Source organism: Microbulbifer mixtoriginis (SeqCode), assembly GCF_052466695.1.
The window spans coordinates 1,098,257-1,213,599 of sequence record NZ_CP174285.1; the positions used below are offsets into that span (position 1 = coordinate 1,098,257).

Below are 115,343 nucleotides of genomic sequence, written 5' to 3' on the forward strand. Positions count from 1 at the left end.
GGCCACATTCTGGACAGCCATTGGGTTCGGCGTGAAAACGGCGGTCTTCGGGATTGGTGTATTCAGCTTGGCATTTGGCGCATTGAGGAAACTGATCCATTGCAGTGTTGGCGCGATCATAGGGCATCTTATCAATGATGCTAAAGCGCGGGCCGCAGTGCGTGCAGTTGATGAATGGGTATTTGTGCCGGCGGTTACGGGAATCCTGCAATTCGGCCTGGCAGGAGTTACAGGGAGCTATATCTGGCAGCACCAGGGTAGATTGTGCGGCGGTAACGGTGCTTTCTCGAATCTCAAAATCGCTGTCACCCTCGGCAGGAATTACCTCACTATCAATACTGAGTATCAGGCTGTGCGGTGGCTTTTCCAGAGGCAAACGCTGCAGGAGTTTCTCGATGCCTGTGCTGTTTCCCTCAACCTCCAACTGTAATCCACCACTATGGTTGGCAACCCAGCCGGTCAGTTGGCAATCCCGTGCTAAGCGATAAATATAGGGTCGAAACCCTACGCCCTGAACCAGGCCTTTAATCGCTAGCCGGCGACGCTCATTGTCCATCACTGGCCTCAAATTGCAGATTTTCCAGGATAATGTCCTGGGCTTCGGCATGGTGAATATCGGTGAGCTCTTCAATTTCCAGTTGCAATCCTTCTAGGCTGGTCCCGAAAGTTGCCTGCTCGAAGTGTTCCCTTAGGTGTGGGGCGGAGATATGTGCAAGGGCACCTAGGCGCAGCTTGGCACCCACTACCCTGGCGCCTTCGTTCTCGGCAAGCTGCTGTATTTTTTCGATCAGATTGCTGATCAAGGACTGTTCATGCATCACTGGTCTCCGTTGTCAGCTTTGTCCGTTATCGCCTTGTAGAAACGCAAGTAGCTCCTGCTCGGCACGCTCCGCGCCTAACCTCACTGCGGCAGTGAGATGATCACAGGAGCTGATGTTCTCGGCACAGATGGAAAAAATTTCCAGCCTGCGGGGCAATGCCCCCAGCACTCTGCCCAAGTCGATCGCTTCTCTGAGGTTAAAACCGTGGCTGGAGGTCATGCAGTTACTGGGCGCGATAATATCGGCCAGGCCATCAGCTCGGATTAGTTCGCCCGATTTTTGCTCATCGGACAAAATCGCATCTACCAGGCAAACCTGACGATCTTTCCAATGCCCCACAAGGGTTACCATGTCATTGCCGCTCTCCAGAAAATCTGCGCTTCCTTTTAATTGGCTGCGCAGCTTGTCGAGCAGATAGGGCCCCACACCATCGTCTCCCCGGAAGCGATTGCCAAGGCTGACCAGCAGCCAGCGCTCAGGAGATTCTTTTTGGCTCATGTTGCAAATGTAGCTGCAGGAAATGGGTTGAGCAGGAAATACAGGGGTCATAATTGCGAATGGCGCGCTCACATAAACCCTGTAATTGTTGCTCGGGAAGGTGCATGAATTTTGGCAGCATCAGGCGTAGATCATCTTCGATAGTTTTTTGATTTTGAGAGGTGGGAGCGACGATCTTGGCAAAAGTAATTTTGCCTTGCTCATTCATGGCGTAGCGGTGATAGAGCAGTCCGCGAGGGGCCTCGGTAGCGGCACAGCCACTAGCCTCTCTGGGTTCTACAGCCAGGTAGGGCTTATCGGGGGGTTGAAACGCATCGATGAGGCGCACTGCTTCCTCCAGGGCGTAGAGTACTTCCAGGCAGCGCACCACAATACTTTTGAAGGGATTATTGCAGGGGGCTCGGAAACCCAACGCCTCGGCAAGGCTTCTCACTTCTCCTGAGAGTTGGGAGTAGTTGAGGTTGTAGCGCGCCATGGGCCCGACAAGGTAGGCGCCCCGCTCGATCAATAGACTGTGCAATGCCGTACTGTGCGGTACCTGCTGTTCGCGAAAATGTTTTTCGTAGTCCTTTACCGAAATATCCAGCCCGCGATTGGAAACAATACGCCCCTCATTCATGGGGTATTCACTGGGGTTGGACAGGGCGACGCATTCATAGGACTGCTCACAATGGGGAAATGGAAGACCCGCCGCCCAACGCGCCATGAGTTCTGCCAGATTGTGGGCTTCTAACAATTGGGGGCGCAGTGCTTGAAAGGACTCCAGGCTGGGCACTCGATAAAAGCCCCCTACGCGCACGTTGATTGGGTGGACCTCCCTACCCCCAAGCAGACGCACCAGCGCATTTCCAGTTTTCTTGATTTCCAACGCCCGTTGTACAACCTCTGGGTGGTCTTTGGCCATGGCCACGGCATTGGGATAGCCGAGAAAGTCCGGTGCATGCAACATGCTGATATGCAGCATATGGCTTTCGATCCACTCTCCACAGTAGAGCAAGCGGCGCAAATTTCTCAAGGGTTCTGTAGGAAACAGACCCAGCGCGTTCTCCATGGCGTGCAGCGCGCTCATTTGATAGGCCACTGGGCAAATGCCGCAAATACGGGCGGTGATATCTGGTGCTTCGGTGTAATCGCGCCCCCGCAAAAAGGCTTCAAAGAAGCGTGGGGGTTCAAAGATCTTTAATTGTACTTCGTGCACACCATGATCGTCGTAGCGTATATAGAGCGCACCCTCGCCTTCAACGCGTGCCAAATAATCGACTTTGATGGTTTTACTTTTACCGGCCATTAGTTGCTCTACCCGTTAGGATTTTCCCTTTTGGCGATGCTCTCTATCTTGACTAATTTCTTTAAAATGAGGTGATAAACCATTGAAATTACGTAGATTTTCAATGACAGTTGATCTGTCTGCTCCTAAATTTTGTTCCCACCAGTGACACAGGGATTCACCATTAGGGTTCTCCTTCGGGCCATAGCAGGCATAGCAACCGCGGTTGTAACTAGGGCAAAGCGCGCCACAACCAGCATGGGTTACCGGCCCCATGCAGGGGGTGCCATGGGCCACCCACACACAGACATTGTTCTTAAGTTTGCATTCGATACACACTGAATGGCTGGAAACCTGAGGTGTACGAGAGTTCAGGAAAGCACTGATGACCTCTAACAGTTGCAGTTTGTTGATCGGGCAGCCCTGCAGCTCGAAGTCCACCGGCACATGGGCGGCAATGGGGGTGGACTCTTTTAGGGTATGGATATAAGAGGGCTCGGCGTAAACCACAGAAGTAAACTCGACGACATCGGCAAAATTGCGCAGTGCCTGGATACCGCCGGCAGTGGCACAGGCGCCAATACTTACCAGGAACTTTGACTGACGCCGCACCTCCTGAATTCTCAACAGGTCGGCGGGTGTCGTAATGGAGCCCTCCACCAGGGAGATATCGTAGGGCCCCTCTTCTACCTTGCTGGAGGCCTCCATAAAATAGGCGATCTCCACTTCCTGCCCCAACAGCAACAGCTCATCCTCACAGTCCAACAAGCTGAGTTGGCAGCCATCACAGGAGGTGAATTTCCAGACCGCCAGTTTGGGTTTGTGGGGCTGCCGGCTTATAAGCTGCGAATCTGCAGCCATGGGCGAATATCCTCATAGCAAAAAACAGGACCATCCTTACAAATAAAGTTTGGACCCCACTGGCAGTGTCCGCAGAGACCGATGGCGCATTTCATATTGCGCTCCATCGAAAGATAGATAGAGGACTCTGGCACACCTTTGCGTATCAGAACCTGGATACAAAAGCGCATCATAATTTCAGGGCCGCACAGAAACGCCACCGAGTTGGCGCCATCTATTTGTGTGGCCTGCAGAGGATCGGTAATCACACCAATATGCCCAGGCCAGGAGCCATCACCGTGATCTACCGAAGTCTCAAGCTCAAGCTGGGTGCTCCACTGAGCGAGCTCCTCTCTATATAGCAATTCACTTGGGCGCCTGGCACCATAAAAGAGACGCACCTCGCGTGCGGTAAGTCGCTCCCGCCGCGCCGCATAGATTACTGGGCGCAACGGCGCCAGTCCGAGACCGCCGGCAATAATCAAAAGATCTTTGCCAGCGGCAGTATCTAGAGGCCAACCGATGCCGAAAGGCCCCCTTACACCTAAAGTGTCTCCCTCCTGTAGGCGCTCTAGGGCCCGGGTGACATTCCCCTGGGCGCGAATGGTATGGATGAGCTTGCCGTCCCCGCTCCCCAGTCCACTAAAGGAAATGGCGGATTCTCCGGTACCAAAGGCGTACAACATATTGAACTGACCGGGAGCAAAATTCATCGGTGGCTTATGCCGCCTACCGTTCTTAGCTTCCAGCTGTAATGTGAAAGTCCCCGGATATTCCACGCGCCGCTGGCACACCCGGTAAACGGAGGGGATCATGTTGGGTGGCCCTGGTGATCTGGGCCGTAAATATCCAGCAACTGAATACGTGCGGACTGCAGCCGTTCAGTAGCAATTCGCGCAAAGCGCTTCATCAGCTCAAAACCCAGTTTAGGTTCCTGTTCGCATTTATTGCGCAAGCATTCCCCGCCCAGGCGCAGGCTGCGAACATCTTCCATGGCGCGGGCATCAAAAGCAGAGATATAGGGAGGAAACAGCCAGGACCACCCGAAAATATCACCGCCATGGAGTGTGAGCAGGCACAGAGGGCCGCGATTTGGTACAAAAGTCTCTACTGCTACCCGGCCACTGCGAATCAGGAAAAAGTGGTTTGCCTGACTATTTTCCCGCGCCAGGTAGTCGCCCTTGTGATAAATACAGTTCTCACCGCAGGAAGCCAGAAACTGCAGATCACTCTCTGCCAAACCTTGAAAGAAAGGATGCTCGTGAAGAAGATCGGCAATGGTCTTCATGGTGACTCCTGGCTGGGCGTCTGTTTTTGATCCAGGGCTCGGATATTTCGGACCTCTTCGGTGAGGTCGATACCCACAGGGCACCAGGTGATGCAGCGACCACAGCCCACGCAACCAGAGCTGTCAAATTGGTCGTGCCAGCTGGCCAGTTTGTGAGTCATCCATTGCCGGTAGCGTGACCGGGTATCGGCGCGTACGGAGCCGCCGGTAATATGACTGAGATCTGCAGTAAAGCAGGAATCCCAACGCTCCCAGCGCTCAGCATGTTCGCCACTGAGATCGGTGGTGTCCTCAACGGTGGAGCAAAAACAGGTTGGACAGGCCATGGTGCAGTTGGCACAAGATAGACAGCGATCAGCGACTTTATCCCAGTTCGGGCTATCGAGGTTTCTATAGAGTAGCTCTTTCAAATCTGAGCTATCGAAGTGGCGTGGTCCACGCCGCATTTCCTCCTCAAGGCGCTTCACCTTACCTTTAGCCAGTTTACTTTCCCCCTCACTTGCTGGAAGCAAGGGGAGTTGCTCCAGAAGCTCCTTACCGGCATCCGAGCCACTGGTGATCAGAAAAAAGTGCTCCCCGGCTTCAATCACCTCTGTCAAGGTGAGATCGCTGGGCAAAGTGACTTCTGGACCGGTATTCATCGAAGTACAAAAGCAGGTATCCGCTGCCGAGGTGCAATTCACCGCAACGGTAAACAACTGCGTCCGCCTTTGGTGGTAACTCTCATTGGGATATTCCCCCTGGCACAGGATACGATCCTGGATAGTAATGGCGTGCAGCTCACAGCTTCGAACTCCCAGGAATGCCTGCTTTGGGGCTGACTCCTGAGTCTCAACGATTTCTATGGTTTGATGTTGCTTGGAGACCTTCCATATGGGCCGGCGGGGTAATTGCAGGTATTTCTTCCAGGAATGAGGCCCTACGGCATAGCCAAAGTAAGCTTCATCTTCCCGGCGCTTAACTCGGTACTGCCCAGCCTGCTGCTCATCGGTCCAGCCTTGAGGCAGATTTGAGAGTGAGTGAACTTCACCGAATGTGATGGCTCCATCGGTCAATCTGGGCCCATACAGCAGGAATCCTCTATCGCGGATTGCTTGTATAAGGCACTCCAGATCGGGCGCTTGTAGCCGATAATCCATAGTGCTTAATGCTCAATAATAAAACATGCAGCTTGGTAGCCGAGAGCGGCTTTGTTAATCAGTGTAGTGTTAAAGCAGAAGTGTTTTTCAACACTGGGTTACAGGCATAAGGGAAGAAAGTCGTATTGTTATTTTCTTCTGTTTAAGAGCATTGATGACGACAGTTTTTAGGCGGTACTTTTTATCATTCTGGACATTACGGATTATCAATAAAAGTATGAAGACGTGCCCCTGTAGCACATTAGAAAACAACAATGGTTGCCTTTGTAACAATCTTGCCGGCCCCACAACTGTATATTGAGAGCCAATCTCTGCAGTAAGAATGCAAGTTGCAGGTGTCACTCATTAGTGCCTCTTTGATATAGTGAGCAGATAGCTGCTAATAGCCATTGTTTTATCTGTTTAACAGATTTTAAAACTGGAGATTTAGGTTGAGTCAACATAATGAAGAAGTACCTGACATGGAAACCCCTCCGTTAGCCAAAGGGTGGATGCGTTGGCTATGGGGGGTCGTGGCTTGTTTCTTTATGCTTGTCGGAATTATTGGTGCCATCCTGCCTGGGTTACCCTCTGCCGTATTTATTGTTGTTGGTGCCTGGGCGGCCTCTAAAAGCTCTGAGCGGCTGCATCAGTGGATTGAGGAACATCACTTATTTGGTCACCTATTAAGAACCTGGCGTAGTGGTTACATCAGTAGGAGAACCAAACTACTGGCTACGCTGACCATGGCACTTTCTATGGCTCTTGCCGTTCATCACATTTCCAATCTGTATTTACTTTTTTTCGCTGTTGGCGGCATCGGTTGTGGGCTAATCTGGATTTGGAGTCGGCCTGAGCCAACGGGGTAATGGTCAAGGTGGCCTTTAGTATTTAATAAACGGGCGAAAAAAAAGAATGATTCCGTGAAGTGGAAATGTATTAAACCTGTAACTTATGTCACCAAAGGTTAAAACCTGACTTTGCGTTTATCGTCACAGAAATTTACCACCTAATAGGTATTGCGCCGATTTTTCCTCGGTTTTTCTGTATTCAAACAATATGAATTTGACTAAAAACAAGAGTTTTCAGGTTGATTTCGCATTGTTATAAAAATGGGGATTGAATTAGTTGACTTTGCCTGGGATCAGAATATCCTCTGCGCCCTCTCGTTGATTGAGGCGCCCACTAATAGGCTCCTTCTTCGGGAAGCTTCAAGGATCTTGTGTTAGTAACATAAGCTTTATTGAACTGCAAAGTAATAACAATAGGGATGTTTCATGCAGGAACTCTACCGGGCCCCAGAGAGTGCTCTTGGTAATGAATCTTTAATCTACAAGCCAAGTGTTCTCTGGAAGGTATTATTTTTTCTTCTGGTTCCGATAGAAGTGATCTCTCAGTATGAAGCCTTTGCTTACAATGAATACAATCAGTCGATCTGGTGGTTGATAGCAAGCCTGATCATCTATACCACTTATTTTGTGGGTTTCTTTGGGTTGGCTTTTGCCAAAAAAATTGGCAGCGCGAGATTTTGGGCGTTTTTCCTTCCTGTGATCATTGCCACCGATATCTATGAATTGGGGACTGTGATCATCACAATGAATATGGCGGTATTAAAAAACCAAATGGCTGTATTAATGATTACACCATTAGCCCTATTTCTTTGGTTTATTATTTTTAGGTATCGTAAAGTTTTTCGGTATATTAAATAGGAGTTACAAGATTTCTTCTATTTGCCTGCCTGCCTGCCTGCCTGCAAAATCATAGCCCTGGATGCCTTGGTGGAATTTACTTTAGTTTTGCAGCCTTTAAGACGGCCAATTGTTACCGGCGCAATGCCAGGCCATTGATCAAAGAAAGCTTTATATGGCATGCCATACTGCCCCCAGTAAAAATTTTGGCGTTGTTATTCTCGCAACTATTGCCCATCTAATATTTAAGGGTTGATCTCAACTTTTATGGCCCCAATACTCCGCCTGTGCACCAAGGGGTGCACAGTGAGCAGGAATCTTAGGGTAAAGCCCAGAACATACATCTCGTGTTTTTTGATTTGCTATTGTTTTGCTTACCCTATTCTCATGCTTTCGTTTTTAAAAATAGGCGGTACCCACTTGCAGTCATTAATTTTTTAATGATATCTCTGAAGAAAAGGATTAATCATGTCAAATATTGGTCATGTTGAAGGTTGGGATACAGATAAGCCATTTATTTCTGATAGTCTTGAGGCCACCAGTTTTCACTGGGCTGCATGGACTGGTATCGAGGACTCTACAGAAGGAAGTTATATTCAGGGGCTTATAGAACTCAAAAATACTGGAAAATTTCCTATCCTCGACGCCAAAGTATTCTTGGATCTCGATGACAATGGTATGACCTGGGATGCATACCTGTGTAATTCAGTAGGTACTCCCATAGAAGATGGTTTTGTAAGCTACGGTCACCCCATCGCCCCAGGCGAAACCGTTAAAATAAAATACTGGTGGGGCCTGAAGCATGTTGCTGGTCCTACTAAGTGTGATTTTACTGTTACCGTAAATATGTTCCCAGAATATAGAGTACAGGTTCCCAGATCGAGTGCGCATCAAAGTAAAACCTCAATTCAAGCTTCTTGAGTTTTACATAGCTTTTTAGCTGAATAGGAGGGGCAATTTTCCCCTCCTATTAACAAACATATTTACAAGGCTATTTCCATACCAATGGGTAAAATCGTTGAGTGTCTCAACTCACCTATTTAAGTTTATTCCTTATTGGCTCTCACTCCTTCTCAAAAACACTCCTTCTGTTATAGCTTGACTGATAGTCTCTTGAAGTATTGATACTTTAACCAACGAGGAAGCTACTCAGAATCATTCAAAGCTTACTGCTGCTGTGTTTCTTATATGTCCGTAAAGTCAGCCTATGGTTTTGTTTCCAGAAATGATATGCTGTATAACCATACAGCTCTTATATCAATATTACCCACCACGATTTATTGTTGACACATTATTGCCCGTATCATGGCCGCCACTATCGAGCTAGCACCTGACTACTATTTGACCAACTTCCGGGCCTTGGTTGATTTTGTAGTGTCCCGCTACAAGCAGCTACTTTCCCCTGCTGAGATTAACTTTTATCGTGAGCTCTGCGAGCTCGATGCTGACAGTCAGCGCCTTTATGTTCGGCTGCTATCCCGTAAGGGTATTCCATCATCTTTGGGGGCACTGTTCAGAGAGGGAAAACTGTCTTACAGAGAAATTGACGATCTTGGCAAGGCCATTGACTCTCTTTGCTCTGCTGGTTTTTTGAAAAGGAATCCCCCCCTGGCAGATCGCGAACTTATAGCGCTGTTTACCAAGGCGGAACTGTTCTCAGCGGGACCTGCTGGCCTACGCAAGTCCCTAAAACGGGGAGAGTTAGAGGAAGCTTTATTGGCGGCCTCCTTTGAATGGCGAGAACGGTTAATGGCCGATGAGGCATTGCTTGCACTTCAAAGGGCCGAGTGCTTTCAAACCTTTCAGCTTTGTTTTTTTGGCAATCTGAACCAGAGCCTTACGGAATACGTACTGAAGGACCTGGGGTTATACCGATATGAGCCCTACCCATTAGATAGTCACCAGCTGCCCTTCCAGAGTCGAGAGCAGATTGAGCAGTACTTACTCTATTACAGCTGCCTTGAACAAGCTGAGGAGGTACTCTCTGGTGATGCCGGTGGAATCCATAAACTGACTGGTCAATTACCCGCTGGCATTCCTGGAGATTTGACTCTGGCCAGGCGAGTGGATCGTCTACGCCTGAAGCTGGCGCGACAACTGGAAAGGCTGGATCAGTTTGAAGCTGCAGAGAGACTCTATCAGGATTGTGTGCAGCCGCCTGCTCGTGAACGCCGGACGAGAATTGTCGCAAAGCGTGGTAATTTCGATCAGGCGCTTTCCCTATGCCGTGAAATTCTCGAATCTCCCCTCAATGAGGCCGAACGATGTTTTGCCGAGAGTTTTGGGTATCGCACGGCCAAGCGCATAGGCTGTGCTCAAGCTTGGAAGAACCCCCAGCCTTATCAGCCACCGCAAGAAATATTTACCCTACCCCAGGCCCCAGAAAGAGTAGAAATTCTGGCAGCTGCGGAAGTGGCAAGGCAGGAAGAAGGTGTCTGCCACTATGTAGAGAACAGTCTATTCAATGGGGTACTGGGCCTCTATATCTGGGACATTCTCTTTGCTTCAGTGCCAGGTGCCTTTTATAACCCTTTCCAAATAGCCCCAAGTGATTTCCGTAGCCCAAATTTTTACTCATCACGCCAGAGCTTACTTGAATCGCGACTGTCAGAGCTTTGTCAAAGCTCGCTAAAGCTGCGGGTTATGCAAACCTACCGTGGAAAACAGGGTATTGCCAATCCACTGGTAGCCTGGGAAGCACTACCCCAGGAACTGCTGGAGCTGGCCCTGGATCGTATTCCTGCAGAACATTGGCACGCACTGTTTCAACGTTTACTCAGGGATATCAATCATCACCGCAATGGCCTGCCAGATCTGATTCTGTTTCCCAAAAAAGGAAGTTATGAGTTATTAGAAGTCAAGGGCCCCGGTGATCGTCTCCAGCAAAACCAGCAGCGCTGGCTGACGTTCTTTGCCGCTCACAATATTCCCCACCGGGTGATACATGTGGAATGGTTACAGCCTTGAGGGGTAAGCCCACAGTTGCAGCGTTACTGGCGGAGCCTACTGAGGAGCATGATATCTCCGAAAGCGCCTCTTCCCTAAAGTTATCTGTGGGTGAATTAGTGGCTTTCTCTTGCCGCAGAGGGGATTTGATCCATACCGGCGGGCCAGGCCCAACCGCCCAGGAGGGCATTCGCGCTCACCAAAAACTGCAAAAACGTCGCCCCAAAGGCGCAGAAGCGGAATACCGTTTACAGGTTCAGCTGGAGTGCTCAGGCCAGGATATCCTCTTGGAGGGACGGGTCGATATCCTTCATCCGCAAGCTGACTTGCACCAGCCGGCACAACTGGATGAAATCAAAACCACCTATTGCCATCCAGATGAGCTTCCCGAGACCACCCGCCTACTACATTGGGCTCAGCTTAAAATTTACGGTTTCTGCTATTTGCTACAGCAGCGCCAAAAAGGGAGTTCGGTTGAAGAGGTCTCCCTGCAGATGGTCTGGTACAACCTCAAAGAGAAAAAGTCCTACCCGGAGCAAAGCCTGTTCAACTGGGAGGCTTTGGAAAGTTTTGCTGGAGATGCCCTCAGTCTGTATATCCATTGGCATAGGTCCTGGCAAGCGCATCGGCAACAAGTGATTCAAACAGCAAAAAGCCTCTCATTCCCCTTCCCTGATTACAGACCCGGTCAGCGCCAGCTGGCGGTATCCGCTTATCGCTGCCTTAGGGATGCAGGACAACTGGTTGTGGAGGCGCCCACTGGTATTGGCAAAACCATTAGTACGCTGTTCCCCGCTATCAAAGCCCTTGGTGAGGAAAAGCTGGACCAACTGCTATACCTCACGGCAAAAAACTCTGGCAGGCAGGTAGTGCGAGAGACTATCGCTAAGCTACATGGAATTGGGCTAAAGCTTTCACTATTGGAGCTGCGTGCGCGTGATACGACCTGCGCTTGCAAACTGGGATTGTGTAGCCGCGATGATGAAGGCACCTGTCCTCGCACACAGGGCTTTTACGACCGCCTGCCGCAAGCGCGCAAACAACTGCTGGGGCAACCCTGGATCACACCGGAAGCGCTCGCGAAGGTTGCAGATCAGTGGCATCTCTGCCCTTTTGAGTTGTCCTTGCAAATGCTGCCCTGGGCGGATTTGGTGGTCTGTGACTTTAATTACGTCTTTGATCCTTTGGTGCGTATTTCCACACTACAAGATCCGCGTTACAGGCGCGCACTATTGGTAGATGAAGCGCACAACTTAAGCGAGCGCGCACGGGAAATGTACAGCGCTAGCTTGAGCCGCAGGGATAGTCGCCGCGCGGCCCTGGCCTGTAAAAGTAACCACCCACAGTTGTACCGGCGTATCCAATCCCTGGTACGCGCACTTGCTCAATGGAGCAAACGGTTTCAAGAGCAAAACCTCTATAAGGAAATAAGCTCAAGCCAAAATGTACAAGCCTGGTGTAGCCCGCTGAATTCCGAAGAGGATCGCCCTACAACTGTGTCTCGCGCTATCCAGAAGGTACTAGATGCACTGAGTGAATTATCTGAACAGGAAAAATTCCCCCCTGAAGAGATCGGGGAATGGTTGAAAAGTCTTTATCGATACGCCTGCATAGAACAAATTCTTTCTGGTCAACACCAGGCCCTGACCCGTGTGATCGATCAGGACGCCCCCTGGCGGGAACACCAACTAAAGCTGATGTGTATGAATGCCGCGGGTTTCCTACAGGAATCTTGCGCCCAGTTTCATGGAGCTATTTTCTTCTCAGCCACCCTACGCCCCACACAGTTTGTCACTGAACAGCTTGGGATTGAGCCAGAAACGCCTTACTTGATGCTGCCATCACCTTTTGAGCCTTCCCACCAGGGGGTTTTTCTTTGCCCTTTTGTGGATACCCGCTATCAGGCTCGGAAAAGTGCACTCCCAGCACTAGTGGACTTGATTGCCCGAGTTTACTTCAGCCGTCCTGGCAATTACCTGGTGTTTTTCCCCTCTTACCACTTTCTGCAAATGGTCGTAGAACGTTTCCAGCAGGATTATCCGGAAATACAGCCGCTACAACAGACGCCAGGCGCCAGTGATCGCGAAAGAGAAGCCTTCCTGACCTCGTTTAGTGAGGGTGCACAGAGCCTGGGTTTTGCCATTATGGGCGGCGTTTTTGCTGAGGGCGTTGATTTTGTTGGGGAGAAATTGATTGGCACTATTATCGTTGGTACCGGTCTTCCCCAAGTAAATGAAGAGCAAGAGCTGCTGCGACAGTCGGCGGAGCACCCACAGTCCCCCTCAGCGGTCAATGGGTTTGATATTGCCTACCGCTATCCCGGTATGACTCGGGTATTGCAGACAGCGGGAAGAGTGATTCGCACTGAGTCAGATCGGGGCGTTATTATTTTAGCTGACTACCGTTTTGCGGATATGTTTTATCAAAACCTTTATCCCAAACATTGGCAAATCCAAACAAGTAAGAGTGGTGAACAACTTTCACAGCAATTAAGCTGTTTTTGGAATTGGCAAAACTTAAACGAGTGTACTGTAGAATAAATATATCGTTTGAATTTAAGCGAATATCTATCAAACGTTATTTTGAGCTAAATAAACGGTTAGGTGGTTGTATCGCATTGACGCCGCCACTAACAATTTACTCCCATTCCACGTCGCACTTAATATTAGTTTTTATTTGTCCGTAAAGCCTGCTATATTCTTTTAACATAAGTCTTATAGGATAGCTGTTTTCTATTACCGTCAAGTCAAGCTCGTTACTTGGTGGTATTCCCGCCGCTATTTTGAAAACTATCGGTAAAGCAGATTTAGCAAACTAAATATAGTCAGTATAAGCAAAGCAGCTATAAACAGTTATCAATTCCTGCGGCAAGCGTTAAAAGTAAAGTGAATTCAACCATAATAATATGGTGAATATCATTCCCGCCCTTCGAGTTACTCATCGGATAGATTATGATATGCACTGTCTATTAGTTATTTGAACATTAGCGCGAAAGGGATAATAGTGCAGTGCGAGAAAGTTTGTTTACCACTAATCGTTTAATATTTAGGAAATGGAGAGATTCAGACCTCTCTATGATTCAAAAGGTATATGGCGATAGTGAGGCAATGCGATGGGTTGGGGATGGAAATACATTAAGTTATGAGGAATCTAAGGCATGGCTGAAAGTCACCCATAATAACTATATGAGTCGTGGCTATGGTATGTTCGCTGTAGAATTAAAAAATACTTTAGAGGTTATTGGTTTCTGCGGTATTGTCCACCCTAATGACCAAGTTGATCCCGAGATTAAATATGCATTTTCCCGAGATTACTGGGGGCAAGGCATGGCGACCGAAGCAGTGGTTGGGCTGATTGACTACGCTACAATAGCTTTTGGCATTGGCAAATTCATTGCGACTATTGCGCCTGAAAATATTGCTTCAGAACGTGTTTTACTAAAAGCGGGAATGCTGCCGGGGGGTATATGTAATGACGATGAGGGTATTCCGGCAAAGTGTTTTTATTTTAATACTCAGCCCTCTGTGTAAAAAGGCTTACCAAGTGAGTAATATCTATAAAGTTGTCACTGAAAACCCGTTTAAAACCCCTGTGATTTCACAGGGGCAATAGGAGTGGCTAACTGCTCAGTTAAAATGTCGTATCAACTTCTGGTTCACAAACTCTTTGATGCCCAGCTCGCCCAGTTCACGGCCGTAACCGGATTTTTTTACACCACCCATTGGCATGCTCGCATAGCTTGAGGCCACATGATTGACGAAGGCAGTTCCACATTCGAGTTTTTCAGCTACACGCTGCCCCCTCTCGTGATCCTTGGTATAAACCGATCCTCCCAGGCCAAAGCGGCTATCGTTGGCCATCTCAATAGCTGCCTTCTCATCTTTTACCACCCAGACGCAAGCGATGGGTCCAAAGAGTTCCTCCTCGGCCGCAGGTGAGCCTGCCGGTATATCGGTTAGAATGCCTGGCTCAACAAACGCTCCGTTGCGCTTCCCGCCTACCAGCAAGTGAGCCCCGGCTTTAACTGACTCACTGACCTGCTCTTCCAGTTGCTCCGCGGCTTTTTCGGTGCACAAGGGCCCGTAATCTGTGGTGTCTTCAAGGGGGTCACCCGGTTTCAATTGTTCAAATAGTTTGGTGACTCGCCCAAGGAATTCATCGGCAATAGGCTCCGTCAGGATGATTCTCTTTGCCGCTAAGCAGATTTGGCCGCAATTTCCAAGCTTACCTTCCACAAATCGCTCAACAGTCAAATCCATATCTGCATCTTCGAGTACGATAAATGGGTCCACACCACCGAGTTCCATCACGGTTTTCTTCACGTTGCGCCCAGCCTGCTCAGCAACCTTCGCGCCCGCTGCGTTACTGCCTGTAAAAGATATCCCTTTTACCCGGTCATCATCGATAATTGGTGCGGCACCTGCGGAAGTAATTGGCAAGTTGGTGTAGACCCCCTTGGGCACACCGGCATCGAATAACAGTTGCTCAAATGCCTCAGCACACTGGGGAACATTTGAGGCGTGTTTCGTTAGAACTACATTGCCGGCGATTAAGTTGGCTGCGGGAAGGCTGGTAGAAAGGAAAGTTCCACGGTTGGATACCATAGACAACACCGAGGGGTTGAAATACCAGCGTGCCCTCCCCCTCCCGGGTAGAAAGGTGTTGCGGAGCCAAAATCTTCTCACCTTCCTCGGCATAATAAGCAAAAATCTCTGCGCAGAGCGCTAATTCGCCCAGCCCATCGTTAACCTTTTTGCCCATCTCCTGTGCCATTAATTTGGCTAGCTCATCGGCACGCTCCTCGAATAGCTGACCAGCGCGCCTGAGTATTGTTGCTCGCTCACTAAAGCTTCGTTTACTCCACTCCACGAAAGCGTTATCCGCTCGGCCAATAGCTTTATCGAGCTCATCTGGAGTCATCTCATGAAAAGTCTTTAAGGTTTCACCGTTTAATGGATTGATAGAGATCAGAGGGCGCTTGGACTTGACCATAGTTAGACTCCCGGTGAATTACTGATTTTGACAGGCAAGATAAAACTGCTACAGGCAGAAGTAGGTGTAAAAGCTCTAAGGGCTCTTGATTCGATTTTCCACAATAAGCAACTTCAGGGCATTTAGAGTCACCAAAGGCTTAGCAAAAGGAGCTTTTGGTGCCTGGCCAAAGTGTAGCCGTTTATTCGGGAGCCCGATCAGGTAATCCTCTTGTAGAGCAGGTCGAGCTTGTAATAGTATCCCGGGCAAATTCCAGTCATCCGTTCTCACCTAAGCTAGCTATGGTAGCAACCCGAAAATTTTATCGCCGTGGACCGGATGTGCGCGGTAGTGAGCAGGTATCCTTTGTCGATGTTCGCAGGCGTTTTGGCTTTAGATCTATAGCCATTGGCCGCTGGGTGACTGCTGAGGAGCGCGATCGCGCAGCAGGGTTGTTTTATGATGCGCTTTCCGACTTAATGGTCATACTGCAGGGGCCCGAAACATTGATTTCCCTGCGCGGGAACCTCTCTTTTCAATACGGTATTGGTGGCCGCCCTGGAGTCTCCGCATTTTATGACCCTTCAGCCAAGTCGTTTTCCCTGGCTAAAAATGCTGGTCCAGGAGCTATTGCCCATGAGTGGTTTCATGCACTGGATCACTATCTTGCGCAAAAAGCATTTAGCGACACTTCGAGTAGCATGTATGCCTCTGAGGCCTGGCTACGCGATGCAACCCCGGTACCCCACCCTCTGAATGACCTGCTTTTTGCATGCTTTAAAACGGTGATGCTGGATGAAGGTGGCAATAACCCAAGTGAACTGGTGAAAGCTTCTGTTAACGTCGATAAAGTAAACGGCTCTATTTATTACAGCCAGCCAGTAGAACTTTGTGCCAGGGCTTTTGAGGCCTTTATTCAGGATTCCAGTATCAATAATAATTTTTTGGTTGCAGGCTCTAAAGCCAGCCAGGAGGCAAAACTAGGCTTATATCCGCAGGGTCAGCAGCGTCTAAGAATTAATCAGGCTTTTACGGCTTATTTTTCCTGCTTGGGAAATAGCCTCTGGTCATTAATGCGAGCCAATCAGTAATATTGACTTGCTTGTATTAACTAGAAGATTCGTCGTCCTTACTTTAAGAGTTTGATTTTATCTTCCAGATGCGTTTTGAATTGATACAGATGAATGGCGTCAAGAAAGCAATGATTTACCTCAGTATGTAATGAGGTCATAAGACGGTTGGCTTGTTGTTGGTATTTACCCCAGGCAATAAAAGGTATCCCTGGATCACAGTTTTCTTGTTGGACCGGTTTCACTTGCATGCTTGAAAAGTCACCCCAGGGGTAGCAGGTGATATTCAAAATATCGTAGCGATCCATAAATGTATTTACCGGGAGGTATTCTGATTGATCTTTTGAGAGTTGCTTTGCTTTTTTGACGAAGTCAATGAGGTGCGTTTCCATTTCAGCCATGACAAGCTTAAAGAGATCATCATTTTTATTCAAATCGGTGAACAGCGGATGCAATATATCGAACTCGAAGGGTTGGCCATCAACTACCCTATGCCTAAATCCGGCTATCTCATTTGCGGTTTGAGTAACAAGAAAAATAAGGCTGTAATAAAAAGATATTGTATTTTTCTTACAAAAAAAGGCTAACTCCGTAACATCTAGAGGCTGGGTTAAACTTAAACGGGTCGACCCAGCACTACTCATAAAGAATTTAAAGTGGTCCCCTCTATTCCAGCTTTCAATATCTATAGGTGTGGCGGGCATCTTCATTCCTGGTAATCATTGTGTCCCAATATTCAAGAGAATGTTAATACTCTATCTTGACTTCTCATTCGCTCAGGGGGAGTGAAATCAGCGATAGGTTGTTCACAATTAGAGTTCGCGATTGATTAAATCGCAGTCCATTGCTTCATAAAGGCCCGATGGACGGCAGGGATTGAGGAGATTGCTTTAAACGATAACCATAAAAGGGATTTTGCCATGGGATTTGCGGAAGAAATTAAATGCCTTGCCAACTCAGTTTTCTTCACCACAGCTTTACCTGCTGCATGACGTAACCGCGAGTATTCATCAACGCTCCCGTTAGTGATTGCCGCTGCTGCAGCAATCGCATCCGCCATACCAAGATTCATACCCTTCCCACCAACAGGAGAATGACAATGTGCAGCATCCCCTGCCAGTAAAATCCGGCCCTTACGGTAAGATTCGGCCTGCCGTATTGAGATTTTGAAGGCTGCTGTTCGTCGAACGTTGGTGATATCCAAGGGCAGTTTTATTGCTGACAGAGCATCTTCTGTGGATGATGCGATACGCGCGCGATGCTTTTCGATTGGCAATATCAGGGAAAACTGGTTATCAGGCCCATAGAGATCCAAAGTGATCTCTTCTGGATCGAAGTCACCCGCCAAATCCACATCTGCGATGGACCATTTGCTGGGTAAGTCTATTCCCGGATAGGGGATTTTCAACTGTTCGCGGGTTGCTGATTGGATGCCATCGGCAGCAATCACCCAGTCGAATGAGCCGCTGGTATTATTGGAAAAACTAACCAATGCGCTGTCTTGCGTGGTACTTATGCCGGTAACTGAGAGCCCATACTCAACCTCAACACCTTTGCCGGATAGCACATCACGCAGGATTCCCTCGGTGCGGTTTTGCGGCAAACCGAGCGGCACCCTCTTCCTGAATTCATTGCCACTGTTATCCAGATAAACGAGGGTCCTCTCATCTCGTAAAATATGCATTTTCTTGAGGGGCATGGCTTCTGCAAGGAGTGGATCTGCAGCACCCAGCTCGCCCAAAGCATCTATCGTCGCAGGCATAATGCCAACCGCTCGGGAGAGTTCCGAGGGCGCATTTTTACGCTCAACAATACGACAATTCACCCCCTTGTAGGCTAAAGCGTTTGCAGCAGTTAACCCGGTGGGGCCAGCACCAATAACCAGAATGTCCATATTCACCACTTACAATCTATGAAGAGGTGCTCGAGGCAGCAGTACATGCAAGTGCCTCCACTCAACTACAAAGAGCAATTGCTGCAAGCTTAGACAACTTTGACATGGGGCTCAGCAACCTGGGGTAGAACCGGTTGCTGATACCCACAAAGGGGGCGGGGGTACTAGGGTGTTTCTCTCCCAGGTTTTTCCGCTGAATCAGCTACTTCGCCATACCCCAAGGAAGAACTTGACTTATCCATAGCTGCTCCCTGCCTGTCTAAAACACCGATATCCAGAACAGGGGAGGCATCAATATGCTGGGCATCCATCATCTGGGCTACACGCTGGAGCGAGGCAATGATCATACTCTGCTCCCAATCCTTCAGATCACCAAATTGGCGGGCGAATTGATCTTGGAGCGGGATAGGTGCATCTCTCAGTGTTTCTGCAGCTTGATCTGTGAGGTAAGCATGCACTTTACGCTTATCTGATTGAGAGCGCTGGCGATAGACAAGCCCCCTTTTCTCAAGGCGATCCAAGATGTTGGTCACTGTAGCTTGACTGAGGCTCACTTCGTTGGCCAGTTCACCGATGGTGACTTCGCCCTTATTTCTAATGGCCTGTAACAATAACACCTGGGGAGCGGTCAGGCCGGTTGTTTTGGCCAGGTGCTTGGAGTGTAAATCTGTGGCTCTTATTACACGCCGAAGGGCCACTAGCACTTGTTCAATACTGTTCAAAGCTACCTCTCAATCTCAGAATCAGGGCGATTGGGCGGATTATATAACCCTATATCCTAATTGCTAAACGCTTATGGTTCTCCCAGGAAAATATCTACAGCACTAAACAATTGCCAAGAACATACCCATTCGTTTGGAACCCTGAATTACGAAAATCCCCCGTTCATAGGCGATTCTGTCCATTTCCAGGGCTTTTACCCAATAAATTTGCCCATTTTTAGGGCGGATATTGTGATCAGATTCTCTTCACCCACTAGATTTTATATTTAGTTTGTGTACGATGTTTAGCGTTCTAAGTATTTGGTTGTGGTTTTTTGCGAAAAATAACCAAAATAAGCATAAATAATGATCTATCTGCATATTTATCGCTCATCGAAATGCTTAGAGGTGAAACTATGGGTTGTCGTATAGGAAGTTATTTTGTCTAGTCCAGAAAATATTTTTTTGAGGCCACCATCCCTGGAGGATGGCATGGCTGTTCACAAATTAATCGACAGCTGCCCACCCTTGGATGCCAACTCAAGCTATTGCAACCTCCTCCAGTGCAGTCACTTTGCCGATACTTCAGTGATCGCAGAAGAAGGTGATGAGAAGTTGGGGTTTATCTCCGGATACTTGATTCCAGGTCGTACAGACACTCTGTTTATTTGGCAGGTTGCCGTGGCGGAAAAGGCAAGAGGGCTGGGGCTAGCCTCTATCATGCTCAGAAATATCATCGAACGCCCCCAATGCAAGTCGGTGAGATTTATCGAGACAACGATCACTGAACACAACCTTCCCTCCTGGGCCCTCTTCCAGAGCGCTGCAGAGAAGCTCTCCGCAGGCCTCCAATCCTCCCCTTGGATGGACTCCCAGACCCACTTTGATGGTCTGCATGACTCCGAAACCTGTGTGCGTATCGGGCCTATTGCTCAAACAACAATTTAAAAAAAGAGAGAAGTATGAAAATCTTTGATGAGATTGAATCTGAAGTACAAAGTTATGCCCGCTCCTTTCCGCGAGTGTTCAATCGTGCAAAAGGCGAACTCATGTGGGATGAGGAGGGAAATCAATATCTGGATTTTCTGGCAGGCGCTGGCACTCTCAATTATGGACACAACAACCCGCTGTTTAAGCAAGTTCTGCAGGATTACATTCAGAGTGATGGCATTACCCATGGTTTGGATATGCACACCAAAGCCAAGGGCGAGTTCCTGCAAGCGCTTAACGATAAAATTCTCAAGCCACGCAATATGGAATACGTGGTTCAGTTTACTGGTCCAACCGGGACAAATGCGGTTGAAGCTGCAATGAAAATTGCCCGCAATGTCACCGGGCAGCAAAACATTGTGACTTTTACCAATGGTTTTCACGGTGTGAGTTTGGGCTCCCTGGCAGCTACGGGTAACTCTCATCATAGGGATGCTGCAGGGGTTAGCTTGAATGGCACTCATCGCATGCCCTATGACAACTATCTTGGCAAAAATATCGATACTACAGAGTATCTCGACAAGGTGCTTGCAGACTCCAGTAGCGGGATCAATTCTCCCGCGGCGATTATCGTCGAAACCGTTCAGGGTGAAGGAGGTATCAATGCGGCCAGTATCGAGTGGTTGAGAAACCTACAAGCTGTTTGTAAAAAGCACGGGCTGCTCTTTATCGTCGATGATATTCAGGCTGGCTGTGGCCGCACTGGAAATTTTTTCAGTTTCGAAGAAGCAGGTATCGAGCCTGACATTATTACCCTTTCCAAGTCACTCAGTGGCTACGGGCTGCCCTTTGCCCTGGTTTTAATGAAGCCCGAATTAGACCAATGGAAACCTGGTGAGCACAACGGCACATTTCGTGGTAACAACCTGGCTTTTGTTACGGCCAAAGCGGCAATTGATCACTATTGGTCAAATGATAACTTTTCGCGGGAAATCAAACGTAAAGGGAAGTACATCTCCGAGCGGTTGGGAAGTATTGTCAGTCAATATGGTGAGGGTAACTTCACCACTAAAGGCCGTGGCATGTTCCAAGGTATTGATTGTGTGAGTGGCGAGCTTGCAGAAAAGATTACCAAACTCGCCTTTAAGCAGGGGTTAATCATTGAAACTAGTGGCGCAGATGATCAAATCGTTAAGCTACTCTGCCCTCTGGTCATCACTGACCAGAACCTTAAGAAAGGTATCGACATTATTGAATCAGCAATTCGAGAAGTTTGTGCTGGAGAGCAGGATATCCCTGAAGAAAGAGTCTATTTCGAGGCCTGCTAGACCCAATTGTATCCAAAACTCAATGATCCAGCTGGAAAGCTAAGCCTGCTGATAACCAGGCTATATAGTTACACATACAACATAACGGAATATTCATGATTGTTAGAAATCTACAAGAAGCCAAAAAATCAAACCGAAGAATCGTCTCGCCGGATGGCAATTGGGAGAGTACACGCCTACTTTTAAAGGATGATGGCGTTGGTTTTTCCTTCCACATCACCACAATATACACCGGTGCTGACTTCCAAATGCACTATCAAAACCACCTGGAAGCAGTTTACTGCGTTTCCGGCAGAGGAGAGGTGGAGACGATGGATGATGGGAAAAAGCACCCTATCGAGCCTGGAACCATCTATGTCCTCGACAAACATGACCGGCATACTTTGAGGGCATTTGAAGAAATGACCATGGCCTGCGTGTTTAACCCTCCTTTAAATGGAAAGGAGGTACACAATTCTGAAGGTGCTTATGAACTAAAAGCCGATCCCATTGAATAGGTAGTCAATTACAGGGCAGCAGCTGAAATGAAGTACCTGCTAGAACGCATCCATTCGCTCAGAAATGATATGTACCCCTCCAGAAAACGAGGAGTCGCAGGTCGAGTAACACGGCGTAGAGATCCAGTAGTTTACGGTGGGCCAAATCCCCCTCCCCCGCTGGATCTTGAGCAGGTGGATGCCTACAGGCAGCAGGGATATATCGTTCTTGAAAATGTATTTTCTGAGAGGGAGGTTCAGGTCTTTCAAAAAGAGCTGAATACCCTCAAGGAAGACAATGACATCCGCAGTTCTGATGAACTCATTACGGAGTTAGAAAGTGAAGAGGTACGCTCGATATTTCGAATTCATGAACGCAGCAGCCTGTTCAGGAAGCTTTCAAGAGATAACCGGATATCAAATATCGCGAGATATATTTTGGATGATGAGGTTTATATCCATCAATCTCGGGCGAACTATAAACCTGGATTTCGTGGCAAGGATTTCTATTGGCATTCTGACTTTGAAACTTGGCATGTCGAGGATGGAATGCCGCGAATGCGTGCACTCAGTGTATCCGTAATCTTAACCGAGAGCCGGAATTACAACGGCCCATTAATGCTCATTCCGAAGTCCCATCATCACTACATCGGCTGTGATGGTGAAACCCCTGAGGGGCATTACTTAAGCTCTTTGAAAAAACAAGAGCTCGGAATCCCGTCAGATGATCACCTGCGCAGGCTGACATCTGAAGGGGGCATAAAATCTGTTACAGGTAAACCTGGCAGTTTAGTCGTATTTGATTGCAACCTGATGCACGGCTCCAGCAGCAATATTAGCCCATACCCGAGATCCAACTTGTTTTTTGTCTTTAATGCATTGAGCAATAAGGTAGAAGACCCATTTTGTAGCCTCCCACCAAGGCCAGAACATATCTGCACGAGGAAATCGATTTCTGTTATCTGATATGAAAATCAATCCAGTGGCATTCATCCATTGGATACGCCGTTATCAAGAGAAAGAAAGGACCAGTAAGAGACAATGCATACGATAGAAAAGATTGGTGGCACCTCAATGTCGGACTATGAATCTGTCCGGGACAACATTATTAAAGGTGACTCCAAAAGGCTCTACAATCGTGTTTTTGTAGTTTCAGCTTATGGTGGTATTACCGATCTACTTCTAGAGCATAAAAAGAGTGGCCAGCCGGGTATTTATGGCCTCTTCTCAAGCAGTATTGAGGATGATAGCTGGCTGGTGAAGTTTGGTGAGCTTCGCACACAGCTGCGACAGATCAACGATCGTCTATTTGGTGACACTGACTTGCTCAAGGAGGCCAATCTCTTCTTGGATGAGCGCCTGGAAGGGGCTAAGAAGTGCCTTCGAGACTTACAAAGTCTCTGCCAGCATGGCCACTTCTCTCTAGATGCCCACCTGGGAACAGTAAGAGAGATGCTTGCCAGCCTTGGCGAGGCACACAGCGCTTGGAATACATCAAAACTGCTGCAGCGGGATGGAGTCAATGCGTGCTTTGTAGATCTAACGGGCTGGCGTACCAGTAAGCACATACCGCTGGATGAGCGCATTCGTGATGCCTTCGCCAACATCGACTTGAATCAACAGTTACCGATTGTTACCGGTTACGCCCACAGCGATAAGGGTCTGCTTATTTCCTTTGACCGGGGTTACAGTGAAATGACCTTTAGCCGCCTTGCCGTACTCACAGGAGCCAAAGAGGCGGTGATCCACAAAGAGTTCCACTTGAGCAGTGCGGACCCTCGCCTAGTTGGGCCAGATAACGCTGTGCCTATCGGTCGTACAAATTACGATGTGGCCGATCAACTGGCCAATCTGGGTATGGAGGCAATTCATCCCAAGGCGGCAAAGGGTTTACGCCAGAAGAATATCCCCCTCCGGGTAAAGAATACCTTTGAGCCAGAGCACGCCGGAACATTAATCACCCGTGACTATGTGAGTGATTCGCCCTGTGTGGAGATTATTGCTGGCTGTAAAGGTGTCTATGCGCTGGAACTTTTTGATCAGGATATGGCAGGCACGATCCACGATTATGATCGGGAAGTGCTTACGGTAATTAAAAGGTACAAGGCGCATATTGTGTCTAAAAATACCAACGCCAATACCCTAACCCACTTTTTGGCTACGAACCTGAAAACCATCAAGCGTATACAGGCATCTCTGGAAGAACGCTTCCCAGAAGCAGAATTAAACCAAAGGAAAGTGGCTATTGTTTCCGCCATCGGGAGCGATATGCAAATCCCCGGCGTGCTGGCAAAAGCGGTTCAATCACTGGCTTCTAACGATATTACAGTACTCGCCATGCACCACTCTATGCGGCATGTGGACATGCAGTTTGTTGTTAGTGAACCAGATTATGACACTGCCATTAGAACACTTCATGAGGCACTGGTTGAGGTTTATGATCATGGGACCGCAATATGCCTCGCCTCCTAAATACCTGTTTTTTGACTTTTCTTTTACTTTCCCCGGCTTCCGTTTCCCAGGAAACGGAAGCGAATAAAGAAGACAGTGCGCAGAAAGAGGTGGAATCTTTACAGAAGCCGCTATATACACCATTTATAGAGCGGTATGTGCTGGATAAAATCAAACAGTTGCGTATCGACCAAGCCAAAGCTAAACAAGAGTTGATTCAGCAGATTGTCGACCGAGAGCATAATTCCGTGGACCGAGCGGTTGCTTACGCAACCGATACGGTCACCTACTTCTTCTATCTCATAGCCGCCGCCACTTCCATATTGGTCTTAGTGGGTTGGCGATCGCTACAAGATATTAAAGAGCGTGTGCACTCCCTAGCGGATGAGGAGATATCAAACTGGTTCAAGAATATGAAAAACGTCTGGAGGTCATAGAGAGTCAATTACAACAAAAGACCCAGCACATTGAAGAGAATCGCGAGGAAATTGAGCTGACTCAAGAAGTACAATCTCTCTGGCTGCGTGCTCAGCAGGAATCCTCAATCGCCAACAAAATCGCGATCTATGATGAGATTCTGCGTCTTCGTCATGAAGATGTTGAAGCGTTGACATACAAAGCTGATGCAGTGCTGGAGTTGAACGAACCCCAATGGGCTGCAAATCTTTGTCAGCAAGCCCTAGGTATTGATCCAGATAATAGCCATGCCTTCTACCAGCTAGCTTGTGCTTATACGGCTATGGAGCAGTTTGATGAAGCGCTACGGTATCTGGCTGAGGCCATTAAGAGGCGAGAAAGTTATCGGGATGAAATTCTCAGTGACAATGCCTTACAGCCACTGGCGGTAAGTGACGTTTTCAAGGATCTAGACAAGGTTATTGCTCAAACCCCGCCGCCACATAGCCGCGAAAAAGATACTTAGCAAGCTGTCACCTTGGCATTTTAAAGCTATAAGACTATGTGAACTCAAGTATCAATACGCGGATCAATAAAGCCATGAGTGAATCAAGCCTTGATGAAAGCCGCCGTGGATTTCTAAGAGCCATGACAGCAGCTACAGGCGCCTTACTAGCCGCCCCCCCTGCAAGTGTTGCCCTTACTCCCTCATCAACGTCCAAATTGCCAAGTGGAGTTAACCCCAAAAATTTCATTATTCATGGGATTAACCCACTGACAATAGAAACCCGTCGGTCTTTGATGGGCATGAGCGCTATCACCCCTGAGGCCCGGTTTTTTGTGCGCAACAATTTGCCATTGCCCTCCCCCCAGATTGTTGAACGACCGGATACCTGGATGCTTGAAGTCAAAGGCGTAAAGCAGCCCACTGCTATCTCTGTAGCAGAGCTGAAAGGGCTGGGTTTAGATGCCGTCGGTGCAGTTATTCAGTGTACAGGCAACGGCCGCGCTTTTTTCAAGCATGAACCGGCAGGCTCTAAATGGGGAGTTGGCGCAGCCGGCTGCGCTATCTGGACAGGCGTTCGGCTGAAAACTCTGTTCGATCATTTTGGCGGTGTGGATGCGGGTATGAACTTTTTGACCGCTACTGGAGGCGAGATCATTCCTGAGGAGATGGAGCGCAATGATCTGGTCGTAGAGCGATCAATCCCTATCAAGAAGGCATTGGACGATACTATATTGGCTTGGGAAATGAATGGCGCACCAATACCGCTACTGCATGGCGGCCCCTTACGGCTCATCGTTCCTGGTTATTTCGGCTGTAACAATATTAAGTACGTCAAGACTCTCACCTGCGCACCGCAAGAATCCGAGGCCAAAATCCAAAAAACGGGTTACCGCCTTAGACCCATTGGCGCTCCCCCTGGCCCAGACTACCCAAGCATGTGGCGTATGCCTGTAAAGTCTTGGGTAAATGGCCCGGGTGCGGACAATACCCCAGCTCTAGCTGGAGAAGTGACTTTCTACGGTGTTGCGCTTTCTGGTGAACGCGGCGTGAAGAAAGTAGAAGTCTCGCTCGATATGGGCAAAACCTGGCAGAATGCAGAGTTAGAGGATTTGGACCTCGGCCCCAACGCTTGGCGAGTTTTTTCTTATACCGTGAATTTACCAAAGGGTCCGCACACCATCGTCTCGCGCGCCACAGATACCCAAGGGGATATCCAACCTAAAGAACGTGTAGAGAACGAACGCGGCTATGCACACAACGGCTGGCTGGATGCAGCACTTACGGTAAACCTGTTGGGTGAGTTACCCAAGGAGAAAGTTGTAGCAACCGATCAACATATGGTGAAAGAAGAAAGCACCCCCCCAGAGCGTGAATCGGTTTCTTTATCTGCAGAGGGTCAAGCCGGAAAGCAAGTCTACCTCGAGTCTCAACCTTCTTGTGGAGCTTGCCATACCTTGAAAGATGCCGGCTCTGAGGGCCTTATAGGCCCCAACCTTAATGAATTAAAACCTAATGCAGAAAGCGTGAAAAACGCTGTTACCAATGGCGTTGGCGCCATGCCAGCATACAATGACTTGATGTCGAAAGAGCAGATTAGTTCTTTGGCAACTTATATTGAGGAGGCTACAAAATAGTGAGGTGGTCAAATGTATCCCGAGCACATTGTTTATTTGATTTAACTAATTGATGTGTTAAATAAAAAAATAAAAGCTAGAACGTAAAAACGCACGAAATTTGTGCTTCAAAAATAAAAACAAAAATTGCTAAAATAAGGATTATCATTGGTTTATTCATTTGTTGGGTTTTTATTATTATTCGTGCTGGTAGGTGTATTCTCAGCGCTTTTTAGCCGCAACACCAAGGCCGATTATTATCTGGCTAGCAGTGGAGTTCCCCCCTGGTTAGTGGGCCTGTCGGCAGTGGCGACTAACAATAGCGGTTATATGTTCATCGGGGTTATTGGTTATACCTACATGACCGGGTTCGCTTCTGTCTGGTTAATGGTGGGCTGGATCGCTGGTGACTTTATTGCTTCACTTTATGTACACAAAAGAATAAGAACTGCCACTGATTCAAGTGGTGAAGTCAGCTATGCCGGCGTGCTTAGCAATTGGTATGGGCAAAATCACTCTGCCCTACAGCGGATTATAGGTATCATATCTTTACTATTCTTGCTCACCTATGCATCAGCACAGATGGTTGCCGGCAGTAAGGCTCTACATGTACTACTGGACTGGCCTCTCTGGTCTGGCGCTGTGGTTGGAGCGTTGCTAGTATGTCTTTATTGCCTGGCCGGTGGCATACGCGCTTCCATTTGGACTGATGCTGCACAGTCGATTGTTATGATCGTCGCTATGGGCACACTTCTAGCCGTAGCCCTTACCAGCCTGGGAGGTGTCTCAAGTGCAATGGGGCAAATGCAAGCTGTCGAGGGATTTACGAACTGGTTTCCCCAAGACCTGGCCTTTTCTGGTTGGGGCGGGCTCGTTATTTTTGTCATCAGTTGGGGGATTGCGGGGCTATCTGTGATTGGCCAGCCCCACATAATGGTCCGCTTCATGACCCTGAGTGATCCCGGCAAAATGCGCAAGGCGCGAGGCTGGTACTACCTGTGGTTTGTTCTCTTTTACTCCATGGCCACAGGGGTCGGCTTGTTATCCAGGGTTTTCATCGCCGATTCCGGCAGCTTTGATGCTGAGCTAGCATTGCCGACCATGGCCATAGAATTGCTGCCACCAATCGTAGTTGGGCTGATCCTGGCTGGCATCTTTGCTGCAACCATGTCCACTGCGGATTCACTACTTCTTAGCTGCTCCGCAGCCATTACTCACGATATTCTTCCCCGTAAGATTGAGAAGACTTGGTTTCTTAAGCTCATAACTGTTGTTATTACCGGGGGCGCACTACTTCTGGCGCTTGCCAACAACCAAAGCGTCTTCAATATGGTGATCTTTGCCTGGTCTGGCCTCGCCAGCGCATTTGGGCCCCTATTGCTGGTGCTTTGTTTTGGAGGAAGACCCTCACAAGCGACCTCTATTGCCGCTGTAACCGTTGGGTTTACGACAGCAATCGCCTGGAGATTATTGGACCTTCATAGCCTGATTTATGAGGGCTTACCTGGTATAGCCTTGGGTCTGATTGTGTTTTATTTGGCTAATTTTCTCCCCCAGCCATCGCCTTTGCGCGAAGTAAATAGTTAAGTTCCAAGGGGAGGCTATCCCTCCCCTAGTCACTCAGCATTACGGTTTTCAACTTACCGCACCCAGGCATCTAATGCTGAGCTATCGAAGTCACGTTTGAGTTTGCGCCCTAAGGATGGGTTAAAATTTGCACAGTTCTTTTTGTAGAGTTCAAATGAGATTTTTGGCCCAATTCAGCTCGGTTTTTATCCTTGTATCAAGGGTTTTTCTCTCAAATTGCAGAAATATAAACCCCCTGTGAGCCTGTCGGTTTTGTTGCATTGAGTGCTAACAATTAGAGTTCAAATTAAAAATATGTTATATTTTGTGCCATATCGCCCGACATTTGACCGTCGGGCCGGGGCTGGAGCCTGACGATTTGGTACAAAAGTCTACGTCAGACCAGCCCATTTTTTTGCGATGGCCAATGGGTCACTGGACGGCTATTTACCGCCCTGCCCCATCGCTAACAAATAACCGACTGACCCTCTGTTAAAGCAGTATGGAGAGACAGATGTCACTGGACAAACAACGGAATTTTGTAGACGGCCGCTACCTGGCAAACGAAAGCGGTGAATGTTTTGACGTGTTCAATCCTGCGACCAACGAGGTCAGCTACCAGGTTGAGGTTGCCGACGAGAAGGTACTCGCAGAAACCATCGAGAGCGCCAAGCGCGGTTTTGCCCAGTGGTCAGCGATGATGCCGATTGAGCGCAGTCGCATCCTGCTGAAAGCAGTAGCACTGTTGCGCGAGCGCAACGATGAACTAGCGGCTATCGAAGTGGCTGATACCGGTAAGCCCTGGCAGGAAGCTAGTGTTGTGGACGTGGTGACTGGGGCCGACTCCATAGAATTCTTTGCCGGCCTGGCTGCAGGCATTGAGGGCAATCAGCAGCAAGTCGGTGAGGACTTCTACTACACCCGCCGCGAGCCCCTGGGCATCTGCGCCGGAATCGGTGCCTGGAACTACCCCTTACAAATCGCTTGCTGGAAAGCCGCCCCGGCCCTGGCCTGCGGTAACGCCATGATCTTCAAACCTTCCGAAGAGACCCCCCAAGGCGCTCTGAAGTTGGCTGAAATCTTTATTGAAGCGGGCATGCCCCCGGGTGTTTTCAACGTAATCCAGGGCGATGGCGCCGTGGGTGCCTGGCTGACTAACCACCCGGATATCGCCAAGGTTTCCTTTACCGGCGAAGTGGGTACCGGCAAGAAAGTGATGGCCGCAGCGGCTTCCAACCTGAAAGAAGTCACCATGGAGCTGGGAGGCAAGTCCCCGCTGGTGATCTTTGATGATGCCGACCTGGAGCAAGCCGTTTCTGCTGCCATGCTGGGCAACTTCTACACCCAGGGCGAAATCTGCACCAACGGCACCCGGGTATTTGTACACCGCAGCATTCATGATCAGTTCCTCGCTCGCCTGAAACAGCGTGTTGAGCAAAATATTATTGCCGGTGATCCGATGAATCCGGACACCAATTTCGGCGCGCTGATTTCTGCCAAGCACCAGCAACTGGTGATGGACTACATCAGCAAGGGTAAAGAGGAAGGCGCGACCTTGTTCTGCGGCGGCCACACCCTCTCCCCGGAGAATTCACCTAACGGTTACTTCGTTGCTCCCACCGTATTCACCGACTGTCATGACGATATGACCATCTGCCGCGAAGAGATCTTCGGCCCGGTAATGTCGGTACTGGTCTTTGATGATGAAGACGAAGTGATCCGCCGCGCTAACGATACCCGTTTGGGCCTGGCCGCCGGCGTATTTACCCGTGATATCACTCGCGCCCACCGTGTTATCCACCAGATGCAAGCGGGTATCTGCTGGATCAATGCCTACGGCGCTTCCCCGGCAGAAATGCCGGTGGGCGGATACAAGTTATCCGGAATCGGACGCGAAAATGGACTTGCGACCCTGAACCACTATACCCAGCTAAAAGCGGTGTATGTGGGCCTGGCACCACTGGAAAGTCCATTTTAAGCGGTACCCTGTATGAGTGAGTTTGACTACATCATTGTCGGCGCCGGCTCTGCCGGTTGCGTTCTAGCCAACCGCCTGTCTGCCCAGGAAGATAAAAAAGTCCTCCTGGTAGAGACCGGGGGTAGCGATCGCAGCATCTTTATCCAGATGCCCACCGCACTATCTATTCCCATGAATACCGACAAGTACGCCTGGCAGTTTATGACTGAGCCAGAGCCGTACCTGGACAACCGCAGCATGCATTGCCCCAGAGGCAAGGTGCTCGGGGGTTCATCCTCGATTAACGGGATGGTTTACGTGCGCGGACACGCCAAAGACTTTGATGAGTGGGCACAGCACGGCGCCGAAGGCTGGGACTACGCCCACTGTCTGCCCTACTTCAAACGCTCTGAGACCTGGGCTTTCGGCGGTGACGATTACCGTGGCGACGAAGGTCCTCTGGGGGTCAATAACGGCAATGAAATGGCCAACCCCCTTTATGGAGCCTTTATCGAAGCCGGTAAAGAAGCTGGCTACGACTACACCGCAGATTACAACGGCGAGCAGCAAGAGGGCTTTGGCCCTATGCATATGACGGTAAAAGATGGGAAACGCTGGTCAACCGCCAACGCCTACCTGAAACCGGCCATGCAGCGCCCCAATTTGACGGTATTGACCCACGCCACTGTGCATAAGGTGATTCTGGAAGGTAAACGGGCAGTCGGAATCAAACTTGAACGCAAGGGAAAGATCCTGGAATTCAAGGCGCAACAGGAAGTCATCCTCAGCGCAGGTCCCATCGGCTCCCCTCACCTTCTTCAGCTCTCCGGAATCGGAGATCCCGATACGCTGGCAGAAGCCGGTATCGAACTCCAACACGAACTTCCCGGCGTTGGCCAAAACTTGCAGGACCACCTGGAGTTCTATTTCCAGTTCCGTTGCAACCAGCCGATTTCCCTGAATGGCAAGCTCGACCCTTGGAATAAATTCCTGATCGGTGCTCGTTGGATACTGAAGAAGGATGGCCTCGGAGCCACCAACCATTTCGAGTCCTGCGGTTTTATTCGCTCCAAAGAAAACGTGGAGTGGCCGGACCTGCAATACCATTTCCTGCCGGCAGCCATGCGCTATGACGGCCGCGAAGCTTTCGATGGCCACGGCTTCCAGGTGCATATCGGGCACAACAAGCCCAAGAGTCGCGGCAGGGTGAAAGTGGTGAGCAGTGATCCCAAGCAATCCCCTTCCATCCTGTTTAATTATTTACAGGAGAAAGAGGATATTGAGGGCTTCCGCGCTTGTGTGCGGCTGACTCGTGAGATTATCAATCAGCCGGCTTTCGACGAATACCGAGGCGATGAAATCCAGCCCGGTACCGATATCCAGACTGATGAACAAATTGACGCTTTCGTACGGGAATCCGTCGAGAGTGCTTACCACCCATCCTGCTCCTGCAAGATGGGCACTGATCCAATGGCAGTGGTAGACCCGGAAACCCGTGTACACGGTTTGCAGGGTTTGAGAGTTGTAGATTCCTCCATCTTTCCGACCATTCCCAACGGCAACCTGAATGCGCCCACCATTATGGTGGCGGAGCGGGCTGCTGACCTGATTTTAGGGCGCCCCGTATTGGCGCCCTCCGAGGCACCGGTAGCGACCAAGGCTACCAGCACTCAGCGACCTGGCCGCCCTGCGCGCACTCAGTGAGCTGAATTTACGTCGGCGCTCTGCCAGAGATTTGACTGCCCCCTTCAAACGCGACGGGGATATTCAAATCTCGCACAGCAATGCCCTCTGGGGGCGCCGGCATACCAATAACTAGCTGGAGACTCAGCATGACAGCTTGGCTTTCCGCGGGATTATTATTTACCTTCACGGCAATAATTTTCTCGCTGATTAAATGGGGAAATGTGAAGATGGTCGGGGTAACCCCGGTCAAAACCTTCACTTTTATAGCGATCCTTTTCACCTCCGGCCTCGATGTAGGCCTGATCATGTTCCCCCTCACCGAGTTCGGTGGCTACGCAGACTTAGCCAATAGCCCAGAATATGGTTTCACCAACCCACTCGCGATTGAGTTTGGTTTTTGGGCCTTCCTGATCTGGGGCTTCTACTTCCTCACCTGTTTTTACTTCTGCATTATCGAACCTAAAGTTAAATTCTTTGAGTTGGGCCCAGTAAAACTGATTAACAATGTGGTGATTATCGGAACCTGCGCCTTTACCGCTTACTTGCTGCTTAGCAACCTGCCCTGGTATCTGCCGCAAGTTGGTGATGGTGAAACCATTGTGGGCACCTTCTACCTGATCGTATTTGCAGTGATCGCCGCAGCGGTCTACTCATCTACCAGCTTGCGCTATGTGCGTTTCCTCAGCCTGGCAACCACCTGGATGTTTATTGGTCTGATCGCGGTAATGTGGGTAGGCGCCTTTACCGGTGAAAACGGTAACGTTGGCGACTTCGCCTCCACTTTTGCGCTGCTCGGCGGTTACTTTGGCAACATCCACCAGTTCGTGCTGCCGTTAAATGACTATCACGAGTTTTACCTGTTCTGGTGGTTTGCCTGGAGCATTATGATCGGCCAGTTTACCTCCCGCTTTGTGGGTGGCCTGCGCACTTACCAAGTGCTGGCGGCGATGCTGATTTTCCCATCCATCCCCATCGCGCTCTGGTTCACCGTGCTCTACTACTACTCCAGCCAAGGCCTGGATACCAGTGGCTTCTACAACCTGGCTATGGTGATTGTGGGTATTACCTTCGTGATCAACTCGCTGGATTCCCTGATTCGCCTGTACACCGACAATCTGGGCATGACCGTTGCGCGCCTGGGCAAGTGGAAGTACTTCGTGCTGAACCTGGCTGCGATGAGCCTGCTCACCCTGTTGTTCAAGCTGGACTTCCTGCAAATCCAGTGGATCGGCGCTCTGGTGATTGGCATCTTCTTCTGCTGCCTGGGTTACATCCTGGTGAAGCGCTTCAGAGCGGTAGCAGCTATCGACTCCTCGCCTAAAGAAAACAAAATCGACTTTAACAAGATCGAACTGGCGAGCTAACTGTTGAAATCCCCCGCCTAGTTTGGCGGGGGCTACAAAATATAAATAAGTGGTTATTGAACAATGAAATCGACGTTGAAACTTTCTGCACTCACTTGTGCTTCCCTGCTGGTACTTGCTCAGCAATCCCAAGCAGAGCTGTCTTCTACTGTAAACCTGACCACCGACTACACCTTTAACGGTGTTAGCCAGACTCAGAATGACCCAGCTCTGCAGGCTAGCCTGGACTACGGCTTTGATAACGGTTGGTATGTTGGTACCTGGGCTTCCAATGTGGACTTTGGCAAAGGTGATGACACTAACCTGGAGTGGGACTTCTACGCAGGTAAGTTCATGCAACTTACCGACAAAGTGAGCCTGGATACAGGTATTGCTTACTACACCTACCACGGTGATAAGGCTTCTGATGACGGAAATTATCCAGAGGCTTACGCTAAGTTAGGTTACAGCTCCGATCTGGGTGAGTCCGAAGTGAATGGCTGGTACAGCTGGGACTACTTTGGCGGAGGCGGCAGCCACTACATTATGATGCTGGCTCACACTTTTGAGTTTGCAGAGGGGCATAACGTTCGCTTCAGTGTGGACCGCTCTACTTCTACGAACTTGGACAACTGGAGCTGGGATAACAAAAAATCCTACAACCACTACCGTGTAGAATACATGACTTCTCTTAACGGTTTTGATTTCAATATTGCCGCCGAGAATACCAATCTGGATTGGGACACGGCTGACGAGCGTATCGTCTTCTCTGTCGCTCGCACTTTCAGCCTGTAAGGCTAGAAGTTTATACCGGGGCCTGTGCCCCGGTATTCTCACTCTTAAAATCCTAAGACCTCTCCCCCGCACTTCCCTGTTTAGCGTTTCCAGAACCCCCTAAAGTGGCTCCATCTTGCTCGCCCGCCTCTTCTTGGCTCCATGGCCCCTTTGCGGATAGATTTTCAAGAACTATTTCCTTTTCAATTAGAGTTGGGTGGGAGCCCAAGTCATGCCGTGCAACTTTAACGATTGAGAGACAAAGTAATAGAGCAACTAATAATAGGGGGATGCCTGCAATAATGCTCGCTGCCAATAACGCTTCGAATCCACCCAGTATCATTAAGGCAATCGGCAGTAATGCCAAGGCAAATGCCCAAAAAATTCGGTTCCAGCGAAGAGGCTCTGTGTCTACCTCTTTTTGTACAACTGAGGCGAGGATATGGGAAATGGAATCAAAGGTAATAGCAGTAAAAACCAGTGCAATCAATGTATACACCAGTACAACCCACTGACCTGCAGGCAAAGTCTTCAGTATGGCGAAAATAGTTGCATTGGCTCCCTGATTGTTTAGGAGCTGCACCAGATCAAGCTTTCCAGAAAACTGCAGGTATACCCCATAGTTGCCAAGCACCATATAGAAAAGAAAACAACCGAGGGTCCCAAAAAATATAGAACCAATGATCATCTCTTTTATTGTCCGCCCCCGAGAGATATGGGCGATAAAAAGGCCAACGCTTGGTGCGAAGACTAACCACCAAGCCCAATAGAAAACGGTCCACTGTTGAGGAAAACGAAAGTAGGAAAGTTGCTCAAAATAAGAGAAGGATTCAGTCCAGGTAGCCATTCGCAGGAAGCTGTGTAACATCCGCCCTAATGTCTCCAGCCCATTATTGAGTATAAATAGAGTTGGCCCTGCAATAAGAACAAAGAGCAATAATAATAGGGCAAGCCACATAGTAAAGTTGGAAAAGGTTTTGATCCCACGCTTTAAACCAACAAAAGCGCTGTAACCAAACAATAGAGCGCAGAGTATAAGTACAGCTATTTGCGTCTCAAGTCTAATAGGTAACCCTAACAATTCATGAAACCCCTGGGTGATTAAGGGTGCAGCTATACCCAACCGGGTAGCGACGCCACCCAACATACCGAATACCAAAGAGATATCAATAAGCTTTCCAGTGGCACCCTTGGCCCTGCGCTCACCCAGCACCGGGACAAGAGCCTGGCTAAATTTTAATACCCTACTTCTGCGCACATAGTAAAAGTAAGCGATTGGCAGCGCCGGGATTAGGTAGATGGACCAAGCCAGGGGACCCCAGTGGAATATGCCATAGGCGACTGCCCAGCGGGCCGCTTCCGGTGTATTTGCTTCAACCTGAAATGGCGGTTGCTGATAATAGTAAACCCATTCAACCATTGACCAATACAGAATGGAGGCGCCGATGCCACAGCTTAGCAACATGGCAACCCAGGAAACTGTCGAGAACTCAGGAGATTCCTTCTTGCTTCCAAGCTTGATGCGGCCTATATCACTAAAAGCGATATAAGCCATAAAAAGAATCGACCCTATTCCCAGTAAAAGGTAGAGAATACCAAAACGTTCTGTTACAAACTCCTTTGCCGCCAAAATCCACAGTGAGCCCAAATCTGGAAACAAGATCAACGGCACTGTCGTTATCAGTAACAATAAGATTGCCCCAAAAAAAGTGGGCTTATCAATCAGCTCTCTTGACCCCTTACTCAACGACTATCTCCATTCCGAAGAGCAACAACTTAGGTTTTGGGTGTGGTTAAATTACGCCAATAATGAGAACGACACTTCTAATAACTAATTGGGCGTCAATCATCCACTAGAACGGCACATATCTCCCTGTACGGATATATTTTTAAAAATCAGCCACAATCCAGTATATCTGAACTTATACATGTAATGATCGTGAAGAACGGGCGTCGGAAACGACATGCTATTGGTGCTGAGGTTAGTTAAACATGTCCCACTACATAATTTTTGTTTTGATTGTCTTTGGCCTAATTGCCTGTGGCAAAGACACTTTGAAAGATATCACGGAGCAAGATTTTCAACCAGGGGCTGAAACAGGCATATTTAATGTATCTCAGAGTGAGTGCGAATTAATGATGTATCGAAAAATAATAACAAAGGAATCCCCGGTTGGTTGCGAAAGATTAAAAAAAGTAGTTTTTGATTTTTATTCTCTACCGGAGGATTCAGATATTGCTGGCGCACTGAACAGTGAGCATGATTTAAAAAATAAAAATGATACAAATAGACAAAAAGGAGCGATTATAGTTCTTGATGTTGTTGCCGATAATGTTCTCGCTCTATTTGGAGAACTCTATCAACGGCAGTTCCCTATTAGGTCTGCTATCCCAATAGAATACTTCAGTAAAATGGAGCGAAAAACGGAGAATATGAACAATTCTCTGGCATTTGATTCTCGACCCATTACCGATGGCAGCAAATGGTCTGAACATGCTTATGGGGTTGCGATTGATATTAATCCAATGCAGAACCCTTATCTTGATATTGATAAATCCTCTAAACCAATCTTGATACCAAAAAACACGAAGGAAGGTTACTTAAATCGAGCAAAGTATCGAGCAGGAAAACCGGTTCGTGCCGGGATGTCTGAAGATGTAACCTCTCTATTTGCCATGTATGGTTTTGCCGTTTGGGGCGGAGATTGGGATGTGCCTATTGATTACATGCACTTCCAGGTGGGATCTCGCCTGTTTATCGAACATCTAGTAGCTCTACCTATTGAGCAGGCAAGGCTACTGTTTGAAAATTACACGAGCCAATTGAGGCAGTGCTTTGAGCATGGGAAAAGTATTAGCGACGCTAACTTCCTTAGAAAGTACTGTGTAGACAAGGTGAGTGCAGCTTTTGAGCCGCGCCAAGATAAAGTAAAGGGCACCAGTAATATATAGTACCCTTCTGCTCCCGCTGTCTATACTCCTAGCCTAAACCTCCCATAGGTTTCAGCCGTTTGTTATCGTTTATAAACGAGACGGATGACTACCTGGATCCCCTTCAATATGTGGTTTGTCGTCATGAGATACCCCATGGGGGGAAGAAGCCGGCAACTCCCAATCCCCATCTTTACTCCAGGGGTCATCCTTAGGGAAGTCTTCAATGTAAATTTCTTTTTCCTCGTAACTGGGTTGGTAGCGTAAATCATAGTGAGCCGCTTTAACGATTGAGATGCATAACAGAAGCGCAACAATCAGAAGTGGGACACCTCCAATAACACTGGCTGTTTGCAAGGTATCCAGCCCACCAAGAAACATCAGTGTTACGGGCATAATGGATAGGGCAAATGCCCAAAAGACCCGATTCCAGCGCACTGGTTCCTCATCTACTTCTTTCTGCACTACTGCAGCAAGAATATAGGAAATAGAATCAAAGGTAGTGGCCGTGAAGATCAGTGCAAGAATGGTATAAACCAATATTACGAACTTACTCGCTGGCAGAGTCTGTAAAACGGCAAATATTGCTGCAGTTGCTCCCTGCTGATTCAATACCTGCACCACATCCAATTCACCTGAAAACTGTAAGTAGACTCCATAGTTCCCCAGAACCATAAAGAACAAGAAACAGCCGAGAGTTCCAAAGAAAATCGAGCCGACTACCATTGCCTTTATGGTGCGGCCTCGGGATATTCTGGCAATGAACAAGCCTACGCTTGGTGCGAAAACCAGCCACCATGCCCAGTAGAATATGGTCCAATCTTGAGGAAAATGAGTATCAGGAAACTGTTCAAATTGTGCGAAAGGTTCAGTCCAGGAAGCCATATGGAAGATGTTGTCAAGTACCCTGCCCAAAGCATCCAGGCCGGTATTCAACATAAACAGGGTGGGACCAACAAGAAACACGAATACCAGCAATAATACTGAAAGCCACATATTAATGTTGGAGAGGGCTCGGATACCGTTCTTTAGACCCACAAAAGCACTGTAACCAAAAATAAGTGTACAGATCATAAGCACAATAACCTGTGTACCCAAGTCTCTTGGTACTCCCAATAGCTCATGTGCGCCTTCAGTAATCAGTGGAGCGGCAATCCCCAATGTAGTAGCCCCTCCTCCCAGCATGCCAAAGATAAATAGCACATCAATTAACTTGCCAATACCACCTTTCGCGCGTTCTTCACCTAGCACGGGCATTAGCGCTTCACTAATCTTCAGCACACTGTGGTTTCTGACATAGTAAAAATAAGCAATCGGCAGAGCGGGAATCAGGTAAATCGCCCAAGCTAATGGCCCCCAGTGAAAAATGCCATAGGCAACGGCCCAGCGCGCAGCCTCAGGTGTTCCCCCCTCTATTTGGAAGGGTGGAGTTTGATAGTAGTAAATCCATTCCACCATCGACCAGTAGAGGATTGAAGCTCCAATACCAGAGCAAAACAACATGGATGCCCAGGACACTGTAGAAAACTCCGGATCTTCTTCCGAATTGCCGAGCTTTATCTGGCCTATATCGCTAAATACGATATAAACCATAAAGAGGATGGCCCCTACCCCCAGTAATAGATAAAAGACTCCGAGCTGGTCGGTAACAAAATCCTTTGCGACTTTAACCCATACTGATCCGACTTCAGGGAAAACAATCAGTGGAACTGTAACTAGCAAAAGTAGTGCAAGTGATCCGAAGAATGTTGGCTTGTCGATAATTTCTCTAAAACTCTTAGTCAATGCACTTCTCCGAGCAGTGTACAAAGCCGACAACATAAAAGTGGGTTCGATCTCCGAAAGGAAATGAAGACAGATGGTAGAGTGGAATAACTTTTATAGAGACGGAATACGATTGGTTAGATATGATTATTATTTCGTCTGCAATTTTAACAGGAAGGCTATTAATTTCAATAACAGGCTGCTTTTAGTGTTCAAAAGCAAAACAATCTAACCATCAAACAAGGGCTTAGAAGATAAGATATAAGACACTAAGCTCTGTAGCCTACAGCTTTTATAACCTCTTTATGAGTACATCCTGACTACGTATCATTCCCAAATAGATCAGAATACATGCAGACTCTGAAATTTAAGCGTAAAGCCTATATGCGCACTCATAGGTATTTTATAGTGGGCTCATATACTCTTCTCACTGAATTGCCTCCTAAGACTGAGGGTATATGAGCCTTTAAAGATCCTTTTTTCTGGAAGCTTCTTTACTACCATCTTTCTTTACAGAGCTACAAGCCGCCCCCCAATCGCCCTCTTCACTCCAGGGGGTATCTTCTGGCGGGTGTTTGATATAGATTTCCTTTTCCTCGTAGCTCGGCTGGTGACGTAAATCGTAATGAGCTGCCTTTACAATCGATACGCAAAGCATTATTGCAACAAGTAGCAACGGAACACCACCAACAATACTTGCTGTTTGTAGGGCTTCCAGCCCACCCAAAAAGAGAAGCGTAATAGGCATTACCGATAATGCAAACGCCCAAAACAAACGATTCCAACGAGCTGGCTCATCATTCACTTCCTTTTGAACAACGGCAGCGAGTATATAGGATATAGAATCAAATGTAGTGGCTGTGAAAATTATCGCGAGTAAAGTGAAAACAATAATGACCAAATTACTCATAGGAAGTGTTTGCAAGATGGCGAATATAGTTGCAGTACCCCCCTGTTGGTTGAGGAGCTGTACCACATTCAGCTCACCTGAGAACTGCAGGTAAACCCCATAGTTTCCCAGGGTTAGGAAAAATAAGAAGCAGCCCAGGGTGCCATAAAATATTGCACCAACAACCATAGCTTTTATGGTTCTCCCGCGTGATATGCGAGCAATAAACAATCCAACACTTGGGGCGAACACCAACCACCAAGCCCAATAGAAGATGGTCCAGTCTTGAGAGACGTAGGTTTGAGGGAATTCTCTGAATCGACCAAAGGGCTCTGTCCATGTGGCCATATGAAGAATACTGTTAAGCATTTTCCCCAAAGAATCCAATCCCGCATTAAGCATAAATAAAGTAGGGCCAGCAATAAGGACGAAAGCCAATAAAAACATCGCAAGCCACATATTCAAGTTTGATAAAGTCTTAATTCCCCTTTTAAGCCCGGCATACACACTGCAGCCAAATATTGCAGTGCAGAGCATCAGAATAAAAATTTGTGTAGTCAGTCCTGTAGGCGCACCCAATAGTTCATGTGCACCCTCAGAAATCAAGGGCGCAGCAATTCCTAATGTCGTTGCCCCACCACCTAACATACCAAAAACAAAACAAACATCTATCAACTTGCCAATAGACCCTTTTGCCCGCTGCTCACCTAAAACAGGCATAAGCGCCTCACTTACTTTTAAGACATTGCGGTGCCTTACATAGTAAAAGTAAGCAATTGGTAGAGCCGGAATCAGGTAAATCGACCAGGCAATAGGACCCCAATGGAATATACCAAAAGCGATTGCCCAGCGGGCAGCCTCCGGAGTAAGCCCTTTTAACTCAAATGGCGGCGTTTGGTAATAATAGATCCACTCCACCATTGACCAGTACAAAATAGATGCCCCAATGCCTGTACAAAAAAGCATGGAGGCCCAGGACAAGGTGCTAAATTCTGGCTCTTCTTCAGGTTTTCCAAGTTTGATTTGACCGATATCACTAAAAATGATGTAGGTCATAAACAGTAATGCACCAACTCCCAGCAAGAGATAAAAAACACCCAAGTCATCCGTTACAAAGTTCTTCGCATTCAGAATCCACTTCGCACCCAGTTTTGGATAAATAATGAGCGGAAGGGTAACCATGAGAAGCAAGCCAAGCGCCCCAAAGAAAGTTGGCTTATCGATGATCCGCTGAAAGTTTCCTGCCAATACTTCTCTCCAGGATACTCAAAGAACTGATCAGGCCAATTAAAAGAAACGTGCTTGTCAGCCTGGAGTTAAAATGTGGGGCTGAATCCGTTTGTTTGGGGTAGAGGCAAACTGGGTGGCTTGCTAGCAAGTTTAGCTGCCTACGAATTAGTCAGCCAAGGCGATAAGTTCATTTTTAGAGGCGCCTGGGGCGAGACTGCCTGGACATACTGCCGCAAACAGCTATTTGCGGTCTAACCAATTCAAAGTAAGGGCTGGAAATTTAGTAAAAGGGAGGCCATTTGCCCTGAATCGCTCAATTGGAGCTTCATCTAGAAGTATAGCCAGCCCAAGACTTGTCTAGGGTTTTAGGGAGTTCTCCAGCTGAGAAAACTGCCCCTGAATCACCGCTTTCTCCTGAATCAGGGTGCGGTTCTCATTGGCGAGTTGTTCGAGGCGATCTTTTGTAGTGGTAAGCTCCAACTCTAATCTGTTTAGGGCACTCTGTTGTAGTTGCACTTCCTTCTGAGCTGAAGAGCCTTCACGTTGCAGCTTAGAGATTTGCTCGCGCAAGCTAGCCACCTCTGCCTGCCTGTCTTTCAGCTCACTCGCCTGCTCTTCAGCCTGCTCCCTTAGGTTTGCAGCCTCTGTACTAGCCACCCCAACCTGTTCGCTAAGCTGCTGCTTCTCCCGATTGATTTCAGCAATCAGCGCCTGTCCCTGCTTGTATAGCAACTCCTGCTCGTTGAATCTACGTTCTGAGAGGGTCAGCTGTTCAGTAAGTACTGCGATCTGCCCCTTCAGTTGCTCCGCAGCTGATCGATACTGGTCTCTCTCATATTGCCGGTCATTGGCAGTACGCTGTTGAAAGTGCTCAAAGTGTTCGCGGACATCCCTATTTTCCTGCTTTACTTCCTCAATCATCACTTTTTGCTCCGCAATACGCTGCAAAGCTTCCTGCTTCTGGTACTCACTTTTTTCCAGGGCAGTCTGGGTCTCTTGTGAGGACTGCTTGAATCTACGCTTTTCCGCCTCGGTCGACGAAAGCCTGTGCTCAAGATCGCGAATACTGGCGGCCTGCTGGTTACTAGTGGCTCTCAACTCCTCTAACTGTGAAGTGATCTCTTTTTCCTGCACGAGGAACTCCTGCTGAAGCTCCTCTACCTGCTTGCTTGCCGCTTCCTGGATCCTTTGGTGCAGGCCTTTCAGTGCATCCACCAGGTCTCGCGGGAGCCCACTACTATCCGTATTGCTCGCAGATTCACTGCGCCACCTTTTAAGCAGAGGGGCAATAGTGCTTTTGCTGCCGGTTCCCAGCTGGGCCCTCACTCGATCAACGGTGGGCTCTTCTCCACGGGCCTTGATGGCCTTGGCGGCCTGAACAATATCCAGATACGTGACCCCAGTGCGTGCCATAAGCTTCACCTTAGATTATTTCGTTACAAATTACATAATACGTAATATTACATTATTTTATATTTTTTCACACCTGAAAAATGCCGCTGTATAACCTTCGATAATGACTATTATCGAAGGTTATATTTCTGTAAGATTCCCGTAATAACGTACCTCCAGTACAAACAGGAGGCTTCCCAGCAGTTCGAGCATCATGAAACATCACAAATCTCTTGCCGCCAAAAAGCACCTCGAAAAGAACACTCCCAGTACACTTGGGGGCACTGGTGAATTGTTGACCGATGAGGACATTCAGAAATACCTGAGTGCCGCCACATCCGATAACACCCGCAGGGCTTATCGCTCGGCAATTCGTCAGTTTGAAAAATGGGGAGGGCGGCTACCCACAGATGGCGGCACTCTGGTGCGCTATATCCTCGGCCGCGCTGAGGAGCTTAATCCTCGCACTCTAGACCTTCACCTCACCGCAATCGGGCAATGGCATCAATACCAGGGGATGCTAAACCCCGTCACAGATCCACTGGTTCAGAAAACCATGCGTGGTGTCCGTCGCACTCACGGCAAACCTAAAGAGAAATCAAAAGCGCTCAGCCTGCAGCACATTGCTAGCATGACCCGATATTTACGCACTCAATCCCAGACGAGGAAGAGCGCACGTGATCTGGCTCTTATCCTGGTAGGGTTCTTTGGTGCCTTTCGTCGCAGTGAGCTAGTGGCTATTCAGGTGGAAAACCTGGTATGGGAGGAGGAAGGCGTGATCGTAAAGCTTCCCAAGTCAAAAACAGACCAAAGTGGCGAAGGAATGATGCGCGCCCTGCCCTTTGGTGCTCCTGAGGCTTGCCCTGCAAGAGCTCTGAAAACCTGGCTCAAGGTCAGCGGCATTGAAAGTGGGCCCGTATTTCGAGCGGTGAACCGCTGGGATACGGTGCAAAGCAGGCAGCTAAACCCAGCAGCAATTAATGACTTACTAAAAAACTTGGGTGCCTCCTGCGGATTCGATTTTGTTGACGAGTTAAGCAGCCACAGCTTTCGCCGTGGCTTATCGACCTCTGCGGCTCGTGAAAAGATTGGCTTTGAGCTTATCAAGAAGCAAGGTGGCTGGAAGAGCGACGCCACCGTGTGGGAATATATTGAGGAGGGGCAGCAGTTTAGTGAGAACGCCTCGGCCATTCTAATAAAGAAAATGGCAGAGCTTCTCTAAGCCGCAATCCTCCCCTTGCTAGATTGTTTCTTGGTGATTCTTTGCGTCTTTCACTCTTTTTCGAAAGACGCGGCTATTTCCTTTTGCTGGTAGGCCCAACACTTATTGCTTCTTATGTGTCGCCTGGAAGACGGACTCCCACTCCTGATCAAATTTTGCTGATGCTGGTATAGGGCCTGGAGCCCTCTTGAAAGTCAAAATTCCCACATGCGCTTCGTGAACTTGAGCATCAGAAGTCACCTCCTCGGTAAACCCCTGCATTATTCCGCTACTGTCGAGAGTAAAGTTGCCCACGCTTTCATCTGATACGTCGACAGTCACTATACGAGTGGTATCACCGGAGTTCGAAAAGACAAAGATACCGACATCCTTATTGGTAGTCGCTCCATTTTTTGTCTCTTCGTGACCGCCCAATTTATGCTTGAAGTCAGCCGGCTTCTTGAAGCTGTCAATGAAGCGGCCACCCCCACCGGTTTTAGTTTTCTTAAGGACTTTGAAAGTTCGACAATAAATATCCTTGCCTACATCCAAAGCGTCTTTTTGGCTTTCATATAAAATAAACGACTCCCCATCGACAGCACACCAAGTGCCATCTAAAGTATTTTTCATGTCAGGATTTGCACTCAATGGAGCAGAGTAAAGAACTGTCAGAATGAAAACGGCCGGTAGGAACCTATAAGTCAGAGGTAGATTCGCCTTCATGGTGCACCTCGGTAAGTCGCTTGTGAACTTTAAGTAAATAAAGTAGCGGATTAACCCAGGTACCTCCTAAAATTTTCAGACTTTTAGTGGAAGAGAAGCGCCAATTCAAATTTCAGCTGGCAGGCCTGTAGCCCTCTGCCCATTTCGCTCTCATTATCAATCGTTGAAGTTCACCACTGGGATCTATGGCAGCGAGAACAGCAGTCGCGCTAATCTCATGCCTTTAGCCATTGGTTGTTGGAACCAACCGACAGCTTTAATAGCTCCCTGGCTGCTATACCTGTATTCAAATCTCGACACTTGCTCAATAGTTGATGCAAAAGGAGCTCTGAGATGCCTCTCAACAATCAACAAATCAAAGAGTGCGAATCCAGCCACTGGGATTTCTCAGATCTGAAAGCACTGTTCCTAAACTGTACCCTCAAGCCAACGCCAGAACTCTCCCATACCGACGGACTAATTCGTATTTCACGAGAGATTATGGAAAGAAATGGCATATCGGTAAGCCTGCTCAGGCCCGTTGACCATGATATCGCCTTCGGCGTCTATCCAAATATGACCGAGCACGGTTGGGAAAACGATGACTGGCCAAGAATTTATCATCAGGTTAACGAGGCAGATATTCTCGTCATCACAACCCCTATATGGCTCGGTGAAAAATCCTCTATCTGCACACAAGCCATAGAGCGCCTCTACGCCAACTCGTCAAACCTTAATGATCAGGGGCAGTATGCCTATTATGGAAAAGTCGGCGGCTGCCTGATAACAGGTAACGAAGATGGCGCTAAACACTGTGCAATGAATATCCTTTATTCCCTACAGCACTTGGGTTATGTCATTCCACCACAAGCAGATGCCGCCTGGGTTGGCGAAGCCGGTCCAGGCCCCTCTTACCTCGACCCCGGTTCTGGCGGGCCACAAAATGATTTTACCAACCGGAATACCTCCTTCATGACCTGGAACCTAATGCATATGGCCCGAATGATAAAAGATGCGGGGGGTATACCCGCCCACGGGAACCGGCGATCTGCTTGGGATGCAGGTTGCAAGCCCGACTTCTCCAATCCCGATTACCGATAACTACGTTCGGAGCAGGCAGTAATGGGGTGAAATGGCCAATCAAGGCTGTAATTTACTCTGCCCATTTACAAAATGGGCCACCTAAAGATACATTGCGCACCTTCCTTCTTATTACAGCCCACTGATGTCGCCTTCAACTGGCCCAGTGCTCTCAATGCACCTACCTAAACAGATGGGCTTATAAGGCTACAACCTAAGAAACAACCAAAAAAACTGAGGTCTACCACCCCGAATGAATCCCGAGTTACTGGAACAGATTTTCCACAGCAAACTCTTTATTACTCTCTGTGTAGTTGCCGTCATTCTTTTAGTCCGCGGCTTACTGACCCTTGCCATTGCTCGCAGTAACTGGGCAAAAGCCGATAAGCGTCGTAGGATCAACACCGTACACAACATCGGCAACCTGCTATTGGTCATCGGTGTAATTGCTGTTTGGGTGACAGAATTACGAGATTTCGCCCTCTCTATTGCCGCCTTTTCTGTAGCGATTGTCCTCGCTCTGCGTGAGGCTGTGCAGTGCTTGGTGGGTGGCCTATACCAAGCCAATATGCGCTCCTTTACTGTTGGCGATTGGATTAAAGTGGGCGACCAATTTGGCGAGGTTACTGATAGTGACTGGTTAAGCACCACGCTTTTGGAGATTGATCCCCATGGCCTCGGCAATGGTTATACCGGAACCACTCTCTATATTCCCAATAATGCTTTTTTTACTCAGCCGGTAAAGAACCTGAATTTTATGCGCCGTTATATCGAGCACACTTTCTCGATAACCCGTGAGCGCAGTGAGATAAACCCCTTTGAAGCCAAGAAGTTTATTGCCGAACGGCTGAAAGAGCACTGCGAATCTTTTCGGGAAGTTGCCGAGCGCTACTGCAAGCTGATTGAAAATCGGATGGGTGTGGAGCTCTCTGGCCCTGACGCAAAAGTAAGTGTGACCACTAATGATCTTGGCCATGATGTCATCACCGCGACCGTATTTTGTCCCCGTGAAGAGGCAACCAATATCGAGCAGCTGGTAACAGAAGATTTTTATGCTTTCTGGTTTGAAAAAACCAAGCAACTAAAAGACAGCGCCTAACGCCTTATCACGCACCAATATGTAAGCTTTCAAGTCGTTGGCGGATTATCTCCGCCAACCGGCGCGCTGCAGGCGATATGTCATCGCGATTAGGAAAAATAAGATACAGAGGCTGCCACCTTTTTTGCCCTCCTTTTAAGGGGAGAGGTTTGAGTGTTCCATCGGCCAGCTCCCCAAGAATCTTATCCTGCGGCAACCAAGAAAACCCATAGCCCCTGCAAGTTGCCCCGATTACCGTTGCCATATTGCTCAGCGTCCATCGCTTGGCAACTTCAACTGTTAGGGTTTCACTATCGCTTTGGGGGTTTGAATCTCTAACGATCAGGTGCCGATGACTGCGCAGATCCTTCAGGGTTAGTTCGCGTTCCAGTTGATGTAATGGGTGACTGGGGTGGGCCACTGGGATAATGCGTGCCGGTGCTGGCAGTAACTCGCCATTGAAACCGGGAGGAATTCTCGGATCAATCGCAAAGTCCACCTTTCCCTCGGTAAGGGCATCGAGGGCACCACTAATCACCACTTCGTAAACCTCTACTCGGGTATGTGGGCTCTCTTGGCCAAATACCTCCAGGCAATCTAGCAATAGCCAAGTTGGAAACAGCACTTCCACAGAAATTGACACCAGCGACCCCCAACCCACAGAAGCACGCCGGGCAGCCATTTCCATTGCCGAAGCATCTTCCAGTAATTGTTTGGCATGGCGATATAACATTTGCCCAGCAGCCGTAAGTGCCGCTTTGCGACCAGTGATTGTAAATGCCTTTACATCGAGGATGGATTCTAGCTTTTGTACCGCATAGCTCACGGAAGACTGACTCTTGTGTAGGAGTTCCGACGCCTGTACGTACCCTCCCCCTTCAACAACCGCAACTAAACAACGCCATTGCTCCAGGGTGATCTTTGGGCTTAAAGCCGGGTTCGCTAACTGATCAGTCATATATCGGATTTTTAGATGGATTTCAGCATAATTTTCTAATTTTTTATCTAATTAATCAATGGTTCAATAGTGCTCAAGTTAAATGATTCATAAGGAACCCGTCATGACAAAGTTGCTCAATATCCAATCCAGCATGTTTCAAGCCGGTGGCCAGACCTCCCAGTTGGCGGCAAAGTATATTGAGCGCTGGAAGGCGAATAATCCGGAGGGCGAAGTTGTGCAGCGTGATCTGGCAGCAGATCCGGTACCCCATTTATCCTTGGATCGCTTCCAGGCCTTCAATACCCCGGCTGATCAGCGCACTCCAGATCAGCAGGCGATTGTCGATTTTTCAGACAAACTGATCGAAGAGATCTCTTCAGCAGATGCCTTGGTCCTCGGCGTACCTATGTACAACTTTACAATCCCCTCTACCCTGCACACCTATTTTGACCATATCGCCCGAGCCGGCATCACCTTCCGCTACACGGCAAATGGGCCAGAAGGGTTACTGAAAAATAAAAAAGCGATCATCTTTGTTGCTCGGGGGGGCTACTACGGTGACAACCATGCACAGAGCACATTTTTGCGGCAGTTCCTCGGTTTTGTGGGCATCACTGATGTTGAGTTTGTTTACTCCGAAGGGCTTGCCACTGGTGAAGAGGCAAAAGAGAAAGCCACCGCCGCGGCAAATGAACGTATTGCTGAACTTGCTTAAACGAAGAATATTCCTGAATTAAAAAAGCCAGGCTCTATTCTCAAGCCTGGCTTTTACAGCGTAATTTCTGCGAAGTGGCCTTGCTGTGCGCCAATGCCAGCAATTCTTTGCATGGACCTTACTGGCAGGCTAGCTATCCATAAGAAACCTGTAACGGAAGCTCAAGCGGGCGGTATCTACTTCACAAATACAAACTTGACTTCACTCAAGACCTGTTCACCATCAAAACGATAAGCAACCAGTTTGCCGTTACCTGCTACGGAATAATCGAGACATGCCACATTCTCGGTTAGAGGCGCGGGTACACCTTTCAGCCAATAGTGGCCGATAAAACAAGGCTTTTCCGTTTTGAGATAGTGGGGAATATCGAAAGGCACTGGCAAGCTAGCGGCGGAACCGATATCAACACCACACGGTAACGCTATCTCACCCAGTGCTTTTGCAGAAGCGTTCCACCATTGAACGCGGACGGCAGAGCGGTTGTTGCCATCCTTATCCAGAAAACTCACTCCTTGAGGCAGTTCAATTTCACACCCTTTGAGCAAAGTTTCCACCGCTTTGAAGTCATCACTGCCCGGGGAGCTAGCTTGCAGCAAAAGCTCAGACGTTAACCTGCCGCTATCGGTTCTCGATGCTAAAAAATTGACTTTCTCTTCGTCCCAGCAAGCGTGTACCGCACGCAGAGGGCCAAGATCAAGCCACAGAGGCAATGATCTGAAGAAATCCAATACCTGAGATTTTTCTGGATCGTTATCCGGGTACTCATTCAAAAAAGCCTGGTGCTGTTTAGTATTTTTATCGGTATGTGGGCGCAGGGGCTTGCCATTGACTTCGGTGTGATAAGCCAGGGCGTTAAACTCGTGATTGCCCATAATTGCTTTGGCATGATCATTATTTACCATGCTCATAACTACCTTTAGGAGTTTGCGATGCTCCACCAGGTGCTCACCGCGGTCGATAAAATCTCCAAGAAATATGACCTTTCGCTCAGGGTGAGCATAACCACTGCTTGTTTCCCGATAACCCAGCACATCGAGCAACTCAATCAATGCGCTGGCGTGGCCATGGATATCGCCAATAATGTCGTACTTGCAGTGTTCCATCCTGCCCCTGCCTCTAAAATACAAGAAAGCTTCAGTATCAAAATCCCGCTTTTTTGAATCAAGGATTACTCTGTTCATTTTATGAAATGAACGCATTTCTCGGAAGCTGGGCATGGGGCGAAGAAAATAGCCGAAGCTACTGCCAGCCTGGGAAATACTGAGTTCACTTACATTTAAGGTGTGCCCTATCAAAGAGCGAATACAAAAAAGCCAGGCCGGAAAGTGCGGCCTGGCTTTTCTCAGGCTTGAGACTTACAAAGCTTCCGCAGCTTCTGTCTTTTTATTGGCAAGAACTTGATCCTGCCCAGTATCAGTACTGCTAGCTTTACGCCCAAACAGTCTCTGCACCACTACAAAGAACAGCGGTATAAAGAAGATTCCAAGCAGAGTGCCCACAACCATTCCGCCCAGTACCCCGGTTCCAATTGCCCGTTGTGCGCCGGAACCTGCACCGGTGGCTATCGCCAGAGGAAGAACTCCCAAACCGAAAGCCAAGGAGGTCATAAGGATTGGGCGCAGCCGATCACGGACTGCGCGCATAGTAGCCTGCACCAGCTCCATACCATCCTCTAAGTTTTGCTTGGCAAACTCCACAATCAGAATAGCGTTCTTACTGGTCAAGCCGACAGTGGTCAGCATAGCCACCTGGAAATAGATATCCCTCTCCATGCCGCGCAAACTGTTGGCAAGCACGGCACCGAGAATACCGAGCGGTGCCATCAACAATACGGCGGTCGGTACTGTCCAGCTCTCATAAAGAGCCGCGAGGCACAAGAATACAATCAGTAATGACAGGGTATAGAGCAGTGGTGTTTGTGCACCAGCGGCGCGCTCCTGATAAGAAAGGCCGCTCCATTCAATGCCAACCCCCGCCGGCAATTGCGCTACCAAGCCCTCCACTTCTGCCATGGCCTCGCCAGAACTGACCCCCGCTGCAGCTTGACCATTGATCTGCATGGAGGGCACACCGTTATAGCGTTCCAAGCGGGGAGATCCATACTCCCAGGAAAAACTGGCGAAGGAAGATAGAGGCACCATATCGCCTTTATTATTGCGCACAGACCAAAGTTGGAAGTCTTCCGGCACCATGCGATATGGCGCATCCGCCTGCATATAAACCCGCTTAACCCGACCGCGATCGATAAAATCATCGATATAGGAGCCACCCCAAGCGGTACTCAGCGCGCTGTTAATATCGGAAATAGACAAGCCGAGGGCCGCAGCTTTGGCGTTGTCGATTTTCACTCGAAACTGCGGCGTGTCCTCCTGGCCATTGGGGCGTACGTTAGAGAGTAATTTACTCTGCCCGGCCATTCCCAAGAATTGGTTGCGGGCAGCGGTCAACGCTTCGTGCCCCAGGTTGCCGTTATCTTTTAAGTAAAAGTTAAAGCCACCAGAAGAACCCAACTCTGGCAGAGGCGGCGGTGCAAAGGCAAAAGCCATGGCATCTTTAATTTGCATCAGCGCGCCCATAGCACGCATGGCGACTGCTCCAGTACTTTGCGACTCTTCTTCCCGCTCAGACCAATCTTCCATATTCACAAAGGCGATACCGGTATTCTGGCCGCTACCGGCAAAGCTAAAGCCCTGCACCGAAAATACTGACTTCACGGTGCCCTGCTCGTTATCCAGGAATTGGTCTTCTACTTTGCGGATAGATTCCATGGTGCGTTCCTGGGTCGCGCCCACGGGTGCCTGCACCATAGAGAAGAGCACGCCCTGGTCTTCATCGGGCAGGAAGGAGCTGGGTAAACGCAGGAATAAGAAGGCCATCACAGCGGAAAGGACCACAAACAACAGCATAAAGCGGCCGCTACGTTTTAGGATGCCCTGCACTCCGCCCTGGTAGCGCTGACTGCCGCGCTCAAAATTGCGATTGAACCAACCGAAGAAGCCTTTCTCACCGTGACTTTCCCCTTTTGAAAGTGGTTTCAGCAAGGTGGCACATAGTGCGGGGGTCAGGATAATTGCCACTAATACGGACAAGGCCATGGCAGCAACAATGGTTGCTGAGAACTGCCGGTAAATTACGCCAGTGGCGCCATCCATAAATGCCATTGGCACAAACACTGCCGACAGCACGACACCGATTCCGATCAATGCCGGGGTAATCTGGTGCATGGATTTTTTAGTGGCTTCCTTCGGCGATAAGCCCTCTTCGCGCATCACCCGTTCTACGTTTTCCACCACCACAATAGCGTCATCCACTAGCAGGCCGATGGCCAATACCATAGCGAACATGGTGAGCATATTGACCGAGAAGCCCAGTGCTGCGAGTACGGCAAAGGTACCCAACAGCACCACCGGTACTGCGATTGTAGGGATCAGGGTTGCACGGAAATTCTGCAGGAACAGATACATCACCAGGAAGACCAGCACAATTGCTTCAATCAATGTGCTGATCACGCCTTTAATGGAGACCTCGACAAAGGGCGTGGTATCAAATGGTACGACAGAGGTAAGCCCCCGAGGGAAGAAAGGTTCCAGCTCCTTGAGCTTCGCTTTCACGCCTTCGGCGGTTTCCAGTGCGTTGGCACCGGTGGCCAGGTTAATGGCGATACCGGTAGCCGGCTGGCGATTGTAGCGGGAGATAAATTCATAATTCTCTGCCCCCAACTCAACGCGGGCGACATCGCCAAGCCGCAGTATGGAGCCATCATCATTGGCTCGTACCACGATTTCCCGGAACTGTTGCGGGGTTTGCAGGCGCTCCTGGGAGGTAATAGAGGCATTGAGTTGTTGCCCTGGCACCGCCGGTGCGCCACCAAGGCTGCCCACTGTGACCTGGGCATTTTGGGCCCGGACCGCCGCGGCTACATCATTCGGCGTTAAATCGTAGGTCGTCAGTTTGTTGGGATCGAGCCAGATACGCATTGCATATTTGGAGCCGAACACCTGCACATTACCGACACCTGGCACCCGGCTAACCGGGTCCACAATCGCTGAGTTGATGTAATCGGCAATGTCGTTACGGTTCATACTGCCGTCTTCGGAGACAAAACCTGCAACCATCAGGAAGCCGCCACGGGACTTACTGACATTGACCCCTTGTAACTGCACCTCTTGGGGCAACAGCGGCATTGCCAGCTGAACCTTGTTTTGGACTTGCACCTGTGCGGTATCCGGGTCGGTACCATTCTCAAACGTAAGGGAGACAGACACACCACCGTTAGATTGACTGACAGCAGACATATAGAGAAGGCCATCGAGCCCTTTCATATTCCGCTCCAGAATCTGCGTCACCGAATCTTCCACCACTTTGGCGGAGGCGCCAGGGTAACTGGCCTCAATATTAATAGAGGGCGGTGCGATATTCGGATAGCGCTCCACCGCCAACTTGCTGATAGACAATGCACCTGCCAGCATGGTGATAATTGCCAGAACCCAGGCAAAGATGGGCCGGTTGATAAAAAAGCTTGCCATAACCCCTACCCTCAGGAACCCTGCTCAGTAGCAGCGTTGCCGTCACCAGCTGCTGCTGGTGCCTGTTTATCCTCACGTTCACTAGGCTGCACCGGCGCGCCGGGGCGAATTTTCTGTAATCCAGCCACTACGACACGGTCACCGGGCTCCAGCCCCTCTTCTACCAACCAGCGGTTACCGACTGTGCGACTGACCCGCACGGAACGTTGGGCAACAATATTCTCTTCATTGACCACCATTGCCGAAGTGTTACCTTTCGGGTCCCTTGCAATACCTTGTTGAGGCACCAGAATGGCTTTTTCCCGTACACCGCTACCGACTATCGCGCGCACGTACATGCCTGGCAGCAGCATATTGTCTGGATTGGGGACAACGACTCGCAGCAACACACTGCCAGTAGAGGGATCGACACTGGCTTCGGCAAACTCGAGCTTGCCTTGATGTTCAAACTCACTGCCATCTTCCAGCAAAATCTTAACTGGCAGGTTTGTGGCATCTGCCAATGTACCCGCCTGGAGGGCCCGACGCAGGCTGACCAGCTCTGCTGCGGACTGGGTAACATCCACATAGATGGGGTCCAGCTGTTGCACAGTGGCCAAAGTTGCGGCCTGATTGGCCGCTACCAAAGCACCCTGAGTAACACTGGATTTACCAATACGGCCAGTAATCGGCGAGGTAATCTGGGCGTAGTCCAGCTGGATCTCGGCTCGGTGTAACTCCGCCCTGGCAGCTGCAACAGAGGCGCGGGCTTCCTGCAAGTCTGCCTCCGCGACATCATTCTCCTGCTTGCTAACAGCGCCACTCTTAACAAGGCCTGCGGTACGCTCAGCCTTGAGGCGGGCGATATTCATTGCCGCATTGGCACCCTGTAATTTAGCGCGCGCACTATCCACATCCGCTTGGTAAATGGCGTCATCCAGCTGATAAAGTGGCTGATTTGCATCGACACGCCCACCTTCACGGAACAATTGCTGTTTTATGATGCCATTTACCTGTGGACGAACTTCCGCCACCTTGAAAGGTGAAGTGCGACCAGGTAGCTCTCTGGTAAGAGTAACCGGCTCGGATTCCAGCGTAACCACAGTCACCTGTGGCGCGGGCATCGGTGGCGCAGCGGTTCTTTCATCACAAGCGGCAAGCAATGCACTAGTGATCAAAAGACTGATAAACGCTTTTTTATTGAGCATGGTTACCTCGATCAGGGCTGACGGCCTGGATACTGCGGTCAGTTCGGGAGAAAAAGAGATGGTGACAGGAAGGTCTAACTCCAATGGCCACGCATTTTATGTGTAGTGATGAAATCCGATCAACTATTCATCAGCGCATGAATATCGACTAACATGCACTTTTACCCAGTGTTTTCAAGGGTTTGCACTAAAGTCTCATTTGTTTTCATGCGGCGAACAGCCGTGAATATGCGGTCAAATGAGGCGATTACGATAATGAAGAAGCTGCATTGCCCATGGCTAAATATAGAGAAGAGCAAATACTTAACACCCGAGAGCGTATCTTAGACGCCGCGATTCGTGTTTTTCATGAATCTGGCGTCACCCACGCCTCCCTAACGGCAGTCGCAGAGCTTGCCGGAGTCACTCGTGATTCCCTGCATAGCCATTTCCGCGACAGAGTTGGGCTACTCAACGCTCTAACCGAGCGCATGCGCCTGCCCGGTGAAGACCTCTGCGCGGCGGCCGGTGATGAGTTGAAGAGAGACCCTCTAGGCACCCTGCGTACCCGCTGGATATGGCTATTCGATGAGATTGCCTGCAATGATGAATGGCAGCGCTTGCTGGAGATTATCTTCCTACCATGCGACCCAATCAGTGAAGTATGCGAGTCCACTCACCGTATTAAGCAAGGCCGCACAGAGCGGCTGGAGCGAATGGGAGAATTGTTGGAGATTGCACTATCAGTCGGTCAATTACCTGCTGACTTGGATTTGAAACTGGCCCAACAAATGCTTCACGGAGGCCTTTTTGGTGTTCTGGAAGACTGGCTTCTTTCTCCTCGCTTTGTAGACCTTGGCGACTTAGGCGAACATTATTTTGATGCTCTCCTAGATATGATTCGCTTCTCCCCAGAACTGCGTCTAAACAGGCAGCAAGCACGAACCTTGCACTGAGCAGTGTATTGAGCAAATTCGAATTTTCTTCCTATTGGGGCAAGTCAACTAACTGCTGCTTGCCCCTAGAAGACAATCAGCCGAGTTTACTTTTCGAATCTACTAATTGTGCACCGCTCGCATCTCTTACTGCATAATTAAAGCCTGGGTGAATACAGTGAGCACCGTAATTACCGGCTTTATCTAAAGCCAGGAAACCCACCTGGAACTTCTTATAGTCCCCTAGCTTGCGCGCAATACGCTCCACCGCCTCACGACAGGCTTCCTCCGGTGTGTAGCCATGACGCATCAGCTCCACTACTTGATGGCAACCGACAGTCTTGATCATTAGCTCGCCCATACCCGTGGCAGTAGCCGCACCCACTTCATTGTCGACATAGAGTCCGGCGCCGATAATCGGTGAGTCTCCTACCCGCCCGTGCATCTTGAAAGCCGCGCCACTGGTGGTGCAGGCACCTGAGAGGTTGCCGTCCTGGTCCACGGCTAAGATGCCGATAGTATCGTGGTTTTCTATATTGATTACCGGCTGGTAACGGGACTCGCGCTTCCACTCACGCCAGGCGGCTTCAGCTTTTGGAGTTAACAGGTTCTCAATGTCAAACCCCTGTTCAACGGCAAAACGCTGTGCGCCCTCGCCGACCAACATTACATGTGGAGTTTCCTCCATCACCTTTCGCGCAACCGAGATGGGATGCTTGATACCCTGTAAAAAAGCCACTGAACCACAATTTTGTTTGTCATCCATAATGCAGGCATCAAGGGTCACTACACCATCGCGATCGGGAAAACCGCCATAGCCAACACTGGTTACCTGCGGGTCAGCTTCCGGCACCCGAGCACCTGCCTCTACGGCATCCAAAGCCCTGCCACCTTCGCTGAGAACCTGCCAAGCTGCCTCATTGGCTGGGCCCCCATGGTTCCAGGTTGATATGACTACGGGCTTTTTTCCCTTCTTCGTATAACGCCTTGCCATAGCTGCCACTGAAGAGGTTGCCAGGGCGCCAGCAGTACCCAGGAAGGAGTATTTCAGGAATTTTCTTTTGCTGATCACAATGATTTGTCTCAAGTGGAAAGCGCACAGAGACATTACTGTATCTGTGCGCCGAAGTTATGGCGGGATCAGAAGCTGTAAGTCAGCCCCATATAGGCGCGGCGACCTGAGTAGGAGGAACCCAAGACTCTGTTTTCTTCCCCCCAATATCTATCCACCTTCTCTTCGGTGAGATTAATAATGGAGGCAGTGAGAGCTAGGTTTTCCATCAAACTATAAGAAGCATTTACATCAAGCTGATCATACTCATCAGTAAACGTATTCACGCCGTTGCTATAGCCATCCGCATAGGCGCTGCGATAGTTGTAAGAGGCTCTCACACTGAAAAGGTCATTCTCGTAGTACACCGAAAGGTTGTATTGATCTTTAGAGGTACCCGCAATTTCTGTTTTGATTGTTTCACCGCTTTCGAGGTCAAGATTGGCCAGTTCTGTGTCCGTATAGGTATAGTTGGCAAAAACTCCAAAACCGTTATCAAAGGCATATTGCACAAACAGCTCGGCACCCTGAGCGGTGGCATCGGTGCCATTAACAGGCATCGACATATTTACATTCCAAATGTCACCATCTATTTCCCTGGTTACCAGGGAACTGCCGTTAATGACGAATGATGCAATATCCTTCCTGAACAGGGTTACTCCCATTGCGGAAGCATCGTCGAAGTACCATTCCAGACCCAAATCAAACTGATCCGCTTTGTAGGGTTCCAATTCGGAGTTCCCCGCAAATCCATCTCTTACGGTCGCTCCTGGCAGTGGGGCGTGTATTGATTCAGAGCCACCGAGGTCATCATAATTAACTCGGGCAACAACCCTTGCGAGGGCTGCACGCATTACTAAATCATCGTTAATATCCCAAGCGATATTGGCGCTTGGCAGAAAATCGGTGTTACTGCTATCGCGAATATTGGGCTCATCTTGCAAAACCCCGTCAATATTGTCATAGGTTCGGGCATATTGCTTGGTCTGCACCGCGCGAACACCAAAATTACCGCGCAAAGTGGCAGAAGCAAAATTTTGCTGTACATAGGCCGCAGTCACTTCCTCACCGATGCGATAGTCCTGGTCCCGTTCTACGGTTACTGTAGGATCACCATAAGTCTCATAGAGAAACTCTTTTAGCTTCTCAAACTCCAGGTGGGCAAAGTTGGGCACTTTTACACCACCAATAATATTATCGAGTGGGCCACTGGAAAGGATATCAATCGTATCCGGAACGCCATTAGGGTCGGTGTGGAAAGAATCGTCCGGCCACCAGGGATAACAAAGACCATCTTTACCGTCTTCATTCGGCCAGTTAATAGTCGGACACGGCGGGTTATCATCATCCCAAGCTTGTTTAGTAATGCGTCGGTTAATTTCGTGGTCGCGGTATTTAAGTCCTACATCAAGGGAAGTCAGCCAGCCGTAATCCATATCGATAGATACATCTAGCTGGTAGTAGTTTTCATCATCTTCACTACTGGTCCAGTGCGAAGAAAACCAATCGTATAAGGGGTAAGTATTGGGGTCTCCCAGATCGGCACTGGTATCAATCTCTGCAGTACCACTGCTTAGGTCCCAGCTCCAGTCAGTCACAGTGCCATAGCGAGAGTTTACTGAGGCAAACAATTTCTCCGAAGGTCCGCCTTCCGCACTGGTGCTGCCCACAACCAATCGCACGCTATATCCATCTCCTTGGTAAATAGCATTAAAATCCAAGGTATCTGACACATATTCAGCTCGCGTGTAGTCACCAGCGACTTGAGGAGACTGCAATTCGGCCTGGCCTCTGTCCAACATGCCAATACCGAGTAAGGTATCGCCATCCTCATCAAATTTAAGGCTGCCGGGTGCAACTGCATCACCATAGTTCCACTCTGGAAATACAATACGGTAATTCTCTGAGTTGCCACCCTGCTCAAAGCGAAAATAATTGACACCTAGCTCAAGTTGTTCAACCGGACGCCACTGAGCACTGAGCTGAATTCCCTCGCGGGTACGCTCCTCTTCAAAAACGCTACCCACTACGGCTCTGGGGGCATAGAAATCCCGGTACTCATTACCATCGATATCTACCATAGCCCCCCTGGCCTCTACACCATCATGGGGCTTTTCATCACCTTGCCATCCCCAGTTTTCTGTGGTGGTGCTAATCACCCGGTTCTGACGGTCTTGCTTGGAATAACCAACTAATACACCAAAGGTTTCCTGATCATTTTTCCATGAGTAAAAACCCGTGTATTGTGGCTCATACTTCTCAGTGACATCCGCGTAGGTTGTTTCAACCGATAGCATGCCCTCTCCCGCGTCCAGGTCCAGAGGTTTGCGGGTATGCAAAATGACAGTACCACCGATTCCGCCTTCATCCAGCTTTGCCTCAGGGCTCTTATAAACATCTGTACGGGCAATCATTGTTGCGGGCAACAAGGAATAATCTAGCGAGCGTGACGGCTCATCGCCCGGAGTAGCAATATAGTTACCGTTCAGCTGGGTAAAGGTAAGCTCCGGAGCAGTACCGCGGATACTCACTTCCGCACCTTCACCACCACTACGTACGATAGAGACTCCTGGCACCCTCTGTAAGGCATCGGCTACGTTTTTATCTGGGAACTTGCCAATATCTTCAGCGGTAATTGAGTCCACCACCGCATTGGAAAAACGCTTTACATCGAGGTTTTTCTCCATGCTCTGTCGAATGCCCAATACCTCTACTTCTTCAAGAGCCAAGTTTTCTTTTTGGGCTTCCTCTGTATTTTGCGCCTGTGCCATGCCGACGACACTGCATAACACTAGTGCACTGGCGGATGTGCGAAGTAACTCCGCCCTGCGGTTTTCTTTTTGGGTTTTCTCTTTCATAGCTAAGCATCACTTTTATTATAATTTTTGAGCCTTCCGTGCACCCTCTAAACTCGGCATACCCTCATACCAAGTTTTCGGAATAAGCCCGGTTTCAGATCTATCCATCCCTGGCTTACTTTTATAGGCAACCCCTTTCCCAGGGGGTTGCCTTACACGGTTATCAGCTTTCTAAGCCGAGTCGTTTTAATACTTCAGGCGGTGCGCCAGGGAAGCTGGCCATAGGCCTATTACCTACGTAGCCAATATCCGCCATGCCTTCCTCGGTGGTGTAGAATGCGGTAGATACAAGAACTCTTACCTTGGCAAAGAAACGTGCACCGGCTTGGAATTCTGGCTTCGCGTTACGAGTCCATTTGATGTCCTCGCAGATTGCATTTTTTTTAGATTCATTCAGCTCAACAAATGGGCCTTGGTACCTGCGCCTGGACTCTCCATCTAGCCAGACCACCCCTCCGCGAATAGTGACAAGGTCCGCCTTATTGTTGGAATAAGGTGCGCTGACATATTCATTGATGTAATGGTGTGCACCTACTGAAGAAGCGCTCGGTGAAATTTCATCTGCAGGTATAATCACATCGCAAAGTGCTGCGAGTACCGCCAACTCACGCGCATCTAATTGCATTTCCCATGGTACGACGGGGTTAAGCAGATCAGGATCTGTTGGTGTACCCCTGGCTAAAGTTTGTTTAGGTGCGTCAAGATTCTTAACCGCTGGTTTTGTAGCTGCTTTATCTTCCTTCAACTCAACTTTTGGTGCTGCTTTCTCAGAACAACCGATTACTGGGACCGCAGCCGCAGTAGTAGCAATCAAACGCAGGGCATTACGGCGGCTCAGGTTTGTTTTATCCTTGCTCATATCAAATGTTCCTCTTTTTAAACTGTTCCACGATGTAGTCACAGGTACGCCAAGCCAGCGCCATAATGGTCAGGGTTGGGTTTTTATCGGCATTGGAAACAAAGGGAGCGCCGTCGGTTAAAAAGAGGTTCGGAACCTCCCAAGACTGGCAGTAAGGGTTGAGCACAGAGTCTTTCGGGTTGGAGCCCATTCGCGCGGTGCCAACTTCATGAATAATCGCACCACCGTTGATAATGGCCTTGGCACCATCGGTCTGTACCGTTGTGGTCACATTGCCGCCCATACCCTCGATAATTTCGGCGAAGGTTTTGTGCATGTGGGCAGCCTGATTTAGCTCCTGGTCGCTCCACTTCCAGTGGAATTTCAGAACCGGGATACCCCACTGGTCAACTTGGTCCTTGTCAATTTCACAGTAACTATCATCATTAGGGATCATTTCCCCACGACCATCGAACCAAACAAAGGAGCCGTAATAGCGCCGGCAGGCCTTTTTCAAATCTTTACCATAGGCACCTTCGGTAAAGTCACCCATACCACCGAAGGCCCCGGCTCCAGGCATACTGCGGCCACCACCGAATTCAATGTGATAACCGCGCGCAAAATTCAGGTCTCCGCGCAACTGCTCTTTATATAGCCACCAGGGCATATACATATGCATTGCCGACGCGCCGTCTTCGTTATGGGCGGGCATATTTTCCAGGGCTGGAATTTGGCCACCGACTCCGGCACCCACAGTATCCATCAGGTATTTACCTACAACACCACTGCCGTTGGCGAGACCGTCTGGGAATAAGGTACTTTTTGAATTGAGAAGAATACGCGATGTCTCGGCGGCACTGGCCGCGACGACAACGGCGCGGGCACTGGCAAACTTTTCCTGACGGGTATCTTTATCAATGTAAACAACCCCGTTGGCTTTGCCTTTCTTATCAACGGTAACTTCGCGCACCATCGCGTCAGTGATGATGTCTAGATTGCCTGTAGCCAACGCAGGAGGCAGTAGTACTGTGGTGGACTGGAAATTTGCCTTGATGGAACAACCGCGACCACAGGGTGTGGCCCAAAAACAGGCTGCGCGGGATTTCATCGATTCGCGAGTTACATCCTGGGCAAGCTTGTTATCGGGGAACAGTTTCTGCGGAATATTTTCATGGTCGAGGCGCTCACTGAGAATCGCCAAGTGTGAGGGGATCACGGGGATACCCAGCTTATCACAAGCTTTTTTCGCTAACAGTTCATAAGCACGGGGGTTAGGGGGCGGCAATAATACGCCGTCGGAAGAGTCCGGGGTATTTTCCAATCCCTCATTGGTGCCGTAGACACCAATAAGCATCTCGGTTTTATCGTAGTAGGGTGCCAGGTCTTGGTAGCTGATGGGCCAGTCAAAGCCGAGCCCATCCCTTGAGTAGGGCTTAAAGTCGTATTCACCCATACGCAGGGAAATACGCCCCCAATGGTTCGTGCGGCCACCCAGCATACGCGCTCGCCACCAGTCAAAACGTCGACCTTTCTCTTGAGATCCCTGGGTATAGGGCTCGCCGGGTACCTGCCAGCCACCATCCACTGTCGCATCGTAAAAACCGAACGGTTTTTCTGGCGTACTACCACCGCGCAGGGGTGCGTCTTTGGGCAAGTTAAACATAGGGGTTTCTTTGACCGGGTCGTAGGATCGTCCCGCTTCAAGCAGCAGTACCTTTAAACCGGCTGTGGCCAGCACATAGGCAGCCATGCCGCCCCCAGCACCAGAGCCGACTATTAAGGCGTCGTACTCTTTATTCTCGATATCTTCACTCGCCATAACATCTCTCCTACATGATCATTTATTTTTCTTCTGACCGGATAAATTCTATCAGCTGGAAATATTTTCCTGTAACCGGTTACATTTTTGGAAAATTTTTTTGCTTTTTTCGGTGCTTATAAAGTCTAGATTTAAAATTTTTAGCGTTGGAGTCTGATTTCTTAAAGAAAACAGACATTAAAGTACATATTTTTACGTCTGGAGAAATTAAAAATATGTAACCGGTTACATGCGAAACTAAATTTTATCAATTTTTTTCATTTAGTTGCGCGGACAGCTCCACCTTCCTGCCAAGCTGCTCAAGCAGCTGCTTAGTTGCCAGGATTCCATGGTCCTCATCTCCCGGCCCTTCAAACTCAATGCCGATATAGCCTCGATAACCCGCATCGCGAATTATCCGTAACATCCGAGCAAAATCCGTATTGATTTCAATTCCCGCTGAATCGAACTCAAAGCTTTTGGCACTAACACCCTGGGCGAACGGCATCAGTTGCTGAACCCCCAAATAGCGATCGTAATCTCCGAAGTTTCCAAAATCCGGCAAGCTGCCACAGTTGGACATATCTACACGCTGAAGGACCTGTGACAACCACTCCCCGTTCGATGAATAGCCACCATGGTTCTCAACAATCACATTAATATTAAAATCCTGGGCGAATTCCGAAAGCGCGCGCAGCCCCTCAACAGCAGCCTTACCGACTTCTTCGCGACTCCCCTGCCCTGCGGCATTGACACGCACAGAGTGACAATTGAGGTACTTAGCCGCTTCGACCCATTTGTAATGGTTCTCTATGGCCTGCTTTCTCTTGCCTTTATCGGGGTCGCCTAGGTCGCCTTCGCCATCAACCATAATCAACAGACTGCGAACATTATGGTCTTCTGCTCTAGCCTTCATTGCAGCGAGAAACTTCAAGTCCTTTGCCTGATCCTTAAAGAACTGATTGACATACTCAACCGCTTCAATGCCAAAAACTTTGCGTGTTTTTACTGGAAAGTCCAGAACCTTAAGAGCTCCACTTCGCAGTTGCCGATGCAGGGACCACTGGGCTAAAGAGATTTTGAAAAAGCGTTCACTTGCAGTGCTGTGGCTAAGACGACTAAACCCAATAAGGGGAGCAGCAAGCCCCAAAGCTGCCAGCCTTGCACTATTTGCCAAAAACCGCCTTCTATTGATAGTCATTGCCGCCCTCCTATTTGGGAAACCTCAGCAGCAGATTTTGAGGGAGATTCAGCAGAGAAGCCTTCTTCTCCGTTATCCTTTAAAGAGCGGCGAAAGCCACTGATTGCTCCCCCCAGGTCTTCTCCCATACGACGAATCTTGCCGCTGCCAAACAGTAAAACTGCAAGCACCAGTACTATCAGGATTTGCCAGAGACTGATTCCTGAAATACCCATGAGCTTATAGCTCCCGAATTTTTATATTGCGATACCAGACCTTGTCACCATGATCCTGCAAAGCGATATAGCCGCTTTCAGAGCGTGCGAAATCTGGATAATTCGAAAACTTGCTGCCCGCCAAACGCTTGCCCCAATCCTCTGACCAAAGCTCGTAGCTAACAATCTTGTTGCCGTTCAACCAATGTTCGACCTTTCCGTTCTCTACGCGTATACGAGTTTGGTTAAACTGCCCCGCAGGTTTGACACTCTCTTCACTGGGCGCATACATATCAAACACTGAGCCGGCGCTGTGGCTTGGCTTTTCCAGATTGGGAAACGCAGCATTGTCCAACACCTGGTATTCCATGCCACTCATCCAAACTGGCGCATCTCCATCAGCGACACGATAAATAATGCCACTGTTGCCACCCTCAGAAATTTTCCACTCCAGCTGCAATTCAAAATCCTCGAATTGTTCAGCTGTTACCAGGTCCCCAGCACCTCCAGCAGTTAAGACCAGATTGCCATTAACAACCTGCCAGGCCTCTCCAATTTGCGAGCCATTTGTGCCAGTCCAGCCCTGTAACGTTTCTCCATCAAACAGGTAACGCCACTCTCCGTCCACTTGTTGGGCATTCGACACGGGCACCCGCTCGCAACCTACAGCACCCAGCATCACTGCTGTTGCAATCGCTACGGATAGTTTGGATCTGGCTTTAGTAAGGTTTTTCATCATTATTATCTCCACACCTAACGCTGTTATCTAATCAATGCCGCTCTTTTTAGGGCAACAGTCCATGGGAATCTGCGGCTCTCACTTGTCCGAACAGGGGCCTGTACTCTCCCGTTCCACCAGCTCAAATGGCAAAATAGTCCGGCTGGATTTCAATGGCTTGCCATCGATGATCAATCGCAGCGTTTCCATTGCGTAACGGCCTAACTCCTCCGCGGGCTGATTGATCGTAGTCAAAGGCGGATCTGTGAATTGTGAGAATTCAATGTTATCGAACCCTGTAACAGACACATCTTCCGGCACCCTGAGGCCCATTCTCTTCACTTGGTGCACAGCACCAATTGCCATCTCATCGTTCATACAAAAAATGGCAGTCGGCCGATGAGGGGTCGATAGCAAAGTCTCTGCGCCTTTCTGCCCAGAGGTCATGGTGAATTCCCCATGAACGACCATTTCAGGATCAAGTTCTAACCCACGTTTTTTTAGCGCCTCGGAAAATCCGGACAGCCTGTCTCGCACTATAGGGCTCTGCGAGGGCCCGGTAATAACCCCGATGCGACGGTGTCCCATCTTCATCAAGTGCCGCGCAACTTCCTGGGCCGCACCATGGTTATCCAACTCCACCACCGGATAACGATCATCTTCTACTATGCGCTCACAGGCATTCACCAAAGGAACAGATGCAGCCAGGTTTGCGTCCTTCTCTGCAAACGGATAGCGACTACCAAGCTGGATAACACCATCCGCTTGATTGGTTAGCGCCATACCTGCATAAAATTGCTCATTGCTGGAATCCCCTTTTGTGTCCCCCAGCAGCACCGAATAGCCTTGATCCTGTGCAGCTTTCTCAATCCCGCGAATGACCCGAGAAAAAAATGGATTAGCTATATTGGGAACCAAAACCATCACTGCGTATGACTTGCCCGAACTGAAGTTCCGCGCAAGGAGGTTCGGCCGGTAGCCCGCCTCCTCTACAGCCTTTAGCACCCGTTCTCTGGTTCGCGGAGAGACCATCTGCGGATCTTTCAATGCTCGGGATACGGTCGCGACCGATACGCCAGAGCGGCGTGCAACTTCGCGAATGTTTGACATAATTTCCTGCTAATTACCTGTTAGAAGCGGGTTATTTTCGCACAGATGGATACCATCTACGGATTCCCCACTGAAACGGCTGCTTCTGATTTGCTGGCTGCTTGCCTTCGATCCCAAAGCCAAATAAAGGCAAAAATGGGGAGCAGGATAAGTGGAACTACTGCCAATGACTGGAATGACTCAACAGAAGCAGTGGCTAATACCGCATCCAACTCATCCCCACTCAGCTTTTCAAAGGCTTCCAAGCCCCCCGCTGCCTCAATCTTGGCATTGTCAAAAATAGCGCCAAGCTTTGGCAGAACAAATTGGATAGACATACCACCGGCAAAACCCAGCAATCCCAGAAACAATGCCCCACCGCGCACAAAACGCTCGGAGACTGTGGCCAGCATAGTGGGCCACATATAACAAACACCAATGCCCCAGACAGTCGCTGCCAAAAATGCAGTTACTGGCGTCCTAGCCATACCCAGGCAATAGAGCCCAATTGCGGCAAGGAGACTGCTTAACCATAGAAGTCCGATAGAAGACAGTTTCTTTGCCAGACGTCCGGCAAAGTGGCGCATCACAAACATCAACATGCTGACATAAACAAGAATAAGAATACCCTTCATGCCAACTACTCGGGATAGGGTCAGGTCTACCCACTGCCCAGGGGCCAACTCGGTTGCGGCGGTCATCCACATACACACCCACAGCAGGATAAACATCGGCTGCTTGAATACCTCTTTAAACATTTCGCCATAACTGATACCGGAAGAAACCCGTTCAGTAACTGGGAAATCTGTTTTAGCCACAAGCCAAGCCATAACAACAGCTGGCAGTGCCAACACGACAAGGTTCAACTGCCAGGGAAGCTCGAGGGCAGAGATTGACAATCCCAGTAATCCTCCAACCACAATGCCTGCAGGCCACCAGGCATGTAGTACGTTTAAACGTTGCGTTTTATTTTCTGGGTCGACTGCAGCAACCATAGGATTACTGGCTGCCTCCACGGCACCCCAGCCCAAGCCTGTCAGTAACAGGCCGGCTAGTACCAGATTCTCTACCCCCTCCCCAGGAGCCACAAAAGAGGCAGCAATAATAAGCAAACTGCCCAATACATAGCCTATAGATGAGAGCATCAGCATTCGCTTGATACCGACCAAGTCCACAAGTGCGCTTCCAAATAACAAGGTGAGAGCAAAACCTGTGAAAGTGAAACCCAGGGCTTCACCAAGCATGGCGGTAGAGTTGGCAAGATCAATATGATCGTAAATGTCGCTTTGGAGATCACCGGCGATTGAAGCCCTCACAGCAAATCCGAGGCCAATCATAAAAATCGAGAGGTTCCCCACAAGAAAGACATTCTTATGCAGGGATTTTGTCTGTGTACTCATCTATCCAGTCTCCGCATGATTTATTGTTATTGGTTATTCACTTGGTTTGGAAAAATTTAATCCAATCCTAAAATCCGACGATTTCGCGCGCGATCTGTTTCTGCACCAGCAAAATCATCAAAAGCCTTGCCTGCCACGGTAATCAGGTGATCCCGAATAAATGGTGCACCCTCACTGGCCCCCTGTTGTTGATCCTTAATGCAACACTCCCATTCGAGTACCGCCCAGCGGTCGTAACCGTATTGGGTCAAGCGGCTGAAAATCCCACGGAAGTCCACTTGACCATCGCCCAGGGAACGGAAGCGGCCAGGTCTATCAATCCAAGGGGCATAACCGCCATAAACTCCGGCCCTACCACTCGGATGGAATTCAGCATCTTTCACGTGAAACGCCTTGATTCGCTCGTGATAGATATCGATAAAAGCCAGGTAGTCCATCTGCTGTAAAAGCAGGTGGCTGGGGTCATAGAGGATATTCGCTCTTGGGTGGTCCTCCACTTCGTAGAGGAAACGTTCAAAGGTCAGCCCATCATGCAGATCTTCACCAGGGTGAAGCTCATAACAAACATCAACTCCAGCACTGTCAAACGCATCCAATATAGGGCGCCACAGCCGGCCCAGTTCGCGAAAGCCCTCTTCCACCAACATTGCGGGGCGCTGGGGCCAGGGATAAAAAGTATGCCAAAGTAGTGCGCCAGAAAATGTAGCGTGCGACTTAAGCTTTAGATTGGCACTGGCACGAGCAGCCAACATCAGTTGATTGCTCGCCCACTCAGCGCGGGCTGGCAAGTTGCCCCGCACTTCCTCTGGGGAAAAAATATCCAGCATCTCTTTATATGCTGGATGCGCTGCAACCAGCTGACCCTGCAAATGCGTGGACAGTTCTGAGATTTCTACTCCCGCCTTCTCACAGATTCCCAAAACATCATCACAGTAAGCCTGGCTACTGCTGGCTAATTCCAGATCAAAGATGCGCTTGTCCCAAGTGGGAACCTGAATGCCTTTATAACCCAGATCCGATGCCCAGCAGGCCATAGACTCCAGTGAAGCCGGTTGGTCGCTCGGAGGGAGGAACTGGGCGAGAAATATCCCGGGCCCCTGAATTCTGGGTGCCTTCATTTATTCTTATCCTTTTTACTGCTGTACTTATTTACCTCTGCAACCAATTAATCCTTCCTGGGTGATCAGCTTGCTTCTTTTGAAAAGCACAATGCTGTCTTTCCAAAAGCGGACTGGCACTGGGCCGACACCGACACCTCCCTGTGCCGTACTAACTGCCGGACTTCCACCCTGCCAGAGGTTCCTAAATTATTTGAAAATGAATCAATACGATTTAGCTGCTTATTCCCAATATGGCGACAGCGCCACCCAAGAAGAACTCGCACGGCTGCTTTCCAATGCACCGCGCACAAATGCCATAGCACGGACACCCGCATCAATATCCCCCACGACAGAACTTTCTTTAATGGGTTGTTCTTGCCGGCGGCATCGAACCTGGGCAGCAAAGTCGCGGTAAATATTCGCAAAGGCTTCTATATAACCTTCAGGATGCCCCTGCGGGGTTCGACAAAGAGCTCGGACCTCGTCATCCAGGTATTCACAGTCTGCACCAGCCTTCAAAAGGGCCACTGGCTGCCCCCTGCGTTTTAACTGCAATTGATTGGGAGATTCCTGCTCCCAGAACAGCGAGCCATGTTCGCAATAAACGCTGATATTCAGGTTATTCCCTTCCCCACCACAGACTTGGCTGGCTGTCAGGGTGCCGCGCGCACCCTGATCTAATTTAAATAGCGCCGCACCATCATCATCCAGAGCCCTTTGGTCGACTACTGATTGCAAGTCCGCACAGACCTCAGAGATACGCTGACCGGTAAAGAATTCGACCAAGTGGTGAGCATGGGTACCAATGTCGGCAAAACAGCCGCTTTCTCCCGAGCGTGTGGGATCTGTCCGCCAACTGGCTTGTTTACTTCCGCTTGAGTCACCAGCCAATGCCAGCCAGCCTTGTGGGTAGGCAACAGTTACCCGGCGGACTTGCCCTAGCTCTCCCCTGGCTAAGATTGCCCTGGCCTGTGTCGCAAGTGGATAAGCCGCATAGGTATGAGTCAAACCATAGAGATGGCCGCTCCGTACGACCTCGTTTTTGAGCGCAAGGGTTTCCTCAAGTGTGGAAGCGGCTGGCTTATCAGAAAGAACATGAAACCCCGCTCGCAGTGCGGCAAAAGAAACTGGGAGATGTAAATCATTGGGAGTTACTACAGAGACAAACTCTATGCGCTCATCAACAGGACGCTGGGATTCCTCCAGGAACATCTGCTCATAACTCTGGTAAACGCGCTCTGGGTTGAGGCCCAACTTCTCTCCACTGCTACGGCCACGCTCGGGATTACTGCTAAAACATCCCGCCACCAGCGCTATCTCACCATCGAGGGAGGCTGCCATACGATGGATCGCACCAATAAAGGCACCCTCTCCACCACCGACCATGCCCATTCTTATTTTGTTACCCATACCGCTTCCCGTATAGCTGCCTCTGGCAACCAGGTTCTTATTGTTTTCGATTTCCATCCGGCCAAGTATCTTGCCTCGCTACTGGTCCATTTCTTCTTTCACAGACCCTTGCAGCAAAATGTAACCGGTTACATTTTGTTTTTAAGATACAGAAAAAACTCACCGTTGCAAGCAACAGTTTCATTGCATGACGTTTATTTTGCTCCTTAGAGCGATGTATTTATATCCACACCAAACAGAAACCAATCAAATTGATTAACCCGAAGAGGTTAAAGTTAACGGTGATAGCCTACTTTTCGAGCGAAATCTTCCCAGCACAGCCAGTTGAGCTTGTCGCTCTGCCACTTATTTTCTATGGGATGGCCAACCCCCGAGCCTGGAGACAATCCACTATCGGCGCCCGGCTGGGGGTGACGGCTTTTGAGCTTGGAACGCACCCAGTTACCAGCATCATCGGCGACATTAGCAGCCAATCCCCAATGGTTTGGCCACACTGCGAGAAAATTTTTTACGCCATAATCATCCAGTTGGTATGGAGTGGGATAAGCCAAGCGCACTAATAGATCACCATCTGGTCCCGGTGCATCTGTTTTCCAGCCTGCATATACCGACCACTGGCAGCCCTGCGCCCAAGCCTCAAAAGCCACCATCGCGCTGGAAAGGCGCTCAAAAGATGCACAAAGTAGATCATTCTCTATTTCTGGCGGGATACACATATCGACAACACCCGCCTTGAACTTGGGAACTTCTGGGTTAAGAGTAAGAATCCAGAGCCCTTCCCCATCCTCCAGCGGGTGGTACATCACCACCAAGTCGATCAACAAAGCTGAAACTGGCGGGATATTGGGGCCGCGGGCTAAGAGCATATGCAGAGGTCTTACTAACTGGGCATTTTGTATCTGCTCCTCTGCCACACCCAAGTGCCGAATTACTTCAGCATTCCCCGCACCACAAGCAGAAATCACCAGCTCTGGTTTTAACTCACACGAGCGACCATCCATATCCAGAGTTACTTGCTCAATCCCTGCCCCCCCAAGCTGAAACGAGACCAACCTCCCATGATAGATTTGCTTCCTCAAGGGTTCGCTCACACTGCGATAGGCTGCAGCTCCATCAAAAATAAGATCATCAGGAAATCTGAACCTGCGATTTGATGGCAAATTATCCGGATCAAAGATCTCAGGCAACTCAACTTCCTCAAAGGGAATAGCCGCTCTAGCCCAGTTATCTTCAACAGTGTTTAGAAAGTCCGGAGTCAGCGCTGCATGGAAATCTGTTATTCGACTGTTCACGCCGCTAGTCGCAAGTTCTTTGTGCCAGCGCTGCGCGGCACATCGGTAAATTTCAGCAGCTTGGGGGTTAGCCGCATTCCAGCCGGAAGAGAAATAACCATGGAAATGTAGAGACTCGGCGTCACCGAACTCATCGTCGACCAGTACCACCGAGTACTCTGGTATCAGCTCTCTCATCAGGGTTACCCCCTGAATACCACCTCCTAGGATCAGTACATCAACGGGAATTTCCTGTGACATAGGATGGCCTTCTTACTTGGTTTAGCATGATTGGAGTAGTTATCAGCCCTAGTTGCCACAATGAATTTGCGACGATGCCGGAAGAGCGACCTCAATCTATACCGTTTGATACTTGCTTGCTGCTGTTTTTTTATTCAACTATTTTCAATTTCCGGAGATTTGGGGCGCCGTAACCTCGCGAGAAGAGCCACCAAAACGCAAGAACATAAGACAAAAATCCACCCAAGATACACAGAAGGTACCAAAACCAAACAGGAAACCCGTAGCCCAGTTTAGATAGAATGGAAAACGGCATATAAATCGGAAGGTTGATAAGGATCGCCCTCCAACTAACCGCCCATGTCAATGCAACTACGGCCGATAGTGATGGTTTTTTATTCATTCTTACTTCCTTACTACTGCGCTAATGAATAGGCAGACAGTTAAGGTTTCCTTCTTTGTCAATCGATTGGCCTAAGTTTAGTGGGCAGTGCTGGCCATTCTTGAAGTTATTGTGAAGCTTTGCCCCAAACGAACAATTGATTAATCCGTTCCAGCTTGCCTTCCGTAAAGAGTTTGCCATCGCACAATTGGTACGGTGGAAAGTGATTCAATCCAATGACAAGGAAATGTGAATATGAAGGGTTTGGCAAAAGGTTTGGGGGTTCTTCTATTGGCTTTTGGAGCGCATCTCTCCTGGGCTGATAATGAGTCTGAGCTTGAGACGGTTCCCTACGTGGACGTCTATCAGTACGTTGGCAAGTGGTATGAAATAGCCCGATTGCCACAGATCTTCCAGCCTGCTTGTACAGCGGTCACGGCAGACTATGGTCTCAACGATGATGGCACACTCAGTGTTTTCAACTTTTGCCGAATCTTACACCCGAAGTACGGTTTTCCCATCAGCGTGCAAGGTACCGCTACCCCTCTAGATGATACGAATAGCAAACTTGCGGTTTCATTCTTCGATGGGAAAACCAATGGTAACTACTGGGTTCTAGAGCTAGACCCAGCATATCAATGGTCCCTCGTGGGCGACCCCGATCGCAGCAGCCTTTATCTTCTAAGTCGAACTCCACAGCTGGATGAGGCCATTGTAGATGAGCTGCTTGAATTGGCTGTCACTAAGCACGGTTACAATATCGACCACATCATAATGACCAAGCAGCTACCAAATTAACCCAATGAACCAAAGGCGAGCGGAGCTTTTGCTTCACTCGCCCCCTGAAAGTTAGAATTTACATTAAGTTTTTACAAATACATATATATCAATGAGTTATGCCTATTTATTAATGTACTTTCTAGATTAACTGTGTCCTTTCACACCACATTTGCAGGCCATAGCGTCTTCTATTACTCACCTTCATTTCTCACAATCACATAACCATTTCTCTCTCCCGCAGCCTCTTGGCCACTCTCGTGAAAAAGGTCATCTAAATATCTGGGACAGCTGTGATAGCAGAAACATGAGGAATCTGTACCCACGATATCTGCAGAATGCAAAATCACCGGCAACTCCGCCAAAAGATATCTCACTGCTATTGAAACCATCTCGACAGTAACTTCTTCTTCTGCAAGATGGTGCTCCAGCACCCATCTACTAGCCTCCAAGCAACCCTCGCGGAAACCATCATTCAAGTGAAACTCCTGCTCAAACTGATAGAGCCAGCGAGAATAGAGCTCAGACTGTTTCAACCACTCGGAGTCAACCAATTCACTGTCTACAGCACACGAGCCCGAAGCGCGATAGACCTTGTTATGCAGATAGTGGCACTGTCGTCGAGCTCTTTTTCTCGCCTTCTCTTCCTCATAGCCAAGTGCGATCTGTGTATATTCAGCAGCATTATCGGGAATAAAAAACATGACTCGCTTAAAGTGACTTTGCGCCCACTTTGCAAGCCGAGCAATCTGCCCCTCGGAAAAGTAGCTGTTGAAAGGACTTATACCTATTACCGCTAGGTCAGCCATCTCATAGATTTCTTGTGAACGCGACGTTGCAAATTCAACCTTCATCCTACAACTCCATGGAACAGCACTAGGGAGCCAGTAGATCGATTCAGTGCAACATTTTTACCGGGAATAATGAGCAGTATTAAGCAGAAAAGGTTGACCTGAACCGCAATTAACTCTCGCCTAGATGCTTACCTTCAATATCAATACATATGTCTTAGATATAAATAATCGGTAACCAATCCCATTAATTGAGCCCTCGGACGTGACCGTTAAGCCACGTTGAAGCAGTATGCATTTAAAAGGCCTCTGAACTAATTCAGAATGACTCTGCGGGACTTGAGGATTGCCGCTGCTTGGCACAGCTCGCCGTAAAAGAAAATTCGGCCTTAGGGGCCCTTCCGGTAAGTCTTTTAGAGCAGTTCACTCTGTGTTGCGATTTCATTCTGAGGGCTAGATATCCTTGCGAAGCCGCACTTTCACCCGAACCACTCAGAACGCTAGAGACATCCCGGAACTGTTTAGGGGCTCTTAAAACAGCGGGCGTATCAACTCAATTCCTTTTCTTTTTAGCGGTATCCATTTTCCCGGCACTCAATCACTCTATGCTCGACTAGCTGGTCAAAAATGCTCTTCCGGCGTAAAAATCATCAAAACCGAGCCGTGCCAACCGCCTCCATTTGAGACCAAATGCCCTAAATAATGGATAGTAGGAAACTCTATTTTGCTAAATGTGCCTAATGTGGAAAAGATCCATCTCTGATTGGAGGTATTTCATGCCCTTCGGAGCTTTCAGCCTTTATACTTGTCCTAAGCTATAGGTCGCTAAGCCATAAAGGCTGGTCGCCTATGAAGTAGGACGTATAAAGAGACTCCCTATGCTTACCAATCGGATCGCCGCTCTATTTTCCGGCTTCTTGGTCATTGGCCTGCTTTCCACAACCGCTCTGGCAGAGACCGAGCCTCTGGCACCTGAAAAGGACCAGGGCAGTACTGCCAGGGAGATTGTCGGCAAGCTAGAAATGCTGCACTACAACAAAATCAAGGTCGGAGACGAAATGTCGGAAGACCTTTGGGACGAGTACATTGATGCTCTAGATCCCACCAAAAGCTACTTCCTCGCCTCAGACATCAATGAGTTCCGCGAATGGCAAACCAAGCTGGATGACCAGCTACGCGCTGGCGATGTCAAAGCAGGCTTTGAGATTTATAACCGTTTCCGCCTGCGTATGGGCGATCGGTTGGACAATATCCTATCCCAGCTCGAAAAAGGCTTGCCCGCTTTCGATTTCGATCGCGATGAATCCCTCGAACTCGACCGTGAGGAGAGTCAGTGGCCTACCTCCATCAGTGATGCCGATGATCTTTGGCGTAAGCGCCTGAAGAGCAGCGTCTTAAACCTGAGGCTCACAGGTAAAGAGGATGAGGATATTCGCGATTTGCTGGAACGCCGCTATAAAGGTCAAAAGAAGCGCCTTGAGCAGCAAAACAGCAATGACGTATTCGAGCTCTATATGAACTCGTTGACTCGCCTTTATGATCCCCACAGTAACTATCTGTCCCCACGCTCCCTGGAAAACTTCAACATGAGCATGTCGTTGTCTCTGGAGGGCATCGGTGCCGTGCTGCAAGGGGATGAGGAATACACCAAGGTTGCCCGATTGGTAGCAGGTGGTCCTGCTGACCGCACCGGTAAGATCAAGCCTAACGACAAGATTGTAGGGGTTGGCCAGGATAAGGATGGTGAAATGGTCGATGTCGTCGGCTGGCGGCTGGATGACGTGGTGGATCTAATCCGCGGTAAGGCCGGCACCTTCGTGCGCCTGGAAACTATTCCCACCGGCGGCGACGGCACGCACAAGACCATCCTGATCAAGCGCAGTAAAGTGAAGCTTGAAGATCAGGCTGCCAAGAAGGCCGTATTCGAATTTTCAGATGGTAAGAAGAGCTACAAGATCGGTGTAATCAATTTGCCGACCTTCTATATAGACTTTGACGCCTACCGTCGCCGCGACCCCAATTACAAGAGTACTACCCGCGATGTGGCTAGATTGCTCAGCGAACTGAAAGAGGAAAAGGTAGACGGTATCATTCTGGATCTACGCAACAATGGCGGCGGCTCCCTACAGGAAGCCACCATGTTGACCGACCTGTTTATCGATCAGGGACCAGTAGTACAAATCCGCCACGCTAATGAGCAGATTTCACGGCACAACCGCTCTCGCTCTCGCGCAATGTATCGCGGCCCGCTGATGGTATTGATTAACCGCCTCTCGGCATCAGCTTCCGAGATTTTCGCCGGCGCCATCCAGGACTACAACCGCGGCTTGGTTGTTGGCAATCAATCTTTTGGTAAAGGCACCGTGCAAACCATGGCGCCCCTGAAAGAAGGCCAGTTAAAAATTACCCAGTCCAAGTTCTACCGTGTATCCGGTGATAGCACCCAGCACGCGGGCGTGAAACCCGATATCCCCATGCCGCAACTTATTGATGCGGAGAGTGTTGGTGAAAGCGCTTACGATACCGCCCTGCCCTGGGACCGTATCCACGCCGTACCTCACGCCAAGTACTTTAATCTGAAGACTCTGATTCCTAATCTGCTCACCAAGCACAATAAGCGCACAGCATCAGATCCGGACTTCATATTCCTGCGCGATCAATTCAAGTTTGAGAGCGAACGCGCCGACAGAAAGCATCTCTCCCTTAATGAGGTAATGCGAGAGCAGGAACGTGAAAACGTGAACCAGCGCCTGCTCTCCATGGAGAACCGCCGTCGCGAAGCAAAAGGGCTTGAACCCTACAAGGATTTCGAGGCTTATGAAGAGAGTGAGTCTGAAGAAGTGGCAACCATTGGTGGCCCTGTGGAAATCAAATTGGAAAAAGATCCAATCTTGAACGAAGCGGGCTATATAATGGCGGACTTTATTGGACTGGCTGACAAAGCCAGCAAGGCACCGCCGCAAGTCGCCAATTTCTAAAGATGTGATGCCCTTTGGGTGTGCCAAGCGCACCCATGCGCACAGTAAACAATTAGGTCGGGCTTGCCCGACCTTTTTCATTTGGGGGAAGAAATGAAAGTCGTTTCCTTTAACGTCAACAGTATTCGCACTCGCCTGCACCAAATGCAGGCTCTGGTAGATAGCCATCAACCCGATATCATTGGTCTTCAGGAAACCAAGGTCACCGATGAGGACTTTCCTGTAGATGCCATTCGCGACCTGGGTTACGAGCTAATCTATTTTGGCCAAAAAACACACTACGGTGTTGCCCTGCTCTCACGCCTACCATTTATCGATCGCGAATATGGCTTTCCTACCGACGACGATAACGCCCAGCGCCGTATGGTCATGGGAAAGTTCGATATTGGCGGCAGTAAACCTCTCACCGTCATCAACGGCTACTTTCCCCAGGGCGAGAATCGTGAACACCCAGTAAAATTCCCGGCGAAGCAAAAGTACTACGCTGACCTCGATACCTATCTACAAACCACCTGCGATCCCGAAGCCCCGGTGCTGGTTATTGGCGACATGAACATCTCTCCGAGTGATCAAGATATCGGTATCGGCGAGCCCAATCGCAAGCGCTGGCTGCGCGACGGCAAGTGCAGCTTCCTTCCAGAAGAGCGCGAATGGCTGCAGAAAATTGAGGCCTGGGGCTTGGCGGATACTTTCCGTGCGATGAATCCTGATACAGATGATGTATTTAGCTGGTTTGACTATCGCAGTAAGGGTTTTGACCGCGAGCCCAAGCGTGGGCTGCGGATCGACTTGATTATGGCCACAAGCCCTCTGATGGAACATTGTGTGGCCACAGGGGTAGATTATGATATCCGCGCTATGGAGCGCCCCTCAGACCATGCGCCGGTCTGGGCAGAGTTCAAGCTCTAAGCATTTAGTGAATAACCGGGATCTGCTCCCGGTTTTTTTGGTCCTTTGAATATTCGTTTTTCCATATATAATGCGGACTAAGTCGGACGGTTTACCGTTCGGGAGCAATTTATGAAGAGGCAGATTTTGTTTGTCTGCTCGGGGAATTCGGCTCGTTCATTAATAGCTGAGGCTTTACTGCGTAACTATGGGGGAGAGTTCTTCGAGGTTTCAAGTGCAGGGACAGACCCCACCCCGGTGGACGTTCGTGCCATCAAGGCTCTCCAACGTTTTGGTATCCCGATCAAAGGGCTCTATTCCAAGAGTTTACAAGAGGTAGCTGACCGGGATTTTGATTTAGTCATTACCTTATGTGATAAAAGCCACAATGAATGTGTGCCTGCCGCTGGGCACGGAAAATTGATCTCATGGAATTTTGAAGACCCTGCCAGTCGGCATTGCTTCAAACCCTTTTACACAACGGTGTTGGAACTGAGTACCCGCATCAAACTTTTTGTACTGGTGTATAACAAGGCCGCTAAAGCGGCATAAACAAGATTTGGGGTAAGCCTTGAACCCAGTTCAGTTCTACAAGTGCCTGGCAGACGATACCCGCCTGCGTACGCTTCTACTGATCGCCCACGAGGGAGAACTTTGCGTGTGCGAGCTCACTGCTGCTATGGGCTTGAGCCAACCCAAAATATCTCGGCACTTAGCCCTACTCCGCGGCGCTGATTTATTGCGGGACCGCCGCCAGGGACAGTGGATCTTTTACCGCATCAACCCTGAACTGGGCAGCTGGGCCAAATCGATCCTTCAAGACACTTTGCAGGCAAATCAGCACTTTATTGCCGAAGATCTTCGCAACTTGATCCTAATGGGAGATAGGCCCCAAAGAGCTAGCCTATGCTGCTAAGTCACGGCAGTAGGTATTTTGCTGGCAAGTAATATCACTAAGTCGCTAAAAAATTTACCTGGGTATATGCGATTTTTCATATATTCAGATTGTTCAGGAGTTACAACATGGCTATCAAAGTCGGAATCAATGGATTTGGTCGTATCGGTCGGCTTGTGCTGCGCGCAGCCTGGGACTGGCCAGAATTGGAGTTTGTGCAAATCAATGACCCCGCTGGAGATGCTTCCACCCTTGCTCATTTACTGAATTTTGATTCGGTACACGGGCGTTGGCAGCATTATGCAGAAGCTAAGGACAACACAATTACGGTTTCTGGCCAGGAAATAAGTTGTAGCCATAATCTCGCCATTGCCGACACAGACTGGAGTGCTTGCGACCTGGTTATTGAAGCCTCTGGGAAAATGAAGACTAGCGCGCAATTGGAGGGCTATTTAAAGCAGGGGGTAAAGCGTGTGCTGGTTTCGGCTCCCGTAAAAGAAGACGGGGTACCAAATATTGTTTTGGGGGTGAATCAGCACATTTATGATCCAGCCAAGCATCAAGTTGTTACTGCAGCCTCCTGCACCACGAACTGTTTGGCCCCGGTGGTAAAAGTGATACATGAAAAACTGGGCATCAAGCATGGCTCTATCACTACTATCCACGATATCACTAATACCCAGACAATCCTTGATGCGCCCCATTCAGATCTGCGCCGCGCAAGGGCCTGTGGAGCCAGTCTGATACCCACTACTACCGGCTCAGCCACAGCAATCACCGCCATCTTCCCGGAGTTGACTGGCAAGCTGAACGGCCATGCCGTACGAGTCCCGCTGGCCAATGCCTCCCTGACGGATTGTGTTTTCGAAGTAGAACGGGAAACAACTGTGGATGAAGTTAATAACCTACTGAAAGCCGCAGCAGAGGGCGAGCTGAAAAATATTCTCGGTTATGAGGAACGTCCTCTGGTATCTGTGGATTACAAAACCGACCCACGTTCCAGCATTGTTGATGCACTGTCCACCATGGTGGTCAATGGCACTCAAGTGAAAATTTATACCTGGTATGACAACGAGTGGGGCTATGCCAACCGCACTGCAGAGCTGGCTCGCCTGATTGGATAAGCCAATGTCCTAGATCCCACCAATAAAAAACTGATAAATACCCGCGGGGCTGGCCTGATCTTCAGGCCAGGAGCCCCTAGTAGTTAGAGCCAAAACCCATGCAGTTTTTCTCCACCCTTTCGCCCTCGGTACGCCAATATTTATTGGTGACTGGTAACTATTGGTCTTTTACTCTAACCGATGGCGCACTGCGCATGCTGGTGCTTCTGCATTTCCATACCCTCGGGTACACCCCTCTCGAAATAGCCCTACTGTTTCTTTTCTATGAATTTTTTGGAGTGGTCACCAATTTGGTGGGCGGATGGCTTGGTGCCCGGCTAGGCCTTAATCGCACCATGAATATTGGTCTGACATTACAGATTTGCGCTTTAGCTATGTTATTGGTCCCTTCTAGCTATCTCAGTGTGCCTTTGGTTATGGCCGCTCAGGGAATATCTGGCATAGCCAAAGACCTAAACAAGATGAGCGCGAAAAGTTCAATCAAGCTTTTACTACCTGACGACAATACCCAAGGAACTCTTTATCGCTGGATTGCCCTACTGACTGGCTCCAAGAATGCCCTGAAAGGCATTGGGTTCTTTATGGGCGGAGGCCTATTGGCACTACTGGAATTTCGTGGGGCTATATTCGCAATGGCAGTCGCTCTCGCCTCAGTACTGCTATTGAGTAAGAAATTTTTACGAAAAGACTTGGGTAAAGCAAAGGTGAAAGCCCGCTTTCAAGATGTATTTTCTAAGAGTCGCCCGGTGAATATCCTTGCGGCAGCAAGACTGTTCCTATTTGCATCTCGTGATGTTTGGTTTGTAATCGCCCTGCCCGTTTTCCTGGCGAGCCAATTCGACTGGGGCCACTGGCAAGTCGGTGCATTCCTAGCCTGCTGGATCATCGGTTATGGCGCAGCACAAGCCTTTGCCCCAAGGATCACTGGAAGTTTTTCTTCGGCACTGCCTGATGGGCGAACCGCCCTATTGTGGGGCTGCGCATTAACTCTGATACCTGCGCTGATTGCCTTCTCACTCTATATCGGCTTCCACCCTCAACTCAGCATTTTGTTGGGCCTCATGGTATTCGCTGTGTTATTTGCAGTGAACTCTTCTGTGCACAGCTATTTGATCGTCGCTTATGCCAGAGAAGATGGCGTTTCTATGGATGTGGGGTTTTACTACATGGCTAACGCTCTGGGCCGCCTTACCGGAACTCTGTTGTCGGGCTGGATTTTCCAGATTGCCGGTTTACAAGCTTGCCTGTTGGTATCCACGTGCTTGCTGTTTTTGGCAACCTTCATTTCGCTTGCATTGCCAAAACACAACGAAGAAGACAACCCGATGATCAATGCAGTAACTTAATCAGATAGCTGATTAGAGGCTTTCAATTGAAAGTATGACCAATGGTTCCACCCTCGCTATGGGGTGGAATTCCCCGGGGGGATCACAGCCAGCCAATAACAAGAGAGCTCCGGACCACAATATCCAAGATAAACGACTACACATAAGCTACCACTTAGGACCCGTAGTAAACGACCATACCGGTTATTACTCAGACTCCAAACTATCAGGCCATCTCTATGGATGGGTACATTGTTATAGGCAGAAGATTAGAAAACCGAGCGCCAAATTTCTATGCCAAATTGGCATCAAATTCTGCCAATACACCAGGGTAAAATCTTGGCGGGGTTATATATGCGAATTACTCAGTACAATAAACATTCAGATTTCCTTAGAAGGAACTCCAAAATTTATATAAACATCGATTGCGGGAACGGCACGGAAATCTGGCGCCAATACTAGCCTCAATACTCTGTCAGGTGCGGAGAACTTTTTAGCTCAATAGCGCTTACATAGGTATGAAAGACCAAGATTATCAGCCCCCTGCAACTTTTCAGATACTGGACTTAATCGCCAGTAAAGCCTTTTATATCTTTGAGGATGCGATTAGGTAAGTAATTTCCTCACTAGAGTCATAAATAAAACCTTAATGCAGGCGCAACTGATTTTCAAAAATACATTCCCAGTCTCTGCAACATTATCAAGGGTCAAACAGAGTACTCTGCCTTAATGGTTATCGACCAACGAACATATAGTAGAGCCATTTAAATCACGGGCAAGGTAAATGACTTTATAAGAGTACTTGTTTCACTGATTACCCGTAGTCATCCTAATCAGTGTACGGTCTTTCTTTATAAAGTGATGATAAAGGGCTGCCAAGAAGTGTCCCAAAATAAGTAACCAGATAAGCCATTCACCCAGCACTTCCTTATGAATGAAATCGATAGGTTCCTCGAACTGTTTGAAGGTCAAGCCCATTTTATTCTGAACAAGGTGGGCAAAAAGGGAAGTGTCAGCAAACTGAGGGATTTCAAACAGGAAAAAGTACTCAGTATTCACCCCAGTTCCTAGATATCCGGTTAATGGTGCAAGTATCATGACTACATATAACAGAAAATGGCCTGTATGCGCTGCAAAGTGCTCTAGCCTGGAGCCAGGTTCCAGTTTCGGAGTGGGATTAGTCAAACGCCAAAATATCCGCAACAGTACAAAAGCACCAATCGTTATGCCAATAGACAAGTGCAGCTGTAAGGCAATCCAGTTTGCTGGGGTATCCTCTTCAGTAAACCACTGGAGGTAATAGACACTGACGTAAGATCCTAGAATTAAGAATGCTATTATCCAATGAAGCCACTTAGCTACTGCCCCATATTCATAGATAGTATTTCGGGCGCCCATAGAATGCCTTCTTTATAAATTTTGCAGCCTAAAACACTATAAACCTAAAGCTAGCCAGGGGCCTTGTAATACAGCTTCAATCATGAATACTTAGGGGGGTGTGGGCGCCTTTTCTCTGCCCCCCTATAGATCACAGCACTTTGTGTAGAGGATTTCGATTCATAAAAACCTAAAGAATTAAATTGCGTAAAAAATCATATTGATGCCTGCAGTGACTTTCTTATTCCTGCAAAAAAGAACAATACGCCTATTGTTTGAACCATATGATAAAGACTATTGTGGTTAAACGTCCAAATAAACGTAAACTCCAGAGCCGTTCTGACTTGCAATACCACAGCCAGGAGAGAAATAAACCCGCCAACAACCATATACCAAGCCCCAGGTAAACGCCCCCTAACCCCCATCCATGTATAACCAATAACAACAGGAATCATCACTAACGCTTGATAACCCACAAATACTATGAAACCATCAATTCTAGATACTGCAATGAAATAAAATATCAGGCCAATTAAAAATATGTAAGGCAATAACTTTCTTGATATTCGCTCACCGGCAAGATCACCAATAATAGCAAGTGTAAACGACACCAGAAATAGACCGAGGAAAAAAAATAAAACATGCCACATGAATATTCTTTCAGGTCCGGCAATCTGAAAACCATGAATTACCGCACCCAATAGGCCAACGATAAACATCACCCCAAAGAAACAAATCCAGCAATTTCTCTTCCAGCTAGACTTGAATTCCGGCCTAATAAAATAAAGAAATATAAACAACGCCAATACAGCCAATACCAAGTCTGTTATTGCCGAAACTTGTTCAGTAGGTACATCTGTTAACTTAAGCACCTATTTCACATCCCTTCAACGCAGTATATTTATATGGAAAATACCACTCAATATCGCATCACCTATTAAACCGTAAAAGCCACCCATAACAGCAATGGCAACACTAGCCGACACCGAACGACCAGCCTCATTACAACCAATACCAAAGCGCCAGGGTTAAATTAATCATCATCATGATAAAGTCCATAATAAATATAAACTTCATCACACCTTTCACTTTCCAAGGTCCACCCCCTCTTCGGTTCTTTAGCGCGACTGGCAAGTTATAAATAAACTGAGAACCATGTGTAACAGAAAAAACAAAAAGCAATATAGATCTTTGAATATCCCCGGAAAAGGAGGCGTGATTAACCAATAAAAGAATACTCATTAACGCCAATGAAAAATTAAACCCGCCTAGAAATTTACCTGACTCAGCCAGTATTCCAAAGACAGGGGTATCCCTATGCTCTCTAGGAACAACCAGCTTGGCAAAAATCTTTCCCCGCAAGGAGAAAACATTGAAACCCATTAAAAACCAAATAGTATTTAGCACTAAAACCAGCTCAAAGATCACGTTACTCTCCAAATTTATTATAATAATTACTTGTGATTACATACGGCTATATACAGTACAGCGTCATCTATTTAGAACCATGTAAAGATGTTTTTTCAGGAGTTACTTAATACAGGCCAGCGCTCCACGATCTCCCCTTTGTCATACACAGCTATATCCCCAAACTGAAGAAATACAGATTCACTTTGTGTTGGTCGCAGGAAAACCCAGTCATCCTCTTGTAGGACAACCTGATTGGAAGCATTGAGCATTTCCTGATTTGTAGAGCGTCCATAAATAGGATTGATCGAAAGACCCTCTGGAGATTCGGGCAGCGCCTTCCAATACCCCCCAGAGATAAAGAATGTCTGCTCGCGATTTGGGTTTAACCAGCGCATCGTACCCGTTAGTTTCTCCAAACCAGGAATTTGAGTCTGCGGTAACTTCTTCAATACTGGGCTGGCGATAAATGCAGCCGCCTTGTGATCACTGAGGGTGGGGATATCAAAATCTGTAGGTTTAACAAGACAGGAACCTGCCGCCAGCTCATTACAGGGTGTACTATCTGAGCGTGATTTATAAAGCTGGTAAGTCGGGCTGCCGGCGCCATTCAACGTCAACCTTTTAGGATACTGGTCACCCAACAATTGTTTAGCTTGCTCAAGCCTCTGAGTATAAATCTCCAAACCGCGATTAATGGCTTTCTCTGGGCCACCTAAAATACCCGGCATCTTAGCCGCATGGGCGTCATAGCCCATAAATCCCGACAGAGTAAGCAGTGGTTCTGCCTTAATAATATTGAGCATTTCAGTAAGGTCCCGAGCATCGCTGACTCCACCGCGATGCAACCCCACATCCAACTCGATATTGATTTGTAACCTTTGCTCAAGGCTACCGGCTAGTGCCGCATACTGTTGTAGCCGCCTAGGGCTATCAATCAGCCACTGAAGTTGTGTTTTAGGGTCAAATCCACTGGTTGTTGGGCGGCTATAAAAGCTCTTGGCCGCAGCAATCGGAAGAGGCTTACCCAGCAAAATATCTGCCTGTGGTTGTGACTGCGCCAACTGTTGCAAAAAAGGTAGATGGAAAACCATATACCGCTGCGTACCAGTCTGTTTGGCAACCGCCTCCAGTAACCCCAGAGCTGGTAACGATTTGGCAACAACTCGATAGTCAAAGTGCCCATTTAGATGCCCAGAAAGCACAGTCGCATTGGCTCTCAGGCTGTTTAAATCCACTACCATCGTGGGACCAGAGAAACCTGCGGAATCCAGAGCCTTAGAGAGACTTTGAAAATAGTTAGTGTGCCCCCCCTGCCCCAAAGCTTTAGGCCTTAATAAAGGAAATGCGGCCGCAACCCCCAATGCCGCTCCGCCCAGTAAAAATTTTCTCCGCGTTTTCTGCACAGTTAGCTCCCCTAGTCTCTCTTCAGCCCTGAGATGAATAAGGGCCCTATCAACCAATTAGTTTTTTCAGGTACGGGTTTAAAAATTTTCCTTTAGGGTCAAGCTCACGTCTTACCTCAAGAAAATCCTGCCAGCGGGGGTATAAACCAGCCAGGTCCTGCCGGTGCAAGGTATTAAGTTTCCCCCAGTGCGGTCTGCCGCCATGCTTGCGCATAATGGGTTCCAGTGCCTTAAAAAGGGGCTGGTAATCCTCCTCAAAGTAACGGTGTACCGCAATAGATACGGAATCCTGCTGGTAGAAGGGACTCAACCAAATATCATCCCCCTTTACAAAGCGCACTTCGATAGGAAAGAACACATTAAGATTGTTCTCTTCGATTGTACGGCGCAGCTCCTCAAAAGCGGCCAGTCCGGCTTCCCTGGGAAGGTGGTATTCCATCTCATTGAAGCGAACATTTCGCTCACTGGCGTAGTTTCGCCAAGAGGACTCCACAACCACCTCCTTTTCAATATCCTCCATTGCAGACTGTAAGGCGTATTGCCGTAATTTGGGCGACCAGCCAAGCCAGTCTCGAACAGTTTTAAGGGTCATTACAGCTTCGTTAGTATCTTCACGCGCGGTAGTAAAGATCTCTTCATCCGTTAATTGGTGCGTATCAGCCATACACATTCCGGAGAAAGGAATATAGTAAAACTCGAAATTGCGATTTGACTCCGCCAGTGTCTCCGCCTGCTCAAGCACCTCCCCCATGGGAGCCACCCAGGATTCTCGCCGGAGTTTGTAACTGGACTGGTTCTGCATACGCACCTTGGTCACTAACCCCAGGCTACCCAGGGAAACTTTGGCTGCTATGAAAGTCTCTGGGTTTTGCTCTGCATCGCACCACAGAGTGCTGCCATCTGCCGTAACCAGCTCCAATCCCGTTACATAGCTGGACATACAACCTAAACCGGCCCCAGTGCCATGAGTGGCAGTGGCCAGGCATCCGCCGAGAGTTTGCTCATCAATATCCGGCTGATTAATCAAGGCTTGACCAATATCTTCAAGCGGCTGTCCAAGATCGGCTATACGTGTACCCGCGTAAATCGTAGCCTGGGTGGATTCGCTACTATGATCGGCCACACCGCTAATACGCCCGAGCGAGAGAATGGTGTCATCGGTGGGCACCAAGGCCGTGAAGGAGTGCCCAGCCCCCACAGCTCTAACAGTACCTCTAGCATCAGCTACAAGTTGCTGTAGTTCGGCGATTGTCTTTGGTGCCAGACGTTCACTGGGCAGGCAGTCTTGCGAACCAGACCAATTGCGCCAGCGGATACCCTTACGCTTTACTGGGTCACTCGCCTGTACCAAGGTGCGGGCCATAGAGGAGATTGGACTAGCAGCGATAGCTGTAGAACCAACGGCAATAGTTGTAATAAAACGGCGACGTGACTGCTGCATAATCCCTTACTCCGCAGAGGCCATAAAGGCAATTAACTGTTCAAACTGCTCCGGTGAGCACTCGAAACAAAGACCCAGTGGCGGCATCCCCTGGAAACCATTAATCGCGTTTTCAACCAACACATCCATTCCCTTGTCGAGACGCGGTTCCCAGCCGGCAATGTCCCCAGTGAGTGGCGCAGCGCTGACCCCAGTGCTGTGACAGCTGCGACAGGTTCGCTGATAAATTTCAGCAATTTCTGGATCAGCGGGCGCCAAAGTCAGCGCTTGTTGGGCTAAGGCCAAACGGTTTTTAGGGCTACTGTCGTTAAATTCCGAGCAACCACTCGTCAGTAAAGCCACAATAAGAGGGGCGCAGAAGAGCCTTAGGCTCCGGTGAGGTCCTATCAGTTCCATGTATGTACACCTACTACATTATTGTTAATATTTCCCAGGCTCTGGAGCCTGAGGTGGGCGTTGTGTACTTAAACTGCAACCATTGTTAATCAGGCTGGCAGCTAAGACAACAAGCGGAACTGCCCAGTCTATTATTGATTTTAAAATTTACTAATCCAGTATCCACTCATATCACCAATCCTTTATTATTCCGACAATTGCTTTCTAGTACGCTTGCCCAACCTTTTATTTTGGCCATAGCCCGCTAAAGCTCTTTCTATCTTACTTATTGATGAAATGACAATTAGTATCTATTACTGAAGTCTTTTATCCGTTCGGTAGACGCCAAATAAAAAGCTCTTAAATATTGTTAGTAAAATTAGTCATTTAAGGAGGCCTCATAATTAATTAAAAATCGTTCCCTTTACCACGCACAACCAATAGACGATATCCGAGACACACCATTTATAGAACAATAAAATCGTACAACTCAAATAACGGATAACAATAAAATGAAAAACAAACTATTAAGATCAGCTCTTATCGTCGGAAGCCTGGGCCTAAGCGCTTCTGCTTCAGCAATAACTTTGTCAGAAATATGGGATATTCTGGTTAGTTCCAGCACTCAAGTAGGTTTTACCGGCACTGTGGGCAATCAAGCCTATAGCAGGCCGGGAAGCTTGGCTGGGCAAAGTGGCCAAATTAGAGTAATGGCAGCCAACATAAAGGGCTTTCCTGAAGGTTTACGGGGTATTTCTGATAGCCAGGCATCTCTATTTTCATCCACCTATATTGCCGGACAGGCCTACGATATTGTCGGACTCCAGGAAAACTGGGTCAGAAATTACGCGGTGATGTCTCCCCTTAGCCAAACAGAATATCCTTATCGAAGTGACCATTTCCAGGGCGGAGTCTTCAGTTTTGGCGATGGTTTAAGCACTATCAGCAAACACCCTATTAATGGAAGGCAGCTGCATGTTGAGTATTCAAGCTGTAAGGGTACCTACTCAGACTTTATCGCAAATGGCTCAAGTCCCGATTGTGAGACGGAAAAAGGCTTCACCTTCACTGAAGTTCAGCTAGCCAAGGACCTAAAAGTACACTTTTACAATACTCACATGGACACCAGTAACGGCCAGGAGAAAACAGGCCAGTTCAACCAGCTTAAACATTTTATTCAACAAAATTCGGCCGGATATCCAGTGATTGTAATGGGCGACTTTAATGCATGGATTGACAACGGCGGCTGGCAGCCAGGTCCTAATCAGTCGGAGTTGGGGCGCTGGGCTTCCGAGTTGGGCTTAACCTGGTCCTGTAGCCAGGTAAGTTATGCCGCAGGTAATACGAATATTAACGATGTAAAGGGACCCTGTAAGGGAGTTGACCATATTGCTTTTCGCGGCAACTCGCAAATTAGCTTCTCTACCAACCGGTATGATGAAGTCCACCAGAGCATTAGTGATCACAACCCCATTACGGCAACATTAAGTTGGACCAATCACGCTGCCGCCTATTCATCCACTTATGCGAGGGCACATACAGCTTCCCTGCTTAATACCCACCACAACACACGCATTCAGGCTGTCTACGGTGGTAACGATGAGGCAAAAAATATGCCTGCTGCGGCTGCAGAATGGGAGACTTTTACTCTTGCGCTGGAGCAAAAAGGGAACACCCAGCAGTGGGTGGATCACCGCTGTATTCAGAGTGGTGACACGGTTTCACTGCGCGCCCATAACGGTCATTACTTACGTGCCACTCCACATAACAACCATAATGTCGATGTAAGAGCCAGTGTGCTTTTAGGCTGGGAGAAATTTGTCCTTTACAACCATTCCAACGGATGGGCCTGTTTGAATCAAAATGACAAAATCACTTTGAAAACAGCCCACGGAAAATATGTGATGGCGAACGCAAATCGTAACCTGTCCGCTTCAGATAATCAGTTAGCCTGGGAGTTCTTCCAGGTTGAGCTTGGGAGATAGCATGTCTTCAAATACTTCCAAACAGTTGCTTTTGCACTCACATGCTCAAGGAGAAGTAGCTCTAAACTAATGTCCAGTTTTTAGAAGCAATTCGGGCTTGGACGGGCACTTTAATTGTCAAAAGAGCTCGAATTGCATTATTTAGAATCTACCATCCTTAAGCCGGTATTTAGGAAAACTCCTTCACGCAATGAGCGATGGATGCTAGTTTCCCTTATTTCGTGGAGGCTAACACCACAATAAAACCACTAGATTAATTATCGATCGACCATCTTCAATGATCTTCCACCCAAAACTTTGTTAAGTACGGCAGCTAAGCGCACACCACCTTGCTGTAGACGCATTTCTAAGGAATCCCTGCAGCGCAAGAAGTACTTTTCCCCCAATTGAGTTTCATTGGTATATGCCAGTTTATGAGCCAACTGATGGGACTCCTTTGCCCAGTCTGTTGCATCTGTAGACTGCCAAAGCTGGCTCTGGACTGCACCAATTTTTTCTGTCTGTTCTTTTGCATAACCCTGCCAATCGGTAACCACTCTTGAGACAAGATGGATATCCCAAAGAGCGTGTAAATTGGTCTCCTCTCCATAAAAGTGCACGAATACATCGTTGCCACCACGATCCGAATAAAGACCTGTATGCAGCGGCTGATGAAGATCCCCTACAAAGTGCGCAATAAACATTAAGGCCTCGGCACGCTCTGTCCCTGACCGGGTGCGATCTGCAAGAACTTCTTCAAACTGCTGAATGGCTTTGACAATACACCCTGTTGGAGGGCAATCCCTCTCCGCATCATAGCGGTTCCAGTCACGGGATAGATTGATATAGTGCATGGGCGCTGCCCAATTATATTGCTCGTTGGAACGAATACGATCCGCCCAGGTGGCTGACTCTGCCAGATGTGGTTCCCCAACCTCATCAAGTAACAATTCAACTTCTGCGGCTACATTAGGTGCCAAATAATACCAAGCGATTTCTCCAACCACTCTATGGCCATCATCTCCCCAAGCATGGGCTTTTAAGGTGCTGAGCAGCCCAACAAATAGAATATTTATACAAATTATTTTTTTTAGGTTAATCATCTCAATCATCCACTGCAGAAATTTGCGGCAAGCTTAATAAACATTTGTGACAAATTGGTATGCATCAATGCCATCTCACGAACCTGTTACAAAATTGCAACAAATCGTTAACCAGCCCTTCAATTTCACCCGCTAAAAAGCACTCTGGCCGAGACCTGGGGATGAGTCTCGGGAGCCGATTACAACCAGTTCTCTCAAAGCCACGCTGTTGGCCCACTTAAAGACCAGGATTTAGTTATGAAACCTTCTATCTTCCGGCGCATGTGCTTATCCGCCGCGATTATCTCCGCGATTGGTTCAACACATATCTCTTACGCTCAGGAAACTGCCGCAGCCATTCGCGGCTCTATTACTGGTAGCGCAGGCGAAGCCATCAGCGATGCAAAAATTACTGTAGTGCACGCGCCATCTAATAGTCGGCGAGTGGCCGAGGTAGGAGAATCAGGACAGTTTAATCTCAGTGGTTTGCGTGTAGGAGGCCCTTATACCGTCACAATTGAAACCGAACAGGGGGATCGTACCTTTGAAGATATTTATCTCTCAGTAGGCGATACCCTGCCCCTGATGATATCCCTCGACACAAGTAACCTTGAGGAAGTCAGCGTGCTTGGCCAAGCTATCACTACTTCCCGACTGGCGGTAGGCCCGGCATCTCACTTCAATAGCGATGACTTAGCCAGTGCACCCGCAGTAAACCGCGATATCAAGGACTTGCTACGTCTGGACCCACGAGTTTACATCGACGAAGCCAGCTATGACTCTATTCAATGTACTGGCGCCAACCCGCGCTTCAACAGCCTTACTGTTGACGGGGTGCGCATGAATGACAACTTTGGCTTGAATAGCAATGGCTATCCAACAGAGCGCATGCCCTTCTCATACGATGCAATCGAGCAAGTTGCTGTAGAGCTGGCTCCATTCGATGTGCAGTACGGCGGATTCAGCGCCTGTAACATCAATGCAGTGACCAAATCCGGCAGCAATGAGTGGCATGGTTCATTCTTTTATGACTATACCGATGATGGTTTCCGTGGAGACTCTCTTGAGGGTGAAGACTTCCCTGTAGCCAGTTTTGATGAAAAGCGCTACAACGCTACCTTAGGTGGAGCCATTATCCAGGACAAACTGTTCTTCTTCACCGCTTACGAAAAGCTAGAAGGTGTCGCTACTTTTGACCGGGGACCAACAGGCAGTAATTCTCCCTCTGAGGTTGAGGGCGTATCTCAGGAGCAGCTGCAGGAAATCGTGCGCATCGCGAATGATGTCTACGATTATAACCCTGGCGGACTCCCCTCAAGCCTGCCAGAAGAAGATGAGAAATTGCTGATCAAGCTAGACTGGAATATCAGCGATAATCATCGAGCCTCTCTTACCTATAACTACAACGATGGCTACTCTATTGCCGAATCCGACGACGACTACAATGAGCTAGAGCTATCCAATCATTATTATGAGCGCGGTGCCGAACTGAATTCTTATATTGTTCAGCTGTTTTCCGATTGGAGCGATATCTTTTCTACAGAAATGAAGATCGGTTATTCAGAGTTGGATAACTGGCAACTCTCTCTCGGTGGTACTGAATTTGGTGAAGTCCAGGTCACCAGTAAGGACGAAGAAGGCCTAAAGAGCGCAACGGTTTACTTGGGATCTGATGACTCCCGCCATGCCAATAAGCTGAGTTACGATAATCTGAGCATAAAACTCGCCGGGCGCTTATTGCTGGGTGAGCACAATCTCACCGCCGGCTACGAACATGAAAGTTTCGATGTATTTAACCTGTTTATTCAGGAAGCACAGGGGGAGTACCGGTTTGCTAGCATCGAAGATTTTGAAAACGGCGTTGCCAGCAAAATTATCTATGAAAATGCTGCCTTCACCAATAATCCCTTGGATGCTGCAGCAGAGTTTGCTTATGACATCGATACTTTCTACCTGCAGGATGAATACACTTTTGCCGAAGTTGATCTCACAGTCGTAGCAGGCTTGCGCTATGACCGCTACAGCAGCGACGATAGGCCGGTGAAGAATCTGGATATCACAGAAACGTACGGTTTCAGTAACCAGCATAATATGGATGGCATAGACCTTTTACAGCCACGTCTCGGTCTAAACTGGAATGTCAATGACAGCCTGGAGCTACACGGTGGCCTGGGCCTATATTCTGGTGGCAATCCCAACGTTTGGATTTCCAACAATTATTCCAACAACGGGGTATTGCAGATAGAAACCACCGATAGTAGTGGAACCCCGCTCTTCGATATGGACTGGACTGGCAGTGGCCGCCCCATCTATGACATACCGCAAAATCTATATGACCAGGTTGCCAATGGAGAGGGAAGATCCGGTGGCGTCAATCTAATGGACCCGGATTTCGAAATCCCTTCAGTTTGGAAGTATGCCATCGGCGCTAGTTACGAGTTTGAATCCGGCTATTTGCTTTCTGCTGACTACCTCTATAGCGACTATAGAGATGCTGCCATTGTCCGCAATATATCCCTGCAACAAGTGGATACTGCTGTGGATGGGCGCCCAATTTATGAAAGCGCCAATGGTCGTAGCGGAGACTTTATGCTCACTAACGTAAAAGGAGATTCCGGTTTTTCCAGCGTTCTATCCCTGGGTCTAAGCAAATCCTTCGACTTTGGTCTCAATGTAGCCTTGGGCTATGCCTACACAGAAGCCGAGGATGTGAATCCAATGACCAGTTCTGTGGCTTGGTCTAACTACACCAAAATTGCAACTATCGATGCTGAGAATCCGGGGGCCGCTACCTCCAACTATGTAGTGCCCCACCGCTTCACTCTCAAAATGGACTACGCTCACGAGTTTTTTGCAGGCTATGAAACGCGCTTTACCTTGTTTGGCAGTGCAAATGAAGGGCTACCCTATAGCTATACCTTTGGCGGCGGCTTATTTGGCGATGCAGGCTCCGGCCGCAGCCTACTGTACATCCCAACCGGTAGCGATGACGCAAATGTAGTATTTGCTGAAGACTTCGATACCGAAGCCTTTTTCGCTTTTGTTGATTCTGAAGATCTTGATCGCGGTCAGATTATGGAGCGAAATGAAATCTATAGTGATTGGTGGACCAAGTTCGACCTACGAATTGACCAGGAATTACCCGGTTGGCGCGCGGATGACAGGATCAACGCCTACTTTATCGTAGAAAATCTGGGGAACTTGATTAACGATGATTGGGGCGTGATGTATGAAGGAGACTTCCCGCGCTATCAGGCCGCTGTAGAGGCTGATATCGATGATCAAGGCCGCTACGTATTCAATAAATTCTTAGAGCCATCAGGCCAGACACGGGTTGCTGAACCATCTTATTGGAGCGCTCGTATAGGCGTACGCTACGAATTCTAACCATAAGAAAGCCGCGGCAATTGCCGCGGCTTTCTATTATCCAATTATTAAATAATCCTAGTTCAGCAACTCTAGGCGCTACCCAACCAACGGGCCAAGGTTTCCCGTAACAGATCCTTGCTCAGGGGCTTGGTTAGATAATCATCCATTCCTGCCGCTAAACAACGCCCTTCGAATTGTTCTTCTGTGGTACTGGTTAAAGCAACGATTGGTAATCGATCATCAGGCCTGTGCTCTGTTTCCCATCGGCGCAGTATCTCGATTATCTCGGCACTGTGATCGGTATTTTGCTGACAATCTACCAGGGCCAGGTCGTAATGCCCCTCTGATAAACGCAGCAAGGCCTCCTCTCCATTGCTGGCGATATCCACCTGGTAACCGAGTGCCTGCAACATCTCTTCCGTTACCCACTGATGTGGACGGGAGTCCTCCACCAACAGCAAGGAATATTGCCGCGGCTGGTCGGCACCACCTTTTACTACACGCCGAGTAGTTCGCTTGGCGCCGCCAAAGATTCTCTCCACCAGAGTATCGTGTAACTCCTTACGGGTTACCGGTCGTCCCAGGTAGAGAGCTGAAGGTACGAGTCTTTGCAATTCCGCAAAAGAGGACTTTTGACCAAAGCCGCCCAGGCATATCAATGGGCAATCACGGTCCTCAGCATGAGTCTTTTCAAAGAATGGTGTAACTGATTCAAAGAGTATCTCATCGCCCATGGCGGGCACCAACATGATCAGTTGCCCTCGCTCCAAAGCCTGCTGAAGGAGCTGCTGTACTTCACACTCGCAACCTTCACACCAGCGCTGGGACTTTACGTCCATACCAAAGGAGCGCAGCATCTGCATCAAGCCGGAAATAAACAGGCCCTTTTGGTGTATCAGTAAAACCTCACTATCCTGCAAACGGCGGTCCGGGGTTAAGTAGGTACGCTGATTAGGTTCAATAGTAAATTTGACTACGACCTGGTAGCGGTTACCGTCTTGATTGGAGTGCAGTTGTAGATACCCCCCCATAGCTTCCGCCAGACCCTTGGCGATAGACAGCCCTAAACCTGTAGTTACCTGATTGGTATCCATTCTGGAAAAAGCACCAAACAGCTCGCTCTCATCGGGCAGGATTTCACCGCGGCCGTCATCTTTCAGAGTAATATTCAACTGCCCTTCTACAGAGGTGATCGGGGTAAAACTCACTTCGCCCCAAAGCTCTCCCCGTTGGGCAATACCCGTAGCCGAATCCACCAGATTGCGAATCAACTGAGCTGTTTTGCGATTATCGCCAGTGACCATCACCGGCAGGCTGTCATCAATCTGAAAGTTAAATTCCAAAGACTGACTATGGGCTGCTCGCGCAGCGAACTTGAAGGACTTTTCAATGGTTTTGACCAGGTTAAATGGCCCCTGGCGCATACGGATATCTTTGCGAGCAACGCGGGTAAAGAGCCCCACATTGTCCACTAGCTTAAGCTGTTGGCTGCTGGCATTTTTGGCCAGCCCCACCCACTCTTTTTGACGCTCGCTGAGCGGTTCTGCCTCCAAAAGAGACAAGGCCCCCAAGGCATCAGAAAGCTGGCTGCGGAATTCCTGACCAATATTAACAATAAATTCATTCGTCAATTCAACGGCCGCTTCAGAGTGCTTTCGTGCTGCAGCCAGGCTGCTCGCACGCTGCTGCAACTCCTGCATAGCCGACAGACGTTCCCAATAATTCTCCGACTCTCGCCGCCCCTGGTGAGCGGTCAGCCAGATAAAGGCCAGAGTGAGCGTCCCGTAAATAGTGCCGAGGATCATGCCAGAGAAAAGAGCCATCAATGCCGCTGGCAGTAGAGAAGTAACCGTAAACCAAGTGAGAAAACGGTGATAAGGCGAGAATACCGTAGTCACGCTGGAGCAAAAGATGACGGTATAGATCCACAGAAAGTGGGTCTCTGGGGCAAAGCCCATATAGTAAACAAAATAGAATAAAGTCAGGCCCCACCAGATAGAGCCAAGAATCGATACAAAAAAGTAATGATTACGCCAGCGATTGGGTCCCGAACTATACAAATGACCAAAACGAAAAACGTAGTAACCGCGGATCAGCGTGAGAACCACTAACCCAGCCCCTAGAATCAGCAATAAGCGCGGAGCTTCCAGGCGCATATCACCGATGGTGGCTGCGATCAAAAATGCACAGAATGAGAGCACCATGCCTCGCCGACTATATTTGGCGATACGCATATCGGTGGCTCGGCAAATACGCCGATCCTTCTGCACCTTGAGTTCAGGGCGATCAAATAATGTCATAGCGACCTTCCCTGGAGCATTGGGTATCCGGTGACATAGAGGTCCCTAGCCTATCCCAAGTACTTCAACCAGTACTGTTTTTATAATAAAGCCGAGCAGTCCAAGACCGAGTGCCAGAAACAGGATAAAGGTGCCAAACCTACCCGCTTTAGAATCCTTGGCCAGGTTCCAGACGATAAACACCATAAATAAGATTAGTGCGCCAATTCCCAACCACAGGGAATACTCTTCAAACTGCTCAAAAGTCATGCAAATCTTCGCTTGTAAAAATTGGCGCGCATTGTACAGCGCTTAACAGCTACAGGTAAGACTTGGCCGAATACAGTCGGTCAGCTCACCCATTAACATGACTGGCAGTTCAAGCACCCTGATAATAGTCACCATCTTCCTGCGCGTGGGTTCCACAGCGCAAACGACGCACTTCCTTCTCACGATAGCGGCTATCGTGCCAACATCTTGGTAGTGGCTCACCAGACAGAAAACATAAGTCTGTTTTATCGAAAACTTCTGGATCTTGTACCTCTTCCCCCCACAGATAGCGGCCAACTACCGTGAGCTCATAGGGATTCGAGAGTGTGACAACATCTGCCACCTCAACCAAGTGCTTGGTGGTTACATCTTTAAAAAGCATAGTGGCACCTTTTTCCACTTCCCATCTTCAGTATAGGGCTTTTGGCGACAATTCTGGCTAAATTAGGGTTTATTGAAAAGATGTAAAAAAGAAATGCAGCTACAGGGCAAGGAGGAGCACATAATTGTAAAGAGCTTGTGATCTGCAGAACACATATGGATTGATAAGGAGAAGCCTAATCTTATCCGGACTTCTCCAAATTCTATAGAAAATGATAGGGCTCCTTTAGCCCTCAATAGTCAGGCGAGCGGAAACCATACCCTGCTCCGGCAAGGCATCAAGGTTGATGGTGCGAACACCCAATTGTTCTTTCATCAACTGGTTTAACCATGGCTGAAGATCCTGATAGCGCACCTCCTCAACCCATAGACGAATACGATTTTCCCCTTCGGGCTCAAATCGTTTAATCGTGACCCGGTTTTGCTTGGCCGCATTAGTTACCCGCTGCAACAAAGTGCCGGAAGCCTGGCCGCCCCCACCATTGGGTTTAACACGGGAGAGCACGGGTCGCTGGGACTCCATCCACTGAACCAGCTCCTGTGACTCCTCTGCTCGCGCGCGAGACTCATCGAAAAAACCTTTGGCCGGACTGTAAAGGCCATAGACAATAAAAAGCGCCCCGGCAAAAAGACTAAGGATGCTCAAGGCGCGTTGATCACTGGGTGACATCGCCTGCCACTTCTGTTTCCACTGCTCGATTTGTTCTTTCATTCTGCTTTAAATACCGAATTCTTTCGCCTTATACCTTGCGCCTCTAGCGCACACGCACCCGCCCGGATACGCCCTTCTTCAACTCATTGGCACCAAGTAAATCTGCACGCAAACCATTGCCAGACAGCTTGCTGACAAAAGTGTCCAAATCTGAGAGGTTCTGTGCCTTAAGCTGCAATACCATTTCACCGCGCTGGCCATCAAAGCGAAGTGATTGAAGTTGCAACTCTTTACCTCGCTGTTGAGTCCACACCTTACTGAGCTGCTGCATATGGGTGGTAAAGGCGCCGCCCTGATTCCCCGCATTTTTTAAGAAGCCATTTAGCTGCCTACGCATCTGGGCCGAGGGACGTACATTGGGGAACATCTCTGTGAACATGGCTCTAGCCTGCTCTTCTGCCTGCTCAGCCTGCCAGTGGTAGTAGGCCCCAGCACCGACAAAAAACAGAAGTTGTGCGGCAAAACAGAAGGCGGCTACTTTGGCCGGCTTTAGCCACCATACCGACTCAGTTTTGCCGCTGGCTAGTTGATAATCGCCACTGAGCAAATTACTAAGTTTGCCGGGCTTATAACGCTCAAGAAAAACTTCTTCAGGTGGGCGCTGATTGACTTGTAGGCGATCGGCAAAAAGTGATTCCAGCTCGGCAACAACAAGACCGTCCTCTTCACCGCCACCCAGTAACAGGAGTTCTTTGCCCTCTTCCCCTTCCTCCTCATCAGCACCTTCTTCAGAAGCATTATCTACGCCAAGAAGGGAGCCTAACAGAGGCTGGAGGTATTCGCGGCGGATCGACAATCCCTGCCCCGTCGACTGCCAAAAATGAGCCTGCTCTCCATCCAACCAAAGGGAGAGGTCAATATCGAGTAGATCCAATAGTAAATATTCTGGTAATGCCGCAGTCAAAGGCCAGCCGAGTCGCTCCACCTGGCTGTGCAAAATTTCCATCTTGTCTTTGGAAATCGCGTAAATGCTACAGATATCACCATTGCGAGGCACACAGACAAAATGCAGATCTTCTACATCCTCCGCAAGCTGCTCTTCGACCATATAGCCAATAGCGTTGGCCTGACGTCTAGCTGCTTTGGGGATAGATTCAACGCCACTCCAAACCCAGTTACCAGGCAGAAGTAGCAGCGCCTTGCTGCCCTCTGGCAAGTTCAACGCTGGCTGGATGTCGGGTACAGCCGATGCCTCAAACTCTGGATTGAAGGCTGAAAGGAATTCATCATCCAGAGCAGCTTCACACCAAGAGCCATTCTCCCACTGATGTAAGGTGAGCCCACCGGCGCCAGTTTCAGAGAGCCGCAGCAAGACCAAAGCTGGCTTGGGTGGCACTGCAGGCATGCCGATTTCATTTACGCTTTTCTTTTTAAACATACAATCTTATTGGCTATCTACTATCTAGACTCGCTACGGTGCCTTGTAGTCGAGTAATTCCTGCATCATTGCACCAGAAAAAGTGCGCCGCTGGCGCTGTACAACTTTGACTTCACCGTCCCCGGCCTCATCGAGCCATAGAGACGTCTCCCAATACTGGCGGTAGTCTTCACTATCTCCCAGTTGGACAGCAATACGCGCCAGAAAGTGCTGGCTATGAAACACAAACTGGTTGGTGTTGTTGAAGCCATGAGAGGACAGATCCCCCGACTGGCTAAGGATGCCGCCAGACTCTCGGAACAGCAGCAACTTACTCACGCTAGCAGAGGGGTCCACCGCTTCCAAAAGCTCCTGAGAAGCCAGATTGATATTGATCTTGCTTCCAGTCTCCGGCAGCGCACACAGGAATGGAGCCAGCTTCTGCCAGTCTTCCGGCTCCATACCCTGTACAGAAGACAGTTCCGATATATCACTGATTAAGGTATCTGGGGTGCGATGGGCAAGATCCCTACCGAGATAGCCATCATCCTCGGTTGCTGAAGAACGCGGTGTGTCGTTGTCATCCATCCAGTCGGCAATAGTCCCGGCTAACTCTGATTTTCCTGTGACATTGCTCACCAGCCGGCGAAAAATATCAAACTGATCGGTGCCGTTACCGCTATCGACAAGATTATTTACATTAAAGCAAGAGTTTAAGTCTTTGATATTTATGCGTATTTTTCCGTTATCAGGATTGAACTGCAACGCCGGTGCTGCCCAGGCCTCAAGAGCGTGATCGGCAGGTTGGGCAGCGTCTTTATCCTCTTCGTAATCCTTGAGAAGCGCCACCCTACTCCAGGCCTCAGCCCCAGCGACAAACTCGGCTAATTGCGAATTGGCCAAAAGAGCACCGCTTCGGGTGATGGAAATCTGATCGCGGGTAATGGCGTGCGAGACCAGGGCAATTGCAATCACCATTACAAGTAAAACGGTAATTAAAGCCACGCCCCGCTGGCGGCGAAAAGTCTTTATCGACTTAGAGCCGCTCATCGTTACCACCTCCGCCGGAATTATCCCGACCTGAATTGCCGTCGTCTGAGTTGTTCCCACCTCCAGAGTTGTTCCCACCTCCATTACCACCGTTGCCGGAATTAGCTCCAGGAGGACTGAACTCTACAGTTGAAAAGGAGAATACGCGGCGTATTTCACCGTACTGACGGGTCATTAACACGAACTCGATAGCCTTTGGCAGGCGGCTATCTGCACTGGTAGTAGATGCTGTAGTACCGGCTGGCGGCCATTGGGCAACCCAGGCATCTGAGCTAGGGTCAAAATACTGTAAAGTCAGGCTCTCCACACCGGCGAGCAGAGGTTCAACAATTGGCTCGGAATCAGGGCCTCGGTCTAAAACTTGCCAGCGACTGCGCAATAACAAAGCCCCAGGATCTTCCTCATCAGTAAAGGAGCTGCTTCTCTCATCGTCTTCTGGGTAGCCGATACTGTAACCCAGCCGCTGAAGTTCACCCCGGGGCTCACCAATAAGGTTTGCCGCCCCAAGGCGGGTAAATTCGAATTCGTCCTGATCACCGCGCAAAGCAGGTTCATAGCCCGTATAGGCATTTTTAATCGGTCGCGCTGTTACCTGGCGCAGGTCCTCCTCCAGACGATAGAGAGCCATGGAAAAACGGCGCAACTCTTCTGCACGACGCTCAACAACACTGTCGGAATTATGGAAAACTTCTAGAAGGGAAAACGAACCAACACTGATAATCGCCACCAGCACCAGTACGACGAGCACTTCAACCAGAGTAAAGCCTGACTGGCCCTTTATTGGAGAAATCTGCATAGAAGCTACTCCTGCGCCGCCCAGGCATCCAGTGTCAAAGTTGGGTTTTCGGCATCGGGGTAACCCACTTGAATCACGATATGGCGAAGGCGCTCTTCGCTGGTTGCCTCTACCTTTGCGGTCACTTCCCAGTCTCTCTCCGCAAAGGACATTTCCTCTTTTTTCTCACCAATCGGAGGCCAGGGAGTTTGTACCCTAATTTGCGAGAGTACCTGTTGAGCGACCCAGTTAGCTGCGAGCCGCTCCTCCATAACTCTTTGGCGCTGCACGCTGCTCTGCATAGTGCGCAATACGCTGGCGGCAATAACCCCAAAGATGACCAGGGCGATCAAAACCTCAACCAGGGTAAAACCGCCCTGTCGGGCCAGGGAATTGCGTTTAAAGGTCATCGGCTTGCCACTCTAGCTGCAAGCCATAGAGGCTGCTGTAAGAAATTGTCGCGCCACGAGAGAAGTCACCATCCTCGACCAGAAAAACGGCTAGTTTGATCGGGAGAACTTCACCACTCGATAAAGCGACAAACTGCGGCTTGATCTTCTCCTCATCGCTCTGCTCTTCAGCAAACTCTGTGGATTGGGTGGAAGGCAGTTCCGCCTCTTCAAGCACCTCCAAACGAACGATAGTGGGAAGCTCATGAGCCGCAAATCGCTGGCTGCGTCGACCGGCAGCAGCCACATCGGGAGCCTGCCAAGTCATTGAAGTGGGATCAAATCGCACTACCGTATAAGACTCGGGTTCAAGCACTACGCCGTAATGAGCTTTATCAATTAGGGCACGGTCCGCGACAAGCTGCAACAAGGCGGAGAGACGTTGAGTCTCCCCTTCCCAAACACGCACCCCGGAACTGCCCAGGGACATCATGGCCATGCCAGCCAAGCTGGCGATGATAACAATCACCACCAGAATCTCGACCAGCGTGAAACCCTGATTACGCTTGAGCCTACTGCGGGCTGATCGCCTATACATCGATTGCTGATTGAACCGAGTTACAGGTCAGCAGCAAAAATATCGGCGGCTTCACCCTCTCCACCAGGCTTACCATCCGCACCCAGGGAGAACAGATCAAATGCGCCGGCACTGCCGGGGCTGATGTACTGGTAGTGATTACCCCAAGGGTCCTTGGGTGCTTTCTTTAAGTAAGGTTCAGTCCAGTTTTTAGCTTCGGGAAAACCGGAGGGACGGGAAACTAGAGCTTCCAGACCCTGGTCAGAACTTGGGTAAACAAAGTTGTCCATGCGGTACATGTCGAGGGCAGTCTCGATAGCACGAAGGTCAACGCGAGCGGCCTTCATACGGGCTTCACCAGTTTTGCCCAAAACACTGGGAACCACCATGGCGCCGAGAACACCGAGGATCACAATCACCACCATGACTTCAATCAAGGTGAAGCCACCACTTCTGCGTAGGTTTCGCATTTTTTTCTCCAAGTTCAGCTGAAAGCTGGGAACCCCCAGGGCCACGAAGGGAATCGTGGCCCCAATTTAAAAATATTCAGTTTTTGTAAAAAGAGATCTATCTACACTCTCAAAGCAGTAAGAAGCCGAGCACCCCTACTAAGCCGAGTCCAATAAGTACCCTTGAGGCCTCGCGTAGGGTAAAGCCACGGCTGTTTAGTAAGGATTTCATCTTCCCCTCCTAAATAACCTGCATCCTGATTCTGTGGACTTCACTACTTTGAACTCTACATAGCCAGTTCGTTCATGCTCATAATTGGCATCATGATGGCCATCACGATAAATAGTACGATAGCGGCCATAACAAGCAACATCAGCGGTTCGAACAAGCTCACAAAAGCAGTCACCGCCCCCTGAAGGTCTTGCTCCTGGGACTCCGCAGCCCTCTGCAGCATTTCGTCCAGGGTGCCAGAAGACTCACCACTGGCGATCATGTAGATCATCATTGGCGGGAAATACCCAATATCTTCCATGGCTCGGTGCAAACTACCGCCCTCACGTACCGTCTTCTGTGCAGTTTCCAGACGATCCTTTAAGAACTCATTGGTCATTACCCCGCGAGCAATACCCATTGCCTGCACCAGTGGGACACTACTACCGGTAAGGATTGCCAAGGTTCCCACATAACGGGCACTCTGCGCACCGCGAACCATCCAACCAATTACCGGCAGGTCCAATAGGCGATGGTGAAACTTATATTTGATCGCCGGGCGGCGCAGCATAATGACCACACCCGCAATAATGGCCCCTAGCGCTGGAGGCACCAGCCAGCCCCAGGCGGCAATAAAGTCACTCATTGAGACCAGTATCCGAGTGGGCAGCGGCAAAATTTGTCCGGTGCCGGTGAAGACCTCAATGACATCCGGCACCACATAAACCATCAGGCCAGTAACCACGAGGACACAGATAAAGACCAATACCATGGGGTAAATAAGTGCCAATTGCACTTTCTGACGAAACTGCTGCTGCCCCTCGGTGTAATCTCCCAAACGTTCCAGCACCGCATCCAAGTGTCCGGAGTGCTCACCGGCCTCCACGGTAGCCCGGTAGAGCTTGGGGAAAGCCTTGGGGAAACACCCAAGGGCCTGGGCAAAACTGTGGCCCTCCAAAATCTTTCCGCGCACCGCCAGCACTACCCGCCGGATTTTCTGGTTGCGAGTCTGGTTGGCAATTGCCCCTAGGGTCTCCTCCAACGGAATACCGGCGCGCAACAAAGTGGCAATTTGGCGGGTAAGCAGGGCCAGATTTTTAATGCTGAGCCCGGGACTTCCGGACATAAAACCGCCAGCACTCTTCTCAGATTGCTCGGCGGCAGGGGTAACATCCAGAGGCACCATGCCTTTAGCACGCAATTGCTGCCGCGCCGAACGGGCACTATCGGCCTCTAGGGTTCCCTTGCTTTTTCGACCGGATGCCGCGAGGGCTGTGTACTCAAACGCTGCCACGATTAAGACTCCTGGGTTACCCGCATGACTTCTTCAAGGGAAGTCCTGCCGGCCAGGACCTTGGCAATACCGTCATCACGGATACTCGGCCCCAATTTACGTGCTTCTGCCACCAGCTTGCTCTCGGAGGCTCGATCGTGGATCAGCTGGCGCATGATTTCATTGAGCGGCACCAACTCATAAATACCGATTCGGCCCACATAGCCGCTATGGTTACATTCATCACAACCATTGGGGCGGTAGATGAGAGCATCCTCAGCGGGAGCGACGCCGAGCACTAGCCTCTCCCCTTCATCGGGAACATGGGGCTGCTTACAGGTAGGGCAAAGCACCCTGACCAGGCGCTGTGCCAGAACTCCAATCAAACTGGAGGACAGCAAGAAAGGTTCGATGCCCATATCCATCAGACGGGTAACAGCACCAAGTGCAGTATTGGTATGCAGGGTTGAGAGTACCAAGTGACCAGTCAAACTCGCCTGGATGGCGATCTGCATAGTTTCAAGATCTCGAATCTCACCAATCATCACCACATCCGGGTCCTGACGCAAAATTGCGCGCAAGCCCCGTGCAAAAGTCATATCTGCCTTGGTGTTGACCTGGGTCTGTCCAACCCCTTCCAGGTTGTATTCGACCGGGTCTTCCACTGTCAGGATATTTTTTTCGCGGCTGTTAATGCTGCCGAGGCCGGCATAGAGGGTGGTCGTTTTACCTGAGCCCGTCGGGCCCGTAACCAGAATAATGCCGTGGGGGTGAGCCAATAGCTCAGTCATGACATTGTGGTCCCGCTCGGACATGCCAAGTTTGGACAAGTCCATTTTACCCGCCTGCTTGTCCAGCAGACGCATCACCACCCGTTCACCGGCCGAGGACGGCATGGTGGAAACACGTACATCGACTTCACGCCCGGCCATCAGCAGCGAAATACGGCCATCCTGCGGAATACGCTTTTCAGCGATATCCAGCTTGGCCATTACCTTGATACGGGACACCAATAGCGGAGCCAGGGCGCGCCGAGGCTGCAACACCTCGCGCAGCACACCGTCTACCCTAAAACGCACAATCAAGCGTTTTTCAAAGGTCTCAATGTGAATATCCGAAGCCCCCTGTTTCAGGGACTCCGCAAAAATCGCATTGATCAGCTTAACGATGGGCGCATCGTCTTCCTGCTCGAGTAGATCTTCTGTTTCCGGCAGCGAATCTACAACTGCGGCCAAATCCAAGTCATCACCCAGCCCCTCGACTTCGGAGAGGTTGCCCCCCTCACGGTTTTCGTAGAGGCGCTGCAAGGCTACCTGGAAAATTTCATCTTCCACCGACTCCAGGCTTACCGCACCACCATTGATACGTTGCACCTCGGCAATCGCAGAGGGGCTCAGCGGTGCAACGTATTGGCACAGCGGGCGCCCCTCCTGCTCCAGTAGCAGGACCTTATGGCGCTTAGCGAAAGCATATGGAAGGCGACGAATTGCTGGAGTCCCTGTTCCTGTATCAACCGTCATTTAGATTCTTCTACCTCCAGCACCTCAACCTCACCATCCAACACTTCAACCTCGCCAGGTACTCCCTCTAGGGCGTCTTCCAGGTTGTCAACGGCATTGATAGAACCATCTACCGGCGCTGGGCTTTCGTTATAAGTTCCTGTTGGCGGCATCAGGTCAGGTAGCGCATCACCGCGGTGCCAATCCCACAGCAGGCTCGTTCTGTCTTTCAAGAAGATCTGCTTCTGCTGCATATCCATGTAGCGTTTGCGGGTTTCTTCATAGCCAGCCAACTGGGTGCTCAGGATCTTGGGCTTCAGGAACACCATCAAATTAGTTTTTACGACTTTCTTGGTATTGTTTCGGAACAGACGCCCTATTCCTGGAATATCCCCCAATAGAGGCACTTTCTGCACGGAGTCAGTAACATTATCTTCTATCAGCCCACCCAAAACCAAAATCGCACCATCATCAATCAATACCTTGGTGCGAATTTCACGTTTACTAGTAACGATGTCCGAGGCACCCACAGCGGCATCAGCTGCAGCGGAAAGCAGGTTTTCAACCTTCTGCTCAATTTCCAAAGTTACCGAGTTATTGTTATTTACACGTGGAGTGACTTTGAGGGTGGTACCAATATCTTCCCGCTGAATAGTGGTGAAAGGGTCGTCATTGCTACCGGACAACAATTGCTCACCAGTAATAAAGGGTACATTCTGCCCGACGAGGATTTCAGCCTCTTCGTTATCCAAAGCCATAATGGTCGGCGTAGACAGAATATTGGTATTGCCTGCAGTGGCAAGCGCATTCACTGCAACTCGGATATCACTTCCACTCAAATAGCCTAAATGTAATGCATTCGCGCCAGTGATACTCGTGAAAGGAAGGGAGAACGGATTGATATTCCCATCTCCGTCTTCAGCCGGTAGGTTGTTCCAGCCGGCAACAAGGTTTTCATCACCCGTGATCCAGCTGATACCAAGGTTATTATTGGTATCCTCTTTAACCTCGACAATAATGGCCTCAATCAGCACCTGAGCACGACGTACATCCAGGCGTGCGATCACGCCTTTCATTGTTTCCAGTAGTGCCGGGGGCGCGGTGAGAACCAGCGCATTGAGGGATTCGTTGACCTGAATGCTGACTTCAACGTTCGCAGCCTGCTGGTCTTTTTCTGTATTCTGAATACTACCGCTCATGCCTTCCAGAATTGGTTTCAGGTCGGCGGCATTGGCATACTGAACATAAACCACAGCCGTATTGCCATCACCATCCAGCGGCTGGTCCAAGCGGGCAATAACGGTTCTGATCTGCTGGCGTGTTACTGGGTCACCAGTCAAAAGAACGCTATTGGAACGCTCGTCCACTGCGATTCGCAACGGTTGAACTTCCCGGCCAGCGCCCTTGCCACCAGACGCCTGCAACAAGTCATTGAGAATTTGCTTCACTTCTTTGGCGGAAGCAAACATCAGTGGAACCACTTCAATGTCAATGGCACCTGCACGATCGAGCTGTTTTACCAAGAGAACAATCTGGTCAATATTCGCCGCACGATCAGCAATAATCAGGGTATTGGTATCAGCATAAGCTGCCAGGTGGCCAGTCTGAGGAATCAGCGGGCGCAACATAGCGATCAACTGGGAAGCTGAGATATTCTCAACTCGAACAGTACGAACGACTAATGATTCGGCCGGCGCACGGGTATTTTCATCAGCAACCGGAATCGCCTGCTGCTTGGCAAGGGCATCGGGTACCACTTTCCAGGTACCACCCTGCTCTACCAGGCTGAAACCATTTACTTGAAGCACCGACATAAAAACATCGAAGGCTTCGTCATGTGTCATAGGGTCACCGGCAACAACGGTGACTTTTCCCTTTACATTGGGGTGGACAATTATATTTTTTCCGGTGAAATCCGCTGCCCAGTTAATCAGGTCGCGAACATCGGCATTGTCGAGAGAAAGGGTAACTCTCTCCGGGCCCTGAGCCAGCGTTGCAGTAGACACAAAAAAACTAAACCCGACCGCAATCAGCCGTCGATAAAACATCTTCATCATTATTTATCTGGCTCTAGTAAATGTTCAAAAAACTCAAAACAATCTAGTTAGACAGTTTTTATTGGGGCTGGCGCTGAGCACGACGCTCACGGGCCAGTTCACGCAGCTTTTCCATCCGCTCTCGAATACTTTCCTGGCTCGCCTCACGTCTTGAGGAACTTCCCGCACTACTACTTTGCCTAGATTTGCGTGACAGGCTTGAGTAGTTTTTCAGCGGGACATTGGGGCGGCCATCCATCTCGGGATATGTCAGCTTTTCCATCCTGCCATTACGACGAAGAACTACATGGTCTACCTCAACAGAATAAAGTTCTGCGCCACCAGGAAGGGAATCCCCCACATACAAACGCTTTGCAGGCTTGCCTTTTTCGGCAACCAGGGCGCTGGCTTTACTCTTGTCCGAATTATCCAAAACGCCAGAGAGGACGATGTTCAGCTGGGTTATAGGGAGGTTGGAGAGATCAACTTCGGGAACAGCTTCTTGTTTCTTGGCTTCGGCATAACCAAAGAAGGGAGTGTTCGGTATTGAAGCTGCCTGGGGGGCACTCACACGACTATCATTGCGCTCGGCCAGCAGAGACTCTTCCGGCTCTGCAGGAATCAGTAAAGAGCCATAGGCGAGTAGATTGCCAGATACCCACAGCAACCCCACCGCAGATGCCGCCATGGTGCCACGAGAGAGCGATCTGCGTGAATCGCCCTGGCTAAAGCCTTTACCGACTGAGCCAATGGCTCGCTTTAATGGGGACATGAACATACCCACATACAAGTTCAACTTTCTTAGGTTATTGGTTTTTGACGCCTATTTTGTTGCCTTCGCCTTCGAAAGGCAACGCTCCTGCCCAGTTAAACGTTGCAAACCAACACTTCGTCCCCGAATTTGCACACTAGTTCCGTAGTCCAGAAGCCAAAAATGAGAAAAGGCGGCAATACGCCGCCTTTTCCAGTACTGATCAGTATACTAATCAGGAATTACAGCTTTGCTTCCAGCTCGGGGACTGCTTCAAACAAATCTGCCACCAAGCCGTAGTCAGCAACGGAGAAGATTGGAGCCTCCTCATCTTTGTTGATAGCCACAATAACCTTGGAATCCTTCATACCAGCCAAATGTTGGATGGCGCCGGAAATACCAACGGCAATGTACAAGTCTGGAGCAACGATCTTACCGGTTTGGCCAACTTGCATATCATTGGGCACAAATCCAGCATCTACTGCAGCGCGTGAGGCGCCAACCGCCGCACCCAGCTTATCTGCCAACTTGTACAGCATCTCGAAGTTGTCGCCATTCTGCATACCGCGACCACCGGAAACTACCACGCTAGCGGCGGTAAGCTCAGGGCGGTCGGATTTAGCAAGCTCTTCTCCTACGAAAGAAGAAACACCGGCGTCATCGGCAATATCTACAGCCTCAACAGCTGCACTTCCACCTTCTGCAGCCACTGCGTCGAAAGCAGTAGTACGAACGGAAATCACCTTAATGGCGTCAGAGCTCTGCACGGTCGCGATAACGTTGCCAGCGTAGATTGGACGCTTGAAAGTATCGGCACTCTCTACAGAGATAATGTCAGAGATCGGTTGAACATCCAGCAGCGCAGCGGCACGCGGCAGCATGTTTTTACCGGTGGTAGTGGCTGGCGCCAGGATATGGCCGTAATCTTTACCCAGATCGGCAACCAGCTTGGCAACGTTTTCAGCCAACTGGTGCTCGTAAGCAGCGTTGTCAGCCAGCAATACTTTGCTTACGCCATCAACTTTAGCAGCGGCGTCTGCAACAGCAGAACAGCCTGCGCCAGCGACTAGGACGGCGATGTCGCCACCGATAGCCTTAGCTGCGGCGATAGTGTTGAGCGTAGCGCCCTTCAGTTCGGCGTTGTCGTGTTCAGCAATAACCAGGATGCTCATCAGATTACCTTCGCCTCGTTTTTCAGTTTCTCTACCAGTTCCGCCACGTCGGCAACTTTAACGCCAGCCTGACGCTCTGCTGGTGGCTCGACTTTCAGGGTTTTAGTGCGAGGAGCGATGTCTACACCCAACTCATCGGGAGTAGTAGTATCGAGAGGCTTCTTCTTGGCCTTCATGATATTCGGCAAAGATGCATATCGTGGCTCATTCAAACGCAGGTCGGTAGTCACGATAGCCGGCAGCTTCAGCTCAACAGTCTGCAGGCCACCATCGATTTCACGGGTTACCTTCACAGCGTCGCCTTCTACAACCACTTCGGAAGCAAAGGTGCCCTGCCCCATACCAGTCAATGCGCCCAGCATCTGGCCAGTTTGGTTGTTGTCGCCATCGATAGACTGCTTGCCGAGAATAACCATTTGCGGCTCTTCTTTATCGACAATCGCCTTCAGGCACTTAGCCACAGCCAGAGGCTGCAGTTCGGCATCGGTCTCAACCAGAATGCCTCGGTCGGCTCCCAGCGCCAGTGCTGTGCGAATTTGCTCCTGGCTCTGCTTGGGACCCATGGAAACGGCGACTATCTCACTAACAACGCCTTTTTCCTTCAAGCGAACCGCCTCTTCTACTGCAATTTCGCAGAAGGGGTTGATAGACATTTTGACGTTGGCAGTATCAACGTCAGTGCCGTCCGCCTTGGGGCGAACCTTGACGTTGTAGTCGACAACGCGTTTCACAGCTACAAGAACTTTCATGGAAATCCCGTCTCAAATATGCTTTTTAACAGCCGCGACTGACGATTCTCATCGCGAACGGATACGGTGTTCTGGTCAAACAGGTGTTTGAACGGCGTGTATGGTGGCGGTTCTATACCGCAAAATCAATAGCCAAATAGAAGTGACTTCTGCCATTCATGCAATCTATTTCAGGAAATAGAGACCATCTATTCAGCTTCCCTAACCTGTTGAAATACAGCACATTTGCCATAGCAAATGAATAGTCATGCAATTGGTAGGGTTGAATAAACGCCTATATAATCCGCCCTCTATATAAATGATAAGGCCGGAATGGCCGCAAAAAGTTGAATACAACTGCTGAGGAGAGTGCCGTGGAACGCGAATCAATGGAATACGATGTAGTGATCGTGGGTGCCGGTCCGGCCGGATTGGCAGCGGCCTGCCGTATTCGCCAGCTCAATGAAGATGTCTCAGTATGCGTTGTGGAGAAAGGTTCCGAGGTCGGCGCCCACATTCTCTCCGGCGCAGTTTTTGAGCCAACTGCTCTGAATGAGCTATTCCCAGACTGGAAAGAGCGCGGCGCCCCGCTGAACACAGAGGTCAAGGGCGACGATATCTACGTTCTGCGCAGCGATGAGAATTCCATCAAAGTGCCCAACATGTTTGTGCCAAGCACCATGCACAATGAGGGCAACTACATTATCAGCCTCGGTAATCTTTGCCGCTGGTTGGCCGAGCAGGCAGAGAACCTGGGGGTGGAGATTTTCCCCGGCTTCGCCGCTGCAGAAGTTCTGTACAACGAAGATGGCTCTGTAAAAGGTATTGCCACCGGCGATATGGGCATTGGCTTAAATGGTGAGCAGAAAGACTCCTATATGCCAGGCATGGAGCTGCACGCCAAGTACACTCTTTTTGCCGAAGGCTGTCGCGGCCATCTGGGCAAGCAACTGATCGAGCGCTTCAAGCTGGATACAGATGCCGATCCGCAACATTACGGCATTGGCGTTAAGGAAATCTGGAAAGTTCCTGCGGACAAACACCAGCAAGGCCTGGTAGTTCACACAGCAGGCTGGCCTTTGGAGCAAAGCGGCACCCACGGTGGTGGTTTCCTTTATCACCTGGAAGACAACCAGGTTGTGGTTGGCCTAATTACCGATCTCGCTTACAGCAATCCACACGTAAGCCCCTTTGACGAATTTCAGCGCTACAAACATCATCCGGTAATCAAACAATACTTGGACGGTGGTCAGCGTGTCGCTTACGGTGCACGTGCCATTGTTAAAGGTGGACTGCAATCTCAGCCGAAGATGACCTTCCCTGGCGGCCTGCTGATCGGCGACAACGCCGGCACCCTGAACTTCGCCAAGATCAAGGGCAATCATACCGCGATGAAGTCCGGCATGATCGCCGCTGAGTCCGTAGTGGAAGCCCTTGCCGCAGAGCGCAACAGTGAAGAGCTGACCGACTACACCACCAAGTATCGTGATAGTTGGGCCTGGAAAGAGCTGCATATGCAGCGCAACTTCGGCCCGGCACAACACAAGTGGGGCAACATCCTCGGTTCAGCTTACGCATTTGTCGATATCAATATCTTCAAAGGCAAGCTGCCCTGGACCCTGCGCGACACCAAAGCTGACCATGCACAACTGAAACCGGCTGCGGACTGCGCAAAAATTGATTACCCCAAGCCCGATGGCGTACTCAGCTTTGACAAGCTCTCCTCTGTGTTTATTTCTAACACCAACCACGAGGAAGACCAGCCCTGTCACCTGACCCTAAAGGATCCGGAGATTCCGCTGAACCACAATCTGCCAATCTATGATGAACCTGCTCAACGCTACTGCCCTGCAGGCGTTTATGAAGTGGTTGAAGATACCAACGGCAAACGTTTCCAGATAAATGCACAGAACTGTGTGCACTGTAAGACCTGTGACATCAAAGACCCAACCCAGAATATTGTCTGGGTTACTCCAGAAGGTGGCGGCGGCCCCAACTACCCAAATATGTAAGCAGTTTGCTTTCTGGCGCCTTCGGGCGCCATTTTTGTATCCGCGTTATTAGTCAGCGCTCTTCTAAGAACGCAAAACCAGATGAACTCCTGCTCCCAGAAGTCAGAAGCAGGATTTAGCAGGCAGAAAATCAGAATTTATACTGAGCACTTAAGGCAAAGAATTGGCCAAGCTTCTCTTCGAATACGATGACGCCATCACGCTCAATCTCGATAGACTCATCCAACAAATTTTGCATCTTGGCTTTTATTGTCACTTCTTCGATGGGATACCAGGAGTAAGTCAAATCCAAAGAATGAAAAGGTTGTTCATATGAGTCTGGATCGAGTTTACGGCCGGCGAGATGCAACCTCTCACCAAATACGTTATACCCCAATGTTGCCGAATGGTTGCCATCAGGACTATCAAAGCCCAAAAGCATATTCACGACAAACTCCGAAGCCCCCGTCATTTCCCGCTCAGGATTCGTAGGCGCATCAGCCTCACCCCCCGCAACCAATTCCGTCTCCTGCAAAGTGACGTTGCCCTGCACAAAGAAACTCTCCATAGAGTCACCCAGGAAGCCGAGCTGCTTCATGCCCTCGATTTCAATACCGGTAATTTCTCCAGACTCGGCATTAATAATTTCCCTGGCTACATTGGTATCACTGGAAGCCGCTTCAAAAAATTCTATGGGGTCAATAACATCCTTATAAAAAGCGGAAACCGTTAAGTTGTCCCCACTATCGAAGAACCATTCGGCACGCAGATCATAATTATGGATTTCAGAGGGACGAACACTGGGGTTACCTTTGACCTGCTCTCCAGTAATAGGATCGATATAATACGCATCGGTAATTTCACGAAGATCCGGCCGTACAGCTGTCTTTGAGACTCCAAAACGAAGCTGAAAAGTCTCCGCCCAAAACTCTCCCATATAAGTCAGTGAGAAAGATGGGTAAATGTCATCTTCAGAATATACGGCTTCCAGCAGTTCTTTCAGGTCAGTTATTACTTGAGGGTCATCTATGGTGTAGCCATAAGGATTCCACTCAAGTGCCACTTGACTGTAATCCTCCCAGCGCGCCCCAGCCGAAATTCGCCAGGTTTCAAATAATGTCCAATCGAATTTACCAAATACTGCATCTGTAGCCGTAGCTGCTAAATAGCTTTGCTTGTTACTTCCCGCCAAGTCGAAAACGTAGTCATTTCCATTGTTGGTGATATTTTCATCACCAAATACCTCGCCCAGCGGGCCAACGAGTACATCTTCAGTAGCCACACTGAAGATATCTAGGCGCAGTTCAGTTTGCTTGTATGAGCGCCCCTTCTCCATCCTCGCGAAGCCACCCGTCAACTCCAAACTTGAAAATGAAAATTCTAGAGGCAAGTTGACTGACCAACCGTAATTTTTGACTTCGTCTTCAAGCTCTGTAAATCGGAAACCTGCACTTCGAGAACCCGTACTGACCTTAGAGTTAAGCACTTCACCCGTCGTAGGATCAGTAACTGTATCGGAAATGACGTCGACCTGATTGGGTATATCTGTGGTCGCTGTTGCATCCGAATAAAACCAATCGACAACCACCTCTTCCGGAACCCAATTGAGGAGATCAATGGGCATAAGAGTTTTGGTCTCAGGCCCCAGAGAGTGATTGCCCTTGACCTGATTTAGGTTTAGCTCTCTTTCTTCATACTTCAACAAATACTCACGATAGCCTGAACCGTCTGATACCTGCCGGTTCTCATTAAAGTAATCCGTAATAGAGGTTTCATCATCAGTATTGCGCAGGAATATACTCGTAGTTTCAATCACATGCTCATCAGCAAAGCGTATACCTAAATTTAAATTCCCACTGATATCCACTGAATAAGTTGACTTGTTGCGATTATTCAATTGCTCTTTGGGGGCACCAAAGTTGCGCAGGGTTCTCTCAGACTCCCTCCACTTACTTTTATAAGAGGCTCCAGCCAGAAATCCCAACTCCCAAAGATCATTGAAGGAAAAACGGTTGCCTACACTCGCTTTCATATCCCTATCCAGATCACTGGAATCCATTTCGATAGAAATATCACGATTGAGATTTAAGGCCAGTTCACGATTTAGTGCTTGGGCTGCATCATCGGCTTCATGCTCACTGGCATACTGATTTCCCTCCTCAACCAGAACTTTTCTGATATCGGAGATACCCAAGCCCCCCCTGAAACGTTTTAGCGCTGCGGATATTTCTCCTGGGAGTGCCCTGGTACCATCATCAGTTCCGAAGATGTCATCATCTCCACCCTGATAACTCAGAACCTCGTCACTGGTTTCCGTATTGCTTCCTGTGCCGAACTCTACAGAATAAGTCAGATCATCGGGAATTCCCTTTGTGCGAATATCCACATTGCCACCGCCAAAGCTAGCAGCCTGATCAGCAGAGTAACTCTTCTGAACAGCCAGGGAATCCACTATGGAAGTAGGGAATAAATCGAGAGGAATCACATTTCGAGTCAGGTCCGGTGAGGGTACTATCGCACCATTTAGCGTGGTACTTGAGTAACGCTCACCCAATCCACGCACATAGACGAACTTATCACTCACGAGCGATAGTCCCGACACCCTACGCAACGCAGCCGCCACTGTAGAATCCCCTACCCGACCGATCATCTCGGTACCAAGGATATCGGTGACCACTTCTTCTTCCAGGCGCTCACTGACCAGGGCCTCCGCGGAGTCCCGCAAACGCCCCTGAACTACCACTTCTTCAATCCCTCGTGCTTTACCAGTGCTTTCTTCCACCAGATCCGCATCCTGGGCAAATACACCAGGAGCCATAGCAGAGGCCGCGGTAATAGCCATTACCAACGGCAGTCTCTGGAAATTTTCATATTTAGCCATTACACGGGCCTCTTATCATTCCTATTTTGGGGTATCAAAACCAAACAGGGCGCCAACCCCATCAGCGAAGGCGGCGCCCTGCAGGTTCAGGAGAAATACTCCTAACAATCCCTAAAGCTAATTATTCAAACCAGAGAGGCTGTGCACGGTTGCCCTGGTGAAGGCCGTAAGTCCAACCTTGAGTCCAGTCAGTGCCATTTATATCGAGGGCACCCAAGTATGCGCGTTCAAACGCAGTTACAGTAGGCACGGCATCATTGATGCGCTGTTGATCAGCAGCCACCGTATAAATTGCAGGGGTTCCGTCTAGCAAAATAAAATTGGTATCAATACCGATGGTTGGGCTCACCGCACCAGAAATCGGGGCAAACTGGTTACCGTTATCTTCAGCCCAGGCCACTAAATCGAATGAAGCTTCGTCGGTTTTAGTGCGATCTTCACAAGCGAAAATGTTTGAGGTCAGGGCTAGCTCTGTTCCGGAGGTCGCTTCGTTACGGGTTTGAGCACTCTCCATACGTAAACAGTAGTTGCTACCATCATCAGCCGTTTCGTCAGCTTTAAATGAGGCAACGATTATTGAGTTAGTAATCATTGGGTAAATACCCTCACGCAAGCGCCACCCAGCACCCGGATCATGCGTACCTTCTTTTTGAGCAGAAACGATACAAGTCAGACCATCAATCATAGGGCGACTGTTAAGCCCTTGATTAATCAGTGCGGTGTAATCAATCGTGTCTTTATAAGAACCGATTCCATCTGCCTCAATACAGTGGTTGCCATCATTTTCACTCTGAATCACCAGGGCATTGGTGATACTTCCGCGGTAACCTTCGTCAATATCGATTGAGTCATCTCGCACATAAAGAGCAACATAATTATTAATATCTACCGCACCACCAAAGAACTCAATCCCATCATCAAAAGTGGAATAAGCCTGCAAATTGTTTACCACAGTCCCATTTCCAACCGCATCAAATGAGATACCATTGAGCTCATCGCCACTAGCGACCAAGGCTCCAGTATGTTTTACGACGACATAGGAAAGCTCACCAGAGTTGTCCGCATTGTTGTCGCCGCCGTAGTATGAAGTGTTATCATCAGTAGACCCCTCGGCAGCAACATGACACTCTCCATCCAAGACCAAATCTCCGCTGCCAATAGAGCCTTTATATTTACATTTATTGGTAACACCAAAACCATTGATAACCATTCCACCCCACTGGGATACTGCATCAGCAGTCACAGTGCCGCGAACATCAGTTTCAGAAGTGAAGGTAATTGGTGCGGATTCAGTACCACGGGCAAAAACTTGCGAGCCACGATTCACGACCATAAAAGCCGAGTTATCCTTGAACGCAACGGTTGTCCCAGCCTGTATCTCCAGCTTTACGCTATCTCCACCCTTGGTGATACCAGCGGCCTGCAAGTCGGCATCGCTAGAGAAATTTTCACCAACAAAAAGACTACCATCAAAAATATGGGCTCCACCTTCTGAAAGCGCCGGGAGGTACAAATCTTCAGTTAAAGGATTTGATGCAGAAACAAAATCGGTTCCATATCGGCAGTTACCACTCTCATAGGTACCTTGCACACCAGAGCTTTCGACAATTGCACAGGGGTTTTCTGAAGAACCGCCTCCAGAATTATCAACAGAGTTATCTACTGAATTATCTACGGTCTTAGGCTCAACACTGACACCACTACCATCACAACCCGCCAATAAAGCCGCAATTACGGCAGCCAGGACAACTCGATTTTGTATACGCTTCATACTCCCCCCCTAAAGGAATTAATATCCAAAATATGAGCAGCCTATGAATATTGACCTCAGATTTTACTTATAGATAAAAACTTGAAATCAAATAATTGACTGCCTGAACACTATGTTAATTTTTACGTAGGACGGAGGGGAGTGTAGAAACGGCGTGTTGCGAATTTGTTAACTTTTTATATGTTTTCAGTAATTTTTGCACTAGAGACTTGAACTTTACATTTAATGGTATTTTTTATTTCCCTTGGATTTACATACGCTTTCAGAAAAATGAAAGAAATATAAAAACCATTAAATCTTGCCAATTTGCACAAGACTACAAAAAAATATGGAAAGTTATGAATCTAGGGAGAACTTACGCTAGAGGCGATTTCAAGAGGGGCTTAACTAAATTGTTGGATAAACCTGGGGAATAGAAAACAACCCCAGGTTTAGAAAAGGGCGCTTGCTAATAAGATCCCAAAAGAAATTCGCCACCCGCACTGCGTATAAACAGCTGCCCAGAGCCATTTTCGCCAAGCCTTCTCTCTTCTGCCCAATCTACTAGCTGGTAGAAGACATCACGGGACACCCTGGCCATTAGGCCATTTCGGGCTTCTACGTAGGGGACTGGCTGCGCAGGTGTGCCGAATTCTTGAAGCTGCCAATTGCTACCTTGATTCAGCTCGATAACATCGCCCACACTCGTAGTGAATAATAGCCGCTGATCTTCACCCTCTGAGGCGCTACGCGCAACTTGGGTAGCTACAAAGGGGACATCCTCAACCTGTATTCGCAGCTTTTCGATAGGAGTGACCAGAAAGTACTCATCCCCTTCCCTCTTCAGAATGCTAGCAAACAACTTCACCAGTGGCTGGCGGCGGATTTCGGTTCCTTCATGAATCCAGCGACCATCACTCTTGATCACCATATCCATATCGCCACAGAAATCCGGGTCCCACCGGTCAACCGGTGGGTGCCCGTGGAACTCCTTTTGCAACTTTTGCAGTTGCTGAAAAAGTGGCTCAGCCAAAGGAGGACCCCGCCGTGTCGCCAGAATGGCCGCTCTCCATGGGTTTACGCTGTGAGGTATCACCAATGTGTACACCCACATCCATAATAAACTCCATCAATCCCTCACGATCCTCGATCACATCGGCAAAGGATTTGGAGTGATAGAGCTCTACTGCGCCCTGCACTAGGGCCCAGTAAGTGGAGTAATAGAAATAGGCAGGCACTTTTTTCAGCATCCCCTGCTCTATCCTGCGCTCAAATACTCGGTTTAAAGCCGAGGTGTTGGAGTTACGGATAGCGTGTAATTCGGAGATCATCTCAGGCGCCAAATTGAGAGAGATAATCTTTTCTTCCAAGCGCTGAAAGAGGC

The 115,343-nt window shown here is 49.1% G+C and carries 96 protein-coding genes and 1 pseudogene (2 of these 97 running past the window's edge); 36 read left to right on the forward strand and 61 right to left on the reverse strand.

Translation table 11 applies throughout. The annotated features are described in order from the left end of the window. The 8 genes in view from hypF to ACJJI0_RS04795 are tightly spaced (at most 15 nt apart) and all read right to left on the reverse strand, a layout consistent with a single transcriptional unit that may run on beyond the window. Nucleotides 1-556, reverse strand: partial view of a carbamoyltransferase HypF gene (hypF, locus tag ACJJI0_RS04760; RefSeq protein WP_444884904.1) — the 5' end (the start) only. Its footprint begins 1,745 nt before the window's first position; only the first 556 of its 2,301 coding nucleotides appear in the window; it begins with the start codon at nucleotides 554-556; the stop codon falls past the left edge of the window. Next, nucleotides 546-818, reverse strand: coding sequence for a hydrogenase/urease maturation nickel metallochaperone HypA (locus ACJJI0_RS04765; protein WP_444884905.1), 273 nt, complete (start codon nucleotides 816-818; stop codon nucleotides 546-548). The genes hypF and ACJJI0_RS04765 overlap by 11 nt, the downstream gene beginning before the upstream one ends. 15 nt (nucleotides 819-833) lie before the next feature. Beyond that, entirely contained in the window at nucleotides 834-1,319 is a 486-nt protein-coding gene (locus ACJJI0_RS04770; RefSeq protein WP_444884906.1) for a hydrogenase maturation protease, read from the reverse strand. Beyond that, complete coding sequence (locus ACJJI0_RS04775) at nucleotides 1,297-2,607, reverse strand: Ni/Fe hydrogenase subunit alpha (RefSeq protein WP_444884907.1); 1,311 nt, start codon at nucleotides 2,605-2,607, stop codon at nucleotides 1,297-1,299. Before ACJJI0_RS04775 ends, ACJJI0_RS04770 begins: the two co-directional genes overlap by 23 nt. Before the next feature lie 15 nt (nucleotides 2,608-2,622). Beyond that, complete coding sequence (locus ACJJI0_RS04780) at nucleotides 2,623-3,447, reverse strand: NADH-quinone oxidoreductase subunit B family protein (protein ID WP_444884908.1); 825 nt, start codon at nucleotides 3,445-3,447, stop codon at nucleotides 2,623-2,625. Beyond that, nucleotides 3,423-4,241, reverse strand: a complete 819-nt coding sequence (locus tag ACJJI0_RS04785; protein WP_444884909.1) for an FAD/NAD(P)-binding protein — start codon at nucleotides 4,239-4,241, stop codon at nucleotides 3,423-3,425. Before ACJJI0_RS04785 ends, ACJJI0_RS04780 begins: the two co-directional genes overlap by 25 nt. Then, nucleotides 4,238-4,714: a cyclic nucleotide-binding domain-containing protein gene (locus tag ACJJI0_RS04790; protein WP_444884910.1), complete on the reverse strand. Its 477-nt coding sequence runs from the start codon at nucleotides 4,712-4,714 to the stop codon at nucleotides 4,238-4,240. Before ACJJI0_RS04790 ends, ACJJI0_RS04785 begins: the two co-directional genes overlap by 4 nt. Next, nucleotides 4,711-5,853 (reverse strand): 4Fe-4S dicluster domain-containing protein, encoded by a 1,143-nt coding sequence (locus ACJJI0_RS04795; protein WP_444884911.1) that lies wholly within the window; start codon nucleotides 5,851-5,853, stop codon nucleotides 4,711-4,713. The genes ACJJI0_RS04790 and ACJJI0_RS04795 overlap by 4 nt, the downstream gene beginning before the upstream one ends. 431 nt (nucleotides 5,854-6,284) lie before the next feature. On the opposite strand from ACJJI0_RS04795, the gene ACJJI0_RS04800 reads away from it, so the two are divergent. The 6 genes from ACJJI0_RS04800 (at nucleotide 6,285) to ACJJI0_RS04825 (ending at nucleotide 13,996) form a co-directional block, all read left to right on the forward strand. Then, nucleotides 6,285-6,701: a YbaN family protein gene (locus ACJJI0_RS04800; protein WP_444884912.1), complete on the forward strand. Its 417-nt coding sequence runs from the start codon at nucleotides 6,285-6,287 to the stop codon at nucleotides 6,699-6,701. A 408-nt stretch (nucleotides 6,702-7,109) separates the two neighbouring features. Then, a complete protein-coding gene (locus ACJJI0_RS04805; RefSeq protein WP_444884913.1) occupies nucleotides 7,110-7,541 on the forward strand; it encodes a hypothetical protein in 432 nt (143 codons plus the stop codon). 447 nt (nucleotides 7,542-7,988) lie between these two features. Next, nucleotides 7,989-8,441, forward strand: a complete 453-nt coding sequence (locus ACJJI0_RS04810; RefSeq protein WP_252085917.1) for a hypothetical protein — start codon at nucleotides 7,989-7,991, stop codon at nucleotides 8,439-8,441. A gap of 384 nt (nucleotides 8,442-8,825) precedes the next feature. Then, nucleotides 8,826-10,487, forward strand: coding sequence for a VRR-NUC domain-containing protein (locus ACJJI0_RS04815; RefSeq protein WP_444884914.1), 1,662 nt, complete (start codon nucleotides 8,826-8,828; stop codon nucleotides 10,485-10,487). Continuing rightward, entirely contained in the window at nucleotides 10,472-13,006 is a 2,535-nt protein-coding gene (locus ACJJI0_RS04820) for an ATP-dependent DNA helicase (RefSeq protein WP_444884915.1), read from the forward strand. The genes ACJJI0_RS04815 and ACJJI0_RS04820 overlap by 16 nt, the downstream gene beginning before the upstream one ends. A 468-nt stretch (nucleotides 13,007-13,474) precedes the next feature. After that, entirely contained in the window at nucleotides 13,475-13,996 is a 522-nt protein-coding gene (locus tag ACJJI0_RS04825; protein ID WP_444884916.1) for a GNAT family N-acetyltransferase, read from the forward strand. A gap of 96 nt (nucleotides 13,997-14,092) precedes the next feature. Here the strand turns inward: ACJJI0_RS04825 and ACJJI0_RS04830 are convergent. Next, nucleotides 14,093-15,458 (reverse strand): annotated as a pseudogene (locus tag ACJJI0_RS04830) (NAD-dependent succinate-semialdehyde dehydrogenase). 158 nt (nucleotides 15,459-15,616) lie between these two features. Between ACJJI0_RS04830 and ACJJI0_RS04835 the strand changes: the two are divergent. Continuing rightward, nucleotides 15,617-16,528, forward strand: coding sequence for a CLCA_X family protein (locus ACJJI0_RS04835; protein WP_444884917.1), 912 nt, complete (start codon nucleotides 15,617-15,619; stop codon nucleotides 16,526-16,528). 38 nt (nucleotides 16,529-16,566) lie between these two features. Here ACJJI0_RS04835 and ACJJI0_RS04840 read toward each other — a convergent pair whose 3' ends face one another. The 3 genes from ACJJI0_RS04840 to ACJJI0_RS04850 form a co-directional block, all read right to left on the reverse strand. Then, complete coding sequence (locus tag ACJJI0_RS04840; protein ID WP_444884918.1) at nucleotides 16,567-17,211, reverse strand: CatA-like O-acetyltransferase; 645 nt, start codon at nucleotides 17,209-17,211, stop codon at nucleotides 16,567-16,569. A 125-nt stretch (nucleotides 17,212-17,336) separates the two neighbouring features. Continuing rightward, nucleotides 17,337-18,401 (reverse strand): FAD-dependent oxidoreductase, encoded by a 1,065-nt coding sequence (locus ACJJI0_RS04845; protein WP_444884919.1) that lies wholly within the window; start codon nucleotides 18,399-18,401, stop codon nucleotides 17,337-17,339. 164 nt (nucleotides 18,402-18,565) lie between these two features. Next, the gene (locus tag ACJJI0_RS04850; RefSeq protein WP_252085909.1) at nucleotides 18,566-19,123 is read right to left on the reverse strand and encodes a MarR family winged helix-turn-helix transcriptional regulator; all 558 of its coding nucleotides are present in this window, start codon (nucleotides 19,121-19,123) and stop codon (nucleotides 18,566-18,568) included. A gap of 444 nt (nucleotides 19,124-19,567) precedes the next feature. Between ACJJI0_RS04850 and ectA the strand changes: the two genes are divergently transcribed. The 13 genes from ectA to ACJJI0_RS04915 all read left to right on the forward strand — a co-directional run bounded on the left by ectA (nucleotide 19,568) and on the right by ACJJI0_RS04915 (nucleotide 34,151). Continuing rightward, a complete protein-coding gene (gene ectA / locus ACJJI0_RS04855) occupies nucleotides 19,568-20,050 on the forward strand; it encodes a diaminobutyrate acetyltransferase (protein ID WP_444885912.1) in 483 nt (160 codons plus the stop codon). A gap of 14 nt (nucleotides 20,051-20,064) precedes the next feature. After that, complete coding sequence (gene ectB / locus ACJJI0_RS04860) at nucleotides 20,065-21,360, forward strand: diaminobutyrate--2-oxoglutarate transaminase (RefSeq protein WP_444884920.1); 1,296 nt, start codon at nucleotides 20,065-20,067, stop codon at nucleotides 21,358-21,360. Nucleotides 21,361-21,455: 95 nt separating this feature from the next. Continuing rightward, nucleotides 21,456-21,857, forward strand: coding sequence for an ectoine synthase (locus ACJJI0_RS04865; protein WP_444884921.1), 402 nt, complete (start codon nucleotides 21,456-21,458; stop codon nucleotides 21,855-21,857). A 27-nt stretch (nucleotides 21,858-21,884) separates the two neighbouring features. Continuing rightward, nucleotides 21,885-22,802, forward strand: a complete 918-nt coding sequence (thpD, locus tag ACJJI0_RS04870; RefSeq protein WP_444884922.1) for an ectoine hydroxylase — start codon at nucleotides 21,885-21,887, stop codon at nucleotides 22,800-22,802. 75 nt (nucleotides 22,803-22,877) lie between these two features. Continuing rightward, nucleotides 22,878-24,308 (forward strand): aspartate kinase, encoded by a 1,431-nt coding sequence (locus ACJJI0_RS04875; protein WP_444884923.1) that lies wholly within the window; start codon nucleotides 22,878-22,880, stop codon nucleotides 24,306-24,308. Beyond that, on the forward strand, nucleotides 24,293-24,724 hold the full coding sequence (locus ACJJI0_RS04880; protein ID WP_444884924.1) for a hypothetical protein: 432 nt from the start codon (nucleotides 24,293-24,295) through the stop codon (nucleotides 24,722-24,724). Before ACJJI0_RS04875 ends, ACJJI0_RS04880 begins: the two co-directional genes overlap by 16 nt. Nucleotides 24,725-24,864: 140 nt before the next feature. Continuing rightward, on the forward strand, nucleotides 24,865-25,209 hold the full coding sequence (locus ACJJI0_RS04885; RefSeq protein ID WP_286037019.1) for a tetratricopeptide repeat protein: 345 nt from the start codon (nucleotides 24,865-24,867) through the stop codon (nucleotides 25,207-25,209). Nucleotides 25,210-25,283: 74 nt separating this feature from the next. Continuing rightward, on the forward strand, nucleotides 25,284-26,825 hold the full coding sequence (locus tag ACJJI0_RS04890) for a molybdopterin-dependent oxidoreductase (protein WP_444884925.1): 1,542 nt from the start codon (nucleotides 25,284-25,286) through the stop codon (nucleotides 26,823-26,825). Nucleotides 26,826-26,972: 147 nt separating this feature from the next. Further along, nucleotides 26,973-28,391 carry a sodium/proline symporter gene (locus ACJJI0_RS04895; protein WP_444884926.1) on the forward strand — a complete coding sequence of 473 codons (1,419 nt, stop codon included), beginning with the start codon at nucleotides 26,973-26,975 and terminating at the stop codon, nucleotides 28,389-28,391. A gap of 493 nt (nucleotides 28,392-28,884) precedes the next feature. Further along, entirely contained in the window at nucleotides 28,885-30,348 is a 1,464-nt protein-coding gene (gene betB, locus ACJJI0_RS04900; RefSeq protein WP_444884927.1) for a betaine-aldehyde dehydrogenase, read from the forward strand. A 12-nt stretch (nucleotides 30,349-30,360) separates the two neighbouring features. Further along, nucleotides 30,361-32,031, forward strand: coding sequence for a choline dehydrogenase (betA, locus tag ACJJI0_RS04905; RefSeq protein WP_444884928.1), 1,671 nt, complete (start codon nucleotides 30,361-30,363; stop codon nucleotides 32,029-32,031). Between the two features lie 128 nt (nucleotides 32,032-32,159). After that, the gene (locus ACJJI0_RS04910) at nucleotides 32,160-33,377 is read left to right on the forward strand and encodes a BCCT family transporter (RefSeq protein WP_444884929.1); all 1,218 of its coding nucleotides are present in this window, start codon (nucleotides 32,160-32,162) and stop codon (nucleotides 33,375-33,377) included. 63 nt (nucleotides 33,378-33,440) lie between these two features. Then, the gene (locus ACJJI0_RS04915; protein ID WP_444884930.1) at nucleotides 33,441-34,151 is read left to right on the forward strand and encodes a TorF family putative porin; all 711 of its coding nucleotides are present in this window, start codon (nucleotides 33,441-33,443) and stop codon (nucleotides 34,149-34,151) included. A 52-nt stretch (nucleotides 34,152-34,203) separates the two neighbouring features. Here ACJJI0_RS04915 and ACJJI0_RS04920 read toward each other — a convergent pair whose 3' ends face one another. Next, complete coding sequence (locus ACJJI0_RS04920) at nucleotides 34,204-35,877, reverse strand: BCCT family transporter (protein WP_444884931.1); 1,674 nt, start codon at nucleotides 35,875-35,877, stop codon at nucleotides 34,204-34,206. Nucleotides 35,878-36,122: 245 nt separating this feature from the next. Between ACJJI0_RS04920 and ACJJI0_RS04925 the strand changes: the two genes are divergently transcribed. Beyond that, nucleotides 36,123-37,082 carry a M15 family metallopeptidase gene (locus tag ACJJI0_RS04925; RefSeq protein WP_444884932.1) on the forward strand — a complete coding sequence of 320 codons (960 nt, stop codon included), beginning with the start codon at nucleotides 36,123-36,125 and terminating at the stop codon, nucleotides 37,080-37,082. A gap of 69 nt (nucleotides 37,083-37,151) precedes the next feature. On the opposite strand, the gene ACJJI0_RS04930 is transcribed toward ACJJI0_RS04925, so the two are convergent. The 3 genes from ACJJI0_RS04930 to ACJJI0_RS04940 form a co-directional block, all read right to left on the reverse strand. Next, nucleotides 37,152-38,846: a BCCT family transporter gene (locus ACJJI0_RS04930; protein WP_444884933.1), complete on the reverse strand. Its 1,695-nt coding sequence runs from the start codon at nucleotides 38,844-38,846 to the stop codon at nucleotides 37,152-37,154. Between the two features lie 445 nt (nucleotides 38,847-39,291). Next, nucleotides 39,292-40,962: a BCCT family transporter gene (locus ACJJI0_RS04935; protein ID WP_444884934.1), complete on the reverse strand. Its 1,671-nt coding sequence runs from the start codon at nucleotides 40,960-40,962 to the stop codon at nucleotides 39,292-39,294. Nucleotides 40,963-41,301: 339 nt separating this feature from the next. Continuing rightward, complete coding sequence (locus ACJJI0_RS04940; RefSeq protein WP_444884935.1) at nucleotides 41,302-42,357, reverse strand: DNA-binding protein; 1,056 nt, start codon at nucleotides 42,355-42,357, stop codon at nucleotides 41,302-41,304. A gap of 193 nt (nucleotides 42,358-42,550) precedes the next feature. On the opposite strand from ACJJI0_RS04940, the gene ACJJI0_RS04945 reads away from it, so the two are divergent. After that, nucleotides 42,551-43,558: a site-specific integrase gene (locus ACJJI0_RS04945; protein WP_444884936.1), complete on the forward strand. Its 1,008-nt coding sequence runs from the start codon at nucleotides 42,551-42,553 to the stop codon at nucleotides 43,556-43,558. A 102-nt stretch (nucleotides 43,559-43,660) separates the two neighbouring features. Here the strand turns inward: ACJJI0_RS04945 and ACJJI0_RS04950 are convergent, their stop codons facing one another. Next, nucleotides 43,661-44,167 (reverse strand): hypothetical protein, encoded by a 507-nt coding sequence (locus ACJJI0_RS04950; RefSeq protein WP_444884937.1) that lies wholly within the window; start codon nucleotides 44,165-44,167, stop codon nucleotides 43,661-43,663. A gap of 426 nt (nucleotides 44,168-44,593) precedes the next feature. Here ACJJI0_RS04950 and ACJJI0_RS04955 point away from each other — a divergent pair, with 426 nt between their 5' ends. Further along, nucleotides 44,594-45,340 carry a flavodoxin family protein gene (locus ACJJI0_RS04955; protein ID WP_444884938.1) on the forward strand — a complete coding sequence of 249 codons (747 nt, stop codon included), beginning with the start codon at nucleotides 44,594-44,596 and terminating at the stop codon, nucleotides 45,338-45,340. Nucleotides 45,341-45,572: 232 nt separating this feature from the next. Next, nucleotides 45,573-46,418 carry a mechanosensitive ion channel family protein gene (locus tag ACJJI0_RS04960; protein ID WP_252085888.1) on the forward strand — a complete coding sequence of 282 codons (846 nt, stop codon included), beginning with the start codon at nucleotides 45,573-45,575 and terminating at the stop codon, nucleotides 46,416-46,418. Nucleotides 46,419-46,425: 7 nt separating this feature from the next. Here ACJJI0_RS04960 and ACJJI0_RS04965 read toward each other — a convergent pair whose 3' ends face one another. After that, nucleotides 46,426-47,355 carry a LysR family transcriptional regulator gene (locus tag ACJJI0_RS04965; protein ID WP_444884939.1) on the reverse strand — a complete coding sequence of 310 codons (930 nt, stop codon included), beginning with the start codon at nucleotides 47,353-47,355 and terminating at the stop codon, nucleotides 46,426-46,428. Between the two features lie 103 nt (nucleotides 47,356-47,458). Here ACJJI0_RS04965 and ACJJI0_RS04970 point away from each other — a divergent pair, with 103 nt between their 5' ends. Then, nucleotides 47,459-48,052, forward strand: a complete 594-nt coding sequence (locus tag ACJJI0_RS04970; RefSeq protein WP_444884940.1) for an FMN-dependent NADH-azoreductase — start codon at nucleotides 47,459-47,461, stop codon at nucleotides 48,050-48,052. 176 nt (nucleotides 48,053-48,228) lie between these two features. Here ACJJI0_RS04970 and ACJJI0_RS04975 read toward each other — a convergent pair whose 3' ends face one another. From ACJJI0_RS04975 to ACJJI0_RS04985, 3 genes are all read right to left on the reverse strand, one after another. After that, nucleotides 48,229-49,155, reverse strand: a complete 927-nt coding sequence (locus ACJJI0_RS04975; protein ID WP_444884941.1) for a metallophosphoesterase — start codon at nucleotides 49,153-49,155, stop codon at nucleotides 48,229-48,231. 252 nt (nucleotides 49,156-49,407) lie between these two features. Continuing rightward, nucleotides 49,408-52,578, reverse strand: a complete 3,171-nt coding sequence (locus tag ACJJI0_RS04980) for an efflux RND transporter permease subunit (RefSeq protein WP_444884942.1) — start codon at nucleotides 52,576-52,578, stop codon at nucleotides 49,408-49,410. A gap of 11 nt (nucleotides 52,579-52,589) precedes the next feature. Then, on the reverse strand, nucleotides 52,590-53,849 hold the full coding sequence (locus tag ACJJI0_RS04985) for an efflux RND transporter periplasmic adaptor subunit (protein WP_444884943.1): 1,260 nt from the start codon (nucleotides 53,847-53,849) through the stop codon (nucleotides 52,590-52,592). A gap of 191 nt (nucleotides 53,850-54,040) precedes the next feature. On the opposite strand from ACJJI0_RS04985, the gene ACJJI0_RS04990 reads away from it, so the two are divergent. Further along, a complete protein-coding gene (locus ACJJI0_RS04990; protein ID WP_444884944.1) occupies nucleotides 54,041-54,700 on the forward strand; it encodes a TetR family transcriptional regulator in 660 nt (219 codons plus the stop codon). A gap of 76 nt (nucleotides 54,701-54,776) precedes the next feature. Here the strand turns inward: ACJJI0_RS04990 and ACJJI0_RS04995 are convergent, their stop codons facing one another. The 12 genes from ACJJI0_RS04995 to ACJJI0_RS05050 form a co-directional block, all read right to left on the reverse strand. Next, on the reverse strand, nucleotides 54,777-55,751 hold the full coding sequence (locus tag ACJJI0_RS04995) for an isoaspartyl peptidase/L-asparaginase family protein (RefSeq protein ID WP_444884945.1): 975 nt from the start codon (nucleotides 55,749-55,751) through the stop codon (nucleotides 54,777-54,779). 68 nt (nucleotides 55,752-55,819) lie between these two features. Further along, on the reverse strand, nucleotides 55,820-58,588 hold the full coding sequence (locus tag ACJJI0_RS05000) for a TonB-dependent receptor (protein ID WP_444884946.1): 2,769 nt from the start codon (nucleotides 58,586-58,588) through the stop codon (nucleotides 55,820-55,822). 163 nt (nucleotides 58,589-58,751) lie between these two features. After that, on the reverse strand, nucleotides 58,752-59,447 hold the full coding sequence (locus ACJJI0_RS05005) for a gluconate 2-dehydrogenase subunit 3 family protein (RefSeq protein ID WP_444884947.1): 696 nt from the start codon (nucleotides 59,445-59,447) through the stop codon (nucleotides 58,752-58,754). Nucleotide 59,448: 1 nt separating this feature from the next. Beyond that, nucleotides 59,449-61,245: a GMC oxidoreductase gene (locus ACJJI0_RS05010; RefSeq protein ID WP_444884948.1), complete on the reverse strand. Its 1,797-nt coding sequence runs from the start codon at nucleotides 61,243-61,245 to the stop codon at nucleotides 59,449-59,451. Nucleotides 61,246-61,492: 247 nt separating this feature from the next. Beyond that, entirely contained in the window at nucleotides 61,493-62,425 is a 933-nt protein-coding gene (locus tag ACJJI0_RS05015; RefSeq protein WP_444884949.1) for a sugar phosphate isomerase/epimerase family protein, read from the reverse strand. Next, a complete protein-coding gene (tatA, locus tag ACJJI0_RS05020) occupies nucleotides 62,422-62,640 on the reverse strand; it encodes a twin-arginine translocase TatA/TatE family subunit (RefSeq protein ID WP_152453619.1) in 219 nt (72 codons plus the stop codon). Before tatA ends, ACJJI0_RS05015 begins: the two co-directional genes overlap by 4 nt. 4 nt (nucleotides 62,641-62,644) lie before the next feature. Continuing rightward, complete coding sequence (locus tag ACJJI0_RS05025; protein ID WP_444884950.1) at nucleotides 62,645-63,358, reverse strand: 3-keto-disaccharide hydrolase; 714 nt, start codon at nucleotides 63,356-63,358, stop codon at nucleotides 62,645-62,647. Between the two features lie 78 nt (nucleotides 63,359-63,436). Next, on the reverse strand, nucleotides 63,437-64,447 hold the full coding sequence (locus tag ACJJI0_RS05030) for a LacI family DNA-binding transcriptional regulator (RefSeq protein ID WP_444884951.1): 1,011 nt from the start codon (nucleotides 64,445-64,447) through the stop codon (nucleotides 63,437-63,439). A gap of 56 nt (nucleotides 64,448-64,503) precedes the next feature. After that, the gene (locus tag ACJJI0_RS05035) at nucleotides 64,504-65,826 is read right to left on the reverse strand and encodes an MFS transporter (protein WP_444884952.1); all 1,323 of its coding nucleotides are present in this window, start codon (nucleotides 65,824-65,826) and stop codon (nucleotides 64,504-64,506) included. Between the two features lie 56 nt (nucleotides 65,827-65,882). Further along, on the reverse strand, nucleotides 65,883-66,944 hold the full coding sequence (locus tag ACJJI0_RS05040) for a sugar phosphate isomerase/epimerase family protein (protein WP_444884953.1): 1,062 nt from the start codon (nucleotides 66,942-66,944) through the stop codon (nucleotides 65,883-65,885). Nucleotides 66,945-67,166: 222 nt separating this feature from the next. After that, nucleotides 67,167-68,393, reverse strand: a complete 1,227-nt coding sequence (locus tag ACJJI0_RS05045) for a Gfo/Idh/MocA family protein (protein WP_444884954.1) — start codon at nucleotides 68,391-68,393, stop codon at nucleotides 67,167-67,169. 218 nt (nucleotides 68,394-68,611) lie between these two features. Continuing rightward, nucleotides 68,612-69,868, reverse strand: coding sequence for an FAD-dependent oxidoreductase (locus tag ACJJI0_RS05050; RefSeq protein WP_444884955.1), 1,257 nt, complete (start codon nucleotides 69,866-69,868; stop codon nucleotides 68,612-68,614). Between the two features lie 616 nt (nucleotides 69,869-70,484). Between ACJJI0_RS05050 and ACJJI0_RS05055 the strand changes: the two genes are divergently transcribed. After that, the gene (locus ACJJI0_RS05055) at nucleotides 70,485-71,027 is read left to right on the forward strand and encodes a lipocalin family protein (protein WP_444884956.1); all 543 of its coding nucleotides are present in this window, start codon (nucleotides 70,485-70,487) and stop codon (nucleotides 71,025-71,027) included. 173 nt (nucleotides 71,028-71,200) lie between these two features. Here ACJJI0_RS05055 and ACJJI0_RS05060 read toward each other — a convergent pair whose 3' ends face one another. After that, entirely contained in the window at nucleotides 71,201-71,860 is a 660-nt protein-coding gene (locus ACJJI0_RS05060; protein ID WP_444884957.1) for a tRNA-dependent cyclodipeptide synthase, read from the reverse strand. An 815-nt stretch (nucleotides 71,861-72,675) separates the two neighbouring features. Here ACJJI0_RS05060 and ACJJI0_RS05065 point away from each other — a divergent pair. The 6 genes from ACJJI0_RS05065 to arsJ all read left to right on the forward strand — a co-directional run bounded on the left by ACJJI0_RS05065 (nucleotide 72,676) and on the right by arsJ (nucleotide 79,028). Further along, nucleotides 72,676-74,775 (forward strand): carboxy terminal-processing peptidase, encoded by a 2,100-nt coding sequence (locus tag ACJJI0_RS05065; RefSeq protein ID WP_252085868.1) that lies wholly within the window; start codon nucleotides 72,676-72,678, stop codon nucleotides 74,773-74,775. A gap of 93 nt (nucleotides 74,776-74,868) precedes the next feature. Beyond that, nucleotides 74,869-75,684 (forward strand): exodeoxyribonuclease III, encoded by an 816-nt coding sequence (xthA, locus tag ACJJI0_RS05070; RefSeq protein WP_252085867.1) that lies wholly within the window; start codon nucleotides 74,869-74,871, stop codon nucleotides 75,682-75,684. Between the two features lie 111 nt (nucleotides 75,685-75,795). After that, nucleotides 75,796-76,215 carry an arsenate reductase ArsC gene (locus tag ACJJI0_RS05075; protein ID WP_444884958.1) on the forward strand — a complete coding sequence of 140 codons (420 nt, stop codon included), beginning with the start codon at nucleotides 75,796-75,798 and terminating at the stop codon, nucleotides 76,213-76,215. Nucleotides 76,216-76,234: 19 nt separating this feature from the next. Further along, entirely contained in the window at nucleotides 76,235-76,579 is a 345-nt protein-coding gene (locus ACJJI0_RS05080) for a metalloregulator ArsR/SmtB family transcription factor (RefSeq protein WP_252085865.1), read from the forward strand. A 107-nt stretch (nucleotides 76,580-76,686) separates the two neighbouring features. Beyond that, nucleotides 76,687-77,682 (forward strand): ArsJ-associated glyceraldehyde-3-phosphate dehydrogenase, encoded by a 996-nt coding sequence (locus ACJJI0_RS05085; protein ID WP_444884959.1) that lies wholly within the window; start codon nucleotides 76,687-76,689, stop codon nucleotides 77,680-77,682. A 98-nt stretch (nucleotides 77,683-77,780) separates the two neighbouring features. Then, nucleotides 77,781-79,028 (forward strand): organoarsenical effux MFS transporter ArsJ, encoded by a 1,248-nt coding sequence (gene arsJ, locus ACJJI0_RS05090; protein WP_444884960.1) that lies wholly within the window; start codon nucleotides 77,781-77,783, stop codon nucleotides 79,026-79,028. Nucleotides 79,029-79,814: 786 nt separating this feature from the next. On the opposite strand, the gene ACJJI0_RS05095 is transcribed toward arsJ, so the two are convergent. The 6 genes from ACJJI0_RS05095 to ACJJI0_RS05120 all read right to left on the reverse strand — a co-directional run bounded on the left by ACJJI0_RS05095 (nucleotide 79,815) and on the right by ACJJI0_RS05120 (nucleotide 85,034). Beyond that, nucleotides 79,815-80,405, reverse strand: coding sequence for a cytochrome b (locus ACJJI0_RS05095; RefSeq protein WP_252085862.1), 591 nt, complete (start codon nucleotides 80,403-80,405; stop codon nucleotides 79,815-79,817). 194 nt (nucleotides 80,406-80,599) lie between these two features. Beyond that, nucleotides 80,600-81,256, reverse strand: coding sequence for a DUF6962 family protein (locus ACJJI0_RS05100; protein WP_444884961.1), 657 nt, complete (start codon nucleotides 81,254-81,256; stop codon nucleotides 80,600-80,602). Nucleotides 81,257-81,386: 130 nt separating this feature from the next. Then, entirely contained in the window at nucleotides 81,387-81,812 is a 426-nt protein-coding gene (locus ACJJI0_RS05105) for a hypothetical protein (protein WP_444884962.1), read from the reverse strand. A gap of 95 nt (nucleotides 81,813-81,907) precedes the next feature. Next, the gene (locus ACJJI0_RS05110; RefSeq protein WP_444884963.1) at nucleotides 81,908-83,197 is read right to left on the reverse strand and encodes a DSD1 family PLP-dependent enzyme; all 1,290 of its coding nucleotides are present in this window, start codon (nucleotides 83,195-83,197) and stop codon (nucleotides 81,908-81,910) included. Between the two features lie 49 nt (nucleotides 83,198-83,246). Continuing rightward, the gene (locus ACJJI0_RS05115) at nucleotides 83,247-84,638 is read right to left on the reverse strand and encodes an FAD-linked oxidoreductase, L-gulonolactone oxidase family (protein WP_444884964.1); all 1,392 of its coding nucleotides are present in this window, start codon (nucleotides 84,636-84,638) and stop codon (nucleotides 83,247-83,249) included. Between the two features lie 6 nt (nucleotides 84,639-84,644). After that, nucleotides 84,645-85,034, reverse strand: coding sequence for a c-type cytochrome (locus tag ACJJI0_RS05120; protein ID WP_444884965.1), 390 nt, complete (start codon nucleotides 85,032-85,034; stop codon nucleotides 84,645-84,647). A gap of 491 nt (nucleotides 85,035-85,525) precedes the next feature. On the opposite strand from ACJJI0_RS05120, the gene ACJJI0_RS05125 reads away from it, so the two are divergent. Continuing rightward, a complete protein-coding gene (locus tag ACJJI0_RS05125; protein ID WP_444884966.1) occupies nucleotides 85,526-86,998 on the forward strand; it encodes an endonuclease/exonuclease/phosphatase family protein in 1,473 nt (490 codons plus the stop codon). Between the two features lie 257 nt (nucleotides 86,999-87,255). On the opposite strand, the gene ACJJI0_RS05130 is transcribed toward ACJJI0_RS05125, so the two are convergent. After that, nucleotides 87,256-88,080 (reverse strand): S1/P1 nuclease, encoded by an 825-nt coding sequence (locus ACJJI0_RS05130; protein WP_444884967.1) that lies wholly within the window; start codon nucleotides 88,078-88,080, stop codon nucleotides 87,256-87,258. Between the two features lie 237 nt (nucleotides 88,081-88,317). Here ACJJI0_RS05130 and ACJJI0_RS05135 point away from each other — a divergent pair, with 237 nt between their 5' ends. Beyond that, nucleotides 88,318-91,446 (forward strand): TonB-dependent receptor, encoded by a 3,129-nt coding sequence (locus tag ACJJI0_RS05135; protein WP_444884968.1) that lies wholly within the window; start codon nucleotides 88,318-88,320, stop codon nucleotides 91,444-91,446. Nucleotides 91,447-91,517: 71 nt separating this feature from the next. Here the strand turns inward: ACJJI0_RS05135 and ACJJI0_RS05140 are convergent, their stop codons facing one another. The 16 genes from ACJJI0_RS05140 to ACJJI0_RS05215 all read right to left on the reverse strand — a co-directional run bounded on the left by ACJJI0_RS05140 (nucleotide 91,518) and on the right by ACJJI0_RS05215 (nucleotide 107,358). Then, a complete protein-coding gene (locus ACJJI0_RS05140) occupies nucleotides 91,518-93,728 on the reverse strand; it encodes a response regulator (RefSeq protein ID WP_252085853.1) in 2,211 nt (736 codons plus the stop codon). A 45-nt stretch (nucleotides 93,729-93,773) separates the two neighbouring features. Beyond that, nucleotides 93,774-93,977, reverse strand: a complete 204-nt coding sequence (locus tag ACJJI0_RS05145) for a DUF2788 domain-containing protein (protein WP_252085852.1) — start codon at nucleotides 93,975-93,977, stop codon at nucleotides 93,774-93,776. Between the two features lie 109 nt (nucleotides 93,978-94,086). Then, entirely contained in the window at nucleotides 94,087-94,359 is a 273-nt protein-coding gene (locus ACJJI0_RS05150; RefSeq protein ID WP_252085851.1) for an acetyltransferase, read from the reverse strand. A gap of 225 nt (nucleotides 94,360-94,584) precedes the next feature. Continuing rightward, on the reverse strand, nucleotides 94,585-95,070 hold the full coding sequence (locus tag ACJJI0_RS05155; RefSeq protein WP_444884969.1) for a type II secretion system protein M: 486 nt from the start codon (nucleotides 95,068-95,070) through the stop codon (nucleotides 94,585-94,587). Nucleotides 95,071-95,113: 43 nt separating this feature from the next. Continuing rightward, nucleotides 95,114-96,448 (reverse strand): type II secretion system protein GspL, encoded by a 1,335-nt coding sequence (gene gspL, locus ACJJI0_RS05160; protein WP_444884970.1) that lies wholly within the window; start codon nucleotides 96,446-96,448, stop codon nucleotides 95,114-95,116. 33 nt (nucleotides 96,449-96,481) lie between these two features. Then, nucleotides 96,482-97,477, reverse strand: a complete 996-nt coding sequence (gene gspK, locus ACJJI0_RS05165) for a type II secretion system minor pseudopilin GspK (protein ID WP_444884971.1) — start codon at nucleotides 97,475-97,477, stop codon at nucleotides 96,482-96,484. Then, entirely contained in the window at nucleotides 97,464-98,273 is an 810-nt protein-coding gene (gspJ, locus tag ACJJI0_RS05170; protein WP_444884972.1) for a type II secretion system minor pseudopilin GspJ, read from the reverse strand. The genes gspK and gspJ overlap by 14 nt, the downstream gene beginning before the upstream one ends. A gap of 5 nt (nucleotides 98,274-98,278) precedes the next feature. Beyond that, a complete protein-coding gene (gene gspI / locus ACJJI0_RS05175; RefSeq protein WP_252085846.1) occupies nucleotides 98,279-98,662 on the reverse strand; it encodes a type II secretion system minor pseudopilin GspI in 384 nt (127 codons plus the stop codon). Beyond that, nucleotides 98,652-99,239 carry a prepilin-type N-terminal cleavage/methylation domain-containing protein gene (locus ACJJI0_RS05180; protein ID WP_444884973.1) on the reverse strand — a complete coding sequence of 196 codons (588 nt, stop codon included), beginning with the start codon at nucleotides 99,237-99,239 and terminating at the stop codon, nucleotides 98,652-98,654. Before ACJJI0_RS05180 ends, gspI begins: the two co-directional genes overlap by 11 nt. A 20-nt stretch (nucleotides 99,240-99,259) precedes the next feature. After that, complete coding sequence (gene gspG / locus ACJJI0_RS05185) at nucleotides 99,260-99,688, reverse strand: type II secretion system major pseudopilin GspG (protein WP_252085844.1); 429 nt, start codon at nucleotides 99,686-99,688, stop codon at nucleotides 99,260-99,262. A gap of 266 nt (nucleotides 99,689-99,954) precedes the next feature. Next, the gene (gene gspF / locus ACJJI0_RS05190) at nucleotides 99,955-101,172 is read right to left on the reverse strand and encodes a type II secretion system inner membrane protein GspF (RefSeq protein WP_252085843.1); all 1,218 of its coding nucleotides are present in this window, start codon (nucleotides 101,170-101,172) and stop codon (nucleotides 99,955-99,957) included. A gap of 2 nt (nucleotides 101,173-101,174) precedes the next feature. Then, entirely contained in the window at nucleotides 101,175-102,671 is a 1,497-nt protein-coding gene (gene gspE / locus ACJJI0_RS05195) for a type II secretion system ATPase GspE (protein WP_444884974.1), read from the reverse strand. Further along, nucleotides 102,668-104,707 (reverse strand): type II secretion system secretin GspD, encoded by a 2,040-nt coding sequence (gene gspD, locus ACJJI0_RS05200; protein WP_252085841.1) that lies wholly within the window; start codon nucleotides 104,705-104,707, stop codon nucleotides 102,668-102,670. The genes gspE and gspD overlap by 4 nt, the downstream gene beginning before the upstream one ends. A 58-nt stretch (nucleotides 104,708-104,765) precedes the next feature. Beyond that, a complete protein-coding gene (locus ACJJI0_RS05205; RefSeq protein ID WP_444884975.1) occupies nucleotides 104,766-105,458 on the reverse strand; it encodes a type II secretion system protein N in 693 nt (230 codons plus the stop codon). 221 nt (nucleotides 105,459-105,679) lie between these two features. Beyond that, nucleotides 105,680-106,609 (reverse strand): electron transfer flavoprotein subunit alpha/FixB family protein, encoded by a 930-nt coding sequence (locus ACJJI0_RS05210; protein WP_444884976.1) that lies wholly within the window; start codon nucleotides 106,607-106,609, stop codon nucleotides 105,680-105,682. Then, the gene (locus tag ACJJI0_RS05215) at nucleotides 106,609-107,358 is read right to left on the reverse strand and encodes an electron transfer flavoprotein subunit beta/FixA family protein (protein ID WP_252085838.1); all 750 of its coding nucleotides are present in this window, start codon (nucleotides 107,356-107,358) and stop codon (nucleotides 106,609-106,611) included. The genes ACJJI0_RS05210 and ACJJI0_RS05215 overlap by 1 nt, the downstream gene beginning before the upstream one ends. 353 nt (nucleotides 107,359-107,711) lie before the next feature. Between ACJJI0_RS05215 and ACJJI0_RS05220 the strand changes: the two genes are divergently transcribed. Then, complete coding sequence (locus tag ACJJI0_RS05220) at nucleotides 107,712-109,349, forward strand: electron transfer flavoprotein-ubiquinone oxidoreductase (RefSeq protein ID WP_444884977.1); 1,638 nt, start codon at nucleotides 107,712-107,714, stop codon at nucleotides 109,347-109,349. 130 nt (nucleotides 109,350-109,479) lie between these two features. Here the strand turns inward: ACJJI0_RS05220 and ACJJI0_RS05225 are convergent, their stop codons facing one another. From ACJJI0_RS05225 to ACJJI0_RS05240, 4 genes are all read right to left on the reverse strand, one after another. Beyond that, nucleotides 109,480-112,209: a TonB-dependent receptor domain-containing protein gene (locus ACJJI0_RS05225; RefSeq protein WP_444884978.1), complete on the reverse strand. Its 2,730-nt coding sequence runs from the start codon at nucleotides 112,207-112,209 to the stop codon at nucleotides 109,480-109,482. 121 nt (nucleotides 112,210-112,330) lie between these two features. Continuing rightward, nucleotides 112,331-113,980, reverse strand: coding sequence for a beta-helix domain-containing protein (locus ACJJI0_RS05230; RefSeq protein ID WP_444884979.1), 1,650 nt, complete (start codon nucleotides 113,978-113,980; stop codon nucleotides 112,331-112,333). A gap of 448 nt (nucleotides 113,981-114,428) precedes the next feature. Further along, nucleotides 114,429-114,992 (reverse strand): DUF1285 domain-containing protein, encoded by a 564-nt coding sequence (locus ACJJI0_RS05235; RefSeq protein ID WP_444884980.1) that lies wholly within the window; start codon nucleotides 114,990-114,992, stop codon nucleotides 114,429-114,431. Continuing rightward, nucleotides 114,985-115,343, reverse strand: partial view of a TetR/AcrR family transcriptional regulator gene (locus tag ACJJI0_RS05240; RefSeq protein ID WP_252085834.1) — the 3' portion only. It continues 319 nt past the right edge of the window; the window shows 359 of its 678 coding nt (coding positions 320-678); the start codon falls outside the window, past its right edge; the stop codon is at nucleotides 114,985-114,987. The genes ACJJI0_RS05235 and ACJJI0_RS05240 overlap by 8 nt, the downstream gene beginning before the upstream one ends.

Bases quoted from the DNA above. Each gene is read 5' to 3' on its own strand.
- gspL (WP_444884970.1), bottom strand. From the start codon at position 96,448: ATGTTTAAAAAGAAAAGCGTAAATGAAATCGGCATGCCTGCAGTGCCA.
- ACJJI0_RS04970 (WP_444884940.1), top strand. From the start codon at position 47,459: ATGACAAAGTTGCTCAATATCCAATCCAGCATGTTTCAAGCCGGTGGC.
- ACJJI0_RS04925 (WP_444884932.1), top strand. From the start codon at position 36,123: ATGTCCCACTACATAATTTTTGTTTTGATTGTCTTTGGCCTAATTGCC.
- ACJJI0_RS05040 (WP_444884953.1), bottom strand. From the start codon at position 66,944: ATGAAGGCACCCAGAATTCAGGGGCCCGGGATATTTCTCGCCCAGTTC.
- ACJJI0_RS05060 (WP_444884957.1), bottom strand. From the start codon at position 71,860: ATGAAGGTTGAATTTGCAACGTCGCGTTCACAAGAAATCTATGAGATG.
- ACJJI0_RS05180 (WP_444884973.1), bottom strand. From the start codon at position 99,239: ATGTATAGGCGATCAGCCCGCAGTAGGCTCAAGCGTAATCAGGGTTTC.
- ACJJI0_RS04960 (WP_252085888.1), top strand. From the start codon at position 45,573: ATGAATCCCGAGTTACTGGAACAGATTTTCCACAGCAAACTCTTTATT.
- ACJJI0_RS04840 (WP_444884918.1), bottom strand. From the start codon at position 17,211: ATGCCCGCCACACCTATAGATATTGAAAGCTGGAATAGAGGGGACCAC.
- ACJJI0_RS04955 (WP_444884938.1), top strand. From the start codon at position 44,594: ATGCCTCTCAACAATCAACAAATCAAAGAGTGCGAATCCAGCCACTGG.
- gspG (WP_252085844.1), bottom strand. From the start codon at position 99,688: ATGCGAAACCTACGCAGAAGTGGTGGCTTCACCTTGATTGAAGTCATG.
- ACJJI0_RS04765 (WP_444884905.1), bottom strand. From the start codon at position 818: ATGCATGAACAGTCCTTGATCAGCAATCTGATCGAAAAAATACAGCAG.
- ACJJI0_RS05000 (WP_444884946.1), bottom strand. From the start codon at position 58,588: ATGAAAGAGAAAACCCAAAAAGAAAACCGCAGGGCGGAGTTACTTCGC.
- ACJJI0_RS05030 (WP_444884951.1), bottom strand. From the start codon at position 64,447: ATGTCAAACATTCGCGAAGTTGCACGCCGCTCTGGCGTATCGGTCGCG.
- ACJJI0_RS04915 (WP_444884930.1), top strand. From the start codon at position 33,441: ATGAAATCGACGTTGAAACTTTCTGCACTCACTTGTGCTTCCCTGCTG.
- ACJJI0_RS05135 (WP_444884968.1), top strand. From the start codon at position 88,318: ATGAAACCTTCTATCTTCCGGCGCATGTGCTTATCCGCCGCGATTATC.
- ACJJI0_RS04950 (WP_444884937.1), bottom strand. From the start codon at position 44,167: ATGAAAAATACTTTAGATGGCACTTGGTGTGCTGTCGATGGGGAGTCG.
- ACJJI0_RS04815 (WP_444884914.1), top strand. From the start codon at position 8,826: ATGGCCGCCACTATCGAGCTAGCACCTGACTACTATTTGACCAACTTC.
- ACJJI0_RS05115 (WP_444884964.1), bottom strand. From the start codon at position 84,638: ATGCAGCAGTCACGTCGCCGTTTTATTACAACTATTGCCGTTGGTTCT.
- gspE (WP_444884974.1), bottom strand. From the start codon at position 102,671: ATGACGGTTGATACAGGAACAGGGACTCCAGCAATTCGTCGCCTTCCA.
- ACJJI0_RS04875 (WP_444884923.1), top strand. From the start codon at position 22,878: ATGCATACGATAGAAAAGATTGGTGGCACCTCAATGTCGGACTATGAA.
- ACJJI0_RS04845 (WP_444884919.1), bottom strand. From the start codon at position 18,401: ATGGACATTCTGGTTATTGGTGCTGGCCCCACCGGGTTAACTGCTGCA.
- ACJJI0_RS04990 (WP_444884944.1), top strand. From the start codon at position 54,041: ATGGCTAAATATAGAGAAGAGCAAATACTTAACACCCGAGAGCGTATC.
- ACJJI0_RS05050 (WP_444884955.1), bottom strand. From the start codon at position 69,868: ATGTCACAGGAAATTCCCGTTGATGTACTGATCCTAGGAGGTGGTATT.
- ACJJI0_RS04865 (WP_444884921.1), top strand. From the start codon at position 21,456: ATGATTGTTAGAAATCTACAAGAAGCCAAAAAATCAAACCGAAGAATC.
- ectB (WP_444884920.1), top strand. From the start codon at position 20,065: ATGAAAATCTTTGATGAGATTGAATCTGAAGTACAAAGTTATGCCCGC.
- ACJJI0_RS04780 (WP_444884908.1), bottom strand. From the start codon at position 3,447: ATGGCTGCAGATTCGCAGCTTATAAGCCGGCAGCCCCACAAACCCAAA.
- ACJJI0_RS05210 (WP_444884976.1), bottom strand. From the start codon at position 106,609: ATGAGCATCCTGGTTATTGCTGAACACGACAACGCCGAACTGAAGGGC.
- ACJJI0_RS05150 (WP_252085851.1), bottom strand. From the start codon at position 94,359: ATGCTTTTTAAAGATGTAACCACCAAGCACTTGGTTGAGGTGGCAGAT.
- ACJJI0_RS05075 (WP_444884958.1), top strand. From the start codon at position 75,796: ATGAAGAGGCAGATTTTGTTTGTCTGCTCGGGGAATTCGGCTCGTTCA.
- ACJJI0_RS04795 (WP_444884911.1), bottom strand. From the start codon at position 5,853: ATGGATTATCGGCTACAAGCGCCCGATCTGGAGTGCCTTATACAAGCA.
- ACJJI0_RS05055 (WP_444884956.1), top strand. From the start codon at position 70,485: ATGAAGGGTTTGGCAAAAGGTTTGGGGGTTCTTCTATTGGCTTTTGGA.
- ACJJI0_RS05205 (WP_444884975.1), bottom strand. From the start codon at position 105,458: ATGTCCCCATTAAAGCGAGCCATTGGCTCAGTCGGTAAAGGCTTTAGC.
- ACJJI0_RS04775 (WP_444884907.1), bottom strand. From the start codon at position 2,607: ATGGCCGGTAAAAGTAAAACCATCAAAGTCGATTATTTGGCACGCGTT.
- gspK (WP_444884971.1), bottom strand. From the start codon at position 97,477: ATGAGCGGCTCTAAGTCGATAAAGACTTTTCGCCGCCAGCGGGGCGTG.
- ACJJI0_RS05140 (WP_252085853.1), bottom strand. From the start codon at position 93,728: ATGACATTATTTGATCGCCCTGAACTCAAGGTGCAGAAGGATCGGCGT.
- arsJ (WP_444884960.1), top strand. From the start codon at position 77,781: ATGCAGTTTTTCTCCACCCTTTCGCCCTCGGTACGCCAATATTTATTG.
- gspD (WP_252085841.1), bottom strand. From the start codon at position 104,707: ATGATGAAGATGTTTTATCGACGGCTGATTGCGGTCGGGTTTAGTTTT.
- ACJJI0_RS05130 (WP_444884967.1), bottom strand. From the start codon at position 88,080: ATGATTAACCTAAAAAAAATAATTTGTATAAATATTCTATTTGTTGGG.
- ACJJI0_RS05125 (WP_444884966.1), top strand. From the start codon at position 85,526: ATGAAAAACAAACTATTAAGATCAGCTCTTATCGTCGGAAGCCTGGGC.
- ACJJI0_RS05215 (WP_252085838.1), bottom strand. From the start codon at position 107,358: ATGAAAGTTCTTGTAGCTGTGAAACGCGTTGTCGACTACAACGTCAAG.
- ACJJI0_RS05095 (WP_252085862.1), bottom strand. From the start codon at position 80,405: ATGGGCGCCCGAAATACTATCTATGAATATGGGGCAGTAGCTAAGTGG.
- ACJJI0_RS04785 (WP_444884909.1), bottom strand. From the start codon at position 4,241: ATGATCCCCTCCGTTTACCGGGTGTGCCAGCGGCGCGTGGAATATCCG.
- gspI (WP_252085846.1), bottom strand. From the start codon at position 98,662: ATGACCTTTAAACGCAATTCCCTGGCCCGACAGGGCGGTTTTACCCTG.
- ACJJI0_RS05025 (WP_444884950.1), bottom strand. From the start codon at position 63,358: ATGATGAAAAACCTTACTAAAGCCAGATCCAAACTATCCGTAGCGATT.
- ACJJI0_RS04975 (WP_444884941.1), bottom strand. From the start codon at position 49,155: ATGGAACACTGCAAGTACGACATTATTGGCGATATCCATGGCCACGCC.
- ACJJI0_RS04965 (WP_444884939.1), bottom strand. From the start codon at position 47,355: ATGACTGATCAGTTAGCGAACCCGGCTTTAAGCCCAAAGATCACCCTG.
- ACJJI0_RS05010 (WP_444884948.1), bottom strand. From the start codon at position 61,245: ATGGCGAGTGAAGATATCGAGAATAAAGAGTACGACGCCTTAATAGTC.
- ACJJI0_RS04820 (WP_444884915.1), top strand. From the start codon at position 10,472: ATGGTTACAGCCTTGAGGGGTAAGCCCACAGTTGCAGCGTTACTGGCG.
- ACJJI0_RS05120 (WP_444884965.1), bottom strand. From the start codon at position 85,034: ATGGAACTGATAGGACCTCACCGGAGCCTAAGGCTCTTCTGCGCCCCT.
- ACJJI0_RS05225 (WP_444884978.1), bottom strand. From the start codon at position 112,209: ATGGCTAAATATGAAAATTTCCAGAGACTGCCGTTGGTAATGGCTATT.
- ACJJI0_RS05015 (WP_444884949.1), bottom strand. From the start codon at position 62,425: ATGACTATCAATAGAAGGCGGTTTTTGGCAAATAGTGCAAGGCTGGCA.
- ACJJI0_RS05155 (WP_444884969.1), bottom strand. From the start codon at position 95,070: ATGAAAGAACAAATCGAGCAGTGGAAACAGAAGTGGCAGGCGATGTCA.
- ACJJI0_RS05005 (WP_444884947.1), bottom strand. From the start codon at position 59,447: ATGAGCAAGGATAAAACAAACCTGAGCCGCCGTAATGCCCTGCGTTTG.
- ACJJI0_RS04890 (WP_444884925.1), top strand. From the start codon at position 25,284: ATGAGTGAATCAAGCCTTGATGAAAGCCGCCGTGGATTTCTAAGAGCC.
- gspJ (WP_444884972.1), bottom strand. From the start codon at position 98,273: ATGCAGATTTCTCCAATAAAGGGCCAGTCAGGCTTTACTCTGGTTGAA.
- ACJJI0_RS05035 (WP_444884952.1), bottom strand. From the start codon at position 65,826: ATGAGTACACAGACAAAATCCCTGCATAAGAATGTCTTTCTTGTGGGG.
- ACJJI0_RS05145 (WP_252085852.1), bottom strand. From the start codon at position 93,977: ATGACTTTTGAGCAGTTTGAAGAGTATTCCCTGTGGTTGGGAATTGGC.
- ACJJI0_RS05045 (WP_444884954.1), bottom strand. From the start codon at position 68,393: ATGGAAATCGAAAACAATAAGAACCTGGTTGCCAGAGGCAGCTATACG.
- tatA (WP_152453619.1), bottom strand. From the start codon at position 62,640: ATGGGTATTTCAGGAATCAGTCTCTGGCAAATCCTGATAGTACTGGTG.
- ACJJI0_RS04810 (WP_252085917.1), top strand. From the start codon at position 7,989: ATGTCAAATATTGGTCATGTTGAAGGTTGGGATACAGATAAGCCATTT.
- thpD (WP_444884922.1), top strand. From the start codon at position 21,885: ATGAAGTACCTGCTAGAACGCATCCATTCGCTCAGAAATGATATGTAC.
- betA (WP_444884928.1), top strand. From the start codon at position 30,361: ATGAGTGAGTTTGACTACATCATTGTCGGCGCCGGCTCTGCCGGTTGC.
- betB (WP_444884927.1), top strand. From the start codon at position 28,885: ATGTCACTGGACAAACAACGGAATTTTGTAGACGGCCGCTACCTGGCA.
- ACJJI0_RS04910 (WP_444884929.1), top strand. From the start codon at position 32,160: ATGACAGCTTGGCTTTCCGCGGGATTATTATTTACCTTCACGGCAATA.
- ACJJI0_RS05085 (WP_444884959.1), top strand. From the start codon at position 76,687: ATGGCTATCAAAGTCGGAATCAATGGATTTGGTCGTATCGGTCGGCTT.
- ACJJI0_RS04770 (WP_444884906.1), bottom strand. From the start codon at position 1,319: ATGAGCCAAAAAGAATCTCCTGAGCGCTGGCTGCTGGTCAGCCTTGGC.
- ACJJI0_RS04880 (WP_444884924.1), top strand. From the start codon at position 24,293: ATGCCTCGCCTCCTAAATACCTGTTTTTTGACTTTTCTTTTACTTTCC.
- ACJJI0_RS04940 (WP_444884935.1), bottom strand. From the start codon at position 42,357: ATGGCACGCACTGGGGTCACGTATCTGGATATTGTTCAGGCCGCCAAG.
- ACJJI0_RS04805 (WP_444884913.1), top strand. From the start codon at position 7,110: ATGCAGGAACTCTACCGGGCCCCAGAGAGTGCTCTTGGTAATGAATCT.
- ACJJI0_RS05230 (WP_444884979.1), bottom strand. From the start codon at position 113,980: ATGAAGCGTATACAAAATCGAGTTGTCCTGGCTGCCGTAATTGCGGCT.
- ACJJI0_RS04945 (WP_444884936.1), top strand. From the start codon at position 42,551: ATGAAACATCACAAATCTCTTGCCGCCAAAAAGCACCTCGAAAAGAAC.
- xthA (WP_252085867.1), top strand. From the start codon at position 74,869: ATGAAAGTCGTTTCCTTTAACGTCAACAGTATTCGCACTCGCCTGCAC.
- ACJJI0_RS04790 (WP_444884910.1), bottom strand. From the start codon at position 4,714: ATGAAGACCATTGCCGATCTTCTTCACGAGCATCCTTTCTTTCAAGGT.
- ACJJI0_RS05065 (WP_252085868.1), top strand. From the start codon at position 72,676: ATGCTTACCAATCGGATCGCCGCTCTATTTTCCGGCTTCTTGGTCATT.
- ACJJI0_RS04980 (WP_444884942.1), bottom strand. From the start codon at position 52,578: ATGGCAAGCTTTTTTATCAACCGGCCCATCTTTGCCTGGGTTCTGGCA.